At 43.6% G+C, this 115,343-nt stretch carries 85 protein-coding genes and 1 pseudogene; 35 read left to right on the forward strand and 51 right to left on the reverse strand.

Features of this window, described 5'->3' with window-relative positions:
* Positions 1-1,581, forward strand: a 1,581-nt coding sequence (locus Q0R52_RS16505; RefSeq protein ID WP_295796218.1) for a hypothetical protein, incomplete at its 5' end; no start/stop codon positions are given.
* 166 nt (positions 1,582-1,747) lie between these two features.
* Here Q0R52_RS16505 and Q0R52_RS16510 read toward each other — a convergent pair.
* On the reverse strand, positions 1,748-2,299 hold the full coding sequence (locus Q0R52_RS16510; protein ID WP_295796220.1) for a hypothetical protein: 552 nt from the start codon (positions 2,297-2,299) through the stop codon (positions 1,748-1,750).
* Between the two features lie 179 nt (positions 2,300-2,478).
* Here Q0R52_RS16510 and Q0R52_RS16515 point away from each other — a divergent pair, with 179 nt between their 5' ends.
* Positions 2,479-3,348 (forward strand): pirin family protein, encoded by an 870-nt coding sequence (locus Q0R52_RS16515; protein WP_295796222.1) that lies wholly within the window; start codon positions 2,479-2,481, stop codon positions 3,346-3,348.
* Between the two features lie 73 nt (positions 3,349-3,421).
* Here the strand turns inward: Q0R52_RS16515 and Q0R52_RS16520 are convergent, their stop codons facing one another.
* The 3 genes from Q0R52_RS16520 to Q0R52_RS16530 all read right to left on the reverse strand — a co-directional run bounded on the left by Q0R52_RS16520 (position 3,422) and on the right by Q0R52_RS16530 (position 6,994).
* Positions 3,422-3,805, reverse strand: a complete 384-nt coding sequence (locus Q0R52_RS16520; protein WP_295796223.1) for a hypothetical protein — start codon at positions 3,803-3,805, stop codon at positions 3,422-3,424.
* 136 nt (positions 3,806-3,941) lie between these two features.
* Positions 3,942-6,188, reverse strand: a complete 2,247-nt coding sequence (locus Q0R52_RS16525; protein WP_295796225.1) for a CRTAC1 family protein — start codon at positions 6,186-6,188, stop codon at positions 3,942-3,944.
* Positions 6,189-6,391: 203 nt separating this feature from the next.
* Positions 6,392-6,994 carry a hypothetical protein gene (locus tag Q0R52_RS16530; RefSeq protein WP_295796226.1) on the reverse strand — a complete coding sequence of 201 codons (603 nt, stop codon included), beginning with the start codon at positions 6,992-6,994 and terminating at the stop codon, positions 6,392-6,394.
* 93 nt (positions 6,995-7,087) lie between these two features.
* Here Q0R52_RS16530 and Q0R52_RS16535 point away from each other — a divergent pair, with 93 nt between their 5' ends.
* Positions 7,088-8,353 (forward strand): DUF2268 domain-containing putative Zn-dependent protease, encoded by a 1,266-nt coding sequence (locus Q0R52_RS16535; RefSeq protein ID WP_295796229.1) that lies wholly within the window; start codon positions 7,088-7,090, stop codon positions 8,351-8,353.
* 68 nt (positions 8,354-8,421) lie between these two features.
* Here Q0R52_RS16535 and Q0R52_RS16540 read toward each other — a convergent pair whose 3' ends face one another.
* Both Q0R52_RS16540 and Q0R52_RS16545 read right to left on the reverse strand, forming a co-directional pair.
* Positions 8,422-8,898 carry a DinB family protein gene (locus Q0R52_RS16540; protein ID WP_295796231.1) on the reverse strand — a complete coding sequence of 159 codons (477 nt, stop codon included), beginning with the start codon at positions 8,896-8,898 and terminating at the stop codon, positions 8,422-8,424.
* A 12-nt stretch (positions 8,899-8,910) separates the two neighbouring features.
* Positions 8,911-9,600 (reverse strand): DUF2461 domain-containing protein, encoded by a 690-nt coding sequence (locus Q0R52_RS16545; protein WP_295796232.1) that lies wholly within the window; start codon positions 9,598-9,600, stop codon positions 8,911-8,913.
* Positions 9,601-9,895: 295 nt separating this feature from the next.
* Between Q0R52_RS16545 and Q0R52_RS16550 the strand changes: the two genes are divergently transcribed.
* On the forward strand, positions 9,896-10,867 hold the full coding sequence (locus Q0R52_RS16550; RefSeq protein ID WP_295796233.1) for a putative sulfate exporter family transporter: 972 nt from the start codon (positions 9,896-9,898) through the stop codon (positions 10,865-10,867).
* A 15-nt stretch (positions 10,868-10,882) separates the two neighbouring features.
* Here Q0R52_RS16550 and Q0R52_RS16555 read toward each other — a convergent pair whose 3' ends face one another.
* The 10 genes and pseudogenes from Q0R52_RS16555 to Q0R52_RS16600 form a co-directional block, all read right to left on the reverse strand.
* A complete protein-coding gene (locus tag Q0R52_RS16555; protein WP_295796234.1) occupies positions 10,883-14,122 on the reverse strand; it encodes a caspase family protein in 3,240 nt (1,079 codons plus the stop codon).
* A 12-nt stretch (positions 14,123-14,134) separates the two neighbouring features.
* Positions 14,135-17,371 (reverse strand): caspase family protein, encoded by a 3,237-nt coding sequence (locus tag Q0R52_RS16560; RefSeq protein WP_295796235.1) that lies wholly within the window; start codon positions 17,369-17,371, stop codon positions 14,135-14,137.
* Between the two features lie 11 nt (positions 17,372-17,382).
* Positions 17,383-17,919, reverse strand: a pseudogene (locus Q0R52_RS16565) (caspase family protein); the annotation flags it as partial.
* Between the two features lie 18 nt (positions 17,920-17,937).
* Positions 17,938-20,574 (reverse strand): WD40 repeat domain-containing protein, encoded by a 2,637-nt coding sequence (locus tag Q0R52_RS16570; RefSeq protein WP_295796236.1) that lies wholly within the window; start codon positions 20,572-20,574, stop codon positions 17,938-17,940.
* Between the two features lie 8 nt (positions 20,575-20,582).
* Complete coding sequence (locus tag Q0R52_RS16575; RefSeq protein ID WP_295796237.1) at positions 20,583-23,921, reverse strand: caspase family protein; 3,339 nt, start codon at positions 23,919-23,921, stop codon at positions 20,583-20,585.
* A gap of 8 nt (positions 23,922-23,929) precedes the next feature.
* Positions 23,930-27,244, reverse strand: a complete 3,315-nt coding sequence (locus tag Q0R52_RS16580; protein WP_295796239.1) for a caspase family protein — start codon at positions 27,242-27,244, stop codon at positions 23,930-23,932.
* 4 nt (positions 27,245-27,248) lie between these two features.
* Positions 27,249-30,458: a caspase family protein gene (locus Q0R52_RS16585; RefSeq protein WP_295796240.1), complete on the reverse strand. Its 3,210-nt coding sequence runs from the start codon at positions 30,456-30,458 to the stop codon at positions 27,249-27,251.
* 134 nt (positions 30,459-30,592) lie between these two features.
* Positions 30,593-32,203 (reverse strand): C1 family peptidase, encoded by a 1,611-nt coding sequence (locus Q0R52_RS16590; protein ID WP_295796241.1) that lies wholly within the window; start codon positions 32,201-32,203, stop codon positions 30,593-30,595.
* 396 nt (positions 32,204-32,599) lie between these two features.
* A complete protein-coding gene (locus Q0R52_RS16595) occupies positions 32,600-33,388 on the reverse strand; it encodes a PIG-L family deacetylase (RefSeq protein ID WP_295796243.1) in 789 nt (262 codons plus the stop codon).
* A gap of 93 nt (positions 33,389-33,481) precedes the next feature.
* A complete protein-coding gene (locus Q0R52_RS16600) occupies positions 33,482-34,015 on the reverse strand; it encodes a DUF2911 domain-containing protein (RefSeq protein ID WP_295796244.1) in 534 nt (177 codons plus the stop codon).
* 240 nt (positions 34,016-34,255) lie between these two features.
* Here Q0R52_RS16600 and Q0R52_RS16605 point away from each other — a divergent pair, with 240 nt between their 5' ends.
* Positions 34,256-35,014 (forward strand): SDR family oxidoreductase, encoded by a 759-nt coding sequence (locus Q0R52_RS16605; RefSeq protein ID WP_295796246.1) that lies wholly within the window; start codon positions 34,256-34,258, stop codon positions 35,012-35,014.
* 782 nt (positions 35,015-35,796) lie between these two features.
* Complete coding sequence (locus tag Q0R52_RS16610; RefSeq protein ID WP_295796247.1) at positions 35,797-36,942, forward strand: amidohydrolase family protein; 1,146 nt, start codon at positions 35,797-35,799, stop codon at positions 36,940-36,942.
* Positions 36,943-36,944: 2 nt separating this feature from the next.
* On the opposite strand, the gene Q0R52_RS16615 is transcribed toward Q0R52_RS16610, so the two are convergent.
* Together Q0R52_RS16615 and Q0R52_RS16620 are read right to left on the reverse strand one after the other, a co-directional pair.
* On the reverse strand, positions 36,945-37,820 hold the full coding sequence (locus Q0R52_RS16615) for an AraC family transcriptional regulator (RefSeq protein WP_295796248.1): 876 nt from the start codon (positions 37,818-37,820) through the stop codon (positions 36,945-36,947).
* Entirely contained in the window at positions 37,817-38,197 is a 381-nt protein-coding gene (locus Q0R52_RS16620; protein ID WP_295796250.1) for a VOC family protein, read from the reverse strand. Before Q0R52_RS16620 ends, Q0R52_RS16615 begins: the two co-directional genes overlap by 4 nt.
* Before the next feature lie 330 nt (positions 38,198-38,527).
* Between Q0R52_RS16620 and Q0R52_RS16625 the strand changes: the two genes are divergently transcribed.
* The 4 genes from Q0R52_RS16625 (at position 38,528) to Q0R52_RS16640 (ending at position 45,091) form a co-directional block, all read left to right on the forward strand.
* Entirely contained in the window at positions 38,528-41,776 is a 3,249-nt protein-coding gene (locus Q0R52_RS16625; RefSeq protein WP_295796251.1) for a SusC/RagA family TonB-linked outer membrane protein, read from the forward strand.
* Between the two features lie 40 nt (positions 41,777-41,816).
* Positions 41,817-43,289 (forward strand): SusD/RagB family nutrient-binding outer membrane lipoprotein, encoded by a 1,473-nt coding sequence (locus Q0R52_RS16630; RefSeq protein ID WP_295796252.1) that lies wholly within the window; start codon positions 41,817-41,819, stop codon positions 43,287-43,289.
* Positions 43,290-43,386: 97 nt separating this feature from the next.
* Positions 43,387-44,289, forward strand: coding sequence for a DUF4361 domain-containing protein (locus tag Q0R52_RS16635; protein ID WP_295796254.1), 903 nt, complete (start codon positions 43,387-43,389; stop codon positions 44,287-44,289).
* A 205-nt stretch (positions 44,290-44,494) separates the two neighbouring features.
* Positions 44,495-45,091 (forward strand): response regulator transcription factor, encoded by a 597-nt coding sequence (locus Q0R52_RS16640; RefSeq protein ID WP_295796255.1) that lies wholly within the window; start codon positions 44,495-44,497, stop codon positions 45,089-45,091.
* An 86-nt stretch (positions 45,092-45,177) separates the two neighbouring features.
* On the opposite strand, the gene Q0R52_RS16645 is transcribed toward Q0R52_RS16640, so the two are convergent.
* Together Q0R52_RS16645 and Q0R52_RS16650 are read right to left on the reverse strand one after the other, a co-directional pair.
* Positions 45,178-45,804: a response regulator transcription factor gene (locus Q0R52_RS16645; RefSeq protein WP_295796256.1), complete on the reverse strand. Its 627-nt coding sequence runs from the start codon at positions 45,802-45,804 to the stop codon at positions 45,178-45,180.
* A 10-nt stretch (positions 45,805-45,814) separates the two neighbouring features.
* Complete coding sequence (locus tag Q0R52_RS16650; protein ID WP_295796258.1) at positions 45,815-48,742, reverse strand: sensor histidine kinase; 2,928 nt, start codon at positions 48,740-48,742, stop codon at positions 45,815-45,817.
* A gap of 352 nt (positions 48,743-49,094) precedes the next feature.
* On the opposite strand from Q0R52_RS16650, the gene Q0R52_RS16655 reads away from it, so the two are divergent.
* Positions 49,095-49,586 carry a c-type cytochrome gene (locus Q0R52_RS16655; RefSeq protein WP_295796260.1) on the forward strand — a complete coding sequence of 164 codons (492 nt, stop codon included), beginning with the start codon at positions 49,095-49,097 and terminating at the stop codon, positions 49,584-49,586.
* 105 nt (positions 49,587-49,691) lie between these two features.
* On the opposite strand, the gene Q0R52_RS16660 is transcribed toward Q0R52_RS16655, so the two are convergent.
* The 5 genes from Q0R52_RS16660 to Q0R52_RS16680 form a co-directional block, all read right to left on the reverse strand.
* The gene (locus Q0R52_RS16660) at positions 49,692-50,975 is read right to left on the reverse strand and encodes an MFS transporter (protein WP_295796261.1); all 1,284 of its coding nucleotides are present in this window, start codon (positions 50,973-50,975) and stop codon (positions 49,692-49,694) included.
* A gap of 5 nt (positions 50,976-50,980) precedes the next feature.
* Positions 50,981-51,205: a hypothetical protein gene (locus tag Q0R52_RS16665; RefSeq protein ID WP_295796262.1), complete on the reverse strand. Its 225-nt coding sequence runs from the start codon at positions 51,203-51,205 to the stop codon at positions 50,981-50,983.
* A 94-nt stretch (positions 51,206-51,299) separates the two neighbouring features.
* A complete protein-coding gene (locus Q0R52_RS16670; RefSeq protein ID WP_295796263.1) occupies positions 51,300-51,896 on the reverse strand; it encodes a TetR/AcrR family transcriptional regulator in 597 nt (198 codons plus the stop codon).
* 158 nt (positions 51,897-52,054) lie between these two features.
* Entirely contained in the window at positions 52,055-52,750 is a 696-nt protein-coding gene (locus Q0R52_RS16675) for a LytTR family DNA-binding domain-containing protein (RefSeq protein WP_295796265.1), read from the reverse strand.
* Positions 52,750-53,892 carry a histidine kinase gene (locus Q0R52_RS16680; protein WP_295796266.1) on the reverse strand — a complete coding sequence of 381 codons (1,143 nt, stop codon included), beginning with the start codon at positions 53,890-53,892 and terminating at the stop codon, positions 52,750-52,752. The genes Q0R52_RS16675 and Q0R52_RS16680 overlap by 1 nt, the downstream gene beginning before the upstream one ends.
* A 195-nt stretch (positions 53,893-54,087) precedes the next feature.
* Between Q0R52_RS16680 and Q0R52_RS16685 the strand changes: the two genes are divergently transcribed.
* Both Q0R52_RS16685 and Q0R52_RS16690 read left to right on the forward strand, forming a co-directional pair.
* Complete coding sequence (locus tag Q0R52_RS16685) at positions 54,088-55,032, forward strand: GLPGLI family protein (protein ID WP_295796268.1); 945 nt, start codon at positions 54,088-54,090, stop codon at positions 55,030-55,032.
* Positions 55,029-57,701, forward strand: coding sequence for a carboxypeptidase regulatory-like domain-containing protein (locus Q0R52_RS16690; RefSeq protein ID WP_295796269.1), 2,673 nt, complete (start codon positions 55,029-55,031; stop codon positions 57,699-57,701). Before Q0R52_RS16685 ends, Q0R52_RS16690 begins: the two co-directional genes overlap by 4 nt.
* Before the next feature lie 161 nt (positions 57,702-57,862).
* Here the strand turns inward: Q0R52_RS16690 and Q0R52_RS16695 are convergent, their stop codons facing one another.
* Positions 57,863-58,231 carry a hypothetical protein gene (locus Q0R52_RS16695; RefSeq protein ID WP_295796271.1) on the reverse strand — a complete coding sequence of 123 codons (369 nt, stop codon included), beginning with the start codon at positions 58,229-58,231 and terminating at the stop codon, positions 57,863-57,865.
* A gap of 5 nt (positions 58,232-58,236) precedes the next feature.
* The gene (locus Q0R52_RS16700; protein ID WP_295796273.1) at positions 58,237-58,641 is read right to left on the reverse strand and encodes a hypothetical protein; all 405 of its coding nucleotides are present in this window, start codon (positions 58,639-58,641) and stop codon (positions 58,237-58,239) included.
* A gap of 146 nt (positions 58,642-58,787) precedes the next feature.
* Here Q0R52_RS16700 and Q0R52_RS16705 point away from each other — a divergent pair, with 146 nt between their 5' ends.
* Positions 58,788-59,348, forward strand: a complete 561-nt coding sequence (locus tag Q0R52_RS16705; RefSeq protein WP_295796274.1) for a dihydrofolate reductase family protein — start codon at positions 58,788-58,790, stop codon at positions 59,346-59,348.
* Positions 59,349-59,390: 42 nt separating this feature from the next.
* Here the strand turns inward: Q0R52_RS16705 and Q0R52_RS16710 are convergent, their stop codons facing one another.
* Entirely contained in the window at positions 59,391-60,482 is a 1,092-nt protein-coding gene (locus tag Q0R52_RS16710) for a serine hydrolase domain-containing protein (RefSeq protein ID WP_295796276.1), read from the reverse strand.
* Positions 60,483-60,563: 81 nt separating this feature from the next.
* Here Q0R52_RS16710 and Q0R52_RS16715 point away from each other — a divergent pair, with 81 nt between their 5' ends.
* The 3 genes from Q0R52_RS16715 to Q0R52_RS16720 are packed head-to-tail and all read left to right on the forward strand — an operon-like array spanning position 60,564 to position 61,849.
* Entirely contained in the window at positions 60,564-60,770 is a 207-nt protein-coding gene (locus Q0R52_RS16715) for a DUF2683 family protein (protein WP_295796278.1), read from the forward strand.
* Complete coding sequence (locus Q0R52_RS29365; RefSeq protein ID WP_366520912.1) at positions 60,767-61,063, forward strand: hypothetical protein; 297 nt, start codon at positions 60,767-60,769, stop codon at positions 61,061-61,063. Before Q0R52_RS16715 ends, Q0R52_RS29365 begins: the two co-directional genes overlap by 4 nt.
* 12 nt (positions 61,064-61,075) lie before the next feature.
* Positions 61,076-61,849, forward strand: coding sequence for a DNA-formamidopyrimidine glycosylase family protein (locus Q0R52_RS16720; protein ID WP_295796279.1), 774 nt, complete (start codon positions 61,076-61,078; stop codon positions 61,847-61,849).
* On the opposite strand, the gene Q0R52_RS16725 is transcribed toward Q0R52_RS16720, so the two are convergent.
* Positions 61,846-62,214 (reverse strand): helix-turn-helix domain-containing protein, encoded by a 369-nt coding sequence (locus Q0R52_RS16725; protein ID WP_295796281.1) that lies wholly within the window; start codon positions 62,212-62,214, stop codon positions 61,846-61,848. The two genes, Q0R52_RS16720 and Q0R52_RS16725, sit on opposite strands and share 4 nt — an antisense overlap.
* 80 nt (positions 62,215-62,294) lie before the next feature.
* Here Q0R52_RS16725 and Q0R52_RS16730 point away from each other — a divergent pair, with 80 nt between their 5' ends.
* The 7 genes from Q0R52_RS16730 to Q0R52_RS16760 all read left to right on the forward strand — a co-directional run bounded on the left by Q0R52_RS16730 (position 62,295) and on the right by Q0R52_RS16760 (position 70,885).
* The gene (locus Q0R52_RS16730) at positions 62,295-63,179 is read left to right on the forward strand and encodes an NAD(P)H-binding protein (RefSeq protein WP_295796283.1); all 885 of its coding nucleotides are present in this window, start codon (positions 62,295-62,297) and stop codon (positions 63,177-63,179) included.
* Between the two features lie 172 nt (positions 63,180-63,351).
* Entirely contained in the window at positions 63,352-64,089 is a 738-nt protein-coding gene (locus Q0R52_RS16735) for a GDSL-type esterase/lipase family protein (RefSeq protein ID WP_295796284.1), read from the forward strand.
* Positions 64,090-64,185: 96 nt separating this feature from the next.
* Positions 64,186-67,212: a glycosyl hydrolase gene (locus Q0R52_RS16740; protein ID WP_295796286.1), complete on the forward strand. Its 3,027-nt coding sequence runs from the start codon at positions 64,186-64,188 to the stop codon at positions 67,210-67,212.
* A 12-nt stretch (positions 67,213-67,224) separates the two neighbouring features.
* A complete protein-coding gene (locus Q0R52_RS16745) occupies positions 67,225-68,664 on the forward strand; it encodes an arabinose isomerase (protein ID WP_295796287.1) in 1,440 nt (479 codons plus the stop codon).
* A gap of 22 nt (positions 68,665-68,686) precedes the next feature.
* Complete coding sequence (rhaM, locus tag Q0R52_RS16750) at positions 68,687-69,001, forward strand: L-rhamnose mutarotase (RefSeq protein WP_295796289.1); 315 nt, start codon at positions 68,687-68,689, stop codon at positions 68,999-69,001.
* 309 nt (positions 69,002-69,310) lie between these two features.
* Positions 69,311-70,066 (forward strand): SDR family oxidoreductase, encoded by a 756-nt coding sequence (locus tag Q0R52_RS16755; RefSeq protein ID WP_295796291.1) that lies wholly within the window; start codon positions 69,311-69,313, stop codon positions 70,064-70,066.
* A 237-nt stretch (positions 70,067-70,303) separates the two neighbouring features.
* Positions 70,304-70,885, forward strand: a complete 582-nt coding sequence (locus Q0R52_RS16760) for a TetR/AcrR family transcriptional regulator (protein ID WP_295796292.1) — start codon at positions 70,304-70,306, stop codon at positions 70,883-70,885.
* Positions 70,886-70,887: 2 nt separating this feature from the next.
* On the opposite strand, the gene Q0R52_RS16765 is transcribed toward Q0R52_RS16760, so the two are convergent.
* The 6 genes from Q0R52_RS16765 to Q0R52_RS16790 form a co-directional block, all read right to left on the reverse strand.
* Positions 70,888-72,636 (reverse strand): STN and carboxypeptidase regulatory-like domain-containing protein, encoded by a 1,749-nt coding sequence (locus tag Q0R52_RS16765; RefSeq protein WP_295796294.1) that lies wholly within the window; start codon positions 72,634-72,636, stop codon positions 70,888-70,890.
* Positions 72,637-72,640: 4 nt separating this feature from the next.
* Positions 72,641-73,612: a FecR domain-containing protein gene (locus Q0R52_RS16770; protein ID WP_295796296.1), complete on the reverse strand. Its 972-nt coding sequence runs from the start codon at positions 73,610-73,612 to the stop codon at positions 72,641-72,643.
* Entirely contained in the window at positions 73,609-74,232 is a 624-nt protein-coding gene (locus Q0R52_RS16775; RefSeq protein WP_295796299.1) for an RNA polymerase sigma-70 factor, read from the reverse strand. The genes Q0R52_RS16770 and Q0R52_RS16775 overlap by 4 nt, the downstream gene beginning before the upstream one ends.
* 259 nt (positions 74,233-74,491) lie before the next feature.
* Positions 74,492-75,283, reverse strand: coding sequence for an SDR family NAD(P)-dependent oxidoreductase (locus Q0R52_RS16780; protein ID WP_295796301.1), 792 nt, complete (start codon positions 75,281-75,283; stop codon positions 74,492-74,494).
* Positions 75,280-76,260, reverse strand: a complete 981-nt coding sequence (locus Q0R52_RS16785; protein WP_295796304.1) for an SDR family NAD(P)-dependent oxidoreductase — start codon at positions 76,258-76,260, stop codon at positions 75,280-75,282. Before Q0R52_RS16785 ends, Q0R52_RS16780 begins: the two co-directional genes overlap by 4 nt.
* Positions 76,261-76,262: 2 nt before the next feature.
* Positions 76,263-76,943, reverse strand: a complete 681-nt coding sequence (locus Q0R52_RS16790; RefSeq protein ID WP_295796306.1) for a DUF6134 family protein — start codon at positions 76,941-76,943, stop codon at positions 76,263-76,265.
* 426 nt (positions 76,944-77,369) lie between these two features.
* Between Q0R52_RS16790 and Q0R52_RS16795 the strand changes: the two genes are divergently transcribed.
* The 3 genes from Q0R52_RS16795 (at position 77,370) to Q0R52_RS16805 (ending at position 82,138) form a co-directional block, all read left to right on the forward strand.
* Entirely contained in the window at positions 77,370-79,934 is a 2,565-nt protein-coding gene (locus tag Q0R52_RS16795; protein WP_295796308.1) for a BamA/TamA family outer membrane protein, read from the forward strand.
* Positions 79,935-80,128: 194 nt separating this feature from the next.
* On the forward strand, positions 80,129-81,274 hold the full coding sequence (locus Q0R52_RS16800; protein ID WP_295796311.1) for a M28 family peptidase: 1,146 nt from the start codon (positions 80,129-80,131) through the stop codon (positions 81,272-81,274).
* 90 nt (positions 81,275-81,364) lie between these two features.
* A complete protein-coding gene (locus tag Q0R52_RS16805; protein WP_295796313.1) occupies positions 81,365-82,138 on the forward strand; it encodes a TlpA disulfide reductase family protein in 774 nt (257 codons plus the stop codon).
* Between the two features lie 7 nt (positions 82,139-82,145).
* Here the strand turns inward: Q0R52_RS16805 and Q0R52_RS16810 are convergent, their stop codons facing one another.
* Positions 82,146-83,138 carry a hypothetical protein gene (locus tag Q0R52_RS16810; RefSeq protein ID WP_295796315.1) on the reverse strand — a complete coding sequence of 331 codons (993 nt, stop codon included), beginning with the start codon at positions 83,136-83,138 and terminating at the stop codon, positions 82,146-82,148.
* 283 nt (positions 83,139-83,421) lie between these two features.
* On the opposite strand from Q0R52_RS16810, the gene Q0R52_RS16815 reads away from it, so the two are divergent.
* The 4 genes from Q0R52_RS16815 (at position 83,422) to Q0R52_RS16830 (ending at position 85,372) form a co-directional block, all read left to right on the forward strand.
* Positions 83,422-83,979 (forward strand): arylesterase, encoded by a 558-nt coding sequence (locus Q0R52_RS16815; protein WP_295796317.1) that lies wholly within the window; start codon positions 83,422-83,424, stop codon positions 83,977-83,979.
* A 96-nt stretch (positions 83,980-84,075) separates the two neighbouring features.
* Positions 84,076-84,498 (forward strand): pentapeptide repeat-containing protein, encoded by a 423-nt coding sequence (locus tag Q0R52_RS16820; protein WP_295796318.1) that lies wholly within the window; start codon positions 84,076-84,078, stop codon positions 84,496-84,498.
* Between the two features lie 383 nt (positions 84,499-84,881).
* Positions 84,882-85,067 (forward strand): hypothetical protein, encoded by a 186-nt coding sequence (locus tag Q0R52_RS16825; RefSeq protein WP_295796320.1) that lies wholly within the window; start codon positions 84,882-84,884, stop codon positions 85,065-85,067.
* A 119-nt stretch (positions 85,068-85,186) separates the two neighbouring features.
* Positions 85,187-85,372: a hypothetical protein gene (locus Q0R52_RS16830; protein WP_295796321.1), complete on the forward strand. Its 186-nt coding sequence runs from the start codon at positions 85,187-85,189 to the stop codon at positions 85,370-85,372.
* On the opposite strand, the gene Q0R52_RS16835 is transcribed toward Q0R52_RS16830, so the two are convergent.
* The 8 genes from Q0R52_RS16835 to Q0R52_RS16870 all read right to left on the reverse strand — a co-directional run bounded on the left by Q0R52_RS16835 (position 85,369) and on the right by Q0R52_RS16870 (position 103,821).
* Entirely contained in the window at positions 85,369-85,782 is a 414-nt protein-coding gene (locus tag Q0R52_RS16835) for a DUF5655 domain-containing protein (protein ID WP_295796322.1), read from the reverse strand. The two genes, Q0R52_RS16830 and Q0R52_RS16835, sit on opposite strands and share 4 nt — an antisense overlap.
* Positions 85,783-86,083: 301 nt before the next feature.
* Positions 86,084-88,465, reverse strand: coding sequence for an ABC transporter permease (locus tag Q0R52_RS16840; protein ID WP_295796323.1), 2,382 nt, complete (start codon positions 88,463-88,465; stop codon positions 86,084-86,086).
* 109 nt (positions 88,466-88,574) lie between these two features.
* Positions 88,575-90,950 carry an ABC transporter permease gene (locus Q0R52_RS16845; protein ID WP_295796324.1) on the reverse strand — a complete coding sequence of 792 codons (2,376 nt, stop codon included), beginning with the start codon at positions 90,948-90,950 and terminating at the stop codon, positions 88,575-88,577.
* Between the two features lie 73 nt (positions 90,951-91,023).
* A complete protein-coding gene (locus Q0R52_RS16850) occupies positions 91,024-93,426 on the reverse strand; it encodes an ABC transporter permease (RefSeq protein WP_295796326.1) in 2,403 nt (800 codons plus the stop codon).
* A gap of 274 nt (positions 93,427-93,700) precedes the next feature.
* Positions 93,701-96,142, reverse strand: coding sequence for an ABC transporter permease (locus tag Q0R52_RS16855; RefSeq protein ID WP_295796328.1), 2,442 nt, complete (start codon positions 96,140-96,142; stop codon positions 93,701-93,703).
* Positions 96,143-96,330: 188 nt separating this feature from the next.
* On the reverse strand, positions 96,331-98,787 hold the full coding sequence (locus tag Q0R52_RS16860) for an FtsX-like permease family protein (RefSeq protein WP_295796330.1): 2,457 nt from the start codon (positions 98,785-98,787) through the stop codon (positions 96,331-96,333).
* Between the two features lie 186 nt (positions 98,788-98,973).
* Entirely contained in the window at positions 98,974-101,364 is a 2,391-nt protein-coding gene (locus Q0R52_RS16865; protein WP_295796332.1) for an ABC transporter permease, read from the reverse strand.
* 96 nt (positions 101,365-101,460) lie between these two features.
* Positions 101,461-103,821 carry an ABC transporter permease gene (locus tag Q0R52_RS16870; RefSeq protein ID WP_295796334.1) on the reverse strand — a complete coding sequence of 787 codons (2,361 nt, stop codon included), beginning with the start codon at positions 103,819-103,821 and terminating at the stop codon, positions 101,461-101,463.
* Positions 103,822-104,135: 314 nt separating this feature from the next.
* Here Q0R52_RS16870 and Q0R52_RS16875 point away from each other — a divergent pair, with 314 nt between their 5' ends.
* The 3 genes from Q0R52_RS16875 to Q0R52_RS16885 all read left to right on the forward strand — a co-directional run bounded on the left by Q0R52_RS16875 (position 104,136) and on the right by Q0R52_RS16885 (position 107,049).
* Positions 104,136-104,861, forward strand: a complete 726-nt coding sequence (locus Q0R52_RS16875) for a carbonic anhydrase family protein (RefSeq protein ID WP_295796336.1) — start codon at positions 104,136-104,138, stop codon at positions 104,859-104,861.
* A gap of 269 nt (positions 104,862-105,130) precedes the next feature.
* Positions 105,131-106,600, forward strand: coding sequence for a glycoside hydrolase family 30 protein (locus tag Q0R52_RS16880; protein WP_295796337.1), 1,470 nt, complete (start codon positions 105,131-105,133; stop codon positions 106,598-106,600).
* Positions 106,601-106,668: 68 nt separating this feature from the next.
* Positions 106,669-107,049, forward strand: a complete 381-nt coding sequence (locus Q0R52_RS16885) for a hypothetical protein (protein ID WP_295796339.1) — start codon at positions 106,669-106,671, stop codon at positions 107,047-107,049.
* Positions 107,050-107,119: 70 nt separating this feature from the next.
* Here Q0R52_RS16885 and Q0R52_RS16890 read toward each other — a convergent pair whose 3' ends face one another.
* From Q0R52_RS16890 to Q0R52_RS16905, 4 genes are all read right to left on the reverse strand, one after another.
* Positions 107,120-107,371: a hypothetical protein gene (locus tag Q0R52_RS16890; RefSeq protein ID WP_295796341.1), complete on the reverse strand. Its 252-nt coding sequence runs from the start codon at positions 107,369-107,371 to the stop codon at positions 107,120-107,122.
* 501 nt (positions 107,372-107,872) lie between these two features.
* Positions 107,873-108,829 (reverse strand): acetyl-CoA carboxylase carboxyltransferase subunit alpha, encoded by a 957-nt coding sequence (locus Q0R52_RS16895; RefSeq protein WP_295796343.1) that lies wholly within the window; start codon positions 108,827-108,829, stop codon positions 107,873-107,875.
* Between the two features lie 136 nt (positions 108,830-108,965).
* Positions 108,966-109,466 carry a hypothetical protein gene (locus Q0R52_RS16900; RefSeq protein ID WP_295796344.1) on the reverse strand — a complete coding sequence of 167 codons (501 nt, stop codon included), beginning with the start codon at positions 109,464-109,466 and terminating at the stop codon, positions 108,966-108,968.
* An 88-nt stretch (positions 109,467-109,554) separates the two neighbouring features.
* On the reverse strand, positions 109,555-110,652 hold the full coding sequence (locus tag Q0R52_RS16905; RefSeq protein ID WP_295796346.1) for a DUF5009 domain-containing protein: 1,098 nt from the start codon (positions 110,650-110,652) through the stop codon (positions 109,555-109,557).
* 320 nt (positions 110,653-110,972) lie between these two features.
* Here Q0R52_RS16905 and Q0R52_RS16910 point away from each other — a divergent pair, with 320 nt between their 5' ends.
* Positions 110,973-111,698, forward strand: coding sequence for an outer membrane beta-barrel protein (locus tag Q0R52_RS16910; protein WP_295796348.1), 726 nt, complete (start codon positions 110,973-110,975; stop codon positions 111,696-111,698).
* Here Q0R52_RS16910 and Q0R52_RS16915 read toward each other — a convergent pair.
* The 3 genes from Q0R52_RS16915 to Q0R52_RS16925 all read right to left on the reverse strand — a co-directional run bounded on the left by Q0R52_RS16915 (position 111,695) and on the right by Q0R52_RS16925 (position 114,417).
* Positions 111,695-112,348: a DUF3471 domain-containing protein gene (locus Q0R52_RS16915; RefSeq protein WP_295796350.1), complete on the reverse strand. Its 654-nt coding sequence runs from the start codon at positions 112,346-112,348 to the stop codon at positions 111,695-111,697. The genes Q0R52_RS16910 and Q0R52_RS16915 overlap by 4 nt on opposite strands.
* A 62-nt stretch (positions 112,349-112,410) precedes the next feature.
* Entirely contained in the window at positions 112,411-113,580 is a 1,170-nt protein-coding gene (locus Q0R52_RS16920) for a helix-turn-helix domain-containing protein (protein ID WP_295796352.1), read from the reverse strand.
* 96 nt (positions 113,581-113,676) lie between these two features.
* Complete coding sequence (locus Q0R52_RS16925; protein ID WP_295796353.1) at positions 113,677-114,417, reverse strand: response regulator transcription factor; 741 nt, start codon at positions 114,415-114,417, stop codon at positions 113,677-113,679.
* Positions 114,418-115,343 lie beyond the last annotated feature (926 nt).

Here is a 115,343-nt window from a genome sequence, read left to right on the forward strand (position 1 = left end):
GAGACCCTTACGGCCGACATTGGCGGGCCTGAGCAACAGTATGAGGCCGTGTTAAAGCCAATGCCCAAAAGCAAGTATGAAACCTGGCTGCCCAAAGGCCCGAAAGTTGACGGCAGCGATGATACCAAAGGGGATGACAGCGCAAAGTTTTATGTAGAGGTGCACGACAAAACCAACCCCAATAAGCTATACCCCGGCAACTTTACTGTACGTTATGAGCTAAAGGATATTACGCATTACAAAGGTTTTAATAGTAATTACCCGGTTTACGATGGCGACGAAAAAGCGGATATAAAGATATGCGACAGCACAAGATTTTTTTCGATAGCCACTTTTGACCCCACGAAGTGCACCGACAGTGTAGCAACATCGGTGATTAATAATGGCAATTTGGCGATTGTACAGTTAACGACGATGGATTACGGCGCCTGGGCCAAGCTCACGGCCAAGGTAACGCTGGACGATGGAAGCGAGCTTGACGCGAGCCCTTATTACGATAAAGGAGAAACATTTATCACCTTACCTTTTGACAGGGACGAGAATAAAATAGCCGACATTTGGGAGAAGCACGAAAATATATTTGGAAAAGGATACGGACTGGATTGGGATGAAGACGTAAAGCCCGATAACGGGCACCCTGGCGATGGCATAGCTTTATTAGATGAATACCGCGGGTTTTTAACCGAAGACGATAGCTATAACCCCATATATAAACGATTTTCGCCGCAAAAAAAGGAGCTAATAACCATAGGCCTTGCAAACCTTACTGCTAATGGCTCAACTTATAAAAAAGAAATAAAGGATGGTGCAATGGGTTTTGGCAGGGCGTCGGATGTGGAAGTGTATCATTTTACAAACTCGAAATATGGTTACCACGAGGAGGGCGTTAGCGGCGCCAACTATGGCAGGTGGACAAATTATAACAGCCCTTTGAAACATAGCCATGGGGTAGTTATTTACGCGGACGATCACCGCACAACCGATCCCGCATTTGCCAAAGCGCTTGCGACCACTTTTCCAACATTTGCATTAAGCAGGGCTGGATATCTTGGCGGACAATCGCCCGAGGAAACTAAAGAGGTGCATCTATGGACCGTCTACATTATAAATGATGTGCCATTTAAACCCACTGAGTTTATGCCGGACCATCCGGAAGGGATGTCGGATCCATTTGAACAAAGGATGTTCAGCAATATAGCAGCAGCCAACGCCGAATTTCACGTAAATATCGACCCTAACCATGCGTCGCCGTTAGTAACGCTGAACCTTCCGGATAATATTAAGCACATAGTATCGTATTCAGTTTCGCACGAACTGGGGCATGCAACAGGAATTCATCATCACAATGCCAGCAATGCAGGGCCAAACGATATCAACTTTTACAAGGGCAGCCCTAACTGCGTAATGCGCTATTGGATGGATAATAAATACCCCGACAATTGCCTTACCTGGATGCAGATGTGGATTTTTGGGCTGTGGAACCCCGCGACTATGATAACACCCCATGGAGGCGCCGACTTTATAAAACTATGCAAAGGAGGGGATGATTGCTTTCACCAAATGAATTTGAAAAAGCTTTAGCAGGGAATATCAAAGCAGGATTTATTCGTTGCAATCTCCGTTGTAGCGCCGGGTTTTAACCCGGCGCTACAATATGGGCCGAACATACGGTTCTTTAAATAATTCACGCCATGTGCTTTTGGGACTGGCTTAAGAATCGTGTGGGCAACGTATAATTATTCATCAGTTACTGCTTATGTCTTAAATCGTTTGGATAATCAATATTTGCAATAACAATCCCGTCTTTCGCCGCTTCCTCTACTGTAATTGATTCTAGTTGAATAAGCTCAGGCAGCTTTATGCGTTTAAGTATATTTAAATTTTGGAGGCGATACTCTCTATAATAGAAAACATCTTTTTTTCTCGTTATCTCCACTCCGTGGAAATTAAAGCAGGTCACAACTTTATCTTTAACAACACAGATATAATTATCATGCTTTTCCTGGTAAACAAATACCAGATAATCATTATACCATTCAATCAGATGGCAATCGCAACTATCGTTAGTTATCGGCTCCCAGCTAAAATATTCGCCATTATTATAAAATAATCGAAGTAAATGTTTATCCCAATAGTTTGATTGAAACCATGCCAATTTTCCATTTGAATAATCAATGTCAACTTCAGATATATGGCATTCATCATTAAAATCGTCATACCAAACTATCATGCTTTCGTTGCAGGTAGCATTAATGCCCTCATGCTTTAATCTATCTATAACAATCTTTGTAACATCCATTAGTCGGTAATTTATTACTTAATAAATATATGTCAATAGTTTTAAGCCCCGCGAAAAATAATTTAAACTTTATAAATAGGACAAAAAGTCTGGACATAGGCACTGATTTCTTAACCCACATCAAGTATTAGGAATGCAGCACTGAGTATCTTTGTATATAAATTATCAAGGAGAGCAAAATGCAAAAGCAAATTGAAAAAATATACAGCCGCCCTGCCCGTCCGGGTATGGTTGGCGACGGTTTCAGGGTATTTAATTATTTCCCTAATGCCGAATTGACACAAAAGCGGGTCAGCCCATTTTTGATGATGGACTTTAATGCCGAATATGATTTTGGCCCGTCGGATCATATTCGTGGGGTAGATGTGCACCCGCATAAAGGTTTTGAAACCGTTACCATTGCCTATAAAGGCAGTGTGGCCCACCACGATAGCACCGGCAACAGCGGCGTAATAAACCCCGGTGATGTACAGTGGATGACAGCCGGCGGTGGTATATTACACAAAGAATACCACGAGGAAAGTTTTTCGAAAAAAGGCGGTCCGTTCGAGATGGTGCAGCTTTGGGTAAACCTGCCCGCAAAAGATAAGTTGACCGCGCCCAAATATCAGCCTATAACAGCTGCCGAAATGGGCAAAATTATGTTGCCGGATAATGGCGGTACGGTAAATATTATTGCCGGCGATTTTAATGGCAACAAAGGCCCTGCTACTACTTTTACTGCAGTTAACATGTTTGATATTAAATTAAACAAAGGCGGAAAAATGAGCGCGAATATCCCGGCAACCCATAACTCGGTATTGCTGGTTGTGGAGGGTAAAGTGGTTGTTAACGGCCAGAATTTGGATGAGCATGATTTTGTGTTGTTTAAAAACGAAGGCGAGGAAATTGCCATTACTGCTGATGAAACCAGCGTAGTTTTATTGCTGAGCGGCGAGCCTATTAACGAGCCTATTGCTCAATACGGTCCGTTCGTAATGAACACGCACCAGGAGCTTCAGGTTGCATTCCAGGAATTTCAGTCGGGCAAATTTGGGGTGTTGGACTAATATAATTCTTAAGTTTTAATAAAACAGGAAAAGCGGCTTAGTGGCCGCTTTTCCTGTTTTATACTTTTTCTTTTTAGTTCGATGCAGAGCTCCAGCCATCGCTCCAGCCGCCGTTAAGGCCCTGGCTTTGCGAATCTTTTATCAACTTTTGATATTTAATAACCTGCTCCGGAGTTAATACGCTTTTTATTTTTTTGATGGTGGCAGCACGCAATGGCCTTACATCTGCCAACATTTTATTGGTATTGCCATTTTCTTTTACCTTGATTTTATCAAATTTCTCAACCGACTCCTTGTAAATATCGGTAACCTTTTCAGTTTGCCTGGCCGAAAGGTTCAACTCTTTTTGTAAGCCTTTAGCCTTTTCTACCGGATCGGTAACCACTTTTTTGGGTTGAGCAATAAGGGCAGTTGTCATACCGATAAACAAGCCGCATATTAACAGAAGTTTTTTCATTCCTTTATAGGTTAAGAGTTTATATATTATTATAAATATAGTATCTTTTTTTAACAAAATAAAGGGGTTAAGGTTTTGTTTGCCTTAACCCTCAGTTCAATAAAGTTTAGGGGTAGTATATTATGATACAGCAGTACTATTTCACCTGACTAATCATTGGCATACAAACAGGCGGCTTGGCCAGTTTTTTATAAGCCAACTTTTTTAAATGGATTACTTCGACAATGTTATTGCCCTCGGTTAGATGCAAAAACTGGTTTGGCTTAACGTTTTTAAAATGCTGCACCGCATTATCGCCGGCCCATTGTATTTCAATATCGTCAATTACCTTAGCCTGGCCTATCCCAATTTCCTGCCGCAAAGGCGATGAGCCAAAACTTCCGCCTGAGTTAACGTCTTTGTAAACATTCCGTTTTACGCCGTTATCAACAAAACTTAGTTTAATATGACTGCCGATGGCGACCCGGTTGGCCTTAACGCCTTCAAGGTTAAGGCTTATCCAATTGTTGTTACTTTGACCGGGATTAACGTAAAGCGAACTGGTGTACGAATCGCCTATATAAGCGCCGCCCATTTTGATATAAATATCCTGGATACCTGTGTTCCTGATATCGGCGAAGGCGACACCGTGACCTTTTTGAAGGTTGCCGGTGCGGGAGGACACGGTTACATCAGCAAATTTCTTACCGCCCAGGTTCTTAAACATTTTATTAGGTACCAGCGACTTAAAGTCAGGATTACCCGTTCCAAAATACATATCCAGGTAACCGTCATTGTCAATGTCACCAAAATTAGCGCCCATACTAAACGTTACTTTATCAAGACCAGCTTCTTTACTTACATTGGTAAAAGTGCCATTCTGGTTATTGTGGTACAGGTAAATAGTGCCGGCATCCGGAACCGGTTTGCCCATGCCTTCGGCCCCTGCATAATAAGCAAGGCTTTTCGACCTGAAGTTATAATCGCAAACCAATACGTCGCTCCATCCATCGTTATCGTAGTCATAAAACCAGGTGGTAAAAGTTCTTGCGTGGTTTGAAGCAATCCCGGCCTTTTCGGTAACATCTTCAAAGTCGACACCGTCGCCTTTTATACCTTTGTTTCGCAGTAAGTATTTCTGACCATTCATCGTAGAAAGAAATACATCGGGCCAGCCGTCATGGTCAAAGTCGGCAGAGGTTACGCCCTTTACAAAAGCCATCATATTGCAATGCGCCTTTTCGGCAATATCGGTAAAGGTTCCATCATGATTGTTGATATACAGCATGCACCTTTGCGACCCTCCTGCGTCATATTCACTGGAGTCTTCAGCCCCGATAAATACGTCGAGCCAGCCATCGTTGTTAAAGTCGGCCCATACCGCGGCCTGTGTTGGGTGTAAGAAGTATAAGCCCGCTGATAGGGTGACATCAGTAAAGGTGCCATCACCGTTGTTACGCAGCAGCGAACTGGGCTGATTGCCGAATCCCTGGGTGTTCCAGGCTCCCCTTAAAACAAAAATGTCGAGGTTGCCATCATTGTTGTAGTCGGTTTGCTGAATGTTTAATCCACCGGTTATGCCCTTTAGCCCGCTTTGCGCAGTTAAATCGCTAAAGGTTCCGTCTTTGTTGTTTTGGAAATATTGTATCGGGTCGCTTAGGTCCCATGCCGAGCTTACAATGTCAAGGTAGCCGTCATTATTAAAATCGTCAACTATAACACCGCCGGCCCTGCCGTTCATATTCAAACCCAGGTCGGCAGCCATATCGGTAAAAGGTTTTACATCAAATGCATTGCCTTTATCAAGTCCGGGGATGAGAAATTCTTTGGGTACATCGTTGGGGTATTTCCCAAGTGTCATAAACGCTACGTTTAGCAACCACCTTGATTCATAGTCCTCCGGGTTGGTGCGTAATATTGTCTCGTAGGTTTCAATGGCCTTAGTCGATCCGGTTTTGTTTAAGTGCACCCCGCCGTCTTTTATAGGGAAAATGCACGATGAGCCGTTGTGGTTGAGCATGCAATTGTTCCGCTCGCCCATGCGCATATAAGCAATACTAATGTCGGGCATTAGGGCGCTAAGGTTCATGAAATCCTCTTTGCTGGCAATATTTTCATAGTCCTGCACTGCCTGGTCCTCTTTGCCGACTTTAAGGGCGAGAGATGCACGTGCGTTAAGCAGGAAAAGACTATTTTCATTGCCGGGCATTTTCAGCAGTGAATCAACGTACTTAAATTTCACCTCCGGGCTAAAGGGATTTTCGATGGTGGAATTTTTGTTTCTAAGACCCGTAAGTATCTCAATCATCTGCTGATGCGTTGACGCAGGACGGTAATAGGAAGTGATTATGATAGCAAGGAGCAGTAAAACTGCAGCCCCGCCAATTTTTATTTTAGTAGTCATTTAAAATCAGAATAATAGGTTCGTGGATGTTTGTATTTAGCTGCATTGATATAAATGGCAAGATGATACTATCATCAGCATAAATATTAGCAGTGGGAAAGGAGTGTTTTTCCCGGGTATCAAAGGCACATACTACATAATAATAATGGACGCTATAAAAACAGCGCTCAATTATTAAGTGACGGATTTGATAAACAGAAAATTTAACAAACAGACTTGGGTGGCTGCTCGGGGATGTCGAGACTTTGGCAGGTTGTTGGTAACACCGGCTGAATGGCTTTTTTTGCCATTCCGTTAAATGGTGCTTTAAACTGATACTTTATAAAGGTAAAACTTAAATTATAAGCAATTGTAGTTTTGCCGTAAGGAACATGCTCCTTTTTAGGGATCTGCATATCGATGTTTTCAGCATGTATTACATTCTCTTTGGATAAACGGGTAGTCTCGTAGTTAGGAATACATTTAAGATAAACGGCATCGTGTGTTACCCGCATTTCTACATAATTGTAAGCTGCATTGGCGAAATGTATGCTGCCGCTCACTTTTTCGTAGCCCGCCCATTCAGATACATTGGGCATATTTGCCGGAATCTTTATTTCGGTAAGGTCGCTAACGTTATATAGCCCTTCGCTTGTTTGGGTCTTGAAAAATTTGGCCGTGCGGTAGCTTAAATATTGATATACAGCCAATTGCCCACATAAACTTACGAGGTAAATACTGAGGAATAATATGGCTACTAACTTTTTCAGCGGTGGTATGGGTTTAGTATTAGTGCCTAAATATGGGTTTTTTAAACGAACATTCAAAAAATTTTTCCAATTGAAGGGTAAGTATTACTAAGATTTAATATTTTACAGAGATTATTTTGCCCGTTAACTATTAAACATCCAACCTTACCTATGCGAAAAATTTTACTGATAACCGTTATCCTGTTAAAAACAGCCGCATCGTTTTCACAATCAAAATCCGACAGCTTATTGCAAGCTGGGAACGTATTTTATAAAAGACACGACTATATAAAAACCGCCGAAATATGGACAAAAGCCGCGGAAGCCGCTGATAATAAAATCAGCAAAAGCACTATTTATTTTTATGCCGCCAGCGCTTATGCTGGTGGCAAGGATAGTAGTAACAGCTTTAAACTTTTGGAACTGGGTATTGGTAAATACGGGTTTAATGATATCCCCATGCTAAAAGCCGATGACGATTTTGACTTTATGAAGCAAAGCGAGCACTGGAAGAAGGTTATCCGTAGTATTAAGCCGGCCTACTCAACCAATCCGCGGAAAGCAAAAATTATTGATAGCGATGTTAAAAACTTTTGGGCAGCATTTGACAAAGTTGCTGCTGATACCGCTCATGCTGAAAGCATCTATAAAAAATATTATTTTGATAAAGGCACTGTGGCATTGCTTGATTACTATGTAAACAAGATGGGGCACAACCTGTATTCGTTTACGCGGGATCATAACGGGATGAAAAAGTTTTACACCAGTATCCGTCCCAATACTTTTAAAGCTGCAACTTACAAGCAGGATTATATTAATAGCTACGTAGCGTTTAAAAAACTATACCCTGATGCCATTTTCCCTGATATTTATTTTGTGATAGGGAAGTTAAATTCGGCCGGGACTTCTACAGGTAACGGCCTTATTCTTGCCGCCGATCAATCGGCAAAAACCAGCACTACCGATTTGTCTGAAATAAAAAGCTGGCAGTTGCATTACCTGAATCCGCTGAAAGGCCTGGTGCATATTGTAGCGCATGAGCTAATCCACTACCAGCAAAACAGCATGGCGTCTGACACTACACTGCTGCGCGAGGCTGTAATTGAGGGAATGGCCGACTTTATGGGCGAACTGATTTCGGGCAAACAAACCAACGACAGGTTGGTGGAATTTGCAAAAGGTAAGGAAAAGAAAATTTGGGCCGATTTTGCAAAGGAGATGTATCTTGACCGGAAGCAAAATTGGATAGGCAACGGTGACGATGACCGCCCCGACCACCCCGCCGACTTGGGTTATTGGGTTGGTTACCGAATTTGCAAGGCCTATTACAGCCACGCAAAAAATAAAAAACAAGCCGTTTATAATATGCTGCACATACAGGATTATAAAAAGTTTTTGGCGGATAGCAAGTTTGAGGCGGAGGTGAATGCCCTTTAACCGGCGAAGAATTCTTAAAAAGCCCGTGGATGGAATCTCACATCCCCGGGCTTTTTACCTACTCGCTATTACCTTTTCACCAACAACAATTGACCGTTATGTGAGCTTAAATGATTGGTGCGGCTTATCAATAAATTCAATTTATTCCTTTCGGGTTGGGTAGCAAATTCTTCGACGGTAACATAAGTATGCCTGGAAAGCCACTCTTCAACTGTCATTTGGTTGAATTTTTCATTGAGGAATTGGTGCAGCTTATCCCAGCTTTCCTTTAACCATGCTGTTTCAGGATACACAGCATCAGGCTGCTGGGCGTCGATGAAAAGATGGTCAAGGTCAGCGTGCGAGCGTTCGCCCAGTTCCAGGGCTTCCACCATCCTGTCGTGCACAGCCAATAAATGGCCTATTACATACACAACTTTATTGCGGCCGGGAGCAATCTCCTCGTCCATTGCCCATTCGCTCAACGAATCAAATAATTTGGTGGCCTGCGCAACGCGCTGTTCCCAGGCCGCAAGGCATTGGGTGATAATCAATTTTTCAGACATGTGTTTTATAATTCAGATTAATATTCCGTTGATATCAGTCATTAGCACTTCGCTCATGTAATCGAGAAAAGGCCGCGTATTTTTAAAGGCCTCGTTTATCAAATCGATAAAATTATCGCTCAAAACTTCCTCGTCGGTAAACCGGCGCATTACCAGGTATTGTTTAAAGCGCAATAAGTCGACGGCCTCGTGCGAGCCGTCATAACCCTTAGGTTGTGTTTTTAATTGTTCACCCTGCAGAGCACCAAAAGTGTTTACAAAAGTTTCGTTACTAAGAATGGCCCGCAATGGTGCCGGATCAAATGCAATATCATCACGCACTAATTTGATATCCTGCGTGTTTGGTCCCCAAAAACCGGCCATTACAAAGCTTTTATCGCCGGGTTCAAAATGGTAATAATATCCCCCGCGTCTTTGCTTGCCCGCCCGTTTAAAACGCCCGCCCCAATAAGTGCTGAAAGGGGTTTTATCCTTAGAGAAACGAACATCGCGGTAAATGCGGTACATGCTTTTTGCCCCGCCGGCAGTTTCAATAACATCGTGCAGGTTTAGCTCGCGCAGCATGCGGTCGGCAAAAGCAGCTACCCGGGCCTGCTCTTCTAGGTATGTAGGTTTATTAGCCGCAAACCAATTGCGGTCGTTACTTGCTTTTAATTCGTTAATAAATTTAAAGGCCGATGCCGGAAATTTTACTTTAGCCATTTTTTAGTCCTTCATAGAGCAGGAATGTTTGCCTAAACCCCCGGTTTTCATTGGTTGGTTTTGTTTTTCAAATCTAACCGCTGTTAATGTAATTGAAGCTTGTTTGGTAAATCATTACACAAGTATTACTTATATTGAAAATGTGACGAAGAACCATTTGTTTCATTTCAAATGTAGTGACTAAACACACATAGAGTACGGTTTGTCATTACTTTAAGTTATCGAGTATTCCTCTTTATGATATAAAATACATTAGAATGCTACCGATACTTGCATCAATAAATAATTTATAGTTATGCAAGTACTACAGCCGGCTGCAAACTCCCGGTCGTTAATCAATATCAACGTTCCTACAAAAAAGGTGATATTTATCATCTGCGTGGCATTTTGCCTTACGCCTTTCGCCAGCCCAGCATTAGCTCTGCTGGCGGGCCTGGTAATAGCGCAATTAATCGGTCATCCATATCTGCACCTTAATCATAAAGCAACTCATATACTGCTCCAGGTTTCGGTTGTTGGTTTGGGTTTTGGCATGAACGTGCATAGTGCCCTCCAGGCCGGTAAACAAGGTATTTTATTTACCGTGGGTTCAATAACAGCCACATTGATATTTGGTTACTTTATGGGTAAATGGCTCAACATCGAAAAGAAAACCTCCTTCCTTATTTCCTCCGGAACTGCTATTTGTGGCGGGAGCGCTATTGCGGCAATTTCACCTGTAATAAAGGCCGAAGAAAAACAAATTTCGGTTGCTTTAGGGTGCGTGTTTGTACTTAACTCTATCGCGCTGTTTGTGTTCCCGGCTATCGGGCATTACTTCAACCTGTCGCAAACGCAGTTCGGGCTCTGGTGCGCCATTGCCATACACGATACCAGTTCGGTGGTTGGTGCGGCAGGCAAGTATGGCGCCCACGCGCTGGAAGTTGCCACAACTGTTAAACTGGCCCGTGCGTTATGGATAATCCCGGTAACTTTTATTGCATCCGGGTTCTTAAAAAACCGATCTAAAAAAATCAAAATACCCTATTTTATCGGGCTGTTTATTCTGGCGATGATAGCCAATACTTACCTTCCGGAAATCTCAGCTATAAGCCCCTATTTAATTGCGATTGCAAAAGCGGGGTTAACGCTTACATTGTTTTTAATTGGCGCAGGCTTATCACGAACTGTATTATGGGCTGTGGGCTTTAAACCTTTTTTGCAAGGAGTGGTATTATGGATTGCTATTTCGGCTACGGCTTTGTATGCAGTTATGCACCTGGCGTAAAAAAATAATTAAAGTTTATTTCACAATCTGCACCGGGAAATCGCTCCCAAAACCATAGCTGGCCGGATACTGCGGCGTACCATTATATTTCTTCATCAAATCGGGAACCTGTACTTGTAAATAGTTTTTGAGGCCATTTACCGTAACCATCTTATTGCTGGTCGCCTCACCCTTCATGGCTTTTAACAGTACATACGTAAACGCCCCATGCCCCAATTGCGAAAACTCGTTGGCAAACTGTTGGCTGCCACTGGCGGCTATCCAATGCGTGCCTGTACTGCGGGCAACCAGCGCCAGGCTTTTCAGCTTGCCGGCATCGTTGGTCATCAGCGCGGCAAAAGCGCCGGCGCTTTGGCAGGCATCCAATATAAACACCTGTTTCTGCGCGGATATATCGATGGCATATTGCTGCAATAATTTGGATGGGATGCCATGCTCCGCCAATGCTTCATCTACATTTTTTAAGTCGGCAACATCGGTCGGTACCAGGTAAAACTCTTTATTTTTGTCGCTGATAACGCCGTGGCCTGCATAGTAAAAAATAAGCACATCCTGTGGTTTGGCGTTTTGCTGCACCGTTTTAAATGCCTGTAAAATACCGGCTTTGTCCGCCTTGTCATCAGTAATAAAATAAGTTTTAATATTGGCCGTAAATGTGGCTGCATCGCGTTCGGCCTCTTCTTTAAATGCTGTTGCATCGGCCAGGGCGTAGTTGAGGCTCATTTTTGGGTTTTTATATTGATTGATGCCAACCACAATTAAATGCACAGTGGCGTCCTTATCAATCCCGGCAATAAAAGTGTTTAAATTATTTGCGGCAGGTTTGGCTGGTGTGTTGGCTTGCGCTGTGCCGTTGTCATAACGTATGGCTATTTCGTCTGGCACACTCTCTGTGCGCTGGCTGTTAAGCGCAACTGCGCGGATATTGTTTACCCCCGGCAATAAGTTTAACGTATATTTTTTGCTATCGGTGCCGGTGGTATTATCAGTAACAAACAATCCGCGGGTGGCAAGATTTACAATTTTACCATTATGAAAAAGGCGTATCTCATCAATTTTATCATTTTCTGCAGATGCATTTACGGTAATCTCGGCAATGCCGGTGGTGTTGGTGTAGGCTGGTACTTTATCATCAACCACGTTCAAATTGCGGTAAATCTGTTTGTAGCTAATCTTCACTTTTGGCACCGCTTTGATATTTACATCCACGGGAGCAAATTTTTCGCCGGCAACTATGCGGGCAAACAGGTTAGGCGTGTAAAACTTTTCGAAGTAAGCGCCGGGGTCAACAAACTCGTTACCGCGCACGAAGTAAAATTTTTTGAGGCTCTCCATATTGCCGTCATACAGGCCGTCGGGAGTAACGGCAATCCAATCGTTAAGGCCTTTAAAATGGGCAAGGTCCACTAAATGCCTGGCCGTTACTCCATCGTATATCTGCACCATGTTGGTTATCTCGCTCATTAAGGCAACCAGGTAATTATTCCCTAAAAATGATATTTCATCTGCACCCAAAATGTCCCCGGCGCGGCTAACTTCTTTGCCGGTGGCAAATTCATAAACAATCAGCATATTATTTTTGCTCATGTAGTAGTCGCCACGGGTGCGATACGATACTGCGACGTATTTTTCATCGGGCGAAATGGCAAATTTGTTCACCCGCATACCACTAATTTCAAGCAGCGGTATTTTTGCAAGTTGACGCCCGGTGCTTACCGAGGTGGTTATTAAGCTTGGCGATTGCGGGCCCTGGTCGTGCAAAACATTAACACTGTATAGCTTATTGCCGGCACTGTTGAAAATCGGGTAGTCGCCAACCTGCACTTCTGCGGTTATTTCGGTATTGGCCCGGTAGTTATAAATATTTACACGCGCATCAGGGTAGTGCTGATAAACAACTGTTTGATTATCAGGCGAGGCAAAATACCTTGGGTAGGTTAGGCCGATAGTTTTAATTACGGTCCCGCTGGTTAAATTAATAATGTTGCCGGCGCCTGCTTTTTCTATAAAGCCTATGGTGCCATCAGGCGATATGCTTTTTACTCCTTTGTCCGAGGTAGTCAATACACTGCCGGTGTTGATATTAACAACTGTTTGCTGCGAGAAATTACCCGACAGATAATAATCGCCCTGGTCGCCAAAGGCAGAACTGTAACGGTTTGAGCCTTCTTTGGTGGCAAAGGGAATTGTTTTTTCAAACCTGTAGCTGCCGATGTTCCAAAAACGTGCTTCGTTTGCTGCGGTAGTAAAAATAAGCTGATTTGTTTTGGTGTTTACAGTCATCAGCTGCAGCCGCGCAGTTTCATTTTTTAAATCCCGTAACTTTTCAAAATTTTCCATAGCATATAGATGCCCATCACTGGTTTCGCGGTCGAAAAACACAAAGTATTTTTCGCTGGCAGCTACAATAACATTGTAGTCCATTTCAAAAAAGTAATGCAACTCCTGGTTAGTTGCCCTGTCAATCACCCGGCGGGGCGACATTAATACATATTTGCCATTGTTCGAAAAGCTAACAGCATCTACAGTTATGGTTTTTTCCTCTAGCACCGTTACCAAACGAGTATCAAGGTTTACTTTGTAAAGTTTGGTTTTGCCGTTAACATAAAGCTCGTTATTGTCTGGCGCAAGGCCAATTTGGTCGGGCTGGGCGTCGGGTTGTTCAAATTGCAGGGCAGCACTATTGTCTATATTATAAACCAGCAGTTTTCCACCTTCTACTATAGCGATATATTTTTTGTTGAATTTGATATTGTTAATATTAAATGAACCATCCGGGTCAGGCGCTTTCCAATTAATGGTTTTCAAAAGCGTTCCGTCGGCAGTATTGCGTATCATAATTGTTCCGGCGCTAACTACGGCAGCCATGGTTCCGTCGGTTGATATAATGATGCCTATTTTATAGTCACCTTTCATTTTGGCTCTCAAAAACTCGTACTCCATTTTTCCGGCAAGCATATCCCAGTACTCCCATCCGCTTTCCATACGCACGGTGAGGTGGCGTTTATCTGCCGAAAACTTTAGCTGGCCCTGCACATCATCACTTAGCTGTAGTGTTTTTAACTGCATACCGTTAGCTATACTCCAAATTTTAACTGATTTGTCTGACGCGCCGGTGGCGATGTATTTATCATCGGGCGATATAGCCACCGCTTGCACATACCCGGTGTGGGCAATGGGGATACGCAGTTCCAGCTTTTGGGCTACTGCATTGGATATGATAATCGCCAGTAAAAAAGTGAATATTAATTTCATTATACCTCGTATTTATTTTATTACCCCTACCGGGAAATCGTTCCCCAAGCCATAACTGGATGGGTATTGCGGTGTGCCATTATATTTCTTCATCAGATCGGGCACCTGCACCTGTAAAAAATTTTTCAGCCCGTTTATGGTTACCATTTTATTGCTGGCTGCTTCGCCCTTCATGGCTTTTAACAACACATAGGTGAAAGCGCCATGCCCCAATTGCGAAAATTCGTTGGCAAACTGCTGACTGCCGCTGGCCGCTGTCCAATGCGTACCTGTGCTGCGTGCTACGGTCGCCAGGCTTTTTTGCTGGTCGCCATCGTTGCGTAACAGCGTTGCAAACGCCCCGGCGCTTTGGCAGGCATCCAGTATAAATACCTGTTTTTGGGCCGCTATATCAATGGCGTAGTGTTGCAGCATTTTTGATGGGATGCCGTGTTGTTCCAGTGCTTCATCAACGTTCTTCAAATCGGTAACATCATTGGGGACGAGATAAAACTCTTTATTTTTTTCGCTGATAACCCCGTGTCCTGCATAGTAAAACACGAACACATCCTGTGGTTTGGCATTTTTTTGAACTTCGGTAAAGGCGGCTATAATGCCGTTTTTATCGGCTTTGTCATCGGTAACGAAATAAGTTTTTACACTGGTTATGATGGTTTTTGCATCCAGTTCGGCGGCATCCTTAAATGCGGTAGCATCTGCCAGTGCATAATTGAGGCTCATTTTTGGGTTTTTATAGGCATTGATGCCCACAACTACCAGATGCATGGTGGCATTCCGGTCAACAGCATCAATTATACCGCCGCTTTTGTTAACCGGCGCAGGCACATTGGCCTGCCCGCCGGTGTTATAGGTTACGGTTATTTCATCCGGCTCGCTTTCAGTGCGCTGACCGTTCAATGCAACTGCCCGGATGTTATTTACGCCCGGCAACAGGTTAAGCGTGTATTTTTTTGTATCGGTGCCGGTGGTGTTATCGGTAACGAAAAGTCCGCGTGTTGCCAGGTTAATGATCTTTCCGTTATGAAACAGGCGGATCTCATCGATCTTATCATTTTCGGCAGATGCATTTACTGTAATTTCGGCAACGCCGGTTGTGTTTTTATAAGCCGGGTTTTTATCATCCACCACATCAAGGTTGCGGGTAACCTGTGCGTAGCTTATCCTCGCACTGGGTTGCGGGTTAATGATCATGTCTATCGGCGGGAATTGTTCGCCATTAACCAGCCGTTGGTACAAGTTTGGTGTGTAAAATTTTTCATAAACAACATCCAGGTTAACCTTTATGCGGTTGCGGTAATAATACATTCGTTTTATGCCGCCATCAGTTCCGTCAAAGCGGCCGTATTGGTCTAAAAAAACGAAGTCGTTACCATCATTAAATAAAAATATGGTACCCAGCATCTTCCCGGTAGCCGGTTGCCATACCTTAATGGTTTGGTCGGTTGATACAGTGTACATAATTGATCCGTCGGGTGTAAACAACGCATCGCGAATAGATGAGGTATGCGCCTTTATCGTGTACAAAACCTCGCCTCTTAAATTGATAGCTGTTACGTTGCCATTGTATTCGCACTTAAATAATATTGATAGGTCTGGTGTGCATTTGTAAATGCCAAATTGCCCGATGGAGGAGTACTGAACAGATTTTGACAGCAGATTACCCGTACCCAGGTTATACAACTCCGTGGAATTGTTATGAACAAGTAGTACACTTTTTTTATCGTTTGATAATGCAATATAATCGCAGCGGTCTTTACCTATCTCCTTATCAAACAAAACAGTACCATCTGTTATGTTCCAAACTTTAGCATGTTGTTCTCCTGCAACTCCGTCAATGCCTGCCATCAAAGCTTTATCCGGGTGTACAACAGCGCCACTCAGGCTGCGGTAGCTGAGTACTTTTGTTATAACACCGGTTTTTAGGTTTATGCGGTTTAGCGTGTTTAGCTGTCTGGGAATGCTGAACGTGGTAAAGTAAACCTGCGCATTATCTTTACTAAAAAAGAAGCCTTTCATTTGGTTTGTGGAAGCCTCCTCAACCAATTTAAGGGGAGGCAGCAAAAGTTTGCCGGTTACCAGGTTTTTTATATAAGCTTTATGATAATTAAATGCGGCAAGGGTATCACCGGTGACGCTAAAAGTTGTTATGTCTCCGTTAATTGGCAATGGTTTATGGCGCGTTGGTTTTAACTTAACCAGGTTCACGCTTTTATAAACGGTATCGTCGGTAATTAAATTGAGCACGCCCGTTTTGTAATCATATTCAAGCGAGTTAAACACATCCATCCCCAAATCGGCTACCTGCCTTTTGAAGTTGGCGCCGGTTTTACCAGTGGTTGTATTTACAATATAAACATCAGAATAGTGCGAGCTGATAAGCGTGTGCGATGCTCCCATAAAATAACCGGCATCAATGCTTTGTGCCTGGCGCAGCTGGTTTACCGGTAAAAAAGTAGCGCCGTTGTAAACAGTATACGTTTTTCCTTCAAACTCGCCCTTGTCCATAATAAACTGCTTATTATCTGCCGACGGGATGAGCGTGTACTCGTTTCTTTTGATGGGCAGTGTACCCAAAACCTTGCCGGTATAAACATCCCTGAAGGTTACCTGGTCGAATACGGAATTATAGGCCATCGCATGGATATTTGGCAGGTAAGTGTGCCTGAAAGCATTTTTATCCACCTTGTATTCATAATCTACTGTTTTTGTTGCTGTGTTAAATGCCTGCCAGCCCAGTTCGTCGTACATTACAATGTGCGATGCGTCGAGCACCTCAACGGAATTTTCAAGGGTTGCCCGGTTGCTTTTATAAATTACCCTTTCGGTTTGGGTGGCCACATTTATTGCAATAACACCGTCGTAATTGGTATATATTTCGCTGTCGTCTGCCGAGAATTTGGCGGAAAAGCCGTAATAATGTTGCCGGCCTTCGAAAAGCTTTTTACCTGTCACAGTCGAAAAACAAACAAGGTACGATTTACAACCCACAGCCAGTTTGGTGCCATCGTTACTTAACGAAATGTCGGTGATCTTTTCCGCTCCTATTGGGAAAGTGTACAGTTGCTCATGTGTTTTTGCATCCCACATAATGGCCTTTGTATCTTCAACTGTATACAAATATTTGCCTTGCTTGTCCAGCAAAACCTTTTCCACCTTAAGCGCGTGGCCAGCTGGGATAACAATATTTCCTGTTTGCGCAGCACTGCCAACCCATACAAAACATAACAAAACCAATATTAGCTTTCTCATATCTATTTAAATTATTTTATAACCCCCACCGGGAAATCATTACCCAGGCCATAGCTTGATGGGTATTGCGGTGTACCGTTATATTTCTTCATCAAATCGGGCACCTGTACCTGTAAAAAGTTTTTGAGCCCGTTTATGGTTACCATTTTATTGTTTGCCGCTTCGCCTTTCATTGCTTTTAGCAGCACATAGGTAAAGGCTCCATGCCCCAGCTGCGAAAACTCATTGGCAAATTGCTGACTGCCGCTGGCGGCTATCCAATGCGTGCCCGTGCTGCGGGCAACTACGGCCAGGCTTTTCTGCTGATTGGCATCGTCAGCCAGTAAAGTGGCAAATGCGCCCGCACTTTGGCAGGCATCCAAAATAAATACCTGTTTTTGCGCTGCTATGTTAATGGCATACTGCTGCAGTATTTTTGAAGGGATGCCGTGCTGCTCCAATGCTTCATCCACATTTTTTAGGTCGGTAACATCATTCGGTACAAGGTAAAACTCTTTATTTTTTTCGCTGATAACACCGTGGCCCGCGTAGTAAAACACAAAAACATCCTGCGGTTTGGCATTTTTTTAGACCTCTGTAAAGGCGGCTATGATGCCGCTTTTGTCGGCTTTGTCGTCGGTAACAAAGTAAGTTTTTACACTGGTGATGATGGTTTTTGCGTCCAGTTCTGCCGCATCTTTAAATGCTGTAGCATCGGCCAGGGCATAGTTGAGGCTCATTTTTGGGTTTTTGTAATCATTGATGCCAACCACAACCAGGTGCATAGTAGCATTGCGGTCGACCGCATCAATCATACCGCCGCTTTTGTTAACCGGCGCAGGCACATTGGCCTGCCCGCCGGTGTTATAGGTTACGGTTATTTCATCCGGCTCGCTTTCAGTGCGCTGCCCGTTCAATGCAACTGCCCGGATGTTATTTATGCCCGGCAACAGGTTAAGCGTGTATTTTTTTGTATCGGTGCCGGTTGTGTTATCAGTTACGAAAAGCCCCCTGATAGCCAGGTTCACGATCTTCCCGTTATGAAAAAGACGTATCTCATCTATTTTATCATTTTCAGCAGATGCGTTGACGGTAATTTCGGCGACCCCGGTAGTATTAGCAAACGCGGGTATCTTATCATCAACTACGTTTAGGTTACGTACCACCTGCGCATAGCTTATTTTGGTACGCGGTTGTGGGTTAATGATGATATCAATCGGCGGGAATTGCTCACCGGTTATCAGGCGTTGGTACAGGTTGGGGGTGTAAAAGCGTTCGTAAACAACGTCCAAATTTACCTTTATGCGGTTGCGATAATAGTATATGCGCTTAATGCCGCCTTCGCTGCCGTCGAAGCGGCCGTAGGGGTCCAAAAAAACGTAGTCGTTGCCATCGGCAAAAAGATATAGAGTCCCTAGTAATTTGCCGGTTTGGGGCAGCCATACCTTCATCGTTCCATTGTCGGACATGGTGTACATTAATGATCCGTCTTGCGAAAAAATGATGCCGTGGATAGGGCCCTCGTGCGCCTTAATATCGTACAATATCTTCCCGCTTGTATCAACGGCCCTTAGCATCCCGTAGATTGTTGCGTTAAATAATATCGACTGATCGGGCGTACTGCCAAAAATATTTCCCAAAATAAAGGGTTCAATCGTCGATAGTAATTTACCCGTTGCCAAATTATATGTTTGCCACTTTTTGTTAACGATCATCAGTAGTTTTTTCTTGTCTTTTGATACGTTGATGAAATCGCAATTATCCTCGCCCATATCTTTGTCGAACAATAACTTGCCTGTAGTTACATTCCATACTTTGGCGTGCGAATACTTGTAACTTACATCAAACGCTGCCAGCAGGTCTTTGTCGGGGTGCAAATTTGGCGAACGTGTACCATGAAAAGTGATCATAGTTTCCACTAAGCCAGTTTTAACGTTTACCCGTTTTAAAACATGTACTTGTTTTGGTATGTCATGCACAGTGTAATAAGCATGGATGCCACTATTATCAAAAAAGAAATTATCACTTTCGGTTGTGGCGGCCTCATCCGTAAGGCGCATCACGGGCAGTAATAATTTGCCGGTCGCTACATTTTTAATGAAGCCTCTTTTTTCATAATCGAACATAGCAACGGTATCACCTGTGGGGCTGAAGGCTATGCAGCTCATTTGGGGTAATGGCTTATACCTGAAAGGCTTAAATTTAACCATATTGATGCTCCTGTAAACCGAGTCGTCGGTTAGTAAATTGAAGAGCCCACTGTTGTAGTTATAGTCAAAAATCTCCTTGCCCAAATTAGCCACCTGCCTTTTAAATGCATAATTTACGGTTCCCGTTTTAGTATTTACAATGGTAATATTACCTAGCGATGGTGCATACACCGTACTTGCATCATCATAAAAATAAGCGGGAGAGATTTCCTCCTTCAATTTAAATTTTCTTACGGGCATCCATGTTTCACCGTTGTAAACTGTGTATGTGTCGGCATGCAAATAATCGTTTTCGTTCAAAATGAAATATTTACTATTCGCCGATGGAAGCAGCCACATCCTGCTTTCCTTTTGCTTAGCGATGGTTTTTACTGTTTTGCCCGTGTATATGTCTCTAAGGGTTACAGGTGTTTCGCGTCCGTAATCACCCATGCAATGCAAGTTGGGCATATAAAACACTGAACTGCCGTATGGATACTTATATTCAAAATCAACTTTACCGCCTGTTACATCAATAACCCGCCAGCTATCGTTGTTTGCCACCAGCACATGGCCGTTATCCAATGCGGCAACCACTTGCGGAATGATGTACAAAAATTCTATTATCCTGGTTTGCTTTTTAGTTGCAACATCGGTAGCAAACAAGCCGCTTCCGGCAGTATAAATTTTAGAGTCATCGGTAGAGAATACCGGGTTATTTCCAATTATTTTAAACAAGGACTTTCCCGTTACGGTAGAGAAGCAAGTATCGCCCATTATCAACTTTGTGCCATCGCTGCTCAAGGACATCTGTTTGCCATTATTTTTAAACGTGTATAGCTGGCTATGCGTCTTCACATCCCACATTATGGCTTTATTTTCCTCCTGGCTGTACAAGTATTTCCCCTGTTTATCAATCAGTATATTTTGTACCGCATTGGCGTGGCCGTCGGGAATAATAATGTTGCCTGTTTGGCCAATACAGTTAATAGCGTATAAAAGCGTTATTGATAGTAACCAAAACAGTTTTTTCATATCTTTTATTATTTAATCACCTCTACCGGAAAATCGTTGCCCAAACCATAGCTCGAAGGGTATTGCGGCGTGCCGTTATATTTCTTCATTAAATCGGGAACCTGCACCTGCAGGTAATTTTTCAAATCGTTTATGGTCACCATGTTATTGCTGGCCGCTTCGCCCTTCATGGCTTTTAGCAACACATAGGTAAATGCGCCGTGACCAAGCTGGGCAAACTCGTTGGCAAACTGCTGGCTGCCGCTGGCGGCTATCCAATGCGTGCCCGTGCTTCGCGCTACAACGGCAAAGCTTTTCTGGCGGTTGGCATCATTGGTCATCAGCGTGGCGAAGGCCCCGGCGCTTTGGCAGGCATCCAGTATAAATACCTGTTTTTGGGCGGCTATGTTAATAGCATATTGCTGCAGCATTTTTGAAGGTATGCCGTGCAGTTCAAGCGCCTCGTCAACATTTTTTAGATCGGTAACATCATTCGGTACCAGGTAAAACTCCTTATTTTTTTCGCTGATAACCCCGTGTCCGGCATAGTAAAACACGAATACATCCTGCGGTTTGGCATTTTTTTGCACTTCGGTAAGGGCGGCCAAAATGCCGCTTTTATCCGCTTTATCATCAGTAACAAAATATGTTTTTACGTTGGTTATCATCGTATGTGCATCGCGCTCGGCTTCATCCTTAAATGCGGTCGCGTCGGCTAATGCATAATTGAGGCTCATTTTGGGGTTTTTATAGGCGTTTATGCCAACCACCACCAGGTGCAGCGTTGCATTTTTATCGATAGCAGCAATTATGCCGCCAGCGTTTGTACTAACCGGGGCCGGGGCGACTGCTGCATTGCCCCCTTTATAAATTACAGCCAATTCATCGGGCGCGCTTTCTGTGCGCTGCGTGTTTAGCGCCAAAGCACGGACGTTGTTCTGGCCGGGCAGCAGGTTGATGGTGTATTTTTTTGTAACTGTGCTTGCCTTGCTGTCATTTGTTACTATCAGATTCCGGGAGGTAAGCGTTACAATTTTACCATTGTGAAAAACCCTAATTTCATCAATGGCATCGTCGGGCGATGTTGCTGTAACACTAATTTCCGCTACACCGGTTGTGTTATTAAAGGTGGGGATATCATTGCTTACAACAAGGTTGCGCTGCCCGGCCTCGTAGGTCATTTTTACTGTTGGCACCCTTTTAAGGTTATTAATGTCAACCGGCAGCGGCGCAAACCGCTCACCATTAAGAACCCTGTTGATAAGCAAGGGGGTAAAAAATTGCTCGTACAGTCCCTCGAGTGGTATAATTTCCTTCCCCTGGGTGTAATACATTTTCTTCAGCATAGTGGGTGTAGCATCAAATCTGCCATCGGGGGTAAAAGCCGCCCATTCTTCATTGTCATCAAACAATACCAGTTTCAGCAGCTCTTTTTGGTTTTTCCAATCCCATATCCTTATGGTATTATCAGCCGAAGAAGATATAAGGTATTTTTCGTTACTCATAAATGCGCTATAGCTCACATTATTGGGGTGACCGGTCAGTTCGCCGGTTTTAGTAAAAGTAGCCAGGTCCCAAATTTCAATTTTGCTGCCAACGTTTAGCAAGGCATATTTCAGGTCGCTGGTAACCACCGCGTTGCTTATCTGCTTGCCGTCACCAAAAACTTTTAGTTTAATAGGCGCACCGTCACTTACATTTAGCCACATTGCCTTATTCTGGTAATGGTCAATACAAAAAACCACCGCGTTATCCCTGCTGAAGTTGAAGGAGTAATCCCCCCCTTGTCGCTCCCAAAGCTTTGCACCTGTCGTAACATTAAAACAGGCCATATAACCAATGGGCTCACCCTTCCTGATACTAAAAGCGATAAACGTTTTGTTATCCGGCGAAAATGCACCGGTACCTGTTTTTCCCTGAAACAAATAATCATCCCCGGTGGGAATTTTTTTAAGCACCTTTTTGCTTTTTATATCAATTATTCTAACCTCTGCGCCTCCAATGGTGGCCAGCAACGTTCCATCGTTCGAAAAAACAATTTCCTGGGGGCTGGATGTTTGCGGAGTGTCAATTGCGTCATATTTTTCGCCAGGGGCTTCCGTGTTATAAAGATTAACAGAATTTACAGTTGCATTTACCCCCGTTTTTCCATCGGGGGAAATACCGATGAGATCAGGTATAGTCATGAAGGGCCCGGGCTTATTAAACGACAAGTTATGAGCCCTAAAGCCGTTGCGGGTTATGCTCAGCTGCTTAAAAGTTTTATAAATGCCGCCAAGTAATATGGTACTGGCCAATGCGCTTGATTTTAATGATCCAACATACATCAGCGCATCGCCAAAATTATCACCGGCTAAATTATTGTTTGTATTAATGGGGTACAGCTTAACTCCACCCTCGGCAAATGACTGTGTTCCAATAATAAAAACTCCAGGCTTCGGCGTAAAACACATACTGTAAGCTTTGCCAACAGGCACGAGGTATAAATTTGGTGCCGTGTGATTTACATAATCAAAAACCGCAAAATCTTCGCCAGATGCTAACAAACACTGCCCGGATTTTTTATCAAACTGTATTGTTTGAAAGTTAAATTCATAAGAAAAAGTGCCCTGAAACGTGATGTTTGTTTCCCAGCTTACTTGTTTTGTATCTGCATTAATCAGGCGTATGGTATAATTACGACTATTTTTTTCCAATTCCTTTATGCCCATCATTTCACCATTGGGGAGGAAACACAATATTTTTACATCAGTATTAAATCTCTCTAATTCTTTACCGGCGGTATCAATCAGCGCCGATTCTTGACGACCGTTAAAACAGAGCAGTTTGTTCTGTTGTTTATTTAATGTTATCCTGTAAATGGCAAAATAATAATTATCAGCAGACGACTGTGTGTACAGCTTTTTAACCGAAAAATCTTGTAGGTCCATGCTAAGGATAGTTGCCTTGTAATTTTCCGGCCGGGTTGATAGGTACAGTGTCCGGTCGTTAGCCGCCAGTGCTGCGGATACAAAACCTTTCAATGCAACCTGTTTGGTTATTTTGAATTTGCCGAAATCAAAGATCATTAATACATCCTTGCCTAATGCAAGCAATTCCGTGCCGTTGTTTCTAAAAATAAACTGGTCAAACATATAAACCCCGCCGGCCGCTGTTTTATCCGGGAAATTATAAAGCAGCTTGCCCGAGACCATCTCCCAAATCTTAGTGGTGTTATCGTCGGACGAAGAAATAAGGTATTTATTATCCGGCGATACAATCGTTGATGCGATGTGGGCAGTGTGCCCGGCGGGTAAAGTAAGCACGGGGCCTTGCGAAAAGCCTTTCAATCCTAAAAAACAAAATATCAGCAAAAATATTTTTTTCATGGCCTTATTTATTTAATCACCTCCACCGGGAAATCATCACCCAAACCATAGCTCGATGGATATTGCGGTGTACCGTTATATTTCTTCATCAAATCAGGCACCTGTACCTGCAAATAATTTTTAAGGCCATTTATGGTCACCATTTTGTTGCTTGCCGCTTCTCCTTTCATGGCTTTTAGCAACACATAGGTAAATGCGCCGTGACCAAGCTGGGCAAACTCGTTGGCAAACTGCTGGCTGCCGCTGGCCGCTATCCAATGTGTACCAGTGCTACGCGCTACAACGGCAAAGCTTTTCTGGCGGTTGGCATCATTGGTCATCAGGGTAGCGAAGGCGCCAGCGCTTTGGCAGGCATCCAGGATAAATACCTGTTTTTGGGCGGCTATGTTAATAGCATATTGCTGCAGCATTTTTGAGGGTATGCCGTGCAGTTCCAATGCTTCGTCAACATTTTTTAAATCGGTTACGTCATTGGGCACCAGGTAAAATTCTTTGTTTTTTTCGCTGATAACCCCGTGGCCTGCATAATAGAAGACGAACACATCCTGCGGCCTGGCGTTTTTTTGAACATCGGTAAGGGCAGCTATAATACCGGCTTTGTCGGCTTTGTCATCGGTTACCAGGTAGGTTTTAACGCTGGTTACCATTGTGCGGGCATCACGTTCAGCTTCATCCTTAAAAGCCGTGGCATCGGCCAGCGCATAATTGAGCGCCATTTTTGGATTTTTATATTGATTGATGCCAACCACCACCAGGTGCAGCGTTGCATTTTTATCGATAGCAGCAATTATGCCGCCTGCGTTTGTACTAACCGGGGCCGGAGCGACTGCTGCATTACCCCCGGTATAAATTACAGCTAATTCATCGGGCGTGCTCTCTGTCCGCTGCGTGTTTAGCGCCAAAGCACGGACGTTGTTCTTGCCCGGCAGCAGGTTGATGGTGTATTTTTTTGTAACCGTGCTTGCCTTGCTGTCATTTGTTACTATCAGATTCCGGGAGGTAAGCGTTACAATTTTACCATTGTGAAAAACTCTTATTTCATCAATGGCATCGTCGGGCGATGTTGCTGTAACAGTAATTTCCGCTACACCGGTTGTGTTATTAAAGGTGGGAATATCATTGCTTACCACCAGGTTGCGCTGCCCGGCCTCGTACGTCATTTTTACCTTTGGCACCATTTTAAGGTTATTAATGTCAACCGGCAGCGGCGCAAACTGCTCACCATTAAGAACCCGATTGATAAGCAAGGGGGTGAAAAACTGCTCGTATAGGCCCTCGAGCGGGATAATTTCCTTCCCCCGGGTGTAATACATTTTCTTCAGCACATTTGCCGATGCATCAAACCTGCCATCGGGCATAAAGGCCACCCATTCTTCATTTTCATCAAACAGCACCAGTTTTATCAGCTCCCTATGGTTTTTCCAATCCCATATCCTGATGGTATTATCCCACGATGCTGATACCAGGTACTTTTCGTCATTCATGAAGGTACTATAGCTAACAAATGCATTATGTCCACCCAATTCGCCGGTTTTGGTAAAAGTATTCAGGTCCCATACTTCAATAGTGTTGTCCATATTAAGCAACGCAAATTTCAGGTCATCGGTAACTATTGCGTTGTAGATGGTGTTGTCGCCAAAAGCTTTTTCGGCGATAAGCTCGCCGGTATTAGCGTTTAACCACAACGCTTTTTTATTATAGCGGTCGATACAAAAGACCACCTTGTTGTCGGCGGTGAATTTGAATGTATAATCTTCTCCTCCGCGTTCCCAAAGTTTAACACCCGAAGCAATATTAAAACAGGCCATAAAACGCGAAGGCTTTTCCTGCCTGATACCAAAAGCTACATACATTTTGTTATCGGGCGAAAACGCGCCTATCCCGGCAGTGCCAGTTACCGCGTAATTGCCTGTTGCAATAGTTTTAAGTACTTTTTGAGTTACTACATCAATTATTATAACCGCTGTTCCGCCCGCCGAGGCCAACAGCTTCCCATCTTTCGAAAAAACAATATCCACAGGAATGTCTTTGTCTTTTTGTGGAGTTTTAATTTCGTCGTAATCGTCGCCTGGTGCTTCTGCGTTGTACAAGTTTACAAAATATGCCGACGCGTTTACGCCGGTTTTACCGTCGGGCGAAATACCTATTATATTGCTGCCATAGTTGTGGCGCAGGTTATCGACCGAAAATCCGTTGCGGGTTATATTAAGCTGCTTAAAATTTATTTTATCGCCGCCTAGCAATATAGTACTGGCCAATGCCGGTATTTTTAATGATTGAACAGACAACAGTGCATCGCCAAAATTATTCCCGGTGAGGTTGTTGGTTGTATTAAAGGCGTACAGGCTCACGCCAACCTTGCCCTGCTTGTTTGTTCCGATAATATACTCTCCAGGTTTAGCTGTAAAACAGGTACTGTTAGCTTCGCCCTGGGGTACTGTATACAAATTGGGGGCTGTATGGTTTACATAATCAAACACAGCAAAATCCTTACGCGATTGCAACAAGCACAGTCCTGTTTTTTTATCGAATTGTATGGCTTGGAAATTATAATAAAAGCTAAAAATGCTTTTAAATTCAATGTTAGTTTCCCATTTTAACTGTTTCGTACCGGCATCAATTAACTGTATATTATACTTACGGCCGCCGCTTTCCTTTACGCCCATCATCGTTCCATCAGGCAGGAAGCTTAACATCTTTACATCGCTGTTAAATATTTCCAATTCTTTACCCGCGGTGTCGATAAGTACCGAGCCTTTCAGGCGCGTGTAGCAAAGTAGTTTATCTTCCTGTTTATTTAATGATATCCGCGCAAATTCAATATCATAATAATCCGGCGCCGAAAGCTCGTATAGCTTTTTAACCGAAAAATCCTGCATATCCAGACTTAGCACATCCGCCTTGTACTGTTCAGGCTGGTTCGTGATATATAAAGTGCGGTCGTTAGTTGCCAAGGCTCCGTACACAAATCCTTTAAGCGCAACCTGTTTAGTGATCTTGAATTTATCGAAATCAAAAACCATCAAAACATCCCTGCCCATAGCGAGCAGCTCGGTGCCGTTGTTTTTGAAGATAAACTGGCTAAACGAATAAGGCTTACCTTCGGCTGTTTTATTGGGGAAATTGTAAATCAATTTACCTGAGGCCAGCTCCCAGATTTTGGTGGTGGCATCAGCCGACGATGAAATAAGATATTTATTGTCCGGCGACACGATTGTTGCCTTTATATCGCCAGTGTGCCCTGCCGGCAGCGTAAGCACGGGACCTTGCGAAAAGCCTTTCAATCCTAAAAAACAAAATATCAGCAAAAATATTTTTTTCATGGCCTTATTTAATCACCTCCACCGGGAAATCATCACCCAAACCATAGCTCGATGGATATTGCGGTGTACCGTTATATTTCTTCATCAAATCGGGCACCTGTACCTGCAAATAATTTTTAAGCCCATTAATGGTTATCATTTTATTGCTGGCTGCCCCGCCCTTCATGGCCTTAAGCAGTACATAAGTAAATGCCCCATGGCCCAGCTGCGAAAACTCGTTAGCAAATTGCTGACTACCGCTGGCGGCTATCCAGTGCGTTCCTGTGCTGCGGGCTACAACGGCCATGCTTTTTTGACGGTCGGCATCATCTGTTAACAATGTAGAAAATGCCCCTGCGCTCTGGCAGGCATCCAGTATAAACACCTGTTTTTGGGCGGCTATATCAATAGCGTATTGCTGCAGCATTTTTGAGGAAATGCCGTGTTGGGCCAACGCTGCGTCTACATTATTCAGGTCGGCAACATCGTTTGGCACCAGGTAAAACTCTTTGTTTTTATCGCTGATTACACCGTGGCCTGCATAGTAAAATACAAACACATCCTGTGGTTTGGCATTTTTCTGCACCTCGGTAAGGGCAGCTAAAATGCCGCTTTTGTCGGCCTTATCATCGGTAACAAAATAGGTTTTAACACCGGTTATCATGGTTTTTGCATCCTGTTCGGCCACATCCTTAAATGAAGTAGCATCGGCTAATGCATAGTTGAGCCTCATTTTAGGGTTTTTGTAGGCGTTGATGCCCACTACTACCAGGTGCATGGTGGCATTACGATCAACCACATCTATGATGACGCCGCTTTTATTAACCGGCGCAGGTGCATTTGCTTGTGCGCCACTATTGTAGGTTACCATTATTTCGTCAGGCTCGCTTTCAGTTCGCTGCCCGTTAAGTGCTACGGCGCGGATGTTGTTTACACCCGGCAGCAGGCTTATTGTATATGTTTTTGAATCGGTGCCGGTTGTGTTATCGGTAACAAAAAGTCCGCGTGTTGCCATGTTTACGATTTTACCATTTTGAAACAGCCGAATCTCGTCCACTTTGTCGTTCTCGGCCGATGCTTTTACAGTAATGTCTGCAATGCCAGTGGTGTTTTGATAGGCAGGTATCTTATCGTCAACCACGTTTAGATTACGGGTAACCTGGGCGTATGATATCTTTATCAACGGCGACGGATTAATGACCACATCAATAGGATCGAACTGCTCGCCATTTACCGAACGTTGATAAAGGTTAGGGGTATAAAATTTTTCGTAAACAACATCCAGCGGGACCTTGCGCCTGTTGCTGTAATAGTAAAGCTTTTTAATGCCAGCATCAGTTCCCTCAAACCGGCCGTATTGGTCTATAAAAACAAAATCGTTGCCATCATTAAACAGATAAATTGTACCTAACAGCTTACCGGTTTGTGGCTGCCAAACTTTAATTGTGTGGTCTAACGATACAGTATACATGGTTTTGCTATCAGGCGCAAATAATGCCTTACGGATAGCCGATAAATGAGCTTGTTTGGTGTAAACCGGCTTGCCCTGTATATCGTAGGCCGTCATTTCGCCGTCGTAATTTAAAGCAAAAAGTAATGATAGGTCCGGTGTGCAACTGTAAACACCAAAGGGCCTTATTTTAGGGTAGGCTGCCGACTTTGATTCCAGGCTGCCATCGGAAAGGTTGTATTTTTCGGTGGTGCTATTACGCACCAGCAATACATTTTTTTTATCAGCTGATATGGAAATAAAATCGGTGGTTTCACCATCGGGGATGTCTTTATCAAACAAAATAGCGCCTGTGTTTATATTCCACACTTTAGCATGGTTATATTGGTAACCTTTTTCCATCCCTGCAAGCAAATCCTTGTCTGGATGCAAATAGGGGGTTTCGGTACTTTTAAAGTTAAATACTGGTTGACTAATACCCGTTTTGACATTTATGCGATAAAGGGTGTTTAGTTGCCGCGGCACCGAAAATGTTGTGTAATAAACATTAGCGCCATTTTTTGAAAAAAAGAAATTTGCCCTTTCATTGCTCGATGCTTCATTCGTTAACTTAATAAATGGTTGCAGCATTTTACCGGTAACTATGTTTTTGATATACCCTTTATGGTCATCAAACACGGCAACTGTATCGCCTGTTGCACTAAATGTGGTCATTTCTGTTCTAACCGGGAGCACTTTGTGCCTTATGGGCATTAATTTCACCAGGTTAATGCTTTTAAATACCGAGTCGTCGGTCATAATGTTCAGTATGCCCGTTGCATCACTGTACTCCATCGAATTAAAGGTACTCATACCCAGGTCAGCTACTTTTCTATTAAACAAGTGCCCAACATGATTATCATTTGTGTTTACATCAAAAATTTGAGCCATATCGCTCGCGTAAACCGTATTGCTTGCAGGTATAAAACTGCACACGGTATACCTGCTGTTGATTTTTAACTGACCGACAGGCGTAAATGATGCATCGTAGATGGTGTGATTGAAGACAAATTGCTTGCCCGGGCCTTCTGCAGGTATCACATAGCCCTTACCCGGCACCGACTTTAACAGCTTGCCAGTGTACACATCATAAATATCGGCGCTTACCTGGCTATAGTTCTTCACTACATAAGTGACCATAGCATCCATATTAGGCAAATAATTGAAGGGGCCGGTTCCGGCAGGAGGCCGATATTCGAACACCATTTTTTTTTGTGCAGTGTCCCATATTTGCCAGCCGGTTCTATTAGTTATAACCAGGTTGCCCGTTGTGGTTATATCGATACCTGTCCTGTCATCGAGTGGATCAATCACCTTCACAACTTGCAGGCTTTTTATATCCAATTCGTTTATCTCGCCATTGTAGTTTATTGAGTACAGTTTGCTGTCATCGGGCGAAAATGCAACGTATGTGCCTGAAATTTTTAGGTTGAATAGCAGCTTACCTGTTACGGTGGAATAAATAGTATAACCGTTCACCACTATTTTTGTCCCATCGTTGCTGATAACGAAACTTCGCAGCCCCCCTTTTCCTACAGGAAAAGTGTATAATTGGTCGTGCGTTTTAATATCCCACATCACTATCTTTTCATCCTCTGTACTATACAGGTATTTGCCTTGCCGGTCAGGTATAATCCTGTTAATTACCAATGAATTTCCGCTAGGAATAATAATGTTACCTGTTTGCCCATAGCTGCCATAGACGAAAAAAAGTACCGCGCACACTAAGAGGGTTATCTTTTTCATTTTTTTACACTTAATATCCTATTTGATAGCCCCGCCGCCTAATGCTATCCTATAGTTTAAAAACAGGTTAGCATTAGGCACAACAGTAGCATATGTTATCGTTTTTGCGGATGCAGGCGTTTGTGAATGTGATATTACTGGTGCTTTATTTCAACCATTAACGGCACCACGCTGCCGGTTGTCGGCCTTTTGTCGTCATCGGTAACGGTTAAATTGCGGGTTGATAACTTTTTGGTGCTGAAACCAACCTTGTCGCCGGCATATTGAATATTGGCCTTGTCAATCAATTTGTTGCCAAGCACGGTTTTTATTTTAGTGCTCAGGTTGCCCTTCATGCCGTTCATTTTATCTGCAATGGCGGATGCATCCAGTTTCTGGGCCGAGTACAATATCAGCAGGTAATCCACTCCCTTTTGCTCATCCAGCTGGATCACTTTAGTATCCGATGGAAAAGCGATAGTACTGCCCGCACCAACATGGGTGGATATCATATCGTCAAAAGGCAAAATGCGGTTTACCTTGCCAGTTAAGTCGCTGGCAAAGGCATATACGTAGGCCTCATTGTCTACATTCATATAAAACCTGAACTTGGTGCCGCTGGTGTAGCTGCCTGCCATGGTATAGGCCACTAAATCTTCTTTAGCGTTGGCATCATCCTCAACGGTTAAATTGCGGGTAGATGTTTTATTTACAGGCATATCGTCACCGGTGTTTAGTTTAAATTCCAGGTTGCCGCTCAGCGCAAATGTTGGCGATTCGGGTACCGGAACAGGTTTTGGTTCCGGTTTTGGCGTTGGCTGCGGAGTAGGAGTAGGAGTAGGCGTTGGAGTAGGAGGTACAGGTTTCGGTGCTTCATCTGGCGCAAGGGTATTGGGGTCGCCAAATACTTCCACGGCAAGCTTACACCAGTTCGGAAAATCGGAATAACGTATCCAAACAAAACCGCCATCGCCCCATTTGGTGCCCCAACTGTTCATGATGCGGAATGCGCCGCCTTCAATATGGTCGTCATAACCAACTATGGCCATGGCGTGGCCGTTATGCTTCCAGTCTTTCAATTCCTCATTCGGGTCGGGGTGCCAAACTGCCGACTTAATACGAAAAAACGACTCAGGTATATGCCAGCCGCCAGATACCGGGTAGCCCTCGGCCAGCGCCTTTTTTACCGATGATATCATCACATCAGCCGGCTGAATGTATTTGTCCTCGCGCATCATCCCGGCTGCGGCAAACAACATTGCGCCATCCTGTACCTTATAATTTGCCGCTTCAGATTTTACATTATCTGTTAGTTGGAATCCGCATTGGTACGGCACTTTGCTTAACAACGCATCCCCGGTTTTTATCATAAAAAAAATGGCTTTTATGGCGTCCAGGCCATCCTGGCAATCGGCATCGGTGGCACTTTTTACCTGTTCATAAATATAAGTTGGCGAAAAAGTGTATTTATTAATTAAAGCCTTATCGGTAATATTATGAGTTTTTGCATATAATATGGTGGCTATATCATAAGCACTGGTGAAAGCTACGCAGGTGCCATGGTTGCCCTGGTCGCCGGGAGTTGGGCAATACTTTTCGAGGCTTACACTTTCAGGAAGTCCGCGAAAGCTTCTGAATGATAATGTGACTTTTTGAGGCGCGGCCGCAATACTTTCAGCGTTGAATATTGCACCCATTCGGTGTTCCTGGGCAAAAAGTGTAGTGCCCGCAAACAGGCAAGCAAGGGCAAACAGGTAAGTCTTCATTTTATAGGGATTATTTAAACTTTGTTAATATTTCTGCCACTCAGCGCAAAACAGTATCTGGTTATAAAAGGGAACATTGTTTGATAAACGAAACCGCATCCACAGGGGGCAGGATGTTGTAAACACAGCTGGTTATATGCGTTTTTTATCGTTTATCAAATCAATATCTAAAAATAATATTATTTTTTATATCATTCATACTAAGTGTTGTATGAAACAATATAATTATATAATATTTGTTTATGCCGGAATGATTTGCCGCATTATATAATACAAAGCTAATCCGTGGCATAAAGTTGGGCAATACCGTTAATGGGGTATATTTATATGCGTGTTAACCCGCAATAATAAATTTATGCGGCGGGAGTATATTGGAAGGTTGCAAACGGATAATATCTACAAACCTATAATGGAAATTTTGTCGGCCTGTGTTTTAAAATGGATAAATGCCTCGGCTACTCTTGCGCCTGCTTCCAACCCCCTGAATTCTTCCAGCGGTTTGAAATAATCGTTGTAAGTTTCAACCGGGCGTTGTGTTTTGTGGGCGAACATTGCTGCTTTCTTTTTTTCGTGGGTTGATGTTATGTCAACATAATCGGTAGGGGTAAAGGCCATGGTTTCAACGCCGGTATTTACCTCGTAAAAATAGAGGTGAAACTTCCGTCCCGATTTTACCCATGCAGTTAAAGCAAGCAAACCGGTAACCTGGTGGTCCGGGTGTGAGTCGACGGGCCATTGTGTGAACACGATGTCCGGTTTTTGGGCAAGAATAAGCTTCGCCATCTCCTCGTTTTTCGACTTGTCGAGAACCGTATTGCCGTCTATCTGCCCGGCAAACTGGGGTGTTGCGGTTAATATTTTACAGGCGGCTTCAGCCTCTTTAGTACGGAGGGCAGCCATTTCTGCGTAAGTTTTATTAGGGTCGCCGGCTTCGCCGCGTGTTAAGTACAAAAAAATAACATTATGGCCGGCTTCGCTGTATTTTGCCATGGTGCCGCCGCAGCCAAACTCCGGGTCGCCAGGGTGGGCGCCAAGGCAAATTATGATAAGTTTTTTATTGTCATCGTGAGGATTGATTGAACCCGGCGTGTGTGCTGCCGCAATTATAGGTGCAGCGGTGAGGCCTCCAATAGCCAAGGCAGATTGCTTAATAAAATTGCGCCGGGCCGGGCTGTTTTTTTCCATGCATAAATGTAGTTTTTATTTGCAAATACCAGCGCCGGGCCAAAACACAAAAGGCCGGGCGGTTAGGCCCGGCCCTAAACAAATATACAGAGGTTAGTTTATTTTGAAATCCACATCCAGGTTTTCCCAGGCAATTGATACCGCACCCTTTTTATTTACCGTATACAGCAACTTCTCGTTAAACGCCGCAGCCTTTTTTGGTTTGGCTGTTACCCTTAAAAAGTCCTTCGCTGCGTCATATTTAAAAGCACCCCATTGGTTTGGCACCTTGTTGAATATGATGATCCACTCTTTTTCGCCGGGGATGGTGAAAAAGCCGTACTTGCCGGCCGGCAGGGCCTTGCCTTGTACCTTAATATCCTTGTCGGTTTCAAAGGTAGTGGCCTCGTTTGCCCCGGTGCGCCAAACCTGGCCAAACGGAACCAAATCGCCCCATACCTTGCGACCTTTTACCGATGGTTGCCCATAATTTATGACAACATTGGCGTCACCAACTTTTGCGTTGGCCATTGCCGGCGGGCTTGGGCGTTTGGTTTTGTCTTCGTCCTGGGCGCTTGCCTTAAACAGGTTTGCAGTAGCTACGGTAATTAACAGCAGCATAAAAGTACTTTTAAAAATCTTTTTCATATCAGTAATTCGTGTTTAAATATTTCCGTCAAAGTTGAGGCATTCACCTGTTTTTAATATTTCAAACACATTTCAAGTTCATTCAAATGCATTCAAATTGAAACAGTATTTTTTCTCCCCCTATTTTTAGATGATACAGAATGGAGTAAATATCCCCCCGGCCGGGTTAAAAATATTCAACGTATATATCTTAAATTCGGCACGGCGACAATAAACCATCGCTATAACTTTATTATCATCATGGAGTGTATTTTTAATGCAAAGGGCAAAGTTGCCATTGTTACCGGCGGAGCATCGGGAATTGGCGAAGCAACGGTTTGGAAATTTATTGAAGCCGGGGCGACCGTCGGTATTTTAGATATCAATGATGCGGCCGCCAACAGTCTTGTAGCCCAAATAGAAAACAAGGGCGGCATCGCCAAATACGTGCATTGCGATATGCTTAGCGAAGGCAGTATCAAAACATCCACCGATGAAATTGTTACCGCTTTCGGCAGGCTCGATTATGCTTACAATAATGCCGGCATAGGTGGAGATTTTGCCAAAATTGAAGATTACCCCACTGATAATTGGGACAAGGTGATGGCCATTAACCTGCGTGCTGTTTTTCTTTGTATGAAATACCAGATCCCTCACATATTGAAGCAGCAAAAAGGGGCAATTGTAAACTGTGCGTCGGTATTAAGCACCGTAGCTTATATAAATGATTCGGCTTATGTAGCCTCAAAATTTGGCGTGCTGGGGCTTACCAAAAACGCAGCGCTCGAGTATGCAACAACCGGCTTGCGCATAAATTCCATAAGTCCCGGTTTTACGCTGACTCCTATGATTAAAAATGGCGGCGAAGAAAAATTAAAGCAAATAGCTCAAAAGCACGCCATACAGCGGCTGGCCAGCCCAGAAGAAATGGCACAGGGCGTAATATGGCTTTGTTCGGATGGCGCCTCATTTGCAATCGGCCTTAATTTGCTGCTGGATGGAGGCTATACTTTGCAGTGAGGGGGTGAATAGTGAATGATAATTGCCAAAAAACGTTGCTGTTCACAGTGAAACATATAGAACATGGTGGAACGGTAAAATTCAATACACTTTCGTAAAAAGTGCATTTCCGGGATATTACGACGGCTTTTTATTAAAAAGCGCCACCAAAAACTCTAAAAATGCTGACAAAACAGTGTCAGCATTTTATCGTTTTTTAATGACGAAATTTGCAGCCGCATGGATATCCGCCTAACAAATTGTCTATCGGGTAATAAATAATGAACAGCGAAGTTGACGACCCTTTAATTCTAAAAAAATAAGGGCATAAAAAAAGGAATCCACACCTCGCGTAAAGATTCCTTAATTAACTATTAACTAACCTTATCATCAATGAAAAATTAGTTGATCAAATATATAAGCCGTGTTTATCGGTCGATATGCTATTACAACCAATTTGCATTAGCTGTGTATATCGCAGGCTAAAAATACCCCCTGCGGGGTGATAGATTAAAGCTTCGTTGAAGGTATCTTTAGCTTTGGCAATCGAGCGTGTTGTATGTCAATTGTGAAGGCATGTATTCGGCAATGTCAACAGATGATGGAAAAACCTGCCAGGTGTCATAAACTAATTCTTATATCGTAAAAATAACGGGCAAAACTATATAAACTAAACACCAAAACTGAAACAGCGGGCGCGAAAGTGCCTGCTGTTTTTTTGTAAAATGTTTACAATAATTTGGCTATGATTTTAGTTTAGTTTCAACATATTTGTTTACTTAATATTTGTACATCAACCTAAAATGAAATCATTAAAACTTGTTTTTCTTGCACTGTTAATCGCATCTGCTTTTACATTGTCTGCGCAGGATAAAATGGACATAGAAACATATAACCCAAAATCGACACTTGTTGTAAAACAGCACTTAATTAAAAAAGCCAAGTACCCCTTTATTGATGTGCACAACCACCAATGGGATATGCCCAGCCAAAACCTGGGAGAGTTATTAAACGATATGAACGGCCTAAATATGGCGGCGATGGTAAACTTGAGCGGCAGGGGTGGTAAAATGGTTGATAACTACTATAAAGGGCGCAGTTTATTCAGCGTAAACGGTCCTGAATATTTTAACCGCACAATGGACAATGTGCGTAAAAATGGCAAGGGCAGGATACTGGTTTTTACCAACATTGACTGGACCGGAATTGGCGACCCGAACTGGACTAAAAACACCGTTGCACAGCTTGAAAAAGATGTAAAAAATGGCGCCAGCGGGCTGAAGGTATACAAGGAGTTAGGGCTTGAAATTTACGATAAAACCGGCAAACGGGTGGCTGTTGACGATCCGCGCATCGATCCCATTTGGGAAAAATGTGGCGAGCTGAAAATACCTGTGCTGATACACACCGGCGAACCTATTGCCTTTTTTGATAAAATGGATAATACCAATGAGCGCTGGCTTGAATTGAAATTACACCCTGGCAGGGCCAGGCCGGCACCGCAGTATCCCAGTTGGCAACAGGTAATGGGCGAGCAGCACCGCGCTTTTGCAAAGCACCCGCACACCACTTTTATTGCCGCGCATTTGGATTGGCTGCCCAACAACCTTGACGCACTAGGCAAACTGCTCGACTCATTACCTAATGTAATGACCGAGTTTGCAGCTGTAATGGAAGAAATTGGAAGAGAGCCCAGGACTGCCCGCAACTTCTTTATTAAATACCAGGACAGGATATTGTTTGGCAAAGATACCTGGAGCGTACCCGAATATGGTTTTTACTTCAGGATGTTGGAAACGGATGATGAATACTTTCCGCCGCTAAGAAAATACCATGCTTTCTGGAGCATGTACGGGCTAAACCTGCCCGATGATGTGCTTAGAAAAATTTATTATAAAAACGGGCTGAAACTATTTCCCAAAATAGATAAATCGTTGTTCCCCGGATAGGGTTAAGCGGCTATACCGGTTCTGAAATTGCCGGGGGTAATGCCATACCTCCCTTTAAAAAAGCGGATAAACGAGCTTACATTATCAATTCCAATCATACTCACAATTTCATTTATCTCGTAACGCGTGTTTTTTAACATGTGTTTAGCCTGGCCAAGCCTTACCTGTATTAAATATTGATACGGAGAGCAATGGAAAGTTTGCTTAAATGTGCGGCAAAAATGTGTTTGCGAAAGGCATGCGTGCTGGCATATCTCGGTTAATGTTAAAGCCTGGTTGTAATTGCTTATAATATAGTCTTTGGCAATATTTAAACGCTTAAACAACTCTGTGCGGGTTTTATAACTAAGCGCCTTCAGTTCGTTACTTTTTGTTAAAATTTCTTTGTTATATATCCTGTAAAAGTTTATTAATGAATGCAGCAGGTACTGATCAATCAACATGTCATCAGTAGTATCCGTATTAATAATTTCCTGCAAATGCAGCAGGTTATATCGCATGTCTCCTTTCAGCGGATAAATGGTTTCTAAAAACACAGGGGCTGAATTTTTGGGAACAAAAAACGGCTCATCAAGCAATAGCGATTGAGCAGCGGTTGCGCTGTGATGAAAGGAATTTAAAAATTGTGAATCGTATAGAATAGAAATTGTATTGACCGGTACTTCTGAATAGATTTCCCTGCCAAACACCGTTCCTTCATTAATAATCAGGAAATTTCCGGGCAGGATATTCAGTTTTTTATTGCCTAGTTTATATTGTTCCTGCCCGTCGATAATCATCCTTATCGAAAACTCGTGGCACTCGTTAGCATAAGTGGCGTTTGTAGTTATTTCGCTGTATATTTTGTTTTGGTTATTTACAATCTGGATCTTTTTCATAGTTCATCGTTATAATCCCTGTGTTCTATCAAGGTGTATCTGGTGCCGATGTTGTCTACAGCAACTGCTCTTAGCCCATCGCTGGTATAGCCGGGTATTCCGTCAAATTGTACCCCTTGCTTATCAAGCAGGTAGTAATCCTTCAGGCAGTCGTCGGTATTTATAACTATTGGCGAATTATAATCGTCATGATCAGCGTGCAACGCGATGAAATAACTCCGTCCCGATTTGTCGCGGAGCAGAAACCCGGGCCTGCCGGGTTTTTCGGCATTATACAGGTTACTTACTTTAACAAAGCCCAGGTACTGCGTAAGGAACTTTAGCGTCGCCCGGGGCTCCTTCACACATATTTCCGCATAAGTTAGTTCTTCCGTCATGTCCTTCAAGTTTTAGATGGTCAATTACTGTATAAGTTTTAGGGGCCTGTATTTTAATGCATTACAAAGCTACCTGTAATGGCTGCGGCTGCCATACCCCTCAAGGGGGTATTTTTCAGAATAAGCCCTTGACGGGCCTTCCAGGGCGCAAAAAGGCTATAAAAGCATATCGGGTTACAGGGGTAATATCTAACATTACACTTTGACTAATAACTGACCATATGACTGCAATTTTGTACAAGGAGATCCCTCCATGATTCCGACTCCCTTTATTTAGGTGCTGCTTAAAATAGTCAGCGATGTAAAACTTCGACTAATCATTAAATTTTTATGAAAAAACTATTACTACTAATACTAGTCATCGTAACTGCCCAGGTAACTGTTGTTTTTGCACAAAGCCGCACAATAACAGGTACCGTTACGGGTAAGGATGACAATTTCCCGCTTCCCGGTGTAAGCATAAGCGTACCCGGCACCCAGATTGGTACAGTAACCAACGATTATGGTAAATACACTATTAAAGTACCTGCATCGGCAAAGTCGATGGCTTTCTCGTTTGTGGGTTACAACAGGCATGTTGCCGAACTCGGCGCTACAGACATTATTAATATAGCGCTCGAAACAAATGCAAAACAATTAAAAGAAGTTATAGTAACCGGCGGTTACGGCATTAAGCAAACAGCAAAATCAAACTCCAACTCGGCGCAGGTAGTTTCTGCCACAGAATTAAACACAATTCGCGAGCCTAACATTAACAATGCGCTTGCCGGTAAAGTTGCCGGTATCCAGGTGCGCAGCCAGTCGGCAGCGGCGTTGGGCCGTAATACCGAGGTAAGGTTGCGTGGCGCATCGGGTTTTGGTGCGGGCCAGGGCGCTCTGTATGTTGTTGATGGTACAATCCTTCCCAATGCAGACGACTTAAACCTCGACGATGTTGAAAGCGTTACCGTTTTACAAGGTGCGGCTGCTGCAGCTTTATTAGGCTCACAGGGTGCTAACGGTGCGATCGTAATTACCACCTCGAAGGCTAAAAAGAATGGCGGCCTAGGAGTAGACCTTAGGATAGGCGCAACTTTTGACAAGGCTTATATACTACCAAACTATCAGAATACCTACGGCGGTGGTAACAACCCGGTATTTACCCAGTACACCTGGAAAGCAGGCGATCCTGATCATTGGAAATCATTAAGCGGTAAATATTACCCTGATTATTCGGATGATAGCAGTTGGGGCCCTAAAATGGTTGGCCAGGAATACATCCCATGGTATGCGTGGTACGCAGGTACCCAATATACGGGCAAAACTGCCTCATGGACACCACACCCGACAAATGCAGCTGACTTTTTTCAAACAGCACCGCTGCTTGATAACAGCCTTACATTTAATAAATCGGGCGAAGATTATAGTTTTAAGTTAGGATACGGCAACCTTTATCAAAAAGGCCTGATACCTAACCAGGATTTGAAAAGGAATACGCTAAACCTGAACTATAACTACGATTTAAACAAGCATCTGTCGTTAACCTCCAGTATTAACTACACTAACCAAAAACAAAATGGTTTAGTAAATGACGCTTACGGAAACCCCGGAACAGGTGGTCTAACACAATGGTTCCACAGGGATTTGGATATGAGTAAATTAAAGGAACTGCGCCATTTGCAATACGGCCCCGGCCAATATGCAACCTGGAACCACAACGACCCGGCGGCATGGAATCCAGCCAACCCGACTGCGTTTTATGGCGCTAACTTCTGGTACAATTACTATTCATACCAGGATTTGTTGAAAGATCCTTCAAACACCGATCGCTTTTTTGGAAACATTGCGCTTACCTATAAAGTGAACAATGATTTGAGCTTCAAAATGACCTATCGCAAGCAACAGCTTACAGTATGGCAGGAAAATTACACGCCTACTGAATTGGAAATAAGCGCCAATCAAACAGGTGTAAAAGCCGGCTATTCTTCAAATAACGCTTACTCAAACAGGGAAAATCTAGAGTTTTTGGCCACATATAGTAAAAAAATAAAAGAATTTAAGGTTGATGCCAACGTAGGTACTGATAAATTCCACTGGACATTCAAAAATAACTTTGCTGCAACAAACAATGGTTTAACTATCCCGGGACTGTATAATGTCGGAAACAGCGTTGATCCGCCAACCATAGTCAATACAAGGATAACCGAGGCATATAATGCAGTTTTAGGCCACGTGGCTTTTAGCTGGAAAGATTTAATTTTCCTTGATGGTTCGTTACGTAACGACTGGTTTTCAACTTTCCCGCAGGCTAAAAACGATGTATTATCAAAATCGGGTGGTATATCATTCGCATTTAGTGATTTGTTGAAAAGCCAGGACAAATGGTTGAGCTATGGTAAACTAAGAGCTACCTACGGGCAAATTCCTAAGGCATTGGGCAACACCAATGAAACCTTTGGCGCTTACCTTTATCCGGGTGCATCATATACCGTAAACGCACAAAAACTTAACGGGCAACTGGTACAAACCACGCCTAACCAAAGTGTTGACGATAAAATCCACGGCTCAACCGTAACGCAAAAAGAGCTGGGCTTGGATCTGCGTTTCCTGAGCGACAGGATCGGAATTTCCGGCACTTACTGGACAGGTTCAGAAACTGGTATACCAGCATCAATAGGTGTTAATGGGGCCAGCGGTGTAAACTCAATATTAACCAACTTTGGCGATGTTGAGAAAAAAGGCTTTGACTTAAACATCAATGTCTACCCGGTAAGGATCCCGAATTTTTCGTGGAACATCTCGTTAACGTACTCTAATCTTTTAGAGGATAAAGTTGTCGAGATCAGCAATAAATATAACGTGCAACAAATTATTGTGGCGCTAAACACAAACTTTGGTTCTGCAGGCGTTCCATTCCTGGTTCAAAAAGCTGGTTTACCATGGGGACAGATTTTCGGACCTGGCGTGTTGCGTAATTCTGCCGGCGTGCCAATTTTAGGTGCCGACGGATTTTACCAGCGTAACCCAAGCGTTTATTTTGGCAGCGCGCTCCCAAAACATACAGGTGGTATACAAAACACGTTCAACCTGTTTAAGGATATCGCTTTCAACTTTAACATAGATTACCAGTTTGGTGGCAAATTCGCTTCATTAACTGATGCCTTCGGTTCATTCTCTGGTACAACTTACCGTACTGCAGCATTAAACGATAAAGGTAACCCTGTGCGTGATGCTGTTGCCGACGGCGGTGGTATCCACCAGGTTGGTGTTGACGCAAACGGCAAACCGGTTAGCATGTATGTAAGTGCTTATGATTACTATCACAATAACTTTAACAACGGTACTGAAGATGAGTTTGTTTATGACTTAACCTTCATTAAACTGCGTGAGGCCGGTATTTCATACAAAATCCCGGTTAAAAAGTGGGGCCTTAGTAACGTCATCAAAAATGCAACATTCCAGATACAGGCGCATGACCTTTGGTTAATTTATGCTAAAACCAAAGATTTCGACCCATCGCAAATAAGCGCGGTACAGGGCGAATCGGCGCAGTTGCCTGGCACACGTGGCTTTGGATTTAACTTAAAAGTAGGTTTCTGACAACTAGCTAAAACGAAAACTTAATTTAAATATTTAAAGGATGAAAAAGATTTATATATACACGCTTACTACCCTGATGCTTTGGGGAGCGGCGAGTTGTAAAAAACCCAACGATTTTGGCACTACTAACCTGAACCCCGATGCGGTTACCCAACCGGTTGTTCCGGCCTTGTTGGCAAGTGTCGAAAATGACCTCCCGGTGTACGGCTCAACCGGCTTTGCTTTGGGGCAGGGCGCATACGCGCAGTATTTTTCTGAAACACAATACCCTGGCGTTTCACTCTATGCAACCCCTGCAGTGGGCTTTACCGGCCCTTACGTAACTGATTTGTATGATTGCCAAAACGTGATCGGGCTTAATCAAAGCAAAAACTCCGTTGCAGTGGCTACCATTATGCAGCAATATATTTACTGGGTATTAACCGATACTTTCGGCGATATACCTTATAGCCAGGCATTGCAGGGATTGAAAGCTATTACGCCGGCATATGATAAGCAAGAGGATATTTACAAAGGCATTGTTACCAAAGTTGCAGCTGCTGTTGCTTCAATGGATGGTGGTACGGTACCCGGAGACCTTTTTTATGGCGGCGATGCTGCCGGGTGGAAAAGAGCCGGTAATTCGTTAGTAATGATGGTTTCGATCCAGGCATCCAAAAAGGTACCAGGTGCAAGCGATTTTTATGCGACGGCTTTTAAGGCAGCATTAGCTGCGGGGCCGATTACTACCAATGCCCAAAACTTTGCTTTCGCTTTTCCAGGGGGTACCTATAAATCGCCATGGTATGCTTTATACAACGGACGTACCGACTGGGCCGAAAGCAAAACCATGACCGACTACACCAAGGCAACGGGCGACGGGCGCCAGCTGATGTTTGGCGGCTCGTTTAGCGACCCCGGACAAACAACAGGCGGAACCGTTACGTCCAGCAATGGTGTGCCATACGGTGTGGACCGCACAACTGCTAATAATTACATAGCTGCAAATGCTGACTGGGCGCTTGTGATGCGGGCCGACCAACGGCAAGATGCAGCGACGGTTAACATCATTGACGCGGCTGAAGTTACCCTGGCAACTGCTGAGGCAATCAACATTGGCTGGGTTACCGGCGATTTGGTAGCTACTTATCAAAATGGTATAAAACTATCATTTGAGCAATGGGGCGTCGATCCGCCTACTCCAACTTACCTCGCTAACGCGAGTGTTGCAATTAGCGCAACACCAGGCGCTGCAAACGCAAAAAATATTGCGGTGCAACAATGGGTAAGCGGCTATCCTGACGGGCACATTGGTTGGAACATCTGGCGTAAAACCGGTTACCCGGTGTTAACTCCTGCGCCTGCTGCTTCAAATGCATCAAAAAAAATAGTAAGGCGGTTTATTTACACTTCGGCCGAACAGCAAACAAATGGTGTAAGCGTAAATGCAGCCATTGCCAGGGAAGTACCTACCGCAGGTACCGACTCGCAGGATAACGCAGTTTGGTGGGATGTAATTGGCCAAACTCCGTGAGTTTAATTTAGCTTTTAACAATAAGTCAAACTATCATGGGCGGCAATCAAACACTGGTTGCGCTCATGATAATTAAACAACACTAAAAGAATTAAAGATGAAAAATAAATTTTTACAATACACGTTCCTCGGCTGCTTGCTGATGCTTCTTTTTAGCGCCTGCCGCAAAGACCCTTTTAGCGGGACAGAAACAAAGCAATCGGGTAAAACTTATGTTTATATTACCGAAGCCCAGGAAAATGACCTGCATTTTTTGCCATTTACAGATAAAAAAACGGTAACAGTATTTACCTTAAGGAGAGATGCTGCAAATAGCGCCGACCTGCAAAAATTGGCTTCAATTGTTTTAACCTCGCTTGATTTGGCTGCATTTAATACAGCAAACGGAACCGACTATACGCCGATACCGGGCGCACTTGCTACCCAGACTGCCGATGCAAGCATAGTAACTTCGGCAACCGGTGTCACTTTCAACCTGGCTCCAGGTGTTTTTGCTAAAAACTATTCGCTGGATATCGATGGTTCAAAATTCGACCCGTCAAAAAAATATGCAGTATTGCTGGCAATCACAAATTTTAGCGGGTATTCTAAAATGCATGCCCCTAACGGTGTGGCGTTAGATACAATACTTGTTACTTTGGGGGTTAAGAACATATATGACGGTATATACCACGCAGCCGGATTATTTACCAGGTTAAACGCTGATTTGAGTCAAATTGATCAAAGGGTAATTAACCAGGACAAAACATTAGGTACGGTTGATGCCTCTACAGTTTCCTCAACTGCAGCTGATTTGGGTGATGGCGATCCGATAACGTTAAAGGTTAATGCAGACAATTCTGTTACTGTAACCTTCGTCGGCAGCAGTTTAGCCAATTTACCTCCTCCTTATACACAAGTAGGCGACAATTGGTATGACCCAACAACAAAGACTTTTACGTTGCATTATCAATACAGGGGCGGACTACGAACCACTGAAGAAACACTTACACTGAAGTAATAAGCCAGGTATTAAATTAACAAGAAGGCCGATCATAAAAAATGATCGGCTTTGTTGTTAAAAAAGGCGTGCATCCAGTTTTAAGCGGTGTTTAAACAATACATTATTTGGGGGCTTTGGCACATTTGCTTACTATATTAATGTATATTATTACCGCATATACAATAAAGTGTAAAAGGTGCATGTACATATAAACGCCCCGGCAATGAATGATAAAATACGGACGGTAATAATAGAGGATGATACTATTCTTAGGGAAGGGTACGCGTTATTGATCGACAAAACAAACGGCTTCGAGGTTGTAAACTCCTATTATTCGTATGATGAGGCTGCTGTCAATATCTCAAAAGATATGCCGGATGTTATTTTGCTCGATGTACAATTGCCCGGAACCAACGGTATTGATGCCATTCCCGAAATAAAGCGAAACCTGCCGGGTTGCCAGGTTGTAATTTTGAGCGTGTATGAGTTTGAGGATTTAATAATTAAAGCCTATGCTAACGGCGCCTCGGGCTATTTAACCAAAGATACACCGCTTACAAATATCATTGATACAGTAAACGACATAGTGAATGGTTATAAGCCGATAAACAGGAACCTTGCCAGGCTGATTTCACGGCTCTTTAAAAGGAATAAGTACGAAGGTATTTCGCCGCTGGAATGCCGGATTTTGGAATTATTGACTAGCGGCAAGGGTAAAAATCAAATATCCAGGGAGCTGTTTATTGAGGCCGACATGGTTTCATGTTCGGTAAACGCGATTCATCAAAACTTTTTACTGAATATCCGCGCTGCCTCGTAAGAAGAAGTCGTTAGTCTTGAGTCGAAAGTCTTAAGTCGGATTTTTCTTTTTTGACTTTGAACTTAGGACTTTCGACTTAAGACTAATTAAATAAGCCTGTTTTTTTTGACGACTTTAAGCGCATCGCTGCGGGAGTTAACGTTAAGCTTTGAGTAGATATTTTTGATATGCGTTTTTACGGTTTCAAGTTCGATAAATAATTCATCGGCAATCTCGTTCCTTTTTTTGCCTTCGCTGATCATTTTTATGATTTCTGTTTCGCGTTTTGAAAGGGGCGAGTCGGTGTTTTTTTGAAACGATTTGATGACGATAGATGCGATTTTTTTTGACATTGGTCCGCCGCCTGCACGGGCATCGTAAATTGCCTCAATAATTTTGGCCGACGAAACATCCTTGGTTAAATAGCCTGATGCACCATTGGCAAGGGCCGCAAATATCTGCTCCTCAATTTCGTATACCGTAAGCATAATAACCATTGCCTTGGGTACCAGTTTTTTTATAAGCGGGATAGCCTGCACACCATTAGTGCCCGGCAATTCTATATCCAGTAAAATAATGCCGGGATCATCGGTAACGAGTTTTTTTTCGGCGGCGTCGAAACTACTGTAACAGCTAACAACCTGGAACCCGCATTCATCCTCAATCAGCTGTTTGTATGCGTGCTGCAATATCTGGTCGTCTTCAATAATTACTATCCGTATCGTTTTTTGCATAACTCTTGTATTAAGGAATGGGTAATAATAAAACACTGGTTGCGCCGGCATTATTATTTGATATAAAAGTTAACGATGCGTTGAGTTTTTTTGCACGGTTCCGCATGTTTTTAATGCCGTTACCTCCCGAACTATGTGCAGGGTCGAAACCGCGCCCGTTGTCGGTAACATCAAACTCAATGCAGCCATCACTCGTGATAAAAACTGCAAAAGTTACAATATTTGCTTTTGAATGCTTTAATATATTAGTAAACAGTTCTTTAAATATCAGTATAATGTTCCTGCTGTGCCCCAGCGGCAACGTAATTTGTTTTAAGCGGAGCTCATCTGCAGGGAGGTCGAAATTTAACTTAACATCTATATTCATAAATAGGTTTTCAGCAAAGCCCTTTATTACATCCAACACTTCTGCCAAATTATCATTGTCAGGATTTAAGGCCCATAAAATATCTTTTGTGCCGGCATACATTTCAGATGCACTGAGTTGTATTTGCTCAACCAATTTGCTTTCAGATTCGCTATGCCGGGCAAAATTGCGGGCCAGCAGTTCTGCGAGCATGTTTATACGGGTTAGCTTATTGCCAAGGTCATCATGAAAATCTTCGGCAGTTTGCCTTCGTACAAGGTCCTGTTCATGATGTTTAAGCTGGTTTATATAGGTTAATTTTTTGCGATGGCTGTAGATTTTATAAAGATAGATGCCAAACACCAGCGAAAGCAAAAAAAGCAGAATGATAAACTTAAACTCGGCGGTTTGGTATATGGTGGGTACGATAGTAAAGGTGTACAATACAGTATCACTTATCATCCCGTCAACAATGGCTTTTACCTTAAATGTATAAGTGCCCGGCGGAAGCTGTGGATACTCGACGGCGTTATTTTGAACAGGCCAGCTGAAATCTTTATCCAATCCCTCAAGCTTATAACGGTAAAAAATATCGCGGTTGTCGCCAAATTCAATAGCCTGGAATTTTATGGCCAGCCTGCTTTCATCGGATGGCAGCTCCAGCTTTTCGGGGATTTTGTAGCCGTTTTGATATATCGAATTAAACTTTATATCCGGGTTGTTAACCGAAACCTTCTGAATAGCCAGGTGAAGCGATAGCGGCGGCTGTTTTTTGACATTGTTGTCGAAAACTATAATGCCATGCGTTGTGCCTATCCAAACCTTATGATCGGTTAATAAAACAGCATTTTGATTGCACTCATAAACATCAGCAGGGGCAATTAACTTTTTGAAAATAGGAGTTTCGTTACCTTCAATCATATAACGGTTTATCGACCTCGAGGTGCCGAGCCATAATTGGTTCCCCACAACAAGCATCCCCGATATGGTGTTGGGGCCAGCCTGGTTTGTAATGTCGATATTTCGCAGCTTGTCTGTTCGTGTATCCAGGGCATATAAACCCTTGTCGGTGATGCCAATCAAAATAGTTGTTCGGTATTTCTGCATGCAATTAATACTGGAGCCCTGGAGCAATCTGCTTTCGCCTGCTATTTTTTTATCCTTAACCAATACCAGCCCATCAAACGTGCCTACATACATCGAATCGGCACCCATCGTCAACAGGCTGTTGCATTGGTAATTGAGCCCGTAAATTGGGATAGTCTTATTGTTTTGAATATAAAAGCAGCCAAAATTAGTAGTAAACCAAATTGTGCCGTCCCTACTTTGGGTTATAAAAGTGCAGCTTAAGTTGTTTGATATTTTAACCGTTCCGTTTCTCGTTTTCTTCCACAAACCAAAGTCATCGGTACCAATCCAGAGGTCATCATTGGTGTCGACATATAAACAGTTTATGCGGGCATCTTTAAATTCCGGCGGCAGGTTTTTAATCTGGGTGATTTTACCGTCGCTACAACTTTGTAATCCGCCTCCGTAAGTAGCAATATAAATTTCGCCGCGGCGGTTTTTAACCATGGCCATGGCCAGTTGGCTGGTGAGCCCCTGCGATTTATCATAAACCAGGTAATCGTCAAGCTGGTATTTATATAAACCAGCGCCGTCGGTGCCAAACCAGATATGGTTTTCGTAGTCAACAAATATCGAAAATACCCTGGTGTTGGTAAACCCGTTAGTGTCGTCAAAGTGCTTTAAGGTGTGGTTTGATAATAAAAACGCCCCCTTATCGGTACCCAGCCATAAATCAAGGTTATGGTCAATGGCGAGGCATACTAAACGCGTATTAATTTTGCTGATAAGCGCATTATCCACCGTTGTTGTGACGCTGTCTTTAAGGAAAAACAGCTGATTTTGAGTAATCATGTAAACCTGGCCGGCATGGTGTGGCACTACTGCAAATTGAATGATATAACCAACGTTTTTAAACGCATTCAGTGGCGCAAACGGTTCCCATTTGTTATAGCGTAATTTGTAAATACCTTTATTTTGGATGGCGGCATAAATGCTGCCACGTTCGTCTTTTTCAATATCGGTAATAACTTCGTTATCAACTGTTATTTGCTGTTCTACAAGTTTTTGATTAACTATTTTAAATAGCTTTTGATCGCTTAGCGCCCAGATATTATCGTGCCGGTCGCACACAATCCGCCGTACAGGCCTCAACGTATTTTTACCGGTAAACGGGTAATTAATTAATCCCTTTGATTCAAAACAGGTTAATCCCCCCGAATTACCGCACCACACCCGGCCGTTGTTATCGGTGGCTATGGCGAAATTAAAATAGTTTTTAATGCCGTTACCCACCGTAAACGAGGTAAACTGCTTCCCGTCGAAACAATTTATTCCGCCTAAATTCGACAACCAGATCTGGTTCAATTTGTCTTTGGTAATTGATGTTACCTGCGACTGCAACAAGCCCTTATCGATATCATAGTGTTGAAAATTATATTTTTGGGCAAATAGGGCCGGGGCAAATAGCGTTAAGAGGATAACGATAAACCAACGGATATAATATCTTGAGCTAACTGGGGCCATGTTTTACAATCGGAACATAAATATACGATAATAGGGAGTTTAATGGGCGACCATTAAAAGACCTTTGGCTACAGTTTTGCGAGTATTTATATGCGTGCGTAAACTGCTTGCTGTTAGTATAATAACAGGCAAGCTAATGGTTATTTGAAATATCTTTTTCATTAAGTGGTTAATAGTTAATCAGCTACTGTTATCAAAAGTACTTTTTAGAAATTGATGAAAAATACCCCCGGAAGGGGGATTTCCGGTTCGCGTTAAAGTGTTAAAAATTGCCGTTGCGTTTACAAATACCCCTGCCGGGGGGATGTTTCCGGTTTAGGATATCGATAAATTTGATGAACAAACCCGCAAAATGAAAAGAGACCTCACAATTGTTTTTTCCTTACTGCTTATGGTAATGTTTTTTAGCGCGTTCAACCTAAACAGCAGCGGAAAACAAAATGCTAAAAACGGCCCCGATTCGATTTTAGCTGATCGTAGGCACTATGTTGATGAATTAAGACTGGCGATAAAAGGCAAGGAAAACATGCCGGCCGATTCTGTTTTTAAGAATATTAAATTATTGAAAGGCGTACCTGCCGGCAAGCTTATAGCTATCATGAATTTCGGGTACTCAAACTCCCTTGGTGTAAGCTGCGGCCACTGCCACGATCCCGGGCATTGGGAATCGGAGGTTAAACCGCAAAAAGAAATTACAAGGCAAATGGCAGCAATGAATGCCGCCATCAACAATCAATTATTGAAAAACATAAGCGGGCTGCAAAGTGCTAATCCTATTGTTAATTGTACCACATGCCACCGTGGCTCGGTTAAACCGGCGTTGGATATGGGTACGCCGAAGTGACGTTAGTCTTGAGTCTTAAGTCGAGAGTCCTAAGTCGAAAGTCTTAAGCCCGGATTTGACCCAATACTTCGGACTTAGGACTTTCGGCTCCGGACTTCAGACTAATTAAATCCCGTCACTCAACATTATTTCTTCCTGTTTAACAGCAAGTGCTTTGTTCATTGCTTTTCTTTCAACCATTTTGCTTACCCGGCTCAGCAGTAAAATACTGCACACCGAGGTAACCACTATCACATAACCTACAATATTGTAATTTTTAAGCGGGCTGAATTTGGTTTGCTGCACCACAATCATGCCGGCTGCCGCCGCCGCAACGCCACCGGCAATCTGTTGCAACGATGCGTTGATGCTCATAAAGGCACCCCGGTCTTCCATGTCGGGCACTGCGCTGGTAAGGGCCTGCGATGGCACCATTCTGCTTAGCACACCCATCATCAACAACACGTTAAGTATAACGACTAACCAAAATGGAGTCACAGCCAGGTTAGTATACACTATACACATTATCATTGTCCATATCGATGCCACGGCAAACAGTTTGAACTTGCTGATTTTATCGCTCAGCTTACCTACAATTGGCATAACAATAAGAGCGCTTGCACCCGATATCATAAATAGCAATGGCAATTGCTGCTGGCTCACATGCAGGTTATTGATGGCAAAGGCGCTGCCGAAAGGCATCATCATAAAACCACCAATGGATAGCAGGGCCGTAGCGGCGAAACCTATGCGATAATCGCGTTTGGCAACGGCATGCCATAAATGCAGCAGTGCCGATTTATCGCGCTGCACCAAAAGGTGGGCGGTAACGGGTTTTAACTTGGCTATTATAACAACGGCAATTATGCCTGCCAGCCCGGCTGTTAAAAAGAAAGGCATTTCCCAACCGAAATGATTGGCAAGATATAAGCCAATAGGTACGCCCAACACCTGGCTGGCGCCAAACCCCATTTGGATAAAACCCATTACCCGGCCGCGTTGTTGCAACGCAAATAAATCGGCAACAATAGCCATTGATATGGAGCTGATAACGCCGCCAAACAAGCCGGTTATAATACGGCCCGCCAAAAGCAGGGAATAAGTGTGTGCCATGCCGCACAGTACGGTGCCTGCAGTAAAGCCAAGGTAAAAGAACAGCAAAAGTTTCTTCCTGTCGAATTTATCGGCAAACCCTGCGGTAAGCAGGCCTGATATACCAGCGCTAAAAGCATAAGCTGATACGGCAACGCCAAACGCGGCAGGCTTCAAGTTCATTGATTTCATCAGCATATCGCCAAGCGGCGACATAATCATAAAATCGAGTATTACGGTAAATTGGGTAAAGGCTAAAATAAAAATCACCAGTTTTTGATAGCCGGTAAACGGTGTAATTTCTTGTTGTGTTTTCATTGTGTTTATACTAGTTCGCAGCAATGATAGCCGCTTTGGTTTAGTAAATTTATTATTTGTGTGTTCTTAATTGTGTAAGTAATTATCCGTAAAACACAGTCGCAATCATCAAGGTCCAGGTTCCATTCCTCAATCCCTGGCTGCTGCGACAGCAAACATTGCAGCACCTGTTTGTCTGCAATAGTTCTGCAATCGGTTTTAAGTAATAGTATATGATCAAAATTCTCCATTAATAAATAAACATTCACTTAGTTAAAAATAACTAAAATTTTCTTTCCCAGTTGTTTCTAATCTCTAATCAACCAATCTCTAATCAACCAATCTCTAGCCAACATTCTTCAACGCCTTCACCACCAGGTCGAACGTTTCCCATAAAATCTCGTCCGAAATTTTAAAGGGCACTCCGCCTACGCTTTGGCCCTCGTTGTGAAAACGGATTAAAGCATAGAGCGGCGCAAACGCAATCGACCAGTAAACCTCAAGCGGCATTTTGCGAATCTCGCCACGGGCAACCACGTTGTTCATGAATTCAGTTACAGGTGCTTCAAAGTTTTCTTTAAATGATTTTAAAAATGACGCGTGATAACTCGAGCTGCGTATCTGTTCAAAAAACACCGTTATGTACGGGTTATCCATCATGTACTTAAACCGGTTCTTCCATTGCATCCGCAAGCCGTCTTCAAATGATGCTTCAATGTCAAAATCTCCCAGTATGGTCTCAGCCATTTTCACGCCTTCCTCTTCCGTTATTTTTATTATCAGGTCGTCGCGATCCTTATAATATATGTAAAGCGTTGCCACCGATATTTTGCACTCCTTTGCCAGCTTATTCATGCTGAAGCCTTCGAGCCCATGTTTTACTATACCCTCAATGGCTTTTTGCTTTACCAGTTGTTCTTTGTCAACGTCTCTTGCGCGCATATATTTAATTACGTTACAAATATAAATGAATGTTCATTTAGTTATCAAATTTATTTTAAAATTTTGTAGAGACGCAATACTTTGCGTCTTTGAATTTGCATTCTGAGAAATGATTTTTGATTTGAATGCGGGAGACACAAAGTATTGTGTCTCTACAGTTAAACCAACCCCAGCCTCGTCTTCATCTCATCCCTATACGTACTCCCGATAGGTATTTTATGGGCGCCAATAATCACCTGGTGGTTCTCAACCATGGTAATATGCCGTATAGCAACCACGAAGGATTTATGCACCCGTACAAAATTTTGTGCTGGTATCATCTCAAAAATATCAGCCATATTTTGGCGAATAAGAATTTTTTTCTCGTTAAGTACAACCGAAATATAGTTGCCGTCTTTTTCTAAATATAAAATGTCGGCAATTTTTACCTGGTAGGTTTGCGGGCCGCTTTTAACAAACGCATATTCGGGTTGCTCATCCTTGCGCTGGGTGTTGCTTTTTAATGTGTGCAGGCTTAAGGCTTTGTTAACAGCGGTTAAAAAACGCTCAAATGTTATAGGCTTAAGCAAGTAATCAATGGCATTGAGGTTATAGCTTTCAACTGCGTAGTCGCTGTACGCGGTAGTAAATACAACCATGGGCTTAACCGCAAGCGACGAAAACAACTCGATGCCATTAATGCCGGGCATGTTTATATCCAAAAAAACAAGGTCGGTATGGGTGCGGTTCAAAAACTCCATGGCCTTAACCGGTTCACGAAACGAAGCCTGCAGTGTTAATATACCGCTTTTTGCGCAGTACCGCTCTATTACTTCGAGGGCTTTGGGTTCGTCGTCAATAGCGATGCAGTTCATCAGTTTAAATTTATTTTTAGTTCGACCCTAAATTTATCTTCATCATTTTTTATCAGCAGCTCATGTTTGCCCGGGTAAAGCAAATCGAGCCTGCGCTTTACATTCGCTAACCCTATACCGCTTTTGTCATCATGCATCTTTTTAACAAAACTATAGTTCTTATTGGTGCATGTAAACAGTAATTCTTTATCCTTAACAGATATAGCGATATCAATAAACGAGGTATTGTTAATGGTTACACCATGCTTAAATGCATTTTCAACAAAAGGGATGAAAATCATCGGCGCTATAAATAAATCGGGTGACAGTTCGCTATGCCGAAAATCGACAATCGCCTCATGGTCGGCATACCGCAGCTTATTTAGCGCAATGCAGCTTTTAATATATTCTATTTCGTTTTTAAGCGGTACGGTCTCGGCATTGCTTTCATAAATCATATACCGCATCATACCCGATAGTTTTGAAATACCGTCTGCCAGTTCATCATTGCCCTTATCCTGCGCCATCGAAAACAGGTTGTTGAGTGTGTTAAACAAAAAATGAGGATTCACCTGCGATTTCAGGAATTTTATCTCGGTACTGAGCTGATGGGCTTCCAGTTGTTTGCGGAGAAACTCGCTTTTGATCCACTCTTTCGAAAAAAAGTAAGCGATCGCAATGCCGAGCATCGAGAGAAAAGTAATGACATGTGTAACCTGGAAAAGCCCGATCCGCCTAAAAATTACTGGGTCTTGCGATGTACCCTTAAAGTCCAGTACGGCGGTAGTAGTTGATGCCACGTCCATCTTTAAAATATCTGAAGCAGGCGAAACAAAAATTAGTGTCAATGCATAATCGAGCATGAATACAAATGCCGTCCAGCCTAATACAGTGGCTACACGCGCCATGCTGCTGTTAAACGTCATTATTTTTTTTAACAGCCAAAATGCGACGCTGTAAAACAAAAGCATCAACATTGATAATGTTAAAAACGACTGTGTGTAAGCCGTTTTGATGGTTACAATCTGCTCAGTCTTTCCATTCACAACCTGCCTGAATACCTGGAAATGCTTTGCCGAGTTCCCCGTGGTGTAAAATATGGCCGCCCAAAACAGTACGTGCAGTACTATTTCAACCAACTGATTTCTTTTGATTCGTAACATATTAAAACTAAGGTAATACTTATTGCATCAGCTTAAAAATATGTGGTGCCTATTGCCGATAATAGGGGGCAAACCATACTTTTTTTGAAAAGCCGGATAACAAATATTGGGCTTTCACAGCTTAAAATCACGTGTTTACACCTAAGTTTTTGCCATACCCTGCCAACGCTTTACAATTGAAGAAAAATTAAGATTATGAAACCTATCAACTCAGTTTTCCTACTTATTGTTGTGTTTAGCATACTGTCGATCAGGAGCAGGGCACAACAAAGCCCCGAACGGGCACAACTCGTTGTTCATTACAATTTTTCGCACCTGCGGGATACAACCAAACGGGCGGAGCCTTATACCGAAAAAATGATTTTGTTTTTAGGCAGCCACTCCAGCGCTTATAAAAGCTACGATAAAGCAATGGCAGATGCCTTAATGAAGAAACAAATACAGGAGCAAATGGCCGCTAATGGGGGCGGCGGTGAAATACGAGTAATGCGGGGCAAAAATTCGGGTTCGAGTACCGAATACTACCAGTTTGCCGGTAACGGAAAATTAGTGCGGAGAGAAAAACTGATAAACAGTTATTTGATTGAGGAACCGTTGCCAGCAATTAACTGGAAAATAAACAGCGATACGGCAACCTTTGGCGGCTTGCATTGCCAACAGGCTACGGCCCATTTTAAAGGCCGTGATTATGTTGCGTGGTTTTGCCCAGATCTGCCTTTTCATACCGGTCCGTGGAAATTAAATGGTTTACCCGGTGTAATCGTAGATGCTCATGATACCAAAAACGAAGTGGTGTTTAAATTTGACGGGGTAGAAGATATAAGTAAGGCTCCGCTTGTTGCAGACGCCACGGTTAGTGCCCCGTCCTCGCCCAACGTTACCATTGTAACGATTGGTGGTGCTGACGACGGCGACCCCAACGTAATACAATTGCCCCAAGGCGCTATAAAAACTACTGATAAAGAATATACAAACTTACGCGAAGCGATGCGGAAGGATCCTGATGCTTTTACGCAATCGGCAATGGCTGGGGCAGGTATGGGCGCACAAGGTGGTGGCGGCCCACAGCCGGTTATTAAACTCAAAATTGGACCTGGCCCGGTTATTAATAACCCAATTGAATTGCCCGAAAAGAAATGATGAGCAACTTCAAATTTGCGCTGCCGGTTCTTCTGTTTATGCTGCTTGCTTTTACCGGATTCGCACAAACAATAAGGGGGACCGTTAAGGATACTGCCGGCAAAGGGGTACCCTATGCCAGCATAAACCTGAAAGGTACGGGCAGTGCCATAATTGCCTATACCGTTACTGGTACCACTGGTCAGTTTGCGCTTAATTTGCCTGCGGATGCCCCTAAAAGCGGCTTAAAGGTGGAAGTAAGCTGCATTGGTTTTAACAAACAAGCTAAAGAGCTGACAGACTTTACCGCACCTTGCAATTTTACACTAGGCATAGCAGTAAACCAGCTGCAGGGCGTTGTAATAAAAAATAGCAGGCCGTTTTTAAAAACAAGCGGTGATACCACCGGCTACAAAGTATCCGACTACAGCAGCCCGCAAGACAGGGTGATTGGCGATGTAATAAAAAGACTGCCCGGCGTACAGGTGGCTGCAGATGGCAAAATATCATACAACGGCAAGCCGATATCAAATCTTTATTTGGGTGGCGATAATTTGCTCGATGATAAATATAACATCGCAACAAATACCATCCCCCACGGCGCGGTAGACCAGGTGCAGGTTATTGAAAACCATCAGCCAATTAAAATGCTGAAGGATAAAGTAGTGAGTGAAGACGTTGCCCTCAATCTTAGTTTTAAAAAAGATGCCAAATTGCAGCTGATAGGGCAGGAAACACTTGGCGGCGGTATACCCGGTAAATACGACGAGAACCTTAACGCCATGATGTTTAAGGATAATTACAAAGCCATAAACTATCTAAAAGGCAATAATACAGGTTTTGATGTAGCCGAAGATTTGATATCGCACAACGTGCAAAACTACTTGCAGCGTATTGATAATAATAAACCCGGCACCATGTTATCTACCGGTACAGCCGGCGACCCTGATTTGCCGCGTAACCGTTACCTTTTCAATCAATCAGGTATCATCAACCTAAATAATCTTGTGCATTTAAAAAAGGATGTGCTGTTACGGGCCAACCTGTATTACCTGCGCGATACCCAGTGGCAGGATTATCAAAAGCGGGCCGCCATTTATTTGCCAAACGATACGGTAAATTACTCCGAAACTCAGCACAATAAACGCCGGCCGGATATTTTGCATGGCGGCTTAACCTTAAATATTAATAAGGATAACTACTATTTAAACGATGACTTTATTGCCGATTATAACCACAATACCAGCTACTCGGCATTAACGACAAACGGCACGCCGGTTAACCAGGTTTTAAAAGATAATATTGCTGATTTTTCGAACGAATTTAACCTGATGCAAACCTTTAAAAGTAATAATATTATTGAGCTGTCATCGTACATTAACCACATAGCCGAACCGGAAAACCTGGCGATAAGCCCCGGCTTAAACCCACAGTATTTTAACAATGGATTACCCTATAACAAGCTAAACCAAACAGTTAATGTGCCAACATGGTTTACAAATAACTACGTATCATACAAAATACCTTCTGACTATGTAATCCAAACCTACCGGGCAGGTTTCAGCCTGCAAAAGCAAACGCTGGGCTCGGGTTTAAATACTACGCAGGTTGATAACTCAGTTAACGCGGTTACCGATAGCACCAGGAATAATTTGAATTGGTCGCGGCAAAAATTGTACACCCAGGCGATTTTCGATTACCCCGGCAAGGTTCTTAAGGTAAACCTTACGCTGCCTTTAAGTCTCCAGCAAACAAATTACAGCGATGGCTTTTTTGCAGTGGATAAAAAGTCTACCCATTTGTATTTTAATCCCAGGCTTTTTGTTAAATACCAAACCGGTGTCGAAAATTACCTGAGCCTTATATATGGTATCCGTAACCAAACAGGCAACATAACCGACATCTATCGTGGTTATATTTTAAAAGATTACCGCACCCTGCTGGCCAATAACGCCGACTTAACCGAGCAACGGGACCAAACGGCAGCGCTGGGCTTTAACTATCGTAAAGCTATTACACTTTTCTTTTTCAGCGTATCGGCGGCTTACGACCATATATCGGCCAATAATATTTCGTCAAGCATCGTCAATAACAATATAGCACAAAATATAGTGCTGCCGTTTGCAAATAGCACCAACTCGCTGTCGCTTAGCGGCTATATCAGCAAATATTCATTTGCATTGCGCACTACTTTTAGCGGCGGGCTATCGTGGCAATCAAGCAGTTCAAACCAGGTGCAGAATAATATATTGCTGCCTTATAAAACTATATCTGTAACCGAAAATGCGGGTGCCGAAACGAAACTGAGCAGCACGGTAAATATAAGCTATAAGGTAATTTACAACCAGTTGAGCAGCAAATCATCCGCTGCTACATCGACAACTGCAATCAGGAGTGTTTTCCAGCAGGCCGCCATTAATTACAATCCTACTGAAAGGCTTGAATTTAAATTAGCAGGTGATGATTATTACACCCATACGGGTACGTTGAATAACCAGAAATATGTTTTTGCCGATGCGTCGGTTAGGTATAAATTAAAAAAGCTGAAAACTGATTTCGAGCTAAGCGCCAACAACCTCTTCGACACAAAAAAATACAATGCGCTGTATTTATCAGCCAATAATTTTACGTCGAATACCTACACCATCCCCGGTAGGATTATATTGTTGAAGGCTACGTTTAATTTATAGAGAGAAGAAAGACTCAGGAATCAAGAGGTCAAGAGTCAAGAGGCCAAGAGTCAAGAATCAAGAGGTCAAGAGTCAAGGATCAACAGGTCAAGAGTCAAGAATCAGGAGCCAAGATTAACGGACACATCGCTTTATGTCTTGATTCTTGCATCTTAACCCTTCTAATTAGGCATCCTGTTAAGCGTAGTATGCAGTTTTTTACCATCGATGATAATATTCATCGATATGGAGTCGCCGCCGGCATAATACCTGCCGGTATGCACAAGCACGGTCCCGGTTTGGTTAGTGGTTGAAAAATTAATGTCACTGCCGATTGCCCTGCCTTCGTTTATATCCATTAATTCCATGTCATCTTCCAGGCTGCCGATGAGGTTGTTATTCTCTATCCTAAAAATATAGGTCACCGGGTATTTTCGGCCTTTTGATACTTTTACCTCGCCCGTCCATTTACCGTTCAAGTCGGCAATAGCCGTAAAACATAGCATTAAGCAGCCCACCAATGCAACGGCGATTGAAATCTTATATCTCATTGATTTTATTTTAAAGTGACAATTTTTTCATTTCTTGTCAGCAGTTTTGGTGGTACCCGGCTGCGCCATGCATTTACAAGCAATTCGGCTAAGTCATCCGGTTTTACCGCTTTAAGGTCGACCAGCATGTAGTGGGTATTTAAATAATGGTCGGTAACATAAAATATAGTTGGGTCAGCATCAATCCATTTATCACGGTCGATATTGTAAACCACAAGTGTTTCGCCATCCTCACGCAACCGGCTGAATAAGTTTTTGCTCGCATAAAAACCGGGTGTGCTGTAACAGGGCTTCTCATTGACGCCGGGCAGCGACATTACCGTTTTGCGGATAAATTCCAGGTAAATGATGGTGGCCGGCTCTTGTAGCTTTTGGGCAACATTAAACCGCCATTGGTGCCTGTTATTCATGATGTTTTAATTTATTTTACTAATTTATCATTTGGGTAGCACCCGTTATAAATTTTAACGGAATATTTTTTGCAGTGTCCAATTACGTTAACCTCGTTTGATATGTGGTAAATAAATAGATTTAACAACCATTAAAAATTACGAACATGAGAAAATTAACAGTTTTTAACCACATATCGCTCGACGGATATTTTGTAAGTGCCAACGGCGATATGAGCTGGGCCCACCGCGGTAGTGACGACCCCGAATACCAGGCTTTTGTATCGGGCAATGCCAGCGGCGATTCCGAAATGCTTTTCGGCAGGGTAACCTACGATATGATGGCAAGCTTTTGGCCAACGCCCATTGCCCGTCAGCAAATGCCGGTAGTGGCCGACAAAATGAACAATGGCCGTAAAGTAGTTTTCTCCCGCAAAATGGACAAAGCTACCTGGAACAATACCAAACTTGTAAAAGGCAATTTGGTTGAAGAAGTTAAAAAAATGAAGGCAGGGGAAGGGCCGGACATGGTGATAATGGGCAGCGGCAGTATTATTGCACAATTGGCGGCCGCCGGGCTGATAGATACTTACCTGATAGTAGTAAACCCGGTTGCCCTCGGCGATGGTCGCACTCTGTTTGAAGGTTTGCCCAATATGTTAAGCCTGAAACTTAAGTCGAGCAGAACGTTTAATAATGGTAAGACTTTCTTAACGTACGAAGCTTAGAATAGTCATTAATTGAAAAAGCGGGTCAGCCCGCTTTTTCAATTAATATTTAATTATAGCCTTTAATTTACCCCAAAGCTCGTTGTCAAAATCAGATCCTGCCGGTTTAACTCCGCCTGCCGTGGTGCCCATACGGATAATAACCAGTTGCTGTGATGGCACAACATATATTTTCTGGTCGTTTTTGCCCAGCGCGGCGAATAGATCTGCAGGAGCATTGGGGATTATGGCGCCTGGGAATACAATTTGCGATTGCGGCAACATGTTACTGCTTTTGCCGTTAAGCCAGGTTAAATAACCATAGCTCAGGTTTATATTTTGCGAAGTGTTTACCTGGCTGTGGAAATAATTTGTATCGCTTAATATGGCAGTAGTGTTCCATTTGCCTTTATTTAATAACAGCAAACCAAACCTGGCCATACTGCGCGGGTTGCTGTAAAATATATTGTTCGAGTTTGGTGTTTTTATCCATAAACCATTCATTCCGATTTTATCCCTTATTTTTTGCTGGAAATAGGCATTATAGCTTAAGCCGCTAGCTTTCTCAACCACGGCATCTAACAGGGTATAAGCCGCATTGTGATATGTCCAGCGCGTGCCGGCGGTCGCTTTAAAAACAAGGCAGCCCGGCAGGGTGCAATCAGGGTCTGCCACGCCGTCGTCAAGCCCGGTCGTCATGGTTAGCTGGTTTTTTAGAGTGATTAAATTTTCTTTGTCAGCGGGTTCCGATGTCCAGCCCGTTCCCAGGTATTTCGAGGTGCGGTCGTTGATATTCAGCAAGCCTTCCTGCTGGGCAATGCCTACTAAAAAGCCGGTCATGGTTTTACCTGCAGATGCCCAGTACCAAAGGCTGTCGGCTGTAAATGTTCCGAAATATTTCTCGGTTACTATTTTGCCGCCTTTAAGTATGATGAATGCTTTTGTGCCCTTGCTTTGAAGGTAAGGGTAAAGGTTGCTGAGTGCAGTGTTGTCCCAGCCAAGCGAAGCAGCGGTAGTAGTTTGCCATTCGGTAGTTCCTGATGGGGGAAAGTATAGTGGTTGGGTTGTGGTGCTTTTATTTGGATCACTGCTTTTTTTGCATGATGCAACAAAAATGAAGGCGAGGATTACAACGCAGGGGTATATTTTTTTCATATTGACGTTATACGACTTTATGCTTGGAAGGTTGACACGTTGAAAGGTTTAATGTTATAATTTGAATTGCTATATTTGTATATGGACGCCTTGATTGTTTACCCGGAAAATAAAGAACAGCTAATTGCTTTAAAAGCAGTGATGAAAGCTATGAAGATTTCTTTTGAGCAAAAAAGCGAAACATATCCTGATTATGTGCTTGACGGAGTAAAGGAGTCGTTGAAAGAAGCAGACGACGGAAAACTAACGCCATATACAGGTATTAAGGACATGTTGGATTTGGCATGAGTTTGTCAATATTTTACACACCTCGTTCAAAGCAAACACTTGCCGCTGTTCACAGCTTTATACAAAATAAATTTGGAACTAAGGCCTCCGATAAATTTATAATTAAGGCAGAAAAAACTATTAAGCTCGTGTCGGTCCATCCGTTTATGTTTAAAGCAAGTTCAATTGATGACCGTGTGAGAATCGCTTTAATCACGAAACAAACATCGTTGTTTTATAGGGTTACAGATACATCGGTACATCTTTTGTTCTTTTGGGATAATCGTCAGGAACCAATTCTGCCAAAATATTAAAATTCTACCACCATGCCCGAACTACCCGACCTCCAGGTTTTTAGCCATAACCTCACCAAGCTATTTAAAGGTAAAAAGCTTGAAAAAATTGAGATTAAAGTTGCCCAAAAGCTAAACGTGCCCGAAAAACAGGTACAAGATGCTTTGGAAGGTAGTAAGCTTGACAAAGTTGTTCGCGTGGGCAAGGAGCTGCAATTTGAGTTTGACAACAATCATGTGCTGGCTACTCACCTGATGCTGCATGGCCAGTTGCAACAATTTGATAAAACCAATAACCACAAATTTACCATAGTTGAAATGCTGTTTGAAGGTGACAAGGGCCTTGCCTTAACCGATTTCCAAAAAGCCGCCACCCCCACTCTCGACCCTGAAAAGCTGGATACACCGGATGCACTTGATTTTGATGAGAAGTATTTAGAAGACAAGCTAAGCAAAACCAAAACGCCGGTTAAAACAGTCCTGATGGACCAAAAAGTATTGAGGGGCATTGGCAATGCCTATGCAGATGAAATTTTATACGATGCAAAATTATCACCGTTCTCATTATCGAACAAAATACCAGCAACTAATGTAAAACAACTGGCGAAATCGATAAAGAAAGTGTTGGAAGAAGCCGAAAAACAGATTTTAAAAAATACGCCCGATATCATCAGCGGCGAATTCAGAGATTTTATGCTGGTGCATCAGCCCAGGAAGAAACAAACGCCAGCTGGCGAAATGATCCACCAAAAACCTCTGGGCTCGCGTAAAACCTATTATACAGAAGAGCAGGAATTGTTCGGCTAGGCTGATTTCATATAACGTTTACTGTCGCGAAGCCCCCACTCGGCCATTGCATCTAATACCACTGTTAAGTCTTCGCCTGCTTCGCTCAGGTAATAAGTAACAAATGGCGGCACTACATTTTCGGCTTTGCGGATAACCAGGTTATCTTCCTGTAACTGTTTTAAATGCTGAATAAGCATCTTTTCTGTAACGGCTGGGATAGCCCGCTTTAGTTCGCTATAGCGTTTGGGGCCACTCATTAACTGATATAATATAATAGGTTTCCAATGCCCGCCAATTTTATTAATGGCGTAGGTTACCGGGCACGAGGTAATTGATAATCCCTTGTTAAAATTCCGGGTCGAGCTTTCTTTTATTTGTGTCATACGCTTACATACTTTGGGGTAAGTACTTGTAAAAAAGTAAGTACAAATATACCTTTGTTCTCAACAAATAAAAACACAAAATGAAAATTACAATAACAGGATCATTAGGAAATATAAGCGGGCCATTAGCCGCCGCTTTAGTTAAGGCGGGTCACCAGGTAACCGTGGTTAGCAGCAGCGAAAACAGGAAAGCCGAAATTGAGGCTTTAGGAGCCACGGCAGCCATCGGCTCAGTCGAAGATGTTGATTTTTTAACAGGTGCATTTAAAGGCTCTGATGTGGTTTACACCATGGTGCCGCAACAGCACGACTCGGACGATTATAAAGGCTTCATCCGCAAAACAGCCCAAAATCTTGCTGACGCAATAGCGGCGGCAGGCGTAACCCACGTGGTGAATTTAAGCAGCGTAGGTGCACATTTACCAGCTGGAACCGGCCCGATAGCGGGTATGCACGATGCCGAAGGTATTTTAAATAAATTAAACGGAGTTACTATCAAACACCTGCGTCCGGCATCGTTTTATTATAATTTTTTCTCCAATATCGGCATGATTAAGCACGGCGGTATATTAGGCGGCAATTATCCCGCAGATACCCGCCTGGTTTTGGTTCACCCTAAAGATATTGCTGATGCAGCTTTTGAGGAAATAACAACGCCATTTACCGGCAAGTCAATCCGCTACGTTGCCAGCGACGAAAAAACTGCGGCTCAAGTAACCGCTATCATCGGCGCGGCCATTGGCAAACCCGAACTGCCATGGATTGAATTTACTGACGAACAATCCATCGGCGGTATGCAGCAAGCCGGGCTATCAGAAGATGTTGCTAAAAACTTAACGGAAATGGGTAATGCGACTAAAGCTGGTATATTATTTGCGGATTATGATAAGTATAAACCGGCTTTTTCTAAAAGAAAATTTGAAGAATTTGTGAAGGGGGAGTTTTTGGCGAAATATAACGCGTAACGTTCTTAATCTATTTCTTTCTCCGCTCTCTTCGTGCTTTCTTCGTTATCTCCGTAGTTATTTTTTTACCGCGTAGGTCGCAAAGAAGGCACAAAGTTCGCGGAGTTTTATTTTGGTATCGGTTTTTAATTTGTTTTAACTTACACCGGTTATAAATTTCCGCGTGTCTAAAATGAAAAAACAGCTTTTTAAAATCGGTTTGGTTCTATCCATTACGTGTAACCTTGCGATGGCACAATCAGCAAGCAACACTGTAACTCCCGATACCGCCTACCTCTCCGCCATCATCACCCAACTCAACAAACAATGGCCGACAAACCGCACCATCAATCTTGTTTTTCACGGACACAGCGTTCCATCCGGATATTTTAAAACGCCTGTTATTAATACATTGGGCTCATATCCGTACCTGCTGCTGTCAAAACTAAATGCTAAATATCCCTATGCCGTAATCAATATCATCAAAACCTGTATCGGTGGCGAGAATTCCGAACAAGGCGAGAAACGTTTTAAGAAAGATGTATTAACCCACAAGCCTGATGTCGTTTTTATCGACTATGCCCTGAACGATCGCAACCTTGGCCTCGAACGCGCCCGCACGGCCTGGGAGAAGATGATAAAGGCCGCCTTAAAGAAAAATATAAAAGTTGTGTTGCTAACTCCAACGCCCGATGTTACAGAGAATATACTCGACCCTAATGCCCCACTGGCACAACATACCGCTCAGATAATTTCATTAGGTGCAAAATATCATACCCCGGTTATTGACAGTTACCAGCAATTTAAAAATATTAAGGCCGGTGGCCAAAGTCTCGAACCTTATATGGCCCAGTTTAATCATATTAATGAAAAAGGGCACGAGATTGTTGCTCAACAGATTGCGGTTTTGTTTAATGCTGAACAACACTAAGTTACAAGCGAAGAGTTGGCCGCTATCCCTAAAAAGATTGTACGGGATAGTATTATCAACTCAAGAAAATAGATTTGTACATCCCTGCATTAAACCATGTATAAACAAAATCTACTTATCCGGCTAACTGTTGCCCTGTTTGTGGTAACCGGCATTGTTCAGCAGTCCGCTGCGCAAACAACCGACTTAAAAAAAGGCTTTCTTAACCCACCCGCCAGCGCCAAACCCGGTGTGTACTGGTATTTTATGGATGGCAACATGACAGCCGAATCAATGACGAAAGATTTGGAGTCCATGAAAAAGGCCGGAATCGGCAACCTGATTTTCCTTGAAGTAAACGTTGGTATCCCGCGTGGCAAGGTTGACTTTTTGAGCGAAGAATGGCAAAAATTATTTACCCATGCCGTAAGAGAAGCGGAACGCTTAGGAATTGAAATTACTTTAGGTATCGGTCCGGGATGGACGGGCAGCGGCGGGCCATGGGTGCCGGCAAAGCAATCTATGCAGCACCTGGTTTCAAGCGCCGTAAATATAACCGGCGGCGTTAAACAAAAAATAACCTTACCGCTGCCCGCGCCAATGAAACCCTATTTCGGCGAAGGTTCGTTTACCCCCGAGCTGAAAAAAAGGTGGGAGGATTTTTATGAGGACGTGGCCGTGCTGGCTTATCCCACCTCTTCCATCAGCAAAAAAATAGATGATATTAATGAAAAGGCGCTGTATTATCGCGAACCATATTCGTCAGTAAAAGGCGTAAAGCAGTTTTTGCCTTCGATAGCGGTATACGATAAAGTGCCGCAGGAAGCTATCATCTCTAAAAATAAGATAATTAACCTGGCTGGTAAACTAAAACGAGATGGCAGACTCGACTGGACACCGCCGACTGGTAACTGGACTATCGTAAGGTTTGGAACCCGCAATAACGGTGCAGTTACCCGGCCCGCGCCCATCCCGGGTGTAGGCTTCGAATCTGATAAGTTTGATACTGTCGCGCTTTACGCACACCTTGATAATTACGTAGGCAAGCTCATCCGCAAAACTGGTAAGCCGCAGCTTAAAAATGCAGGGGGCCTTAAGCGCCTGCACATGGACAGTTGGGAAATGGGGGCCCAAAACTGGACCGGACATTTCAGGCAGGAATTTATCAAACGCCGCGGTTATGACCCGCTTCCGTTCTACCCGGTTTACGCGGGCAACATCGTGCAGAGCCTAGAGATAAGCGAACGTTTTTTGTGGGACTTGCGCCAAACCTCGCAGGAACTGGTGCTTGAATACCACGCTACAGCCGTAAAAAAATATGGACACAAAAATAACCTAAGCCTTTCTATCGAACCTTATGATATGAACCCTACTGCCGATTTGGAGCTGGGCAACATCGCCGATGTGCCGATGGCGGAGTTTTGGAGCAAAGGCCTTGGGTTCAACTCGTCGTTCAGTTGCTTTGAGTCAACCTCAATCGGACACGTAAACGGCAAATCATTAATACCGGCGGAGGCTTTTACTGCGCAGGATGATGAAGGCTGGAAACAATATCCAGGCTCAATGAAAAACCAGGGCGACTGGGCGTTTGCCAACGGCATCAACCGGTTTACCTTCCACACCTTTCAAAACCAGGTATTGCCCGATTCGTTGCGGCCCGGCATGACGATGGGGCCATATGGTGTGCACTGGGACCGTAACCAAACCTGGTGGCCAATGGCCGGTGCCTATCACCAATACGTTTCGCATTGCTCGTATTTGCTGCAGCAGGGCAATACCGTTGCCGACGTTTTATACCTGACGCCTGAAGGCTCGCCGCATGTGTTCAGGCCGCCGTTTTCGGCTATCGAGGGCGATGTTGTTATCCCCGACCGTAAAGGTTATAATTTTGATGGCTGTGCGCCGGGTCAGCTGTATAAAGCAAGCGTTAAAGATGGGAAAATTGTTTTCCCCGGTGGAGCTAGCTACCGTATTTTAGTACTGCCTGATGTAAAAACAATGACGCCGGCATTACTGACAAAAATAGGTCAACTGGTTAAGGATGGCGCCGTAGTAGTTGGCGGTCCGCCAATAAAATCGCCGGGGCTGTCTGGCTATCCCGCGTGCGACCAAAAAGTCACCCTTCTCGCGAAAATGATTTGGGGGGATACAAACCAGCCCGAAAAGCAAACCACACGGATTTACGGAAAAGGAAAGGTTATTTGGGGCGGGGAGCTTGAAAAGAATATCGACAATCTGTACCCTCAATATGATTTAACAGCCGCAATTTTAAAATCTATGAGTGTTAAGCCCGATTTTGAAACAGAGGGGCAGGTTAGGTACACGCACCGGGCAACTGCAAACTGGGATATGTATTTTGTGTCGAACCGCAGTGACGTGGTTACTGAATCAGCCGTTACGTTCCGCACAACAAAGGGTACGCCACAGTTGTGGGATCCGATTAGCGGCGAGACCAAATTCCTTCCTGAGTTTAAAATTTCTGAGGGCCAGGTAACGGTGCCGTTGAAATTTGATGCCTATCAGAGTTATTTTATCATCTTTGATAAAAATATCAGGGTTAAACTGGTTCCGGGAAAGAACTTTTTAGAAGACGTAACAGTCAGCACATTAGATGGTCCATGGCAGGTAGCATTCGACCCTAAGTGGGGCGGCCCGGCAAGTATAACCTTCGATAAATTGACAGATTGGATAACACGGCCGGAGGAAGGCATAAAATTCTACTCAGGCACTGCCGTTTATAAAAAAGAATTTGGATTGCCGGCTAACATCAGCCCGGATAAAAACGGTAAAATTTATCTTAATCTTGGCGAAGTGCATGACATGGCCAGGGTGAAACTTAATGGTAAAGATTTAGGTGTGATATGGACTGCTCCGTGGCGCGTGGATATAAGCAAAGCGGTTATTAGAGGGCCAAACAAGCTGGAAATTGAGGTAGTAAACCGTTGGCCAAACAGGTTGACAGGCGACTCAAAATACCCCGACAATGGCGTGGTTGACGAGCAATGGCCCGAATGGCTTTTAAAAGGCAAGCCGCGGAACAGTAAGAGGTTGACTTTTGCAAGCCATAATTTTTATGATGAAAAATCGCCGTTGCTGAAGTCCGGCCTGGTGGGGCCGGTTACTATTCAACACAGCGGACAATAACCAATATTGATAATGGAAGAGAATTTTAAACCCAGGTTGAAGGTAGGTCTTTTTGGGATAGGCTTGCAGGCTTACTGGGAACAATTTGAGGGATTAGAGCAGCGGCTTAAAGGTTATGTTGATGTGGTGTCCCAGCGACTGCAGGGTTATGGGGCCGAAATTGTAAACCTTGGCCTGGTAGATACACCGGAAAAAGCATTTGAATCGGGCAGCCGTTTCCGCCGCGAGGAAGTTGATTTGATATTTTTATATGTTACCACCTACGCATTGTCGTCGACCGTGTTGCCGGTGGTAAGCAGGGCGAAGGTGCCGGTTATTGTGCTCAACCTGGCCCCTGAGGCCGCCATTAACTACGAGGTTTTTAACCGGATGGATAACCGCACCGCCATGACCGGCGAGTGGCTAGCCTTTTGCTCAGCCTGCCCGGTGCCCGAAATTGCCAGCGTTTTCAACCGCTCAAATATCCCATTCTATCAAATCACTGGTATGCTGCACAACGACCCGGTTGTTTGGAATGAAGTGCAAGAATGGATAGAAGCCGCGAAGGTTGCTCATACGATGTACTATAACCGACTGGGGGTTATGGGCAGTTATTATAATGGCATGCTGGATATCTATTCAAACCTTACCCTGCATTGCGCAACCTTTGGCGGGCATATTGAGATTTTGGAGGTTGATGAATTATCCGGGTTGAGGGGAGAAGTAACCGACGGGGAAACTAACGAAAAGATAAAGGCCTTCCACGAAGTCTTTGAGGTGCAGGCTGATTGCCCGGATGATGAACTAAAGCGCGCGGCCATTACTGCGGTGGCGTTGGACAAACTGGTGGAAAAGCACAAGTTAGGCTCGTTAGCCTATTTTCATAAAGGGACCGGTAACCCGCAAAATCTGGATACCATGACATCGGTAATATTGGGGACATCACTGCTAACAGCCAACCATATCCCGGTCGCCGGCGAATACGAGGTGAAGAACGCACAGGCCATGAAGATAATGGACAGCTTCGGCACGGGTGGCTCATTTACTGAATATTATGCGATGGACTTTAACGAGGATGTGGTACTGATGGGACACGATGGTCCCTGCCATCCCGCCATCGCCGAAGGCAAAATAAAAGTAAAACCATTGCGGGTTTACCATGGCAAGGTAGGTAGCGGTTTGTCAGTTGAGATGTCGGTACAGCATGGGCCAGTAACCCTGTTATCGCTCGTTGAGACGGTTGACGGCAAGCTGCAACTGCTGGTTGCAGAGGCCGAGTCTGTAGCGGGACCAATACTGGAAATTGGTAATACCAACAGCCGTTATAAATTCCCGATAGGGGCGCGGGCTTTTGTTGAAACCTGGAACTCTTACGGCCCGGCACATCATTGTGCAGTAGGCAAAGGGCATATTGCTTCGAAAATTAAAAAGTTGGGTAAATTGCTGGGTATACAGTTTATAAAAGTTTGTTAACCTCACTTCAGCCCCAATTAAAATGGAAACCATCGCTTTTAAAATGAAGTTGCATCCCGGTCAAAAAGACGAATACCGCCGGCGTCATGCCGAAGTATGGCCCGATTTACAACAATTGTTAAAGGAATACGGCATAAGCGATTACAGCATCTTTTTAGATGAAGAAACCAATATTCTGTTTGCTGTGCAAAAATTGGAGGAAAAAGAACCACGCATTGATTTACGCAGCCATCCTGTAATGAAAAAATGGTGGGATTATATGGCTGATATTATGGATGTAAATTCGGATAATTCGCCGGTGGCTGTTCCGCTTGAACAGGTTTTTTATATGGAATAGCAATTGAATATTTGTAGAGACGCAAAACATTGCGTCTCCTGCTGATAGGTCTGCGGCGGACAACGGAAATTTACATTAATTTTTTTGCGGAGAAAATACAAAGTTCAATACCCTTCTACGGGAGAAGCGAGGCATCCCGTCTCTAAGTGGATTCCCGATTAATTCCTTCATTCGTCATCCAATCGTCAAATAGAAATTTTATATTGAAACAAACGTTTCAATATATTTACATTTGTATTGTCAATTAGGAATAACATAGTTGGCTATATTGAAACGATTGTTCTAAAACAAAAATCAAACAACAAAAAAATGATAAACTTAACAAACAAAGTGGCCGTAGTTACAGGTGGTAATAGCGGCATAGGTTACGCATCAGCAAAAGAACTTGCTGCACAAGGCGCAAAGGTGATCATCACAGGCCGCAATAAAGAAACTACTGAAAAGGCTGCCAGCGAACTGGGCGTAACCGGCATAGTGGCCGACCAAAGTAACACAAAGCAAATTGATAATTTGGTTGCCGAAGTAAAAAGCAAATTTGGCAAAGTAGATGTGTTGTTTTTAAACGCTGGCGTTGCCAGCTTTAGCCCGGTTGAATCGGCTACCGAAGCACATTACGATACCATTATGGATTCGAATGTAAAAGGCGTTTATTTTACTGTTCAAAAATTCATCCCTATATTAAACGATGGCGCTTCGATTATCTTTAACACATCGGTAAATGCAGTTTTAGGCATGCCAAACAGCGGCGTTTACGCAGCCAGCAAAGCAGCCCTGATATCGTTAAACAGGGTATTGGCCGTTGAACTTGCCGCCCGCAAAATACGTGTAAACGCTGTGTCTCCCGGTCCGGTTGCCACACCTTTATATGGAAAAGTAGGTTTGACAGAAGAAGAAGTTAACGGCTTTGGCACCGTGTTGAGCGAACGCATATTGCTTAAACGTTTTGGCCAGCCAGAAGAAATTGCCAATGTGGTGAGGTTCCTGGCTTCAGACGATGCCTCATTTATAACCGGCAGCGAAATTACAGTTGATGGCGGCTTTACTGTAAATGCCATTGTTTATTAATTAAAAAATTTATACCTAATTGAAACAGTCGTTTCAATTAGGTATTTTTGTAACTGCAATAGATTCTGACAAATATTCATTGCCCTGCGCTTTAGCGCGGGGGTTATTATAATTAAGGAATATTGGCTTTAGCCCAATTGCCGCGCGGATTTCGGCTAAAGCCGCTGTTGTATTTGTTTTTATCCCCGACTTAAAAGTCGGGGCAATGAAGTTTAGTTATTTGTAATTGAAAATTTTATGCCACGCAAAAAAGAATTTGATGAGGATGAGCTGCTGGAAAAAGCAGTAAACCTGTTTTGGCAGAAAGGCTACAACGCCACCTCGGCGCAGGATTTGGTTGATGGATTGGGGATAAACCGGTCGAGCCTTTATAATGCTTATACGGATAAACGAACGCTGTTTAAAAAATCATTAAACCATTACCAGCTGAAGCAAACCAATGCCATGATAGCGATGTTGGGCAGGGCGGAAAATGCAAAAAAAGCACTGAAGCAAATATTTGCTGGCCTGATTGAGGAAAGTGTAAACGACCGCCTGTTAAAAGGCTGCTTTATGGTAAATACCGCTGTTGAGCTTGCCGGCATAGACGAAGAGATTGGCGACATCGTAAACAAAAACAACAAAAGCGTTGAAGATGCCTTCACCAAAATAATTGAGAAGGGGCAAAAGGATGGTCAATTTTCATCGAAGACAGATGCCCGCGCCTTTGCCAGGTTTATTTTTGGAAACATTACCGCCATAAAAGTAGCCGCACGTACCGGAGCTGAAAGAAAGGCCCTGGAAGATATGGCTGAAATTGCCCTAGCTGCATTGAAGTAAATTTAGAAAAAATTTATCCCTACTGTCCAGCCAAGCCAACGGGTGTATTTGGGGTTATTTGTTTGGTGATGATTGGGTTCGTTAGGTACAAAGTTGTACCCGGCGACCGGGTTCTTTTGCTGGTTATAAAAAAAGTTTAATGATGGGCCGGCCTGTATCCCAAACGAGTGGCCGAGCTTAATATTTAAGGTTTCATCAAGGCGGTAAAGCACATTCAGGTACCTGCCGTTACCCTGGTAAACATAGCTGGCAGTGGCTTCGGTATTAAATGCCAGGAAGTTAAAGACAGGCAGTTCATTACCATAGCCTACCCCATAGGTGTATTGCTTTTTGTTTTTATCCAATTTTGCGCCCGCAGTTATGATGTTATAAAACCAATGCGTGCCGGTTTTGTAAACCAGGTTAGCATCTGTGGTTTCGTTACTGTAAACGCCACCCGCATGGTACCCGTTTTGTACAAGATTTAACAGGCCTATGCTTACACCCGATGAATTATCCGAAGCATTTATCAGCCCAATCTGTATCCCCTTAAGGTCCTTTGCATAATTAAACAAGCCGGCAAGCTGGATGCCTGTGAATTTTCCTGAAGCTATATTCGCTGGTGCAATTTGTAAGCCGTTTACATCGCCCGATGCTATGTTAAGTATAGCAAATTGCACGCCGTTTAGCTTTTTGGCAATGTTAAAGCCTGCTGCCCATTGCACACCGCTAACATTTCCTTCCACATTGTTAAAGCCAAGGGCGGCTTGAACCCCGTTAACATTTTTTAAAACCTGGTTAAAAGCGCCCCCAATTTGTATTCCTTCTACCGAGCCGCCAACTACGTTAAATAGTATCCCCAACTGGAAGGATTTTACATCGCTTTTATCAAGGTTAAATAAACCCAGCTCTACGCCGTTAACGCCCGCGTTATAGCCACCAGCGATATTTAACGAAACGGCATTAACCACCTGCCCGCTAAATGCCCCATGCGTGCCCAAACCCGGCGCCAATGATACCTGGAAAGGTGACTGCGTTATTAACCCGCCCAGGTTCAATGATTGTATTTGCTGCTTAGCCGAAATAAACAATTTACCAACCCCCGATTTTTCAACGCCCGACAAATCGCCCGGCAGGTAACGATAAGCGCCATTGCTGCCATTAGTGCCGCTGGTGCCATTTTTGTTTTCAGTAACCTTAACGTCCGATAAAAAAGTCACCGACGTGTCCTTATAGTTTTCCTTGCTTACCGTTAATATAACCGGCTGGTTTTCGTTCCTGATTTTTATTTCGAAGTGACCATCTGCATCGGTAAGTGCAGACGCTATGGGACGGCGGCAGTACACACTTGCATTTTGAAGTTTCTGGCCGTTCCGTTCGTTAGCCACATACCCCGTTATCACGCAGCTTTGGTCGTCGTTTAAAAACTTGTCGGTCGACATAGCCAACTGGTAAGGCGCATACCGTAGTATCACAAAGTTTTCGGCCTCGCGATATTCAAACTGGTTATTCAGCAGTTTATTAAGCGCGTCTTTAACGGTTTGGTTGGCTACGTGGATATTAACCAGGCTGTCCTGGCGGATAAGGTTACTGTTATACGAAAAATTGAATTTTCCCTTATCTTCCATTATATGCAAAACACTGCCTAGCGGCTGGTCGTTCACATTCATGGTGATGTTGCGGTTTAGCACAGGTTGGGCAAGGCAGGGCGTAAACGCAACGCCAAGCAGCAATAAAAGCAATCCTTTAATGGCTGAATATTTCGGTTGCATCCGGTTATTTTAAAAGAATTTGCCCGCCCTTATTTTCAACTTTAATCTTGAAAGTTTGGCTAACAATGTTTAGCACTTGTGGCAGGGTTTGGCCCTTAAAGGTGGTGGTTATAGGCAAATCGCGCAGTTGATTGTTGGCGATTTTAATATTGCTGCCGTACACCTGGTTAAGCTTGTCGACCAACTCATACAGAGGCGTGCGGTCGCAAATAAGCGCTTTGGTAATGTAATAATTATAAAGGCTGCCGCGTGTTTCCTGTACCACCAGGTCGGCCCCGCCGGTTACAACCTTTTGGCCGGGGTGCAGCAACACCTGTTTGCCGCCTTCATTTACTTTTACTATGCCGGTTTCAACTATCACTTCTGTTTTGCCTTTAACGTTCTTTACGTTAAATGACGTGCCGACAACGCTAACCGTTGCAGTATTTATTTTTATTATGAAAGGTTTTGTTTTATCAGGCGTGATTTTGAAGAAACCCTCACCGCTCAATTGCACCAGCCTTTGTTCCCCACGGAAGTGCATGGGGTAAATAATTTGAGAATTACTGTTCAGCGTAACCAGCGACCCATCGGGCAGGTCTTGGGTTAAGGTTGCCAGGCCACTGCCCTTGCTGATCAGGCTTGTGTTAAAAAACTGGTTGTAGGCAAAATAACCGATGGCACTGATCAATAATATGGATGCCGCAATTTTTAGCCAGCCAAATTTTGAAGCAGGTTTAACTTGCGGCTGTTGTCCGGCAGGCATTTTGGCAATACGGCTTTGCAACCGGAGCCAGGCTCCGTCTTCGTCCGGGTTGCTGGTTGCCGCCAGGCGTTCGCATTCCTGCCAAATCAGTTTAAAATCTGCATAATACTTTTTGTTTGCATCGTTGGCGCTTATCCATAGCTCCGCCTCACGGGTTTCGGTTGCATCCGTTTCGGCAAGCAGGTATTTCACCAGCAAATCATCAGTTATATGTTTGTTATCGTCGCTCATTTATATAACCGTGCAATAATGAATAATATAATGGGTAAAAACTCCGCCAGTTTTTCCCTTAAAACTTTTAAAGCCTTACCCATTTGGTTCTCTACCGTTTTAATGGATAAGTTTAAATGGTCGGCTATTTCCCTGTATTTCAAATTCTCGAACCGGCTGAGCTGAAAGATAATGCGGCATTGCTCCGGCAAATCGTTAAGCGCCTGTTGTATGTGCCCGTCAAGTTCGGCAATCATTATTTTTTCCGATGCCTCGCCGGTAAGTTCTTCACCGTTGTTGTTGTAATGCACCTGGAACGCGGCCCGTGTTTTTTGGTGTTTTAAATAATTCAAACTTTCGTTATGCACAGCACGGTATAAGTAAGCTTTAATCGAGCCTTCCGGTTTCAGATGGAGCCGTTTCTCCCATATCCGGCAAAAAACATTTTGTACAATTTCTTCAGCCTGTTCGTCGTCCTTGATAAATGTATAAGCATAAGCGTGCAGGCTTTTAAAATACTCCCTGAATATTTTTTCAAACGCGCGCTCATTCCCTTCCCTTAATAAATCAATAACAGTGCTGTCGCTGTACTCCACTTTAAAAGGCTGATTATACCTTTCAAAGATAATGGCTTTCGTCAATTCACCAAATTTTCACCCGGGCGCCCGGCAGGGACGGTCAGCTTGCAATGGCCCTTTGGGGCGCCCGGGGGAGTAAAATTCTTAAATACGCGTCATTGCGAGGAACGAAGCAATCTCTGCACGTGCCAATCAACAACACACAATACATTTGGGAAACTGGCAGCCGGCATATAGGTTGCCACAACACAAAGTTTCCTGAATGTCCTATGTAGAGGTTGCTTCGTTCCTCGCAATGACGAGTTTGATATTTGTTCAGTTCTCACATCTTCACCACCGGCCTCAACTTACTCCTAATTATCATATCCTTTATAAACCCCGGCAAAATGGCATTCAGCACCACCATCAACTTATTCACCCCGCCGGGGATAATCTCCTTTTTACCCAAAAACATCCCGTGGATAGCTTCGTATGCCACACGGTCGGGTTCGGTAATGGTGGCTTTGGCAATGCCAGTCAGGTTGTGGTTCATCACCAGCAATTCCGGCTTGGTATTTATGCCGCCGGGGCTAAGCAGGCTTATGCTGATGTTGGCGCGGTCCATCTCCAGCTGCAGGCACCGGGTAAAATAGCTGATGAATGATTTTGTTGCCCCATAAACCTGCTTTTTCGGCACCACAAACCGACCAGCAAGACTGCCAACGTTCAACAAGTATGCCCTGCGCTCGTCATCGACCTGCGCCAAAAACAAATGGGTAAGCAATACAGGGGCAATGGTGTTCAGTTCGATCTGCTTTTTATAAAATCCGATACTCATGTCCTCAAACCACGCCCAGTTGCCCAAACCGGCATTATTTACAAGGATATGGGCCGTAATGCTTTCACTTTTCAGTAGTGCAAATAAGGTGCTGTAGCTTTCGGTCACCGTTAAATCAGCCTCAAAAATGGTTACTTCCACTTCGTGGTTTTTACGGATATAATTAGCCAGCTCGGGCAGGCCGGACGCAGGCAGCGATACAAGCACCAAATCAATTTGCCGTGAGGCCAGCTCGAGTGCCAGCGATTTGCCAAGCCCTTCGCTTGCACCTGTTACTATTGCGGTTAAACGGCTCATAAGCTTTTTATGTGATGAATGGTTTTTGCCATGCCCTCGGCAAACGGGGTGATACTATAGTTTAACTGGGCAATAGCTTTTTGGCTACTGTATTTCTGGTCTTTCCTTAATCGCGCAGCAAACTCCGGTAAAAATACCGGTGGCAAACCGGTCAGCGTAGTTTTTACCAATTCGAAACGGCTATAAGCTTCAATCAACCTTTGCGGTAGTTTATACATGCTTTGTTTTATCCCGGTGATATTTTGCAACGTGCCGAAGAAGGTATTGAAACTGACATCCTCTCCACCCAAAATATAACGGTTGCCGCTAACGCCTTGCTCCATGGCGGCTATATGGCCGTGTACTACATCGGGCAAATAAGCATAGTTTGATACCTGGGTGCCCTTGCCGGGGATAACGCGCCATTTGCCTTTTAAGTAGCCGCTTATCATTTTGCCAACGGTGTTGCTGTCGGTTATCGGCCCTTCGCCATATACCCGCGACGGGTTCACCGTTACCACGTTCAAACCCTTTGCCGCATAAATGCGGGTCTCAATTTCGGCCAGGTGCTTGGTGCGTTCGTAATCTATAGCAAAGCCGTCAATGCGCGGGTCGTTCTCGTTCATGGGGTGCTTAACGGTTGGTCCCCAAACGCCACAGGTTGAGGTATAGACAACTTTATCTACCGATAAATCTGCCGCCAACTCCAGCAAATTGCGGGTGCCGATTACATTAATGTTGTAGAAATCGTTTTTATCGCGGCACCACATTTTAGCAAGCGCCGCTGTATGGTAAACCTGTTTGCAACCGCGCACTGCATTAGTCAAGCTTTCCGTATCAAGTATATCGCCTTTTACGGGGATAATATTTTTATGGGCGATGAGGTACGGATGGTTAATATTGCGGCAAAGCGCCATCACCGTATAGCCTTGTTCGGCAAGTTCAAAACATAAATTTCGGCCTATAAAACCTGTGGCCCCTGTTACTAATACTTTCATGGTTAGGCCAGCTGAATTTGAATGGTGTATAATGAATGGTGGATATCAACCCGGCTGCAAACCCCGTTGGCATAAGTGTAAAAGTTGTAATTGCCATCGGGCAGGTTAATGCGGTAAGTATGGCTGCCAGTTTGTTCAACCTTTACAAACTGCTGGAAATTGTCCGAATAAATTTGCGACAGGCCAACAGGCTCCTGCAAATACATCAGTGTAAGATTGTTATTTATTTGTTTTTGGTTGATACTGCTAACCTTACCACCGTCGGTAAGCTGGTAGCTTTCGCCATTGGCTTTTGTTGATTTATCAGCCTTTTGGCTGCCGTTTACCATGCGCGACACATGGGAGCTAAGCAATTTCCCGTTGCTGTAATGCGCATCTTCACGAATGCATACTTGTATGCTAAAGATAAACTTCATTTTAACATCCGAGGCTACGTTTAAAAACGTCTCGCCGCCATCTTTACGTTGCTGCAGTTTCATATGCCCAACGGTATGCCCGCTGTGCAGTACGTTGTAATTTAGCGTTTGTTCCTGCCCAAATGCCAGGCCACTTAATGCAACAAAAAGAACAGTTACCGATAACCGCTTAACCGGTACGGTAAACTGGTTAAAGAATGATTTATGCTGATTAAAAAACGGTCTGCCGTATTTTTTGAAGAGCCAGATTAGTAGTGCGGTTATCATATGGTTGTGTTTTGTTGTTTACTTTAATACATTCCGGCTTTGGTTTACCCCTATGCCGGTGGGTTTAATTTTTTATGTTGATGCAAATCAACCGGGTTTTTGCTTTCACTTTTTTATTATTCGACGAGGCCCTGGTTTTGCGCTACAGAAATGATATATCGTTTATTTGCAGGGTAAAACAGGGGTTTCGTCGAGCGCTTGCATGTTGTACAATAGTAACGGGCTATGCTATAGCCGTCTCCTCATTTCGCGATTTGAGTAGTATTTTATTTAGTAAAGGATAGCAGGGAGGAGTAAGAATATCGCCGTTTTTTTATGCGATATAATTTATTGCCGTATCTTTAGCTTGAGTTGAAACATATATAAAGCCCGGTAGTTATTAAGCAGGATAATAAACTATCACATTATTTGAACTGACCTCTTGTTATGAAAAAAAGCTTTACCCTGATATTAAGTTTATTATTTGTTTTTAAGCTAAGCCATGCACAGCAAGTAAAGCACGACAGCATCCGCATAGCTGTTGAACCTGAATACAACATCGCAAGCAACACGCACAGGTTTTTATTTGGAGAAAATTACCGGGCCTTATGGGCAGCGCCGGTCAAACTGCCCATATTCAGACTCGAAGATGAAAAGGGTGGCCTAAAAATATTGCAGAAGGGAGGGGGCTTGCAAACCCTGTCGCTACGCTTGCAGGACTCATCGGGCCAGCAGTGGGTATTGCGCACCATTCAAAAATACCCTGAACGCGGTTTATCGCCAAGACTGCGAGCCACCGTTGCCAAAGATATTTTGCAGGACCAGGTCTCGGCTGCACACCCGTTTGCGGCGCTAACCGTGCCGCCTTTTGCGCAGGCTTTAGGTATCCCGCATTCAAACCCTAAGATAGTTTACGTGAAAGACGACCCGGCCCTGGGCAAGTACGCCAAAGATTTTGCCAACAAGGTTTTTTTGTTCGAAGAGCGTGAGCCGCTGGATGCCGAAAAAACCGATAACACCGAAAAAGTACAGCGTAAGTTAAAAGAAGATAACGACAACCATGTTGATGAAAAAACGGTATTAAGAGCCCGCCTGCTTGATATGCTTTTGGGCGACTGGGATCGCCATGAGGACCAGTGGCGTTGGGAAAAAATCGAAGAGAAAAAAGGCAACTTATACCAGCCCGTTCCGCGTGATCGCGACCAGGTTTATTACCGCACTTCGGGTGTGTTCCCCTGGATAGTATCGCACCAGTGGCTGAAATCGAAGTTCCAGGGCTATAGCGACGAGATAAAGGATATTGATGGCTGGAACTTTAACGCCCGCTACTTCGACCGTTATTTTTTGAACCAATTAAGTGAAGACGACTGGCGTGAGCAGATTACCTACGTGCAAAAGACATTAACTGACAGCCTGATTACTGCTGCGGTAAAGCAAATGCCCGATACCATATTTAAACTATCCGGCCCGGCAATCGTCACCAAAATGAAAGCCCGGCGCGACAAGCTGATGCAGCAGGCGCTGGAATACTACCGCTTTATATCTATTTATGTAGAGGTTCCGGCATCAGATAAAAACGACAGTTTTAGCATCAACGAACAAAAAGACGGCGATGTGGAAGTAACCGTTAAAAAAATAAAAAAGGGCGGCGATGCCGATAAAATAACTTTTCACCGCATTTTTAAGCCCGATGTTACCAAAGAAGTACGGCTTTATGGCTTTGGTGGCAGCGATGTGTTTTCGGTAACCGGCGATACGCCATCACCGATAAAAGTAAGGATGTTGGGCGGTAATGGCGTCGACAGTTTCTATGTAGACAAAAAGCTGAACAACCGAGGCAACCTGTATGTTTATGACAGGTCTGATTCTTCGAATGTGCTGCCGTCGTCTGCCGATGCACGGCTCCGCACCAGTAAGGATACAGGCGTAAATAATTACGATAAAAAGAGCTTTAAGTACGATAGGTTTGAACCCATTATACTGGCAAATTACAACACTGATATCGGTATATTGCTGATAGGCGGTTTCTCGTACGAGAAGCACGGTTTCCGTGGCGAACCTTATTCGTTCAGGGAAGAGTTTTTGACTAATTATTCACTGTCGCGCAAATCGCTGCTGTTTACCTATGTGGCCGATTTTAAAAATGCCATCGGCAATAACGACATCCGGATTAATGCCCTGTCGCGCGGGCCAAATAACGTGAGTAACTTTTTCGGCATCGGCAACGGTACGGCATTTGTAAACCAGGGCAGCAAAGAAATTACGTACTATCGCAATCGTTATGATCTGGTTACGGCTGATGTTGGCCTTTATCATACCTACGGCAACTGGCGTTTAAATGCGGGTGTAGGTGGCCAGTTTTACAACAGCCAGGCTGGTAACAATACAACCAGGTTTTTAAAGGATTATGATGCAGCATACCCCAATGAGGATGTATTCTCAACCAAATGGTCGGTAGGAGTGGTTGCCGGGGCAGTTTATGATACCCGCAATAAAGGTACGCTGACTACTAAGGGCGTTTATTGGAACACTACGCTTACATCAATGAAGGCGGTAAACGGTTCGCATAATGCTTATACGCAGCTACAGTCTGAATTTAGCTTTTACCTTAACCCCGACCGTGACTCGGTATTAATAATAGCCAACCGCACCGGCGGCGGCACCTATTTTGGCAATGCCGATTATTTTCAGCAGATAAAACTGGGTGGCCCGCAAACTTTGCGCGGCTACCACACCTGGCGCTTTACCGGTCGTACAGCGGTTTACAATAACCTGGAACTGCGATTAAAGGTGCTGGATTTTACCTCGTACTTGTTGCCCGGCAGTGTGGGTATTCTTGGGTTTAATGATATCGGCAGGGTGTGGTCGGCAACCGATAGTTCCAATGCCTGGCACGATGGGTATGGGGGCGGTATTTATGTAATACCAGCTCAATTGGTGTTGATACAGGCTGCTGTGGGCTTTTCAAAAGAGGGTTCGTTGCCGTATATTTCGATAGGATTTAGGTTTTAAACCAAACGTCTAACCTTCATTATCGAACAGCGAGGGCCTGTCACCGTCAGCCTGTCGAACGGCGACGCGCGGAGAGGCCTTTGCCCGCATGCTTCGAGTGCCTCAGCATGACACCCGGGTTATTCTTCTCGGAATGTATTCCCAATTACCTTTTGATTATATTTTACTACCTTGCCCTACCGACTATCACCTAAATGAAATTTAAGTTAACCTTACTGCTGCTGTTATCAATCCGAACCCTGTTTGCGCAGGATTCTTTATACGCTCGTAGGATTGTTGATACCTTGACCTCACCTTACTTCTGGGGCCGTGGTTATACCAAAGATGGCGTGGGCAAAGCAGCAAAATTTATAACCAACGAGTTTAAAAGTTTCGGTTTAAAGCCTCTTGACGGAAAAGATTTTGTGCAGCCCTTTAGCTACGATGCCAATACCTTTCCCGGTAAAATGAAGGTGTCCATCAACGGCATCGCCCTAAAACCTGGCCGCGATTTTATTGTAAGTCCCGAAAGTAAAGGTATAAAGGGCAGCGGCGATCTTGTAAAAAGCGACAGCGTATCCTTTGTAAACCCCAATAACCGCATTGTAGTGGTATTGCAGGATAAGCTCACCTGGTCGGTTGAACAAAAGGCAGCTGATTACACGGGTATACTGGTAGATAAAAAGGCTTTGACCCAACCGCCTGCCACTGTTAACGTAGATATTGAAAATAAATTTATAGCCGGCTTTAAAACCGGCAATGTTTGTGCCTTTGTACGCGGCACGGCAAAGCCCGATTCATTTTTGGTGATAACCGCCCATTACGACCATCTGGGCGGTATGGGCGCCGATACTTATTTCCCCGGCGCTAATGATAATGCCAGCGGAGTGAGCCAGTTGCTTAGTTTGGCCAAATATTATGCGGCACACCCGCAGCGCTATTCCATGGCGTTTATATGTTTTTCGGGCGAGGAAGCCGGTTTGCTGGGCTCGATGTATTTTGCGGAACACCCGCTTATCCCGTTAACCAGTATTCGCTTTTTAATAAACCTTGATTTAGAGGGAACAGGTGAAGAAGGCATAACCGTGGTAAATGCCACCGTATTCCCCAGGGAATTTGACTTGATGAAACAGGCCAATACCACCGGGCATTACCTGGTTAAAGTATACTCACGCGGTAAAGCACCTAACAGCGACCATTACCCCTTTACCGAAAAAGGTGTGCCTGCATTTTACCTGTACACCATGGGAGGAATAAAAGCCTATCATGATGTTTTTGATATCAGTAGGACCTTGCCGCTGAATGAGTATAACCATTTGTTTAAATTGCTGGTTGATTTTAATGCGGGGGTGATGAGGTGAAAAAGTTCATAGTTCTTAGTTAATAGCAGGACTTGGGCTATCGAGTTAAATTTATTTGGATATATTTAATTAACCAATTCTAAAACCACTATGAAAACTTTGCTTTCAATCATCGTGTTTCTCTTTACCGTCCATTTTGCCACCGCCCAGGGCACGCTCTCTGGCAACCCCGTTGGCGACCCGGCTAAAATTTTAAAAGATGGAATTAGCCTGGCCTACTACAACCGCGATTATTTAAAAACATCCGAAGATTTTAAGGCTTATAATACTTCCGGTCAACCAATAAGTAAGAATGAGTTTTTCAGGCAGTTTGCTACAGGTAATTACCTGCCGATGCGGCTTCATTCCAAAAGCGGCAATTACTATCAACTACACAAGTTGGCCCCTAACGTTAGTGAGGATGTACACTCAGTGCTTCAGAGCTATGGGCAAAACGGGTACAAGCACTTTAAAATGGAGGGCAAAAAGCTGCCGGGTTTAAACTATACAGGCATTAATGGCGAGGTTTATAACAGCCGGAATACCAAAGGTAAAATCGTAGTGATAAAATGCTGGTTTTTGCATTGCCAGGCCTGCAATGAAGAAATACCTGCGCTAAATAACCTGGTCGACCAATATAAAAACCGGAAGGACATTGTTTTTGTAAGTCTCGCCTTCGATCCAGTGGACAAATTGAAAACCTTTATGAAAACTCATGTATTTAAGTACGCACTGGCTCACGTTCCGGAATCGTATATTGAGAAACAATTAGGCACAAACGAATACCCAACACATTATGTGGTGGATAAAAACGGATTGATTGCTAAGGTGGTTAACAATGCTGATGAACTGGCTGTAGCGCTTAAAACTGAGGCTGCAAAGTAACCTTTGGTTACTGCAATTTATCGGTCATTTCAAAGCGGTCTACCTCCCGTGTGCTCACGGGTTTCTCTTTGAAGGCAGAATAGAGCACATACTTTTTGTCTTTGTCAATCCCCGGCATAATCTTGCCTATAACTTTTCTTATTTGTGCATTTTCTTTTTTCAGGGCAACGGTGTCTTTCAGGGGGATGGTAGTTAAATAATGGATCATCGGGAACGAGCCACGGTCGTCGGTTTGGTTAAACACCCTGAAAATCCGGGGTTTGGTTGGCAGCTCATTTAATACATATGGGAACTTGTATTTTTCATTAGCCAGCGCAAGAATCCGGTTATAAAAATCGCCGAGACTGTCTTGTACGGCATATTGCCAGGCAGACATTGGCTGGTTACAAGTGACGGCAAGCGCCGCAGTATTTACTGCATCTATGAGGTAGCCTTTGTTGTATGCGGCCTTTGCCTCGTTGAAAAGTTCGGGGCAGGTTTCACCATTAAAGGTATATGGTTCAGCTTCGAGCCCGGTAACGCGCCAGCCATAGTTGAGCTTTGAATAAACAATGCTGATGAGGTATTTATTTTCGCCACCTTTTGGCAGGAATGTCGAAATATACATTTCGCGCGCCGGTTCCGTGAATGTAAGGCTGTGAGCATTGATGTCAGTTCCGGCTGCTTTTACCGTATCGGCGTCGATGTATTTGTTAACCAGGTAATATTCGTCAAGCAACTGGTACTTGTTGTCGTTAAAGCGGTTACTTAAATGCTCAACCAATGATTCTGTGCTGTTGTCCTGGTTTAGTTCGCGCGAGAGGAACCACTTTACTTTTTTTATTTGATGCAGTTTTATATAGCCAATTAGCTCGTCATTACGTGCATGGAAATCGGCCTTAACCCCTCCATTTATTTTTTCGTTTTTCCATACCCCCGGTTCGCTGGTACAGCCTTGCAAAATAAGGATCAGTATAAAAAAGGCGAAGAATTTTAAAGGGTGAAGGTTATGGACTTTCATTTCGGGTACTAATATAAACAGCGAGGGCAACAATCACAATAAATACAGCAAACGGTTAATTATTGATATTTGTCAATGTAAATAGATAATAAACCGGGTAGCTTTGTGTGCGCACACTTACCCCGGCAAGTTTGGCCAATTGTTTTACCGAATAGTTCCCTTTCATTTTACTTATTTCATTATTTAATCACAAAGCTATGGTATGACGTAGGGTAAGAGTCAAGTGTTTTTTTAAAATAAATTTTTATTCCGAACATTAACCCTTAAAAGCAGTTAATTAACTATGCAAAACATTTTGTTTTTTGGCGATAGCCTTACTGCCGGTTATGGTCTTGCCAATGCCGCCGCCGAATCTTTTCCGGCTATAATCGGCCAAAAAATTACTGCAGCAGGGCTTGGTTACCGGGTTGTAAATGCAGGCCTTAGCGGCGATACGTCGGCAGGTGGCTTGCAGCGCATCGATTACTGGCTAAATCAGCCGGTAAGTGTATTTGTGTTGGAGTTGGGGATAAATGATGTTATCAGGGGTATGGCGCCGCTAACCACTAAAAATAACCTGCAGACCATAATTGATAAGGTAAAAGCAAAATATCCGAACGCAAAAATGGCCATTATGGGTATGCAGATGCCTGTTTTTTTGCATAGCCCGGTGGCCGGGCAGTTTATGCAAATTTTTACCACCCTGGCTGCTGCAAACAATATAAGCCTCGTGCCATTCTTTTTAGACGGCGTTGCCGGCGTGCGCAACCTTAACCTGCCCGATAAGCTGCATCCCAATGTTGATGGTTATAAAGTTATTGCCGACAACGTTTGGCCGGTTATCCAAAAGCTGCTTTTATAGAATTATTATGGCGTACAAACACCCTTAATATGGCGTTTTCACACTTTGCCGCATACTTATTTAAGCCTTATTTTTGATAAAATAAAAAATAATAACATGGCAAACAACGCACAGGCAGAACCTAATGACGAGCACCTTGAACTTTTTGAAACCAGGAAAATACTGAATGTAAAATGGTCGAACCTTAACGACTCAAAGTTCCGCGAGTTTTGTATAAACAATGCCCATATACAGGACGTGAGCGCTACAGGCGTAAAAATTGTTGACGCTAATTTAAGCGATCTTGAAATTGAAGGCGCGCAGCTTGGTGGAGCCTATATTCATAACATCGGCATGCCGCCAAAAGGGCACCCGGCTTACGACCCCGCGGCCAAACAACGCCCATTGAAATTTGAAAACTGCGATTTAAACGGCAGCACTATCACTGATTGCGACCTGAGCAACGTAAACATCAGCGATTGTAATTTAACGGGGATGAAAATAAACGGCATTTTAGTAGAAGAGTTGCTTAAAAGATGAGCTATCTGTTGGCGTATTTTAAGTTTATCTAAAATATTTGATAAGGACGGACAACCGCGTGATATTAATTCTCGTAATTAAAATATCATGCCAAAGCCAATTCTTATATGCCATAAGTGCCGTGCCGTTTTTCATTTTTCAATTCCTAAAGGATGGTTTTTGAAAAATATCCTGTTTTTTCTACCTGTAAAAATATATTTCTGCGCCAAGTGTAATAAGCGACGCTACCTTTGGATGTCGGACGAAAATGAAAAAAAATACCAAAGGGTTTAGCGCCATCGGACTATAAGTTCGCCTCTTTTCTTTTCGCTCTCTGGAAAATACAAACCACTTGGTATTTACCGCCCCGCGTATAAACATCACTTTTGAGAAGGATGTTTATTATGAAAAAGCAATATCTTGTTTGTGGCAGATGCCGGGCGATATTCCATTTTGCAATCCCGCAAAGCTGGTTTATGCGGAAGGTATTATTCTTTTTGCCGGTTAAGATCTATTTCTGTGCAAAATGTAACAGGCGCCGCTATGTTTGGATAACGGATGCCGAAGAAGCAAAATACGAAAAAGTATAAGCCGGTATTGCCCTACAGGCCAGGGTGTTACTATAAACTTAAAGTGAGTTTTTTATAATGTGCTTAATTGCAACATCGCTTAAATTATCAGTTTTGAGGACCTATTTAAAAAACAGGATATGAAAAAATCATCTTTAAGGTGTCCCGTATGTGCCGGTAATTTCCAGGGCAGGGTAAAACGCAACTGGGTTTTACGCTACGTATTCTTTTTTATACCAATTAAAATTTATTGCTGCAGCGAGTGTAAAAAAAATGTTTACATAGTAGTAAAAGACAGGAAGCTGCCTGACATGAATATTTCCTAACTGCCAATTTCATAAGCCATCCTCATATACTTCCGTACTTCGTCGTTTATGTCTTCAATAAAATACATCCTGAAATGATGGTTGTAGTCATTGCTGCCAGTTACCGGCTTTATTTTATTGAAGCATAAATTATCTTCATATGGCTGTTTAAACGGGAACACCACATCGATAAAGTTTTTACCAAGCTGTATAACATAGGCAAACCTTGTACGCGCCGCAAAACTTATCATTGATTTTGCCGGGTGTAGCCGTACATCGCCAATTTGCCTGTATTCATCTACAAAATGGTTAAACAGGGCAATGGTATGTTCAGATTTTCCTGCAAAAAAATCGGCCAGCTCCTTGTCACGGCACGAGTGCACCTGGTTGGTATTTACAAATTGCTGTTGGCATAAGGGACAAATCCACATGGTTTTAGATTTTAGATGTGAGATGATTTCTTCAAATATAAAAAAAGCAGCTGTTGGTTGATTAGAGACCGGAGATTAGAGATTAGTTTCAACAGGGCAAATAAAAAAGCGCCCGGTATCTCATCTCCGGGCGCATTTAACTAAATCTCAAGCTCCGATGTTTGAAACTCAAGCTCTTTTTTAGTTTATGGTTGATCCCGCACGTGCGGGATGGTTCGTAGCCGGATGGGATTTATAGTTTGGTGAATAAGGCGAATGCAATTCGCCCCTACAAAAAACTGCTATTGCCAATTCTCGCTTCCTACTCACTTTTAAGACTTTTTACCGGGTTCATCAATGCCGCCTTTATGCTTTGGTAACTTACCGTTAACAAAGTAATGACCATAGCACCAGCAGCGGTTACAATGAAAATCCACGCTGAAATGTCAGACCTGTAGGAATATTTTTGAAGCCAGCTGTGCATAAAGTAATAACCAACCGGGGTTGCAATAACCAACGCGATGGTAACCAGGATCACAAAATCTTTTGATAGCAGCTTCCATAGTGTAAATACCGATGCGCCTAACACCTTGCGCACACCAATTTCCTTAATGCGCTGTTCGGCCATAAACGATGCCATACCGAACAAGCCCAGGCAACTAATGAAGATGGCCAGGGTAGCAAAAAAGCTTGCAAGTTTGCCAATGCGTTCTTCGTTACCGAATTTTTTGGCGTATTCGGTATCAGCAAACTGGTAGTCAAACGGCTGCGCAGGGTTGTATCTTTTAAAAACCGGCGCTATTTTTTCGATAGCCTCGCTGGTACTCATTTTTGGATTGATTTTAAGTATAACGACATTGCCGCTCCCCCGCATCATATGGTATAGCATGGGCCTTACGGGCTCGTATGGCGACTCGACAACCATATCTTTAATAACCCCAATCACCTTATAGGGTGCGCCGTCCCAATGTATGGTTTCGCCAACCGGGTGTTTAAGGCCCATAAATTTTGCTGCCGTTTCATTAAGAACAAAAGCCGCCGAGTCGGTTAAAAACTGCGCTGAAAAGTCGCGGCCATCTTTAAACTGCCAGCCCACGGTTTTGCCGTAGTCAGGCGTTACATCAATGTTAGGGAAATCAACGGCAAGTGTTGGGTCTTTTCCTTTCCAGTCGAAACCGGCATTGGTTGAATATACGGCGGTTGTAGGGCTGCCTGCTTCGGCAATGCTGGCAATTGCACCTGTTTTAGATAATTCATCTTTAACTGCTGCAAACTGCTTATGAACGTCGTCGCCTACCATCGACAGCATCATAACGCCATCACGGCTGTAACCTACCGGGCGATTTTTTGCAAATTGAATTTGCCGGTAAACCACTATGGTACCAATTATAAGCGTAACTGACACAACAAACTGCGTTACTACCAGTGCCTTGCGCGGGATAGCTGCCAGCCGTCCAACTTTAAATGTGCCTTTTAATACTTTTACCGGTTTAAATGACGAAAGGTATAACGCCGGGTAGCTCCCCGAGATGAGCCCTGTAATTAAGCTAAAGCCAATGCCAAGTATCCAGAACAGCGGGTTGTTCCAGGGGACTATCATCTTTTTGCCGGCCACATCGTTAAAAAATGGCAGGCCAAGCTGCACAAAAAGAACTGCCAGGATAAAAGCAAAAATAGTTACGAGTAACGATTCGCTAAAGAACTGGTAAATCAGTTGGCTGCGTGACGAGCCGATAGCCTTACGGATACCTACCTCTTTGGCGCGCTTTTCGGATTTTGCTGTGCTCAAATTCATAAAGTTGATGCAAGCCAGCAACAGCACAAACACGCCGATGATGCCAAACAGCCAAACATATTGTATGCGGCCGCCAACAATTTTACCATTCGTAAAATCGGAATATAAATGCCAGTTCTTCATCGGGTCCAGGAAAACCTGGGGTTTTTCTTTCAATTCGCTTTTATCTACCTTACTAAGCTTCACATCTTTTATCGCTGCCGATGCGTTTGTCATTTCAACGTTATGTTCAACCTGTGCAAATGCCATGTAACAGTTACACCGCCAGGTATCCTTTTGTTGTTTCATGCCTTGTGCGGTTTGCAGCAATTCCCATGGCGCAATAAAATTTACTTCGCTGAAAGTAGAGTTATAGGGAAAGTCCCGGTAAACACCGGTTACCTTCACCGTCATACTATTATCAATCTTCATTATCTTATTCATGGGGTCGGCATCGCCAAAATAGGCTTTAGCTGTTGATGCCGAAAGAAGGATAGATGCAGGGTCGCTAAGGGCGGTTTTGCCGCCCTTAAGCATGCTTACCGAAAACATATCAAGCGCCTGGGGCTCAAAAAATGTTCCGCTTACGTTAAGCTTTTTTTCACCTTGCGCAACGATGTGGCCGTAGATGAACGATGCCATGCTCACAGCCTTAAAATTATCGCCATAGTCTTTGCTTATTTGGCTGCCTATGGGCCATGGTACGCTGGTGCCGGTGGCCGTTTCGCCGTTCATCAAAACGTTTTGCTTAATCTGCGCCAGGTGGTCGTAGTTTTTGAAATTTTTGTCGAATGATAATTCGTCCCAGATCCAAAGGCCAATCAGCATGGCAACCGCCATGCCCACTGAAAGGCCGGTGATGTTGATAAGGGAATGCGCCTTGTTTTTAACAAGGTTTCGGTACGCGATTTTTAAATAATTCTTTATCATTTTATTGGTCATTAGTCATTATGTCATTGGTCATTGGTGGGATGCAGTTGTCGTTGGCATTATCAAAGGGACAGGCAATGACCTAATGACTAATTACCAATGACTAACCTCACTCCGACTTCAGGCTTTTCACCGGGTTTGCCAGCGCTGCCTTTATACTTTGATAGCTTACTGTTAAAAGAGTTATCAATAGCGTTCCGATTGCTGTAACGGCAAATATCCACCATGATAAACCGGAATGATAGGTGTAATTTTGCAGCCAATTATTCATAAAATAATATGCCCCCGGCGTGGCAATGATGAGCGATATAAGCACCAACAGCACAAAATCTTTCGATAACATTCCCCATAGGTTAAACACGGTTGCGCCTAAAACTTTACGTACGCCAATTTCTTTGGTGCGTTGTTCGGCCATAAACGTTGCCATGCCAAATAAACCAAGGCAGCTGATAAAAATAGACAGGCCGGCGAAGAAGCCCGCTAGTTTACCGACGCGCTCCTCATCGCCAAATTTTTGAGCATACTCCTGGTCAACAAATTTGTAATCAAATGGATCGGCAGCCGCGTATTTTTTAAAAACAGCTTCAATGTTGCTCAATGCTGCACTTGTGCTTATTTTAGGATTAAAACGGATATTTACAACGCCGGCGTAATCAACCATGTAAAAAACAGTGGGTTTTATGGGATCATAAGGCGATTCAACGATCATGTCTTTTGTTACCCCAAGCACCCTGAATTTTTTATCGTCCCAGGTTATAACCTGGCCCACAGGATTTTTCAGGCCCATATACGCAACCGCGCTCTGGTTTAGCACCAGGCCGCTTGAATCTGAGGGGGAAGATTTTGAAAAATCCCGGCCATTGGTAAACTGCCAGCCAACGGTATGCCCATATTCTGCCGACACAGCAAAGGTTGCAAACTCCCCGGCAGTCTCCGCACTTTTTGCCGGCCAGTTAAAGCCCCCGCTTGACCTGCTTCCCTTCGTTATCTGGTTGCCCGATTCGGCGATACCTACCACCGTGCGCGACTGCAATAATTCGTTCCTGATAACCTGGATATTTTTGTGAATATTCTCGGAATACGGCCTGACCATAACTAAGCCTGAGCGACTGTACCCAATCGGGCGGTCTTTTGCAAATTGGATTTGTCGCAGAACTACAATTGTCCCTATAATCATGGTGACAGAAAAAGTGAACTGAACTACTGTAAGCACTTTTCGCGGAACAGCCGCAAACCTGCCTGCCTTAAACGCCCCTTTTAAAACCTTTACGGGTTTAAAGGATGATAGATAGAAAGCAGGGTAGCTGCCTGCGAGCAAACCATTAATAAACATAAACCCGATGCCTGTTAACCAAAACAATGGGCTGGTCCATAAGATGGCAATTTGCTTGCCTGTAAGGTTGTTAAAATAAGGGAGTGTTAGTTGTACTAAAAATAAAGCGGCCATAAATGCCAACCCGGCCATAAACAACGACTCGCTTAAAAATTGCCAGATCAATTGCCCCCTAAGCGAGCCGATGGATTTCCTTATGCCAACTTCTTTGGCCCGTTTTTCGGAGCGGGCGGTGCTTAAGTTCATAAAATTGATGGCCGCAAGCATTAATACAAACAAGCCAATAATACCAAACATCCACACATATTTAATTCCGCCGCCAGAACTTAAACCGTTTTTAAATTCCTGGTATAAATGCCACCTGCTCATCGGGAACAGGAATATTTGCGGGTTTGATTTTTTGCCTCCCTCGTCTAAGTTCCGGATTTTGATATCCTTAATTTTTGACGAAACCTGTGCTATGCTTTTGGTGGTGGCTACCTCTGCAAAAATTTGAAAGGAGTTAGCGTTCCAGTTAGTTTTGGCTTCCTTTACATCGCTTGTATTGGCATATACTTCCCAGGGGGCTATAAAAGCGATGTTATTAAACGTGGAGTTAGCAGGCAAATCCTGGTAAACGCCCGCCACCTTTAGGTTTGTTCCGTCAAGTTTTACAATCTGATCAATGGGATTGTCACCGCCAAAAACAGCTTTTGCTACCGATTGAGAAAGGAGTATGGATGATGGGTCTTTTAAGGCGCCCCTTGTTCCCATAGTCATATCAAGCGTAAGCATTTCGGCAGCGTCGGGCTCCATGTAATTGCCGGCTGATGATATGTTTTTGTTGCCGAAAGATATGAGGTGCGGGTTAGTCCATGATGATAAAACGACATGGGAAAAATCGTTGGCATACGAATGCCGAAGCTCGTAAGCGGCGGCGATAGGCATCGCTTTTAACGAATTGACTTCACCATTTGCTGTTTGGTTTTGCATCACCCTAACTATGCTGTCGTAATTTTTGTAGTATTTATCAAATGATAACTCGTCCCAAATCCAAAGACCAATCAGCATGGCAACAGCCATGCCCACCGACAGGCCTGTTATGTTGATAAGGGAGTGCGCCTTGTTTTTAACAAGGTTTCGGTACGCAATTTTTAGATAGTTTTTTATCATTTTAGTTCATGGTTGATAGTTCATGGTTCCTGGCCGAATGGCTTTTAACTAATCTCTGGTCTCTAATCTCTAATCACTCAGATTTCAGGCTCTTCACCGGGTTTGCCAGCGCGGCTTTTATACTCTGATAGCTAACTGTTAACAGTGTTATTATCATCGCGCCCGCAGCCGCAATCACAAATACCCAGCCGGCTATTTCTGTACGGTACTGGTAGCTTTGCAGCCAGTTGTGCATAAAATAATACGCAACCGGCGATGCTATCAGCAGCGATATGATTACCAGCATTACAAAATCTTTGGATAACAGTTGCCACAGGCTAAATATGGTTGCGCCCAATACTTTGCGCACACCTATCTCTTTGGTGCGTTGCTCGGACATAAATGTGGCCATGCCGAACAAGCCGAGGCAGCTGATAAATATGGCCAGGCCGGCAAAGCAAGTAGCCAACTTGCCTATGCGCTCTTCGTCGTTAAACTTGGTGGCGTAGTCCTCGTCCATAAACTTTATGGCGTATGAGCCGGACGGGTCGTATTTTTTAAGGAGGCCCTTTATTTTGTCCATCGCTTCATGTGCGCTTGCCTGCGGATTGATTTTCAGGTTGATGTTACCCATCTTGGACCAATGCCTTGGCAAAAAAAACAGCGATGGCCTTGGCGTTTCGAAAACAGATTGGTTAACCATGTCGTTAACCACGCCGATAATCTTCAGGCTGTAATTGCCGTTCCAGTCTATAATTTCACCCAGCGGGTTTTTAAAACCGAGTTGCTTTTCAGTTGCCTGGTTGATAATAACGGCTAAAGTATCCGACGGGAAAGCAGCGTTAAAATCGCGGCCTGCAATAATTTTCCAGTTTACGGTTTGTCCAAAATCGGCGGTAACGGCCATGGTGTTAAATTGTTCTTGTAAGGCAGGGTCTTTTCCCCGCCATTTAAAACCACCATTGGTAATGTATACTCCGGTTATCTGGCTTTCGGATTCTGAAACATTAACCACCGCGCGACTCGCAAGGAGGTCGTTTTTTAAGGATAGGTATTGCTTGTTCAGGGAGGGGGTTTGCAGGTTAACGTTAACCAGGTTGCCGGTGCTGTAACCAACTGGCCGGTCTTTGGCAAATTGTATCTGCTGGAATACTACAATCGTACCGATAATCAGCACTATTGAAACGGTAAATTGAACCACTACCAGCACTTTGCGTGGAATGGCTGCGAGCCGGCCAACTTTGAACGAACCTTTTAATACTTTAACAGGCCTGAACGACGATAAATACAGGGCTGGATAGCTTCCGGCAATCAATCCTGTAAATAAGGTAAATGCAATTCCGAGCAGCCAAAACGTTGCGCTGCCCCACAGGACGCTCATTTTTTTACCGGCCAGGGCATTGAATTCAGGTAATGACAACTGTACTAAAAGCAGTGACAAAATGAAGGCGACTATCGCAATCAGCATAGATTCGCTGTAGAATTGCACGATAAGCTGGCTGCGCACCGAGCCGATGGCTTTGCGGATGCCTACCTCGCGCGCCCGTTTTTCTGACCGTGCGGTGCTTAGGTTCATAAAGTTTATGCAGGCCAGCAGCAGCACAAAAACGCCTATTATGCCAAACAGCCAAACATATTGAATACGCCCGCCTATGTTAAAGCCATCTTTAAAATCGCCGTACAGGTACCATTTGCTCATCGGGTGCAAAAAGAGCAGCGAATGGAAACGGGCGTCGCCGTTATGTGTTTTATTAAGGTCGTCGAGTTTTGCTTTTACAATTTTAGCTGAGACTTGTGCCATGTCGGCATTATCGGCAATCTGCACAAATGTCTGGAACCAACTGGCGCCCCAGGGATTATTGAACTGGCCAGGGAAATTCTGGTTGATAGCCAGCATTTGAAAAGGAGCTATAAACTCCAGATCGCCGAATGATGAGTTTTCGGGCAAATTTTCATATACCCCGGTAACCTTGGCGTTCAGATCATGGTCTATCTTAATTGCCTTATTTATTGGGTCCGCGTTTCCGAAAATTGCCCTAGCGGCCTTTTCGGAAAGTATTATCGAGGTGGGGTCGTTCAAACTGGAGGCGCTGCCTTTCAACATTTTTACCGAAAGCATATCGGTAATGGCCGGTTCCATATAATTACCGCTTTGCGTAACCGTACTGTTATTATAGGTGAGCAGGTGCTTGTTTGTCCACGAGGTTATAATAACGTGTTTAAAATAGTTGCCAAATTTGCTGCGCAGGGTTGGTGCCAGCGGCCAGGCCGACGCGTTCCACATCTCGATATGACCATTGATAGAATTGTATTCATCTACCCTGGCAATCTGGTCGCGGTTTTTGAAGCCAGAATCGAACGACAACTCATCCCATATCCATAAGCCAATCATAATAGCAACAGCCATACCGACTGCAAGCCCGCCGATGTTAATTAATGAAGCTATCCTGTTTTTAACGAGGTTCCTCCACGCGATTTTTAAATAGTTTTTAATCATTGTTTTGTTGTTAAAAGAATTAATGCCGCAGGTAACGCAGCAGCCAAAAAGCCACTGCTTACCATTTTCAGATATGTTTATTAATCTAAAAGGACATTAACCGCTTACGCCAACTGCAAACTGTCAATCGCCTGTTTTATTTAGTTCATGGGTGATGGTTCATAGTTCATAGCCGGAGTTGCATGTCGTATGTGGCTAATGCAATTCGCCCCTACATTAATATCCGCCACTGCTACTTCCCACTGCCACTTTTTTACTAACCTCTAATCTCTAATCACTCGCTTCTCAAACTCCTCACCGGGTTTGTTAATGCCGCTTTAATTGCCTGGAAGCTTATGGTGCACAAGGCAATAGCTACCGATATTATATCCGCAGCAGCAAATACCCATAAGCTGATGTTTATGCGATACGCAAAGCCCTGCAGCCAGTTATGCATCACCAGCCACGATATAGGGGCTGAAATGACAAACGAAATCACTACCAGAGTCATAAAATCTTTTGATAAAATATATACCACGCTTTTGGTTGATGCACCCAGTACTTTGCGGATGCCTACCTCTTTTGTGCGCTGCAAAATGTTATATGCTGATAAACCAAGCAAGCCAAAACAAGCAATCAGTATTGCCAGCGATGCAAACAGCGTAAACACTTTGCCAAATTGCTGGTCGCTTTTGTATTGGGTGTTAAACTGGTCGTCTAAAAAGAAATAGTTAAACGGGTCGTTGGGGAAGTATTTGTCCCAGGTTGTTTTTACGCTTGCTATGGTATTGGTTAAATCGGCAGTTTGTAGTTTGATAGAGTAGGCCTGGCGTGCATCGAGGCGTAATGTTATCAGCTGCGGATCGATTGGTTTTTGCAGGCCGAGGTGATGAAAGCTTTGAATCACCCCAATAACTGTCATGGTATCACCATTTGAAATTTTTCTGCCTATGGCATCGTCCGGGTTTTTAAAGCCCAGTTGCACCATGGCATTCTCATTTATAATAGCTGCCTTTTTATCGGTAGGGAAATCCTTTGAGAAATCCCGGCCGGAAAGTAGCTTGATTTTAAACTGCGAAAGAAAGTCATAGTCGACACCTAAGCGGTATAATGTGCCGGAGCCTAACTCCTTATGGTCGAGGCTTTGGTAACTGTTGGTCCAATAAATTTCTTTACCCATGACGCTGGTGGACACGGTCATGCTTTTAATTCCCTTGTTTTTTAATAAATCAGCCTTAAATGGCTGCAGCGAATTTAAGTACAGTGAATCGCTGATGGATTGTACCCCGTTTAATACCAGCGTTTGGTTAATATCGACCCCAAGCTTTTGGCTGCGCATAAAACTTACCTGCTGGTAAACTATAATGGTGCCGGCAATTAAAATAACGGAGATGCTGAACTGAACCACGATAAGGCTTTTGCGTAACAGCAGGCCGCCTGATGTATTTTTAAAGGCACCTTTCAAAACCGCCACCGGCTGATAACCCGACAAAATAAACGCGGGGTACAAACCCGAAAGCAATGTGCCTGCCAAAAACATCCCTGAAAATATTAGCCAGTATTTGGCCGACATGGAAAAGTCTGGAGCACTTTCGCGCCCCATTAAACTATTAAACCATGGGGTTAAAGTCACTACGGCAATTGCAGCGATAACGATTGCCATAAAGTTCACGAGCATGTTTTCGAACATAAACAACCTGATCAGGGTGCTTTTAGCTGCACCCAGCACTTTGCGTACGCCTACCTCTTTTGCACGCTCAACAGAGCGGGCTGTTGACAGGTTGATATAATTTATCCACGCAATAGCGAGGATGATAAAGCCAATCAAAAACATAAAATTAACAGCGCTGCCACTGCCGTTTACTTCGGCCTCCTGGTTGTAATTTGAGAGCAGGTGAATATCGCGGAAGGGAATAGTGTAAAGCCTGTCTTTTATATTATTTGCCTTTCGATAATCGGTCTTATTTATATACTTATCTGTAAACCCAGAAAGTTTAGCCTGGAATTGTTGGGCGTCGGTACCGGGTTTTAGCAGTATATAGGTGTAAAAATCATACCAGTTGAAAGCAGTATTGGCCAGGTCGGTTTTATCGCCACCACCGGCCAGCTCGCTCACAAGTGTTGCATACGATACCATGTAATCCAATATCAAATGCGAGTTAGAAGGATAATCTTTAAATACGCCCCCGATTTGAAATGTTTCGTTTGCCCTCGTACCGCGGGCCAGCAGTGTTTTACCCAGCACATCGTCGGTTCCAAAATATTTTTTGGCCATGCTTTGCGATACGATGATTTTGTTGGGCCCTTTTAATGCTGAAGCGGCGCTGCCGCTAAGCAGCTGAACATCCAGCATGTTTATTGCCGATGGGTCGGCATAATAACCCTTTGTTTCGGAGAATTTTATATGTTTGGCGTCGTTGCTCAGTAGCAATTCGTCATCAATCAGCCTGCAATAATTTTCTACTTCGGGGTAATCGCGTTTCAGGGCCGGGCCGATGCCGGGATATGATGTGGCTGACTGCCACATCAGTTTGCCCTGTTTGCTCTGATCGAGACGCAAACGCACAATTTGAGGCGATTTTGCCTGGAAGGTATCATAGCTTCGTTCGTATGATACATACTGAAAGATAAGCAGGCAGCAGGCTATTCCTATAGCCAACCCCAAAATGTTTAACGCGGTGTAGCCCTTCCTTTTTAGAAGGTTACGCATGCCGATGGTGAAGTAGTTTAGTATCATAGTTTTAGTTTATTAGTTCAATAGTTCATTAGTTCATTGGTGAGGCAGTTCATAGTTAATCCCGCACGTGCGGGATAGTTCATGGCCGGAGTTGTATAGCGCATAGGGCGAATGCAATTCACCCCTACATTAATAACGGCTACTTCCCTCTGCCACTATTTCCCTAACCTATAATCTCCAGTCTCTAATCACTCACTTCTCAAGCTCTTTACCGGGTTAGCTAATGCTGCCCTGATGGTTTGGAATGCAGAGGTGGCTAATGCCATCACCAAAAGGCCGCCTGCGCAAGTTGCAAATACCCACCAGCTCATGGTGGTACGCTGGGCAAAGTCCTGCATCCATAAATTTATTGCGTACACAGCCGCCGGTATGGCAATAACTGATGCCAATACGATCAGCAGCATAATTTCTTTCGACAATAACAACATAATGCTGGAAACGGACGCACCGAGTACTTTGCGTACGCCAATCTCTTTGGTGCGCTGGGCAGTATTGAAAATAGTGAGGCCCAGCAGTCCCATGCAACTGATCAATATTGAAAGCCCGGTTGCCCATTGCAACAGGGTAACTGTATGTTGTTCCTTGTCGTAAAGGCGGGCGATACCCTCATCTACAAATTGCAAGTCGTCTGCATCGTCTGGATAAACGCTGTGCCATTCGCTGCGGATGCGGGCCAATGTGCCGCTCCATTCATCGCTGTTTGCGGCAAGCAGTATGTGGAAAGTGCCGCTCATGCTCGCCTCGGGGCTGGTCATCAGCGCCATTGGTGCGATAACGTCATGAACCGTGCCTTGGTCAAAATCGGCAACTACGCCAACTATCTCCATGCGGCGGTCGCCGTTAAAATTATCGACGAACTTACCTATTGCATCCTGCGGGCGCTGAATGCCGGCGCGGTGCAAAAAGGCTTCATTTACTAAAAATGCATGGTTGGCATCGCCGGGTAGCAAGTTGCGCCCGGCCAGCAAAGGGATATGGTAAAGTTTGATATAATTCTCGTCGCCGAACTTCATCGCAAGGTCATCCATGTGGATGGTGGTTTTGCCGTCTTTGTATTCGGCCTCTGTGCTGCTGGTATTGTCTGATGCCGGCGCGTCGTGACCCATACTTACCATGGTTATGCCTGGGGTTACCCGTAATTGTGCAAGCAATGCTGCGTTTTGGCGGGCCGAATTGTTTTTAAAAGGCGCATTCAACGTAACAACGTTGTCTTTTTTAAATCCGAGGTCTTTATGAAGGGCAAAGTAAATTTGCTTGCCCACCATCGCGGTGGCAATAACGAAGAATTGCGCTATCACAAATTGTGAAACTGTAAGCGATTTACGCAGGAGCGTTTTACGTGTTTGTCCCTGTGCCTGTGTTTGATTTTTTAAGACCGATACGGGTTTATAACCCGACAATACCAGCGCCGGGTACGTGCCCGCAGCCAGCCCTACGCCGATGATAAGCAATAAGCCGAACCACCAGATAAACTGCTGATGCACAAGGTCAAGGTGGATGCCTTCGGGGATGAACCCGGCAAATAGTTTAAGTAAATAAGGCGTCATCATTAACGAGATGCCAAAAGCAACAATGGTTATAAGCAATATCTCGCCCAAAAACTGGTAAACTAACTGTGCGCGGCTGCTGCCGAGCGTTTTACGGATACCTATCTCTTTTGCCCGCTGGCCACCCTGCGCGGTGCTCAGGTTAATAAAGTTGATGCAGGCCAAAAGCAGCAGGAAAACGGCTATTGCTACCAGGCTATAGATAACACTTTTGCTCGCCCTGTTATTATAATCGGCAATGCCGCCGTATTTTGTATTGAAGTGGATGTCGTCAAGCGGCTGCAGCGCGAAAGCCTGGGTTTTGTGTTTGTTGGTATTATCCAGGTTACGTTTCAGCAGTGCATTTAGCTGTTTGGTTACGGCTGTTGCACTGGCGCCCGGCGCGAGCTGTAAAAAAAGTTGCGACTTAACCTGCGCGCGGCCCCAGTTGTCGAGTCGGAGCGACTGGCGTAGCACGTGGTCGGTCAATAAGGTGTTATATGATATAAAATCATGAAAGGTGAAGCCGGTGTTTTCTGTCAGCGGCGCCACTATACCAGTTACGGTGGTTTTAACCGAGTCGTAAACCACTACTTTGCCGATTATCTGCCGTAAAGGTTCGCCAGGGAAATATTGCTGCGCCCTGTCGGCGGTAAGCACGGTGTGGTATGGTTCGTTCAATGACGCGGGGTTGCCGGCCAGCCACTGGTAGTTAATGAGTTTAAAATAATCGGGCGTAGTAAAAGTAATATCCCTTTGCTGCCTGAATTTTTGTTTTTGGGCCGGATTACTTTCCCCCAATTCAACATCGGGAAATAAGGGCTGATCGAGCGGTACCACCAATTCGAGGCCGGTAACGGATGTTTTTGCAGCCATTGGCAAGGGCGAACATACACCCGGATTATATGCCGGCGTGCCGCTAAAGGTGAAATTGGTAACCACGCGATAAATGCGGTCGCTGTTTGTTTCAAATTTATCAAACGTGAGATCGAAATACGCCACGAGATAAATTACCAGTGCCGAGCAAATACCAATTGCCAGCCCGATGGTATTGATCAGCGTAAACCATTTGTTCTTCCGGAAAGTGCGAAACGCTGTTTTTATATAGTTTTTTATCATGTTAGTTCATTGGTTCAATAGTTCATTTGTTCATTGGTGGAAAAGTTCATGGTTAATCCCGCATGTGCGGGATGGTTCATAGCCGGAATTGTATAGCGCACAGGGCGAATTGCATTCGCCCTATGCGTTAATACCTGCTACTTCCCACTGCCACTATTTTCCTTACCTCTAATCTCCAGTCTCTAATCACTCACTTTTCAAGCTCTTCACAGGGTTGGTCAGCGCGGCTTTTACCGAGCGGATGCTGATGGTTATAAATGCTATCAGCATTGCTATTATGCCGGCGGCTAAAAATATCCACCAGTGTATATCAACCCTGTATGCAAAGCTTTGCAGCCATTTGCTGATGGCAAACCAGGCAATTGGCGTTGCGATAACCGCAGCGACCAGTACCAGCAGCACCAATTCTTTGGCGAGCATGTTTACGATGTGGCTTACGCGTGCGCCTAATACCTTACGGATGCCGATTTCTTTAACACGCTGTTGCGCGGTAAATGTTACCAGGCCAAACAGTCCCAAACAAGCTATGGCAATTGCAATCACCGTGAAAATCAGCAGCAGGTTGCCCTGTTTTTGTTCCGATTGGTACTGGGCGGCAAAGTTTTGGTCGAGGAAGTGATAATCGATTTTATTCTCCGGGTCAAATTGTGCATAAACCTGCTGCAGGTAATTAATTGCTGCAGGGATATTGTTTTTGCTTAAGCGTACATACAGGTTATCCTTGTCGTTCGGGACGTAAGGAAGGTTCAAAACCATCGGGCTTATTTTGTGCTGAAGCGAATAAGTGTTAAAATCGTTGGTAACACCAACAATGGTTGAGTAAAGTACCACGCCATGGTCTACGCCTGTAGGCACGCGTTTTCCCAACGGGTTTTTCCAGCCATACTCTTTTACCAGTGTTTCATTTACAAGGATGGCATGGTTAGCCGTGTCTGAAACACCTTTGATGAAATTACGGCCCTGCACCATTTTTATCTGCATCGCCGGGATAAAATCTTCATCAATAATTAACGACTCAACCAGTTTAGTGTCCGGTGAGTTGCGCCCGTCGGTACCGATGTTAAAACCCATTGATCCGATATCATTATTGCCGATTGGGTTACCTGCAGCGGCAACGCTTTGTATCAACGGGTTTTGCAGCAATTGCGCTTTAATTTGCTCTGTTTTTGCGCGGGCGCCTTTGTTGCTAATGTGGAAGGTTAATACTTGCGATTTGTTGAAGCCTAAATCCTTCTCCAACACATAATGCAGCTGCTGGTATATTACGCATGAGCCCACTATCATTACAACAGTTATCACAAACTGGAAAACTACCAGCCCTTTCCTGAATATTATGGTTGACGATTGGTTACCCAACTGCCCTTTCATCGCGGGAATAGTTTTAAATCCCGACAGGAACAATGCCGGGTAGATACCACTGATAATACCGGCTATAAAGGCGAAGGCGGCGAATATCAAGAGCGATTTGCCCGTCCCAAAATACCAGATGTCTAAGCTCTTTCCCGATAAATGATTGAAGTAGGGGATAGCGGTTTGTATTACAAGCATGCCGGCAACAGTAGCCAGCGTAGCCAGCAATATCGATTCGGCAAAGAACATCATTATTAAATTGGCTTTGCCTGAGCCGATGACTTTGCGGATGCCTATTTCTTTTATTCGTACTGATGAACGCGCGGTGGTCAGGTTAACATAATTTATAATGGCAATGGCCAATATTAGCAGACCAACTACACTGAATACGTACATGTAGGCAATATTACCGCTGTTACCCATTTCATAGTCGAGCTTCGAGTGCAGGTGAATTGAGGTGAGAGGCTGCAGCTCCATATTGTATTTAACACCCGCGAAATAGGGTTTTAAATACTTGTTGAAAAATGCGCCTGATTTAGCCTCTATCTTTTTATAATCATCGTGATTTTTAAGTAAAACAAAAGTGAACAGGTTTGCAGCGGGCCAGTTGCCGGTAAGGTTTGCGTTAAACGACCGCAGTGCGCTGAACTTAAAGGTAGAGTTTGCAGGCACGTCGTTAATTACCCCGGTAACCGTTTGCGCATCGTTTTTATCAAAATAGATGGTTTTATCAACGGCATAGGTGGCATCGCCAAATATTTTTTCGGCAAGCGTTTTTGTTAAAACAATCGAGTTTGGTTTTGATAAAGCAGTTTCCGGGTCGCCTGATAAAAAGTGGTAAGTAAACACATTAAATATGGCTGCATCTGCATATGAAATGTCGCCTGCGTCAATCCGCTTATCGCCATAAGTTATTTTGCCACCACCTTCCTGGTCAATGCGGATGGCTTCTTCTACTTCCGGGTAATCGGCCTTTAACGCCGGTGCATACGGTACCGAGGTAATGGCCAGGTTAAAGCCGCCGTTATCCCATTTGCCATGCTGTGCCACGCGGAAAATACGGTCCGATTTTTCGTTATAGCGGTCGTAGCTCCATTCGTCGGTTACGTATAAGGCAATAATCCAGAATGCAGCTACGCCTATTGCCAGGCCGCAAATATTTACCAATGAAAAAAAACGATGCTTGTGCAGGTTTCTCCAGGCAATTTTAAAATAGTTTTTTATCATGGTATTAGTTCAATTGTTCATTAGTTCATTGGTGGAAGTTCATAGTTTAAGGTTCATAGCCGAAGGTTTTCCTAATGTCTAACCTCCAGTCTCTAATCACTCTGACTTCAAACTCTTTACCGGGTTTGCCAGCGCAGCTTTAATGCTTTGATAGCTAACCGTTAATAATGTAATTGTCATTGCGCCAACACCTGCAACCGCAAATATCCACCAGGTAATTTGGGTGCGAAATTGGTAGCCCAACAGCCACTTATGCATAAAGTAATATGAAAAAGGCGTGGCAATAAGCAATGCAATAACTACCAACGCTACAAAATCTTTTGATAATAATTGCCATAAGTTAAACACCGTAGCACCGAGCACCTTACGCACGCCAATTTCCTTTATGCGCTGCTCGGCCATAAACGATGCCATGCCAAATAACCCCAGGCACGAAATGAAAATGGCAAGCCCCGCAAAAACGGTAGCAATATCGCCTATGCGCTGCTCGTCTGAAAACTTCCGTGCATATTCGTCATCAACAAATTTAAAATCGAACGGGCTGCCGGGATTATATTTTTGAAATACAGGAGCAATTTTACTTAGCGCATCATGGACAGCTGCTTTTGGATTTATGCGGACAGTAATCAAATTAACCCATCCCGGTTCCATGTGAAAAATGGTTGCTATTGTTTGTTTATAAGGCGACTCCATTATCATATCTTTTACCACGCCGGTAATAACGTGGTCTTTGCCGTCCCACCTCATTATTTTACCTACAGGGTTTTTAATGCCGCTAAGCTTTACGGCCGATTCGTTTAAAATAAAGGCCCCGGTATCCGAAGGGAAATTTCTTGAAAAATCGCGCCCTTCGATTATTTTCCAGCCAATGGTATTGCCAAAATCCTGGGTAACGGCAATAGTGCCGAAGGTAGGGTCGAAACCCGGCGTTTTTCCCAGCCATTCAAAGCCCCCGTTGTTTGACCATATTTGTGTAGTCGAGCTGTTTGATTCTGCCATATCCGCTACGGCGCCAGTTTTAATCAAATCGTTTCTCAAAGCATCGTAGTGGCCATGAATCTCGGGCGTATTCATGTTAACTGTAATAAGGCCGCTTCGGTTATAACCAACCGGGATATTTTTGGCAAATTGTATTTGCCTGTAAACTACAATAGTGCCTATTATTAACACTATCGACACTGTAAATTGAACAACTACCAGCGCCTTGCGTGGCAACGCGGCTAAACGGCCGGCTTTGAAAGTGCCTTTTAACACTTTAATGGGTTTAAAACCCGACAAGTAAAAGGCAGGATAACTTCCTGATATAATACCGGTTAAGAAAGTAAAAGTGACTGCGGTCAGCCAAAATAAAGGGCTGCCCCAGGGAATACTTACGGTTTTGCCTGCTATTGTATTAAAGTATGGCACGGCCAGTATCATCAATATTATTGTTAGCGCAAAAGCTAAAAACACAACCAGCATCGATTCGCTTAAAAACTGCCTGATAAGCTGCCCCCTTAATGAACCAATGGCTTTGCGGATGCCCACTTCCCTGGCTCTTTTCTCGCTGCGGGCTGTGCTTAAATTCATAAAATTAATACAGGCCAGTAACAATACAAATGCGCCGATTATTCCAAACAGCCAGGTAAACTTTATACGTCCCCCAACCGAAACGCCATTTTGAAATTCGCTGTACAAATGCCACTTCGCCATGGGGAACACCTGCATGGTTTCGTCATTCATTTTAAAGTGAGGCTTGGTAATGTTCCTTATTTTGGCCGATACTTTGGCAAAATCAGCTTGTGCATTCAGTTCTACAAAAAGATGGCAGCCATGGTTAGACCATGCTGTGGTTTGCGTGTTCCACCAGTTTGCCGGATCCTTCCAGGGCATCATAAACATGGTTTGGCTAAAAGTGGTATTATGCGGCAAATCTTCATAAACCCCGGCAACCTTCAGGTTGGTTTTATTGTCAACCTTAAGGGTTTGATTAATAGGGTTGGCGTCGCCATATAATGCCTTCGCTACGGAGGCCGACAGGAGGATTGATGCAGGGTCGTTAAAAGTATTATAATTGCCTTGAACCATCACCAACGACAGTATTGCGGGCAGATCTGGTTCGGCCCACATGCCATTCAGCGATAATTTTTTGGCGCCTATTGCCAGTATATGTGTTCCTTCCCATGTAAGGGCGACGCGTTTAAAATCAGCCGGGTACTTTATGCGTAATTCATTACTTAGCGGTACTACCGTTGAAGGAAAAGTCCCCGTTTCACCATTGCTGGTTTGCGTGGTCATCAGTTGTCCTATGCGGTCATAGTTCTGGTGATACTTATCGTATGACAATTCGTCCCAAATCCATAAACCAATCAGCATGGCTACCATCATACCAACGGCTAGCCCGCCAATATTTATTAGTGACGAGGTTTTATTTTTTATAATGTTCCTCCAGGCAATTTTAAAATAGTTTTTTATCATGGCAGCTAGTTCATTAGTTCAATGGTTCATTAGTTCATTGGTGGGGCGACGAAACCACACACGTAACTTTTCATGGATTTCTTAATTCAAAACTGTGCCGATAATTTAAAATATTGATTATCAATGGTTTAATACTGAATTAATGAGTGTGCGAATGATGCATATCCGTACGGTAAGTGTACGGTTTTGTTACAGTGTCTTAACAATAAAATATATTTCCATTGCCGTATAATTGGCTTATTATTAGTTGCTTATCATAAATATTTTTTTATAATATTGTGTACTAATTATTTAAACCTTTAAACCTAAATTTCATGAAGAAGCTAACCTTTATTTTTATCGCAACCATTTCACTGTCTTTCAGCAGTAAAACATCCTACAGAGCAGGTGACGCGGCTTTACGCAGTTCAGAATCCGTTCCCCACAGCGTAATTACTGCCAAACCGCTCACACCCGACTCCGTTATAAATTTACTAAAAAGTGGTAACCGGCGTTTTTACAACTTTAAACCGCTGCCGATGAACGACAGTGCCCGGATTCGCTTAACGGCAAAGGGGCAGAAGCCTATAGGAGCGGTTCTGTCGTGTCTTGATTCAAGGGTGCCGGTGGAGACTGTTTTTAATATGGGCATAGGCGATTTATTTGTAGCCCGCGTGGCCGGTAATATCGGAAATGAAGACATTTGGGGCAGCCTGGAGTATGCAACTTTCGTGGTAGGCGCCAAAGTAATAGTAGTATTGGGCCATGAGGATTGCGGGGCGATAAAGTCCGCTATCGACAATGTAAAGCTGGGGAATATTACCGCCTTATTAGCTAAAATCAGGCCTGCAGTGGATGCTGTGAAAATACCAACAAACCCGAAGGAACGGACATCAAAAAACAAAAAGTTTGTGCGCGCGGTGATGGTGAAAAATGTGGAGCTTACCATAAAAAAAATGCGCAAAGACAGCCCGATAATCGACAAACTTGTACGAGATGGGAAAGTTAAAATATTGGGGGGCATTTATGACGTTGCTACGGGTAAAATAGCATACTTATAATTACGGGCACAAATATTTTTATGGGTATTGGTATTTATCTGCATTGAAAAATGCACTGAATGTTTGTGCAATTAATTGAACCGGTTGATTATGAATAAATTGATTGGAAGGCGTTTGGTACTATTGCGTATCAAGCGCCTTCCAATTGACTATTAATCAATTATTTATATAGTAGTTTGTTCTTGTATAATTAATTTTGTTTGATAGATTTGGCCATTATAATCCTGCTATAACAATAGCACCCTCGCAATTCCTATTTTTATTCAATCATGAAAAGAAAATTCATTTCACTTTCCATTGCTTCGGCTTGTTTGGTTTTGGCCGCCGCTAACCTCGCCAATGCGCAACGAAAACACCTGGCGTATTCGGCTGCCAATAAATCGGTAAAAGTTTATGTAACCGCCAAAGGTACCGACGACCGTATGAAGCAAACGGAAACGCTTACCTTTAAAAGCAGCCCGCAGCCTGTTGAAACGGAAGTCGCCATTTTTGTGGACCCTTCAAAAACCTTCCAGACCATGCTGGGTATAGGTGGCGCTTTAACTGATGCATCGGCCGAGATATTTTATAAGCTGCCTAAAGACAAACAAAAGGAACTGCTGACAGCCTACTACGATAAGGAAAAAGGCATAGGCTATACCATTGGCCGCACAAGTATAGCGAGCAGTGATTTTTCCAGCGGGACTTACGGTTATATAAAAGATAATGATGTGTCGCTTAAATCATTTGATGTTAGTCATGATAAGCAATACCGTATACCATTTATAAAAGAAGTTACCAAAGCAGCAGGGGGTAAGCTTACCCTGTTTGCTACGCCCTGGAGCCCGCCGGGATGGATGAAAAGTAATGGCGATGTGCTGCATGGCGGTAAACTGCTGGCTAAGTACGACCAGCCCTGGGCAAATTTCTACATCAAATTTATCCAGACTTACGAAAAACTGGGCATTCCTATCTGGGGCCTTTCGGTGCAAAACGAGCCGATGGCAACGCAAACCTGGGAATCGTGCCTTTACACTGCTGAGGACGAGCGCGATTTTATCAAGAACTTTTTGGGTCCAGCCTTATACAAAGCGGGCATGCAAAGCAAAAAGCTAATCATTTGGGACCATAACCGCGATTTGCTTTACCAGCGTGCCAGCACTATACTGGAAGACCCGGCAACAGCCAAGTATGTTTGGGGCATTGGCTTTCACTGGTACGAAACCTGGACCGGCGCGGGTATGGACTTTGAAAGCACCCGCCTGGTAAATAAAGCTTTCCCTGATAAGAATTTAATATTTACCGAAGGCTGCGTGGAAAAATTTGATTTTAACAGGTTGAGCGATTGGTCGCTGGGCGAACGTTACGGACTGTCGATGATCAACGACTTCAACGCCGGCACCGTAGGCTGGACGGACTGGAACGTGCTACTTGATGAAAAAGGCGGGCCAAACCACGTGGGTAATTTTTGCTTTGCACCTGTGCATGCCGATACGCGTAACGGTAGTTTAATTTATACCAACTCGTACTATTACCTTGGCCATTTCAGCAAGTTTATTCATCCCGGTGCCAAACGCATAGTAAGCGCAGCAAGCAGGGATAAACTGTTAACCACCGCCTATATTAATCCCGATGGCAAATTGGCAGTTGTGGTAATGAATCGCGGCGATGAGAACATCGATTATTCGTTATGGATAAAAGGCAAGGCTGCTAAAACTACCGCGTTGGCGCATTCAATTGCGACGTTGGTGGTGGAGTAGGTTGATAAGATGTTTTATATTTGTATGCCCGTTCAGCAATCCATGCCCGAACGGGCATTTTTATCACAATGAATAAAATCGTACTACTACTATTGGTCCTTTTGTTACTCGCTTCCTGTTCTGACGAAGACAAAGAAATTCACATAATAAAGAATTTCTATTTGATTCATAATGGGGACGACCCAAGTTCAGGGTTGTATGTTGGTATGAAAACTAATGACAACAACTATGACATCTTAATTGATGGTGAAGATATAAAAGATGTTTATACGGATTCCACCCAGATATTTATAAAAACGGTATTCAATAATAATGACACCAGTTTTTATAAAATTAAATTAAACACTGATACCTTAAAGCGCCCGCTTGTAACCGAGGTATTGCGAAAACGATTTGAAGAAGGGTTGGCTGATTGCAGTTCTTGTAAGAAACTTAAATTCAGTTTATAGGTATATTACTCGTGTCCGACCGTTGATTTACCTGCTCCGTTTGACCCGGTAATGATGTAAGGAGAAGGCATTACAACAGATTAAAACCGTAACGAACCGATTGGGCTTCTTTGTCGGAAAGTTTACGGATTATTTCGAAAGAACGGGCATTGGCAGCAACAATTACAATATTTATACTTCCGTCCGGATATTCAAGATAACTTTGTGTGGATGGTAAATCTTTAGAGTTAATCATAAAAGGTTTGCCAGCAGCAAGTTTATTTTTCCTTAATCGCAATACTGCATCTGTTCCCGTTTTTTCTAAAATTTCAGCGTCGCTCATGAAAGACTTCCTTTAATGTCTAATCCAATTATAACAAAAAAGCAGTCATTAGTTGCTTTTTTGTTTACTAAATACCGCGTCCTGCCAACGATTTAAAAACAAAACCGGCTTTCGTGAGCACGGACGCCCACAACTATCAGCATTCAAGCGAATGACGCTTGAGCGGGCAGACGAGACAGTGTTTACGGAAAGTACTGACACTAATTTGTCAGTACTTTTCGCATTTTTAGCAAAGTAAATAAGGTGAAAAGTGCATTTTTAATGCAGAAACAAGCTTTTTAGCAACATAGGTTAGCTTTTCACTGTTCCACCCTGTTCCTTATGTTCCACTGTGCACAGGAACATAAAACTATACTATAATGCTGATATAGGTTTACACTTCGACATCGGTATAGCGACGGGGTTGCTGCGCTCGTACCTCGCTCGCAATAACAAGATTGGATTACTGCTAAACAAAAAAAGCGGCCACCAGCCGCTTTCACATTAATGTAAAATATCTTGTTAATCTTCTATCACCACACCCATATTGCAAAACTTGTTTATCCTGTCGGTAACCAGCTCATCAATATTGCGATCTTTTAGCACTTTCAAATCTTTTAGCAATTGTTTTTTAAGAATGCCGGCCATGGCAACCGGGTCCTGGTGTGCGCCGCCGATAGGTTCTTTTATTACGCCGTCAATCAGTTTATTTTTCAGCATTTCGGTGCTGGTCAGTTTTAGCATCTCTGCCGCGCGCTCTTTTTGCTCCCAGGTTTTAAACAAGATGGTGGAGCAATTTTCGGGCGAAATAACCGAATACCAGGAGTTATCCAGCATTAGTACCCTGTCACCAATACCAATGCCCAACGCACCACCTGAAGCGCCCTCGCCAATCACTACGCAAATAATCGGCACTTTTAATATCGACATTTCGAGCAGGTTTCGGGCAATGGCTTCGCCCTGTCCTCGTTCTTCGGCTTCAAGGCCTGGAAACGCTCCCGGAGTATCAATCAGGGTAATAACGGGTTTGTTAAATTTCTCGGCAAGCTTCATTAGTCTTAATGCTTTGCGGTAGCCCTCTGGGTTAGCCATACCGAAGTTGCGCATCTGGCGCTCCTTGGTGTTTCTTCCCTTCTGGTGACCGATAAACATAGCTGTTTGCCCGCCTATGGTACCGAAACCGCCAACTATTGCTTTGTCATCACCTACAGTACGGTCGCCGTGCAGTTCGATAAAATCGTCGCACATCAGCTCTAAATATTGCAGGGTGTAGGGTCTTTCGGGGTGGCGGGATATCTGTACTTTTTGCCAGCCGATTAAGTTGGAGTATATGTCTTTTTTGGCGGCATCCAATTTGCCTTCAAGCTCCAATATCGTTGCCGACATGTCCAGCTTGTTTTTATCTTCAACCTGCTTTACCTTTTCAATTTGCTGTTGCAGCTCGGCAAGTGGTTTTTCAAAGTCAAAAGTAATCTTCATTCAACAATTTATTAATAGTGAGATGAACTTCCTGTATAAATCAATTCAAACCCGTTTGGTGTTAATAAACATCAAAATGTTTTTACACTTAATTAGGGGACGCTAAATTAAATAAATCAAATGGTATTTCAGTGAATTACCTTTTTTCTATCAACTCAATTTTGCGAACCTGCTGTTGTGTGAGTATGCTTTTGGTAACAAGGCAGGATTGTAAAATGGTGTTCCGCAACTCACCCTGGTATAAGCCATAGCGGTTTGCGTAGTATATCAGCGAACCGTTATCCACCCGGTTGTATTTAAAAATACTATCAAGTGTTCGCTCATTGCGGATAACTATCAGGCCCATTTCCAGTATTTTGCGGCGCAGTTCTTTTACAATTGGCTTAAGTTTGGTTTCCTGCTCTGCGGTTAAATTAATCTCCTTTTTATATTTCAATGCTTTAACCGGTGATGGATAGTGATTCAAATCGGCCGCTAACGACATGTGGTATAAATCGGTGCCGTTTAATAAAGCGGTGTATTCTTCATCAGTAATAGTTTTGAGTTGAGATTTTTTGATGATGGCAGTGTCGGGAGATTGGGCTCTTGCTGAAATTGTGACTGCCACGACAATAAGGACAAGTAGTAGTTTCGGCATAATTTATTGATTTAGTTAGATCCGGATAGTGGTTACCCCAGAACACCTAATCCAACCAAATAAACTCAACGAAGCCAAATTTGTTCGGCTACAATTTAAAAAACACCTTTTTTCGATACAAAAAATAACAAATAAGCCATTCGAGTCCGAAAATGCAAATTGCACCAACGATAACTTTTAACAGCTCGCCTGCATTAAACCGACTTAATACACCATTACTAATCGCACTGACATATCCATTAAACCATCGGCTACCAACAATTTCGAAAAACAAGTAGATGAAGATAGAATTCATCCCGACGATGGTGAAAAACGTTAAATATTTTTTATGCCCGGCTACATCAACCCACCAATAACTAAGGGCCAAAAACCAGAGGCACCAGCCTAAGGAAGCAATGGTGAATGATGTGGTGGCGATGCGTTTAATTATAGGTGTGATGTTTAATAAGTCCAGGCCAAAACCAATAAGCAGGCAAATTGCGCCCCAGAGCATTATCCGGCCCAATTTGTTTTTGTTATCGCTTAGCAAGAGTTTGCCGATAAGCGCGCCGGCGATGGTGTGTACCGCAGTAGGGATGCAGTTTATGGCGACCCAGCCGCCCTTGTTTATTTTGTTCATCAGCAGCAAATCAATATAGTTGCCAAAGTTGTGCTGATCGGTAAATGGCTGATCGAAACTCTGTACATGGGTAAAGCGGTACAATACTTCGGTAAGCAACAGCAGCCCAATGCATATGCCAATTTGCGCTAATGAACTCCAGCGAAAAATGAGAAATGCTACCAAAGTAGTAAACGACAATTGAGTTAACACGTCCCATAGCTCGAATGATAAGCCTTTAGGCCGCACGGCATAATCCAAAACGCCCCAAAAAAACAGCCAGCCGCAACGCTTTAATGTTTTTATAAACGATTGGTTCCAGCTAACGCCATTTGCCCACTGCTTGTTTAACGAAAAAGCCATGACCACGCCCGCCATAAACATAAACGAGGGCTGCACCAGGTCCCAGAAATGGAGTCCATGCCAGGGATGATGCGTAAATTGCTCAATAAATCCGTTGTGGGTATGCTCGTATAAATAATCGTACAAACCCGTTGACTCGATAGCTAAAAGTACCATAATGAACCCGCGAAGAAAATCAAGGGAAAGCAGTCGGTTAGATATGGTTGTTGAGGCTTTGGCGGTCATTAATTTCCTGGGTTTATTGGTAAGAATTGTTGGCGATAATTAATAAAGCTAAGCAATAATTGGAAACTAAAAAGGGTAAATAAATGATTCAATAGCGCCATGTTTAGCATTTGATACAAATATGTATGAAAGTCTTTATCCACAGTTGGAATAAATAGGATAATATATCTGGGAATAATTGTTGCAGATAAGTTCAAAAAAGCAATTATTAGCTTAGCTCAATTGTTAGTTAAATATTATGATAATACCCCGGCCCATATCATTATAAGTATTAAAATTTATTACATTCGGTCGATTTAAATTATTACCCGGGCGTTTTTTTGAGAAAGTTACTTTTAGCTTTTTGTGGTTTTTTATTGGCTGTATCGGTTAACGCGCAAAGCATTAAAAGCTTTGCTCAGTTTGGCGTCGGTATTGATGGAGGTTCCACCCTTGGTTATACCGACCTGAAGCGGCAAAATCCAGGTTATAGCGCCGCTTTCCATTTCAATTATAATTTTAGCCCTTATTTCCCCATTTCGCTTGAATTACAACACGGGCAACTTTCAGGCGGCGGCAGTACTTTAGCGCTTGACAGCAACCTGCGAAAATATAAAAACAACTACACAGCCCTGGTTTTGCGTGCCGACATACAACTGGGTGAGTTGCTTGATTATGACAGCGACATCCTTGACCCGATAAAAGGTATTTTTGTAGGATTTGGTGTCGGCGGAATTAATAACCAGGTAATAACCAACAGGATTAAGCCCGATGGATCGCATTATATGTTCCCGGGGTTGGATCACAGCCGGGAGTTCATAGCCTCGGGCAGGATAGGATATGCCCTTAGGATATACAACGGATTTGACGAACCCCAGTTTGTTATCACTTTTTGCTACATCCACACTTTTGATATCGGCGATAACCTGGATGGGTATAACGACCCGGTTTCGAAGTTCAAAAACCAGGACACCGACCACTACCGCCAGATTTCAGTTGGCATCACGTATAATTTTGGACACATACAGCCTTATTATAAAGAGCGGTCGTATAGGAGGCGGAATTAGTTACTCTTAATCCAGTCATAATCCTTGCCATCCTGGTGAACCACAAACTTGCTCACTTTCCCAGTGGCATCTTTCACAAACCGCAGGGTAATTTCGCCAAAGTGAAATATAAAAGTCGATTCGTTTACAGCAAATATTTCGGTTTTAACAGGTATGTTGGTTTTTGAATCGGCCATTAAGCGACCGTTTTCAACCGTAATGGTGATTTTGTGCCCGGCATCCATGGCATAAATGCCAGCGTATTGTTTTAAAACAGCCTCATCAACTTTTGCGGTAGCAGGCCAGTCGAATTTGGTATATACAGTATTGTTTAGTACGGACGACCTGTCGTCGCAGGCATCGGCAATTAGTTTAATAGACAGTGCGTTTGCGATTACGCTGACTTTGTATTTGCCCATCACATCGTTATCGCAGTCGCTTTGCCCTTCTGTTTTTTTCAGGGTGAGCGTTGAATCAACGATGGCATAAACCATGTTTTCAATGGTTACACCATTGGTAAATGCGGTAATTTTCAGGGTGTCTTTTCCAAAATCGAAAAGGGTGGCTACATCGCCATTGATATTAAGCGTGGCTTTCCATTTTGTATTGGCCAACTGGGCCTTGCAATTGAATGCTGCGAAAAGGAACAACACTATGATTATCTTTTTCATGGGCTTAAAAATTGTGTATTTTGAGCAATAGTACTTAACGATTTCAATCCGCAATGCTCAAATCATGTTTTGAGCATTAATTTTTCCTTGTTTTTATATGTTGACAGGAATTGTTTGGGCGTGATGTTCTCGGCATTTTTAAACGTACGCTGAAATGTGGCTACCGAATTAAACCCCGATTCAAATGCGATGCCCGCTATGGTGATATGCTTGTTTTCGGGTAGCAGCATTTTTTGTTTTACCTCGTTAATGCGGTATTCGTTTATAAACTCACTGAAGCCCTTTTTTAGCTCGCGGTTTAAAACTGCGGATATGGTGCGTGAATTTACCTTTAGAGCATCTGCTAATTTGCCTACAGTGAGTGACGGATCGAGGTAAAGTTTATCGGTTTCCATCGCTTCTTTTAGCAAGGCAATGCAGGATTCAGCCTCTTCGGCGGGCATTGCATCCGCATAAATTTTAACGGCCTTTTGCTCACTCACATAAACTACGCTGCTATACCGGTAACCTTTAAGTCCAATCCAGTAGGTGAAAACCACAAGTATAATTTCGATAGGCGAAAAATATTCAATTGCTTGTATGTTAAATAATAGCGAGCCAAAGATGGTAGCACTCCAGATAACGGCAATTAATACAAGTATGGTAAGCAGGGCCCTGGTCCACTTAATAATAAGGGATTGTTCGCCGACATGCGGGCTGTTTTCGCCCATCGGCTGCAGCCCGCGTTTCTTAAACAGGCTGATTGACCTGACTAGATAAACCCAGAAAACAGCAACCATCAGTACTTCGGCAGCTGGTTGGTAAACGGCGTCGATACTGCCGGGCTTTATGCCACCGACAATCCCTTTATTATAAAGCAAGGCATAAACAAGCAGGCAGCTGCGAAACCCAAAATCAATTATGGCCGGTAAATAAGTTTTAAATATTGGGGTTGAAGGAATTTTATCGCCGTTAACAGTGGTTTTAATGTACAGGTAAAGGCTTGGCCCCGCTGTAAAAACAATAGTGTAAGGGTAAACAACATCATAAAATGCAAGCCAGCCAATGTTAACCCCCGAACTCCAGCAAAAAGTGCCGAAGGTATCATAAACCAGCATCAATATAAAGAAGGCTAAAAAATATTTGCTTTGCCGGTTATCTTTACCCGGAAACAATAGTACCAGACCTAAAATAAAGCCTTGCAGGGCTCCTAAAAGCACAATGATGTTAAACAGGTTAAAGTGTGCCGCCATAAATAAGGTTTTGCGGTAGGTTTGACTGGGACTTTGCGGAAAGGTTTAAATAGTTCATCGTTGATCCCGCACGTGAGGGATCAACGATGAACTCCGTCAAATAAACCTGATCAGATCGCTTAATTCTTTTTTATACGTTACGCCAACGGGTATTTCCTCGTCATCAATCCACAGCCTGTTGTCCTGAATTTTGGTGATATAATTTATGTTGATGATATAGGAGCGGTGCACCCGCAGCAGGTTTTTTGCAAAAGCAAGTTTGACCTCCAAAAAGCTTAAATTCTCGCTAAATATAATATGGCTCGCGTTGTAGTACAGTTCGCAATAGGCGCCATTGGCTTTTAAAAACCGAATATCGCTTACCATTATTTTTTTAAAGCTGCCGCCATCTTTAACAAAAATACTATCATTCATAAGGTAGGAAAATTCTGTTGCTTTTTGCGATGCTATTTCTTTGTTTGCGGAATGTTTTAACGCAAGATCGATGGCTATGCTGATATCGAGTTTAGTAAACGGTTTTGGAACATAGTGCACCGCGTTGGTTTCATAAATCGCTTTTTTGCGCACGCGTTCATCTGTGTTGTTGGTGATAAAGATAATGGTAGGGTCGCAAATCTTTTTAAGCTCAATTGCCGTGTCGATGCCGTTTGTATTATTGGCCAGCTCAATATCCATAATTATGATGTCGGCAAGGCCGGGTTTGAAGTTTTTGAGCACCTCAATTCCTGAGTTAAACATGGCCGTTACTTCGTATCCAAGGTTTTCCAGCATTATCCGCAATGCCTCTGCGATGAATACTTCGTCCTCTACGACTACAATTTTAACTTTGCTTAACATATTACCAAAGTTATAATAACAAGTGGTTAAAAAATTATATTAACTGTAAATTTTGTGCCTGATGCAGGTGCAGGTTTTGTTACGATTGCACGGTAAATTTTGTTACGGTGGGAATGTCGACTTTTAGTTAAAGTGCTAAAAACGCGCATTCACAAAGTAAAATAGCCAATTCGTAAACTTGATGCGGCAAAATTAATAATTGGAGTTAAATTCATACCAAGTTTAGAAGCTAAAGTTGCCGGTGCCCGATACACACCCGTAACATCAAGACAGTGCTTTGATAACCCACCTAAACCTTATCACATATTTTAAAAAGTACGTGCCCGCATAGTCGCCTTGACAGTATTTGTGCCGCCGTAACCATATTCAAACAAAATATCGGCGTCATGAACTGATATGTGATAACCAAAATTATGAAAAAGACATTGCCGGACAAGCAGGTGCAATAGAGGGCAGAACCTACCCAACCGCAATGACGCCTGCCCTCCTTAAACGAAAGGAGGTATTTAAAGTGCGTATATTTCTATGCTTTGTGGCAATATTATTTGCTATATCGATGATGGTAGGTTGTAAAAAAGACTCAACTGTAACCCCGGTAAAAAACTATTCGATTATAAAACTTGCTCCTGTCGATTCAACGAATTTGAACGGCGGCAAAAACACACCACCACCACCAAAACAATAATCCCTAATTTTTTAACAAAAAAGGCTGCATTATGCAGTCTTTTTTGTTAATTTTAAATTCGCAAGGTTTAAGGTTATCGATTTGAAACTTAAATTTGACCGAATAATCCTTATCGAATCTCTAAATAAATGGTATTATTAAAAAGAGGGTTGGCTTTGTTTGCAGGCATTTTTATTTTATTAAATAATGCTTACTCAATTTTTATTCAAGAAAATACATCACCGGAGGCAATGTTCAAAAA

It is taken from the genome of Mucilaginibacter sp., assembly GCF_025359345.1.
In the GTDB taxonomy this organism is placed as follows: Bacteria; Bacteroidota; Bacteroidia; order Sphingobacteriales; family Sphingobacteriaceae; genus Mucilaginibacter.

Excerpts from the sequence above, each read along its gene's own strand:
- Q0R52_RS16830 (WP_295796321.1), top strand. The coding sequence starts at position 85,187 with ATGAAAAAATCATCTTTAAGGTGTCCCGTATGTGCCGGTAATTTCCAG.
- Q0R52_RS16690 (WP_295796269.1), top strand. The coding sequence starts at position 55,029 with ATGATGAGCAACTTCAAATTTGCGCTGCCGGTTCTTCTGTTTATGCTG.
- Q0R52_RS16855 (WP_295796328.1), bottom strand. The coding sequence starts at position 96,142 with ATGATACTAAACTACTTCACCATCGGCATGCGTAACCTTCTAAAAAGG.
- Q0R52_RS16920 (WP_295796352.1), bottom strand. The coding sequence starts at position 113,580 with ATGGCGGCACACTTTAACCTGTTTAACATCATTGTGCTTTTAGGAGCC.
- Q0R52_RS16645 (WP_295796256.1), bottom strand. The coding sequence starts at position 45,804 with ATGCAAAAAACGATACGGATAGTAATTATTGAAGACGACCAGATATTG.
- Q0R52_RS16655 (WP_295796260.1), top strand. The coding sequence starts at position 49,095 with ATGAAAAGAGACCTCACAATTGTTTTTTCCTTACTGCTTATGGTAATG.
- Q0R52_RS16615 (WP_295796248.1), bottom strand. The coding sequence starts at position 37,820 with ATGAAAAAGATCCAGATTGTAAATAACCAAAACAAAATATACAGCGAA.
- Q0R52_RS16570 (WP_295796236.1), bottom strand. The coding sequence starts at position 20,574 with ATGAAAAAACTGTTTTGGTTACTATCAATAACGCTTTTATACGCTATT.
- Q0R52_RS16635 (WP_295796254.1), top strand. The coding sequence starts at position 43,387 with ATGAAAAATAAATTTTTACAATACACGTTCCTCGGCTGCTTGCTGATG.
- Q0R52_RS16765 (WP_295796294.1), bottom strand. The coding sequence starts at position 72,636 with ATGCAACCGAAATATTCAGCCATTAAAGGATTGCTTTTATTGCTGCTT.
- Q0R52_RS16620 (WP_295796250.1), bottom strand. The coding sequence starts at position 38,197 with ATGACGGAAGAACTAACTTATGCGGAAATATGTGTGAAGGAGCCCCGG.
- Q0R52_RS16630 (WP_295796252.1), top strand. The coding sequence starts at position 41,817 with ATGAAAAAGATTTATATATACACGCTTACTACCCTGATGCTTTGGGGA.
- Q0R52_RS16695 (WP_295796271.1), bottom strand. The coding sequence starts at position 58,231 with ATGAGATATAAGATTTCAATCGCCGTTGCATTGGTGGGCTGCTTAATG.
- Q0R52_RS16730 (WP_295796283.1), top strand. The coding sequence starts at position 62,295 with ATGAAAATTACAATAACAGGATCATTAGGAAATATAAGCGGGCCATTA.
- Q0R52_RS16785 (WP_295796304.1), bottom strand. The coding sequence starts at position 76,260 with ATGAAAGTATTAGTAACAGGGGCCACAGGTTTTATAGGCCGAAATTTA.
- Q0R52_RS16640 (WP_295796255.1), top strand. The coding sequence starts at position 44,495 with ATGAATGATAAAATACGGACGGTAATAATAGAGGATGATACTATTCTT.
- Q0R52_RS16605 (WP_295796246.1), top strand. The coding sequence starts at position 34,256 with ATGGAGTGTATTTTTAATGCAAAGGGCAAAGTTGCCATTGTTACCGGC.
- Q0R52_RS16540 (WP_295796231.1), bottom strand. The coding sequence starts at position 8,898 with ATGTCTGAAAAATTGATTATCACCCAATGCCTTGCGGCCTGGGAACAG.
- Q0R52_RS16810 (WP_295796315.1), bottom strand. The coding sequence starts at position 83,138 with ATGAAAGTCCATAACCTTCACCCTTTAAAATTCTTCGCCTTTTTTATA.
- Q0R52_RS16725 (WP_295796281.1), bottom strand. The coding sequence starts at position 62,214 with ATGACACAAATAAAAGAAAGCTCGACCCGGAATTTTAACAAGGGATTA.
- Q0R52_RS16590 (WP_295796241.1), bottom strand. The coding sequence starts at position 32,203 with ATGAAGACTTACCTGTTTGCCCTTGCTTGCCTGTTTGCGGGCACTACA.
- Q0R52_RS16755 (WP_295796291.1), top strand. The coding sequence starts at position 69,311 with ATGATAAACTTAACAAACAAAGTGGCCGTAGTTACAGGTGGTAATAGC.
- Q0R52_RS16575 (WP_295796237.1), bottom strand. The coding sequence starts at position 23,921 with ATGAAAAAAATATTTTTGCTGATATTTTGTTTTTTAGGATTGAAAGGC.
- Q0R52_RS16925 (WP_295796353.1), bottom strand. The coding sequence starts at position 114,417 with ATGTTAAGCAAAGTTAAAATTGTAGTCGTAGAGGACGAAGTATTCATC.
- Q0R52_RS16815 (WP_295796317.1), top strand. The coding sequence starts at position 83,422 with ATGCAAAACATTTTGTTTTTTGGCGATAGCCTTACTGCCGGTTATGGT.
- Q0R52_RS16905 (WP_295796346.1), bottom strand. The coding sequence starts at position 110,652 with ATGACCGCCAAAGCCTCAACAACCATATCTAACCGACTGCTTTCCCTT.
- Q0R52_RS16735 (WP_295796284.1), top strand. The coding sequence starts at position 63,352 with ATGAAAAAACAGCTTTTTAAAATCGGTTTGGTTCTATCCATTACGTGT.
- Q0R52_RS16885 (WP_295796339.1), top strand. The coding sequence starts at position 106,669 with ATGAATAAAATCGTACTACTACTATTGGTCCTTTTGTTACTCGCTTCC.
- Q0R52_RS16610 (WP_295796247.1), top strand. The coding sequence starts at position 35,797 with ATGAAATCATTAAAACTTGTTTTTCTTGCACTGTTAATCGCATCTGCT.
- Q0R52_RS16535 (WP_295796229.1), top strand. The coding sequence starts at position 7,088 with ATGCGAAAAATTTTACTGATAACCGTTATCCTGTTAAAAACAGCCGCA.
- Q0R52_RS16850 (WP_295796326.1), bottom strand. The coding sequence starts at position 93,426 with ATGATTAAAAACTATTTAAAAATCGCGTGGAGGAACCTCGTTAAAAAC.
- Q0R52_RS16710 (WP_295796276.1), bottom strand. The coding sequence starts at position 60,482 with ATGAAAAAAATATACCCCTGCGTTGTAATCCTCGCCTTCATTTTTGTT.
- Q0R52_RS16770 (WP_295796296.1), bottom strand. The coding sequence starts at position 73,612 with ATGAGCGACGATAACAAACATATAACTGATGATTTGCTGGTGAAATAC.
- Q0R52_RS16790 (WP_295796306.1), bottom strand. The coding sequence starts at position 76,943 with ATGATAACCGCACTACTAATCTGGCTCTTCAAAAAATACGGCAGACCG.
- Q0R52_RS16555 (WP_295796234.1), bottom strand. The coding sequence starts at position 14,122 with ATGAAATTAATATTCACTTTTTTACTGGCGATTATCATATCCAATGCA.
- Q0R52_RS16515 (WP_295796222.1), top strand. The coding sequence starts at position 2,479 with ATGCAAAAGCAAATTGAAAAAATATACAGCCGCCCTGCCCGTCCGGGT.
- Q0R52_RS16545 (WP_295796232.1), bottom strand. The coding sequence starts at position 9,600 with ATGGCTAAAGTAAAATTTCCGGCATCGGCCTTTAAATTTATTAACGAA.
- Q0R52_RS16525 (WP_295796225.1), bottom strand. The coding sequence starts at position 6,188 with ATGACTACTAAAATAAAAATTGGCGGGGCTGCAGTTTTACTGCTCCTT.
- Q0R52_RS16760 (WP_295796292.1), top strand. The coding sequence starts at position 70,304 with ATGCCACGCAAAAAAGAATTTGATGAGGATGAGCTGCTGGAAAAAGCA.
- Q0R52_RS16510 (WP_295796220.1), bottom strand. The coding sequence starts at position 2,299 with ATGGATGTTACAAAGATTGTTATAGATAGATTAAAGCATGAGGGCATT.
- Q0R52_RS16875 (WP_295796336.1), top strand. The coding sequence starts at position 104,136 with ATGAAGAAGCTAACCTTTATTTTTATCGCAACCATTTCACTGTCTTTC.
- Q0R52_RS16740 (WP_295796286.1), top strand. The coding sequence starts at position 64,186 with ATGTATAAACAAAATCTACTTATCCGGCTAACTGTTGCCCTGTTTGTG.
- Q0R52_RS16600 (WP_295796244.1), bottom strand. The coding sequence starts at position 34,015 with ATGAAAAAGATTTTTAAAAGTACTTTTATGCTGCTGTTAATTACCGTA.
- Q0R52_RS16880 (WP_295796337.1), top strand. The coding sequence starts at position 105,131 with ATGAAAAGAAAATTCATTTCACTTTCCATTGCTTCGGCTTGTTTGGTT.
- Q0R52_RS16660 (WP_295796261.1), bottom strand. The coding sequence starts at position 50,975 with ATGAAAACACAACAAGAAATTACACCGTTTACCGGCTATCAAAAACTG.
- Q0R52_RS16700 (WP_295796273.1), bottom strand. The coding sequence starts at position 58,641 with ATGAATAACAGGCACCAATGGCGGTTTAATGTTGCCCAAAAGCTACAA.
- Q0R52_RS16825 (WP_295796320.1), top strand. The coding sequence starts at position 84,882 with ATGAAAAAGCAATATCTTGTTTGTGGCAGATGCCGGGCGATATTCCAT.
- Q0R52_RS16840 (WP_295796323.1), bottom strand. The coding sequence starts at position 88,465 with ATGATAAAGAATTATTTAAAAATCGCGTACCGAAACCTTGTTAAAAAC.
- Q0R52_RS16560 (WP_295796235.1), bottom strand. The coding sequence starts at position 17,371 with ATGAGAAAGCTAATATTGGTTTTGTTATGTTTTGTATGGGTTGGCAGT.
- Q0R52_RS16860 (WP_295796330.1), bottom strand. The coding sequence starts at position 98,787 with ATGATAAAAAACTATATAAAAACAGCGTTTCGCACTTTCCGGAAGAAC.
- Q0R52_RS16780 (WP_295796301.1), bottom strand. The coding sequence starts at position 75,283 with ATGAGCCGTTTAACCGCAATAGTAACAGGTGCAAGCGAAGGGCTTGGC.
- Q0R52_RS29365 (WP_366520912.1), top strand. The coding sequence starts at position 60,767 with ATGAGTTTGTCAATATTTTACACACCTCGTTCAAAGCAAACACTTGCC.
- Q0R52_RS16595 (WP_295796243.1), bottom strand. The coding sequence starts at position 33,388 with ATGGAAAAAAACAGCCCGGCCCGGCGCAATTTTATTAAGCAATCTGCC.
- Q0R52_RS16675 (WP_295796265.1), bottom strand. The coding sequence starts at position 52,750 with ATGAACTGCATCGCTATTGACGACGAACCCAAAGCCCTCGAAGTAATA.
- Q0R52_RS16845 (WP_295796324.1), bottom strand. The coding sequence starts at position 90,950 with ATGATAAAAAACTATCTAAAAATTGCGTACCGAAACCTTGTTAAAAAC.
- Q0R52_RS16585 (WP_295796240.1), bottom strand. The coding sequence starts at position 30,458 with ATGAAAAAGATAACCCTCTTAGTGTGCGCGGTACTTTTTTTCGTCTAT.
- Q0R52_RS16550 (WP_295796233.1), top strand. The coding sequence starts at position 9,896 with ATGCAAGTACTACAGCCGGCTGCAAACTCCCGGTCGTTAATCAATATC.
- Q0R52_RS16890 (WP_295796341.1), bottom strand. The coding sequence starts at position 107,371 with ATGAGCGACGCTGAAATTTTAGAAAAAACGGGAACAGATGCAGTATTG.
- Q0R52_RS16895 (WP_295796343.1), bottom strand. The coding sequence starts at position 108,829 with ATGAAGATTACTTTTGACTTTGAAAAACCACTTGCCGAGCTGCAACAG.
- Q0R52_RS16800 (WP_295796311.1), top strand. The coding sequence starts at position 80,129 with ATGAAATTTAAGTTAACCTTACTGCTGCTGTTATCAATCCGAACCCTG.
- Q0R52_RS16870 (WP_295796334.1), bottom strand. The coding sequence starts at position 103,821 with ATGATAAAAAACTATTTTAAAATTGCCTGGAGGAACATTATAAAAAAT.
- Q0R52_RS16900 (WP_295796344.1), bottom strand. The coding sequence starts at position 109,466 with ATGCCGAAACTACTACTTGTCCTTATTGTCGTGGCAGTCACAATTTCA.
- Q0R52_RS16685 (WP_295796268.1), top strand. The coding sequence starts at position 54,088 with ATGAAACCTATCAACTCAGTTTTCCTACTTATTGTTGTGTTTAGCATA.
- Q0R52_RS16520 (WP_295796223.1), bottom strand. The coding sequence starts at position 3,805 with ATGAAAAAACTTCTGTTAATATGCGGCTTGTTTATCGGTATGACAACT.
- Q0R52_RS16665 (WP_295796262.1), bottom strand. The coding sequence starts at position 51,205 with ATGGAGAATTTTGATCATATACTATTACTTAAAACCGATTGCAGAACT.
- Q0R52_RS16625 (WP_295796251.1), top strand. The coding sequence starts at position 38,528 with ATGAAAAAACTATTACTACTAATACTAGTCATCGTAACTGCCCAGGTA.
- rhaM (WP_295796289.1), top strand. The coding sequence starts at position 68,687 with ATGGAAACCATCGCTTTTAAAATGAAGTTGCATCCCGGTCAAAAAGAC.
- Q0R52_RS16680 (WP_295796266.1), bottom strand. The coding sequence starts at position 53,892 with ATGTTACGAATCAAAAGAAATCAGTTGGTTGAAATAGTACTGCACGTA.
- Q0R52_RS16705 (WP_295796274.1), top strand. The coding sequence starts at position 58,788 with ATGAGAAAATTAACAGTTTTTAACCACATATCGCTCGACGGATATTTT.
- Q0R52_RS16795 (WP_295796308.1), top strand. The coding sequence starts at position 77,370 with ATGAAAAAAAGCTTTACCCTGATATTAAGTTTATTATTTGTTTTTAAG.
- Q0R52_RS16650 (WP_295796258.1), bottom strand. The coding sequence starts at position 48,742 with ATGGCCCCAGTTAGCTCAAGATATTATATCCGTTGGTTTATCGTTATC.
- Q0R52_RS16670 (WP_295796263.1), bottom strand. The coding sequence starts at position 51,896 with ATGCGCGCAAGAGACGTTGACAAAGAACAACTGGTAAAGCAAAAAGCC.
- Q0R52_RS16745 (WP_295796287.1), top strand. The coding sequence starts at position 67,225 with ATGGAAGAGAATTTTAAACCCAGGTTGAAGGTAGGTCTTTTTGGGATA.
- Q0R52_RS16835 (WP_295796322.1), bottom strand. The coding sequence starts at position 85,782 with ATGTGGATTTGTCCCTTATGCCAACAGCAATTTGTAAATACCAACCAG.
- Q0R52_RS16715 (WP_295796278.1), top strand. The coding sequence starts at position 60,564 with ATGGACGCCTTGATTGTTTACCCGGAAAATAAAGAACAGCTAATTGCT.
- Q0R52_RS16720 (WP_295796279.1), top strand. The coding sequence starts at position 61,076 with ATGCCCGAACTACCCGACCTCCAGGTTTTTAGCCATAACCTCACCAAG.
- Q0R52_RS16820 (WP_295796318.1), top strand. The coding sequence starts at position 84,076 with ATGGCAAACAACGCACAGGCAGAACCTAATGACGAGCACCTTGAACTT.
- Q0R52_RS16865 (WP_295796332.1), bottom strand. The coding sequence starts at position 101,364 with ATGATAAAAAACTATTTTAAAATTGCCTGGAGAAACCTGCACAAGCAT.
- Q0R52_RS16805 (WP_295796313.1), top strand. The coding sequence starts at position 81,365 with ATGAAAACTTTGCTTTCAATCATCGTGTTTCTCTTTACCGTCCATTTT.
- Q0R52_RS16580 (WP_295796239.1), bottom strand. The coding sequence starts at position 27,244 with ATGAAAAAAATATTTTTGCTGATATTTTGTTTTTTAGGATTGAAAGGC.
- Q0R52_RS16915 (WP_295796350.1), bottom strand. The coding sequence starts at position 112,348 with ATGAAAAAGATAATCATAGTGTTGTTCCTTTTCGCAGCATTCAATTGC.